91 protein-coding genes and 2 pseudogenes are annotated in these 115,343 nt (G+C 64.6%); 41 read left to right on the plus strand and 52 right to left on the minus strand.

From position 1 onward, the window contains the following. Positions 1-71 precede the first annotated feature (71 nt). The 7 genes from DIE23_RS12020 to groL form a co-directional block, all read right to left on the minus strand. Positions 72-959 carry a CHASE2 domain-containing protein gene (locus DIE23_RS12020; RefSeq protein ID WP_185646429.1) on the minus strand — a complete coding sequence of 296 codons (888 nt, stop codon included), beginning with the start codon at positions 957-959 and terminating at the stop codon, positions 72-74. Between the two features lie 30 nt (positions 960-989). Continuing rightward, entirely contained in the window at positions 990-2,288 is a 1,299-nt protein-coding gene (locus DIE23_RS12025; protein WP_124612315.1) for a FecR domain-containing protein, read from the minus strand. Positions 2,289-2,359: 71 nt separating this feature from the next. Next, on the minus strand, positions 2,360-3,070 hold the full coding sequence (locus DIE23_RS12030) for a response regulator transcription factor (RefSeq protein ID WP_124612316.1): 711 nt from the start codon (positions 3,068-3,070) through the stop codon (positions 2,360-2,362). Positions 3,071-4,408: 1,338 nt separating this feature from the next. Then, the gene (locus DIE23_RS12035; RefSeq protein WP_124612317.1) at positions 4,409-5,791 is read right to left on the minus strand and encodes an MFS transporter; all 1,383 of its coding nucleotides are present in this window, start codon (positions 5,789-5,791) and stop codon (positions 4,409-4,411) included. A gap of 641 nt (positions 5,792-6,432) precedes the next feature. After that, positions 6,433-7,644, minus strand: coding sequence for a M24 family metallopeptidase (locus tag DIE23_RS12040; RefSeq protein WP_124612318.1), 1,212 nt, complete (start codon positions 7,642-7,644; stop codon positions 6,433-6,435). Between the two features lie 221 nt (positions 7,645-7,865). Beyond that, positions 7,866-8,882, minus strand: a complete 1,017-nt coding sequence (locus DIE23_RS12045; RefSeq protein WP_124612319.1) for a GlxA family transcriptional regulator — start codon at positions 8,880-8,882, stop codon at positions 7,866-7,868. 294 nt (positions 8,883-9,176) lie between these two features. Then, on the minus strand, positions 9,177-10,811 hold the full coding sequence (gene groL, locus DIE23_RS12050) for a chaperonin GroEL (RefSeq protein WP_124612320.1): 1,635 nt from the start codon (positions 10,809-10,811) through the stop codon (positions 9,177-9,179). Between the two features lie 321 nt (positions 10,812-11,132). Here groL and DIE23_RS12055 point away from each other — a divergent pair, with 321 nt between their 5' ends. From DIE23_RS12055 to DIE23_RS12100, 8 genes are all read left to right on the plus strand, one after another. After that, the gene (locus DIE23_RS12055) at positions 11,133-11,786 is read left to right on the plus strand and encodes a dienelactone hydrolase family protein (protein ID WP_124612321.1); all 654 of its coding nucleotides are present in this window, start codon (positions 11,133-11,135) and stop codon (positions 11,784-11,786) included. Positions 11,787-11,882: 96 nt separating this feature from the next. Next, entirely contained in the window at positions 11,883-12,596 is a 714-nt protein-coding gene (locus DIE23_RS12060) for a phosphoribosyltransferase (protein ID WP_124612322.1), read from the plus strand. A 96-nt stretch (positions 12,597-12,692) separates the two neighbouring features. Continuing rightward, entirely contained in the window at positions 12,693-14,009 is a 1,317-nt protein-coding gene (locus DIE23_RS12065) for an erythromycin esterase family protein (RefSeq protein WP_124612323.1), read from the plus strand. Between the two features lie 220 nt (positions 14,010-14,229). Next, the gene (locus tag DIE23_RS12070; protein ID WP_124612425.1) at positions 14,230-14,706 is read left to right on the plus strand and encodes a universal stress protein; all 477 of its coding nucleotides are present in this window, start codon (positions 14,230-14,232) and stop codon (positions 14,704-14,706) included. A 114-nt stretch (positions 14,707-14,820) separates the two neighbouring features. After that, positions 14,821-15,321 carry a flavodoxin gene (locus tag DIE23_RS12075; protein WP_124612324.1) on the plus strand — a complete coding sequence of 167 codons (501 nt, stop codon included), beginning with the start codon at positions 14,821-14,823 and terminating at the stop codon, positions 15,319-15,321. A 466-nt stretch (positions 15,322-15,787) separates the two neighbouring features. Next, positions 15,788-16,321, plus strand: coding sequence for an aspartate carbamoyltransferase (locus DIE23_RS12085; RefSeq protein ID WP_124612325.1), 534 nt, complete (start codon positions 15,788-15,790; stop codon positions 16,319-16,321). A gap of 388 nt (positions 16,322-16,709) precedes the next feature. Then, positions 16,710-17,570, plus strand: a complete 861-nt coding sequence (locus tag DIE23_RS12095) for a sulfurtransferase (protein ID WP_124612326.1) — start codon at positions 16,710-16,712, stop codon at positions 17,568-17,570. A 99-nt stretch (positions 17,571-17,669) separates the two neighbouring features. Further along, a complete protein-coding gene (locus tag DIE23_RS12100; RefSeq protein ID WP_124612327.1) occupies positions 17,670-20,006 on the plus strand; it encodes an HAD-IC family P-type ATPase in 2,337 nt (778 codons plus the stop codon). 68 nt (positions 20,007-20,074) lie between these two features. Here DIE23_RS12100 and DIE23_RS12105 read toward each other — a convergent pair whose 3' ends face one another. Next, positions 20,075-20,839 carry an energy transducer TonB gene (locus DIE23_RS12105; RefSeq protein ID WP_124612328.1) on the minus strand — a complete coding sequence of 255 codons (765 nt, stop codon included), beginning with the start codon at positions 20,837-20,839 and terminating at the stop codon, positions 20,075-20,077. Between the two features lie 112 nt (positions 20,840-20,951). Between DIE23_RS12105 and DIE23_RS12110 the strand changes: the two genes are divergently transcribed. Next, positions 20,952-21,140 carry a hypothetical protein gene (locus DIE23_RS12110; protein ID WP_124612329.1) on the plus strand — a complete coding sequence of 63 codons (189 nt, stop codon included), beginning with the start codon at positions 20,952-20,954 and terminating at the stop codon, positions 21,138-21,140. Between the two features lie 46 nt (positions 21,141-21,186). Here DIE23_RS12110 and DIE23_RS12115 read toward each other — a convergent pair whose 3' ends face one another. Both DIE23_RS12115 and DIE23_RS12120 read right to left on the minus strand, forming a co-directional pair. After that, positions 21,187-22,677 (minus strand): sensor domain-containing diguanylate cyclase, encoded by a 1,491-nt coding sequence (locus DIE23_RS12115; protein WP_124612330.1) that lies wholly within the window; start codon positions 22,675-22,677, stop codon positions 21,187-21,189. Positions 22,678-23,618: 941 nt separating this feature from the next. Further along, positions 23,619-24,113 (minus strand): CreA family protein, encoded by a 495-nt coding sequence (locus DIE23_RS12120; RefSeq protein ID WP_124612331.1) that lies wholly within the window; start codon positions 24,111-24,113, stop codon positions 23,619-23,621. 125 nt (positions 24,114-24,238) lie between these two features. Here DIE23_RS12120 and DIE23_RS12125 point away from each other — a divergent pair. Then, positions 24,239-24,550, plus strand: a pseudogene (locus DIE23_RS12125) (cation diffusion facilitator family transporter); the annotation flags it as partial. A gap of 47 nt (positions 24,551-24,597) precedes the next feature. Here the strand turns inward: DIE23_RS12125 and DIE23_RS12130 are convergent. Both DIE23_RS12130 and DIE23_RS40130 read right to left on the minus strand, forming a co-directional pair. After that, a complete protein-coding gene (locus tag DIE23_RS12130) occupies positions 24,598-25,215 on the minus strand; it encodes a VTT domain-containing protein (protein ID WP_124612332.1) in 618 nt (205 codons plus the stop codon). Further along, the gene (locus DIE23_RS40130; protein ID WP_260436050.1) at positions 25,209-25,694 is read right to left on the minus strand and encodes a hypothetical protein; all 486 of its coding nucleotides are present in this window, start codon (positions 25,692-25,694) and stop codon (positions 25,209-25,211) included. Before DIE23_RS40130 ends, DIE23_RS12130 begins: the two co-directional genes overlap by 7 nt. On the opposite strand from DIE23_RS40130, the gene DIE23_RS12135 reads away from it, so the two are divergent. Beyond that, positions 25,582-27,738 carry a heavy metal translocating P-type ATPase gene (locus DIE23_RS12135; protein WP_260436049.1) on the plus strand — a complete coding sequence of 719 codons (2,157 nt, stop codon included), beginning with the start codon at positions 25,582-25,584 and terminating at the stop codon, positions 27,736-27,738. The two genes, DIE23_RS40130 and DIE23_RS12135, sit on opposite strands and share 113 nt — an antisense overlap. Before the next feature lie 12 nt (positions 27,739-27,750). On the opposite strand, the gene DIE23_RS12140 is transcribed toward DIE23_RS12135, so the two are convergent. The 4 genes from DIE23_RS12140 to DIE23_RS12155 form a co-directional block, all read right to left on the minus strand. Further along, positions 27,751-28,701: a universal stress protein gene (locus DIE23_RS12140; RefSeq protein WP_124612334.1), complete on the minus strand. Its 951-nt coding sequence runs from the start codon at positions 28,699-28,701 to the stop codon at positions 27,751-27,753. A gap of 160 nt (positions 28,702-28,861) precedes the next feature. Next, positions 28,862-29,512: a hemerythrin domain-containing protein gene (locus DIE23_RS12145; protein WP_124612426.1), complete on the minus strand. Its 651-nt coding sequence runs from the start codon at positions 29,510-29,512 to the stop codon at positions 28,862-28,864. A gap of 269 nt (positions 29,513-29,781) precedes the next feature. Continuing rightward, the gene (locus tag DIE23_RS12150; protein ID WP_124612335.1) at positions 29,782-30,348 is read right to left on the minus strand and encodes a cytochrome b; all 567 of its coding nucleotides are present in this window, start codon (positions 30,346-30,348) and stop codon (positions 29,782-29,784) included. Between the two features lie 39 nt (positions 30,349-30,387). Beyond that, positions 30,388-30,762 (minus strand): cytochrome b562, encoded by a 375-nt coding sequence (locus tag DIE23_RS12155; RefSeq protein ID WP_124612336.1) that lies wholly within the window; start codon positions 30,760-30,762, stop codon positions 30,388-30,390. A 164-nt stretch (positions 30,763-30,926) separates the two neighbouring features. Between DIE23_RS12155 and DIE23_RS12160 the strand changes: the two genes are divergently transcribed. The 8 genes from DIE23_RS12160 to DIE23_RS12195 all read left to right on the plus strand — a co-directional run bounded on the left by DIE23_RS12160 (position 30,927) and on the right by DIE23_RS12195 (position 37,564). Next, positions 30,927-31,589, plus strand: coding sequence for a response regulator transcription factor (locus DIE23_RS12160; protein ID WP_124612337.1), 663 nt, complete (start codon positions 30,927-30,929; stop codon positions 31,587-31,589). Next, positions 31,589-32,938, plus strand: coding sequence for an ATP-binding protein (locus DIE23_RS12165; RefSeq protein WP_185646438.1), 1,350 nt, complete (start codon positions 31,589-31,591; stop codon positions 32,936-32,938). Before DIE23_RS12160 ends, DIE23_RS12165 begins: the two co-directional genes overlap by 1 nt. Positions 32,939-33,093: 155 nt before the next feature. After that, positions 33,094-33,414, plus strand: coding sequence for a DUF4148 domain-containing protein (locus DIE23_RS12170; protein WP_124612339.1), 321 nt, complete (start codon positions 33,094-33,096; stop codon positions 33,412-33,414). Positions 33,415-33,967: 553 nt separating this feature from the next. Next, on the plus strand, positions 33,968-34,774 hold the full coding sequence (locus DIE23_RS12175; RefSeq protein WP_124612340.1) for a transporter substrate-binding domain-containing protein: 807 nt from the start codon (positions 33,968-33,970) through the stop codon (positions 34,772-34,774). Between the two features lie 89 nt (positions 34,775-34,863). After that, positions 34,864-35,550, plus strand: coding sequence for an amino acid ABC transporter permease (locus tag DIE23_RS12180; protein ID WP_124612341.1), 687 nt, complete (start codon positions 34,864-34,866; stop codon positions 35,548-35,550). Continuing rightward, the gene (locus DIE23_RS12185) at positions 35,547-36,197 is read left to right on the plus strand and encodes an amino acid ABC transporter permease (protein ID WP_124612342.1); all 651 of its coding nucleotides are present in this window, start codon (positions 35,547-35,549) and stop codon (positions 36,195-36,197) included. Before DIE23_RS12180 ends, DIE23_RS12185 begins: the two co-directional genes overlap by 4 nt. Then, a complete protein-coding gene (locus DIE23_RS12190; RefSeq protein WP_124612343.1) occupies positions 36,184-36,933 on the plus strand; it encodes an amino acid ABC transporter ATP-binding protein in 750 nt (249 codons plus the stop codon). The genes DIE23_RS12185 and DIE23_RS12190 overlap by 14 nt, the downstream gene beginning before the upstream one ends. A gap of 100 nt (positions 36,934-37,033) precedes the next feature. Beyond that, a complete protein-coding gene (locus DIE23_RS12195; protein WP_124612344.1) occupies positions 37,034-37,564 on the plus strand; it encodes a GNAT family N-acetyltransferase in 531 nt (176 codons plus the stop codon). Between the two features lie 27 nt (positions 37,565-37,591). On the opposite strand, the gene DIE23_RS12200 is transcribed toward DIE23_RS12195, so the two are convergent. After that, on the minus strand, positions 37,592-38,470 hold the full coding sequence (locus tag DIE23_RS12200; RefSeq protein ID WP_124612345.1) for a LysR substrate-binding domain-containing protein: 879 nt from the start codon (positions 38,468-38,470) through the stop codon (positions 37,592-37,594). 126 nt (positions 38,471-38,596) lie between these two features. Here DIE23_RS12200 and argH point away from each other — a divergent pair, with 126 nt between their 5' ends. The 7 genes from argH (at position 38,597) to DIE23_RS12235 (ending at position 45,816) form a co-directional block, all read left to right on the plus strand. After that, positions 38,597-40,030: an argininosuccinate lyase gene (gene argH, locus DIE23_RS12205; protein WP_124612346.1), complete on the plus strand. Its 1,434-nt coding sequence runs from the start codon at positions 38,597-38,599 to the stop codon at positions 40,028-40,030. After that, entirely contained in the window at positions 40,024-40,917 is an 894-nt protein-coding gene (locus DIE23_RS12210; RefSeq protein ID WP_124612347.1) for an amino acid ABC transporter permease, read from the plus strand. The genes argH and DIE23_RS12210 overlap by 7 nt, the downstream gene beginning before the upstream one ends. Then, positions 40,914-41,717, plus strand: coding sequence for an amino acid ABC transporter ATP-binding protein (locus tag DIE23_RS12215; RefSeq protein ID WP_124612348.1), 804 nt, complete (start codon positions 40,914-40,916; stop codon positions 41,715-41,717). The genes DIE23_RS12210 and DIE23_RS12215 overlap by 4 nt, the downstream gene beginning before the upstream one ends. A gap of 95 nt (positions 41,718-41,812) precedes the next feature. Beyond that, on the plus strand, positions 41,813-42,646 hold the full coding sequence (locus DIE23_RS12220; protein WP_124612349.1) for an ABC transporter substrate-binding protein: 834 nt from the start codon (positions 41,813-41,815) through the stop codon (positions 42,644-42,646). A gap of 7 nt (positions 42,647-42,653) precedes the next feature. After that, complete coding sequence (locus DIE23_RS12225; RefSeq protein WP_124612350.1) at positions 42,654-43,526, plus strand: polysaccharide deacetylase; 873 nt, start codon at positions 42,654-42,656, stop codon at positions 43,524-43,526. Further along, the gene (locus DIE23_RS12230) at positions 43,523-44,431 is read left to right on the plus strand and encodes a polysaccharide deacetylase (RefSeq protein WP_124612351.1); all 909 of its coding nucleotides are present in this window, start codon (positions 43,523-43,525) and stop codon (positions 44,429-44,431) included. The genes DIE23_RS12225 and DIE23_RS12230 overlap by 4 nt, the downstream gene beginning before the upstream one ends. Further along, entirely contained in the window at positions 44,428-45,816 is a 1,389-nt protein-coding gene (locus DIE23_RS12235) for an MmgE/PrpD family protein (RefSeq protein WP_124612352.1), read from the plus strand. The genes DIE23_RS12230 and DIE23_RS12235 overlap by 4 nt, the downstream gene beginning before the upstream one ends. A 16-nt stretch (positions 45,817-45,832) precedes the next feature. On the opposite strand, the gene DIE23_RS12240 is transcribed toward DIE23_RS12235, so the two are convergent. From DIE23_RS12240 to DIE23_RS12260, 5 genes are all read right to left on the minus strand, one after another. Continuing rightward, positions 45,833-46,570 (minus strand): OmpW family protein, encoded by a 738-nt coding sequence (locus DIE23_RS12240; protein ID WP_124612353.1) that lies wholly within the window; start codon positions 46,568-46,570, stop codon positions 45,833-45,835. A 139-nt stretch (positions 46,571-46,709) separates the two neighbouring features. Then, a complete protein-coding gene (locus DIE23_RS12245; protein ID WP_124612354.1) occupies positions 46,710-48,680 on the minus strand; it encodes an acyl-CoA synthetase in 1,971 nt (656 codons plus the stop codon). Then, entirely contained in the window at positions 48,677-49,633 is a 957-nt protein-coding gene (locus DIE23_RS12250) for a fumarylacetoacetate hydrolase family protein (protein ID WP_124612355.1), read from the minus strand. The genes DIE23_RS12245 and DIE23_RS12250 overlap by 4 nt, the downstream gene beginning before the upstream one ends. A 33-nt stretch (positions 49,634-49,666) precedes the next feature. Next, the gene (locus DIE23_RS12255; protein WP_124612356.1) at positions 49,667-50,737 is read right to left on the minus strand and encodes a VOC family protein; all 1,071 of its coding nucleotides are present in this window, start codon (positions 50,735-50,737) and stop codon (positions 49,667-49,669) included. Between the two features lie 12 nt (positions 50,738-50,749). Then, positions 50,750-52,441, minus strand: a complete 1,692-nt coding sequence (locus DIE23_RS12260) for a bifunctional 3-(3-hydroxy-phenyl)propionate/3-hydroxycinnamic acid hydroxylase (RefSeq protein ID WP_124612357.1) — start codon at positions 52,439-52,441, stop codon at positions 50,750-50,752. Between the two features lie 137 nt (positions 52,442-52,578). Between DIE23_RS12260 and DIE23_RS12265 the strand changes: the two genes are divergently transcribed. The 3 genes from DIE23_RS12265 (at position 52,579) to DIE23_RS12275 (ending at position 54,180) form a co-directional block, all read left to right on the plus strand. Further along, positions 52,579-53,343, plus strand: a complete 765-nt coding sequence (locus tag DIE23_RS12265) for a TetR/AcrR family transcriptional regulator (protein WP_124612358.1) — start codon at positions 52,579-52,581, stop codon at positions 53,341-53,343. Between the two features lie 268 nt (positions 53,344-53,611). Continuing rightward, a complete protein-coding gene (locus DIE23_RS12270) occupies positions 53,612-53,791 on the plus strand; it encodes a hypothetical protein (protein ID WP_124612359.1) in 180 nt (59 codons plus the stop codon). 74 nt (positions 53,792-53,865) lie between these two features. Next, a complete protein-coding gene (locus DIE23_RS12275) occupies positions 53,866-54,180 on the plus strand; it encodes a helicase (protein ID WP_124612360.1) in 315 nt (104 codons plus the stop codon). 100 nt (positions 54,181-54,280) lie between these two features. Here DIE23_RS12275 and DIE23_RS12280 read toward each other — a convergent pair whose 3' ends face one another. From DIE23_RS12280 to DIE23_RS12300, 5 genes are all read right to left on the minus strand, one after another. Then, entirely contained in the window at positions 54,281-54,997 is a 717-nt protein-coding gene (locus DIE23_RS12280; RefSeq protein ID WP_124612361.1) for a carboxypeptidase regulatory-like domain-containing protein, read from the minus strand. A 54-nt stretch (positions 54,998-55,051) separates the two neighbouring features. After that, positions 55,052-57,376, minus strand: coding sequence for a YjbH domain-containing protein (locus tag DIE23_RS12285; protein ID WP_124612362.1), 2,325 nt, complete (start codon positions 57,374-57,376; stop codon positions 55,052-55,054). An 894-nt stretch (positions 57,377-58,270) separates the two neighbouring features. Continuing rightward, positions 58,271-59,767 (minus strand): glycogen synthase GlgA, encoded by a 1,497-nt coding sequence (glgA, locus tag DIE23_RS12290; RefSeq protein ID WP_124612363.1) that lies wholly within the window; start codon positions 59,765-59,767, stop codon positions 58,271-58,273. Positions 59,768-59,776: 9 nt separating this feature from the next. Then, positions 59,777-61,756 carry a 1,4-alpha-glucan branching protein GlgB gene (gene glgB / locus DIE23_RS12295; RefSeq protein ID WP_124612364.1) on the minus strand — a complete coding sequence of 660 codons (1,980 nt, stop codon included), beginning with the start codon at positions 61,754-61,756 and terminating at the stop codon, positions 59,777-59,779. Beyond that, positions 61,728-63,371 carry an alpha-glucosidase gene (locus DIE23_RS12300; protein ID WP_124612365.1) on the minus strand — a complete coding sequence of 548 codons (1,644 nt, stop codon included), beginning with the start codon at positions 63,369-63,371 and terminating at the stop codon, positions 61,728-61,730. The genes glgB and DIE23_RS12300 overlap by 29 nt, the downstream gene beginning before the upstream one ends. Before the next feature lie 358 nt (positions 63,372-63,729). Between DIE23_RS12300 and DIE23_RS12305 the strand changes: the two genes are divergently transcribed. Next, the gene (locus DIE23_RS12305) at positions 63,730-68,049 is read left to right on the plus strand and encodes a PAS domain S-box protein (protein WP_185646431.1); all 4,320 of its coding nucleotides are present in this window, start codon (positions 63,730-63,732) and stop codon (positions 68,047-68,049) included. After that, complete coding sequence (gene opgC, locus DIE23_RS12310; RefSeq protein ID WP_124612367.1) at positions 68,049-69,263, plus strand: OpgC domain-containing protein; 1,215 nt, start codon at positions 68,049-68,051, stop codon at positions 69,261-69,263. Before DIE23_RS12305 ends, opgC begins: the two co-directional genes overlap by 1 nt. Here the strand turns inward: opgC and DIE23_RS12315 are convergent. From DIE23_RS12315 to glgC, 11 genes are all read right to left on the minus strand, one after another. Next, a complete protein-coding gene (locus DIE23_RS12315) occupies positions 69,216-69,695 on the minus strand; it encodes a globin (RefSeq protein ID WP_124612368.1) in 480 nt (159 codons plus the stop codon). The genes opgC and DIE23_RS12315 overlap by 48 nt on opposite strands. 121 nt (positions 69,696-69,816) lie before the next feature. Beyond that, on the minus strand, positions 69,817-71,178 hold the full coding sequence (locus DIE23_RS12320) for a DUF3131 domain-containing protein (protein WP_185646432.1): 1,362 nt from the start codon (positions 71,176-71,178) through the stop codon (positions 69,817-69,819). Next, a complete protein-coding gene (locus DIE23_RS12325) occupies positions 71,169-72,716 on the minus strand; it encodes a DUF3131 domain-containing protein (protein ID WP_124612370.1) in 1,548 nt (515 codons plus the stop codon). Before DIE23_RS12325 ends, DIE23_RS12320 begins: the two co-directional genes overlap by 10 nt. Before the next feature lie 19 nt (positions 72,717-72,735). Then, the gene (locus DIE23_RS12330; RefSeq protein ID WP_124612371.1) at positions 72,736-74,055 is read right to left on the minus strand and encodes a DUF3131 domain-containing protein; all 1,320 of its coding nucleotides are present in this window, start codon (positions 74,053-74,055) and stop codon (positions 72,736-72,738) included. Continuing rightward, complete coding sequence (locus DIE23_RS12335; RefSeq protein ID WP_124612372.1) at positions 74,052-75,938, minus strand: glycosyltransferase; 1,887 nt, start codon at positions 75,936-75,938, stop codon at positions 74,052-74,054. Before DIE23_RS12335 ends, DIE23_RS12330 begins: the two co-directional genes overlap by 4 nt. A gap of 5 nt (positions 75,939-75,943) precedes the next feature. Next, entirely contained in the window at positions 75,944-77,722 is a 1,779-nt protein-coding gene (locus DIE23_RS12340) for a glycoside hydrolase family 9 protein (RefSeq protein WP_185646433.1), read from the minus strand. Beyond that, entirely contained in the window at positions 77,719-79,950 is a 2,232-nt protein-coding gene (locus tag DIE23_RS12345) for a glycoside hydrolase family 2 protein (protein ID WP_124612374.1), read from the minus strand. Before DIE23_RS12345 ends, DIE23_RS12340 begins: the two co-directional genes overlap by 4 nt. A 3-nt stretch (positions 79,951-79,953) precedes the next feature. After that, positions 79,954-80,436: an ATP-binding protein gene (locus tag DIE23_RS12350; RefSeq protein WP_124612375.1), complete on the minus strand. Its 483-nt coding sequence runs from the start codon at positions 80,434-80,436 to the stop codon at positions 79,954-79,956. Between the two features lie 31 nt (positions 80,437-80,467). Then, positions 80,468-80,806 carry an STAS domain-containing protein gene (locus DIE23_RS12355; RefSeq protein WP_185646434.1) on the minus strand — a complete coding sequence of 113 codons (339 nt, stop codon included), beginning with the start codon at positions 80,804-80,806 and terminating at the stop codon, positions 80,468-80,470. 37 nt (positions 80,807-80,843) lie between these two features. Beyond that, positions 80,844-82,019: a PP2C family protein-serine/threonine phosphatase gene (locus tag DIE23_RS12360; protein ID WP_185646435.1), complete on the minus strand. Its 1,176-nt coding sequence runs from the start codon at positions 82,017-82,019 to the stop codon at positions 80,844-80,846. A gap of 224 nt (positions 82,020-82,243) precedes the next feature. Beyond that, entirely contained in the window at positions 82,244-83,524 is a 1,281-nt protein-coding gene (gene glgC / locus DIE23_RS12365) for a glucose-1-phosphate adenylyltransferase (protein ID WP_124612427.1), read from the minus strand. A 640-nt stretch (positions 83,525-84,164) separates the two neighbouring features. On the opposite strand from glgC, the gene DIE23_RS12370 reads away from it, so the two are divergent. Beyond that, positions 84,165-85,049, plus strand: a complete 885-nt coding sequence (locus tag DIE23_RS12370) for a hypothetical protein (protein WP_124612378.1) — start codon at positions 84,165-84,167, stop codon at positions 85,047-85,049. A gap of 31 nt (positions 85,050-85,080) precedes the next feature. Here DIE23_RS12370 and glgX read toward each other — a convergent pair whose 3' ends face one another. After that, on the minus strand, positions 85,081-87,225 hold the full coding sequence (gene glgX, locus DIE23_RS12375) for a glycogen debranching protein GlgX (RefSeq protein ID WP_124612379.1): 2,145 nt from the start codon (positions 87,223-87,225) through the stop codon (positions 85,081-85,083). 173 nt (positions 87,226-87,398) lie between these two features. Here glgX and DIE23_RS12380 point away from each other — a divergent pair, with 173 nt between their 5' ends. Continuing rightward, positions 87,399-89,843, plus strand: coding sequence for a glycogen/starch/alpha-glucan phosphorylase (locus DIE23_RS12380; RefSeq protein WP_124612380.1), 2,445 nt, complete (start codon positions 87,399-87,401; stop codon positions 89,841-89,843). Between the two features lie 58 nt (positions 89,844-89,901). Here DIE23_RS12380 and galU read toward each other — a convergent pair whose 3' ends face one another. Next, entirely contained in the window at positions 89,902-90,789 is an 888-nt protein-coding gene (gene galU / locus DIE23_RS12385) for a UTP--glucose-1-phosphate uridylyltransferase GalU (protein WP_124612381.1), read from the minus strand. A 616-nt stretch (positions 90,790-91,405) separates the two neighbouring features. Here galU and DIE23_RS12390 point away from each other — a divergent pair. Further along, on the plus strand, positions 91,406-92,560 hold the full coding sequence (locus DIE23_RS12390; RefSeq protein WP_124612382.1) for an acyltransferase: 1,155 nt from the start codon (positions 91,406-91,408) through the stop codon (positions 92,558-92,560). Positions 92,561-92,769: 209 nt separating this feature from the next. Continuing rightward, positions 92,770-93,448, plus strand: a pseudogene (locus DIE23_RS12395) (ISNCY family transposase); the annotation flags it as partial. Positions 93,449-93,867: 419 nt separating this feature from the next. Here the strand turns inward: DIE23_RS12395 and DIE23_RS39500 are convergent. Next, complete coding sequence (locus tag DIE23_RS39500) at positions 93,868-94,035, minus strand: hypothetical protein (RefSeq protein ID WP_185646436.1); 168 nt, start codon at positions 94,033-94,035, stop codon at positions 93,868-93,870. Between DIE23_RS39500 and DIE23_RS12400 the strand changes: the two genes are divergently transcribed. Beyond that, a complete protein-coding gene (locus DIE23_RS12400; RefSeq protein WP_124612383.1) occupies positions 94,034-94,837 on the plus strand; it encodes a Crp/Fnr family transcriptional regulator in 804 nt (267 codons plus the stop codon). The two genes, DIE23_RS39500 and DIE23_RS12400, sit on opposite strands and share 2 nt — an antisense overlap. Positions 94,838-94,991: 154 nt before the next feature. Here the strand turns inward: DIE23_RS12400 and DIE23_RS12405 are convergent, their stop codons facing one another. The 4 genes from DIE23_RS12405 to DIE23_RS12420 all read right to left on the minus strand — a co-directional run bounded on the left by DIE23_RS12405 (position 94,992) and on the right by DIE23_RS12420 (position 100,601). Continuing rightward, the gene (locus DIE23_RS12405; RefSeq protein WP_124612384.1) at positions 94,992-96,536 is read right to left on the minus strand and encodes a mannose-1-phosphate guanylyltransferase/mannose-6-phosphate isomerase; all 1,545 of its coding nucleotides are present in this window, start codon (positions 96,534-96,536) and stop codon (positions 94,992-94,994) included. Between the two features lie 232 nt (positions 96,537-96,768). After that, entirely contained in the window at positions 96,769-98,148 is a 1,380-nt protein-coding gene (murJ, locus tag DIE23_RS12410; protein WP_124612385.1) for a murein biosynthesis integral membrane protein MurJ, read from the minus strand. Between the two features lie 109 nt (positions 98,149-98,257). Then, positions 98,258-99,454, minus strand: coding sequence for a glycosyltransferase family 4 protein (locus DIE23_RS12415; protein WP_124612386.1), 1,197 nt, complete (start codon positions 99,452-99,454; stop codon positions 98,258-98,260). 64 nt (positions 99,455-99,518) lie between these two features. Next, positions 99,519-100,601, minus strand: coding sequence for a sugar transferase (locus DIE23_RS12420; protein ID WP_124612387.1), 1,083 nt, complete (start codon positions 100,599-100,601; stop codon positions 99,519-99,521). A gap of 902 nt (positions 100,602-101,503) precedes the next feature. Between DIE23_RS12420 and DIE23_RS12425 the strand changes: the two genes are divergently transcribed. Then, positions 101,504-102,748, plus strand: coding sequence for a glycosyltransferase (locus DIE23_RS12425; protein ID WP_124612428.1), 1,245 nt, complete (start codon positions 101,504-101,506; stop codon positions 102,746-102,748). Next, positions 102,732-104,165 (plus strand): hypothetical protein, encoded by a 1,434-nt coding sequence (locus tag DIE23_RS12430; RefSeq protein WP_124612388.1) that lies wholly within the window; start codon positions 102,732-102,734, stop codon positions 104,163-104,165. The genes DIE23_RS12425 and DIE23_RS12430 overlap by 17 nt, the downstream gene beginning before the upstream one ends. Here DIE23_RS12430 and DIE23_RS12435 read toward each other — a convergent pair. The 6 genes from DIE23_RS12435 to DIE23_RS12460 form a co-directional block, all read right to left on the minus strand. After that, entirely contained in the window at positions 104,077-105,405 is a 1,329-nt protein-coding gene (locus tag DIE23_RS12435) for an O-antigen ligase (protein ID WP_124612389.1), read from the minus strand. The genes DIE23_RS12430 and DIE23_RS12435 overlap by 89 nt on opposite strands. Before the next feature lie 64 nt (positions 105,406-105,469). Beyond that, positions 105,470-107,818: a polysaccharide biosynthesis tyrosine autokinase gene (locus DIE23_RS12440; protein WP_124612390.1), complete on the minus strand. Its 2,349-nt coding sequence runs from the start codon at positions 107,816-107,818 to the stop codon at positions 105,470-105,472. A gap of 173 nt (positions 107,819-107,991) precedes the next feature. Further along, positions 107,992-108,876 carry a polysaccharide deacetylase family protein gene (locus DIE23_RS12445; protein ID WP_124612391.1) on the minus strand — a complete coding sequence of 295 codons (885 nt, stop codon included), beginning with the start codon at positions 108,874-108,876 and terminating at the stop codon, positions 107,992-107,994. Positions 108,877-108,957: 81 nt separating this feature from the next. Beyond that, positions 108,958-110,226, minus strand: coding sequence for an NAD(P)-binding domain-containing protein (locus DIE23_RS12450; RefSeq protein ID WP_124612392.1), 1,269 nt, complete (start codon positions 110,224-110,226; stop codon positions 108,958-108,960). Next, positions 110,213-111,430, minus strand: a complete 1,218-nt coding sequence (locus DIE23_RS12455; RefSeq protein ID WP_124612393.1) for a carboxylate--amine ligase — start codon at positions 111,428-111,430, stop codon at positions 110,213-110,215. The genes DIE23_RS12450 and DIE23_RS12455 overlap by 14 nt, the downstream gene beginning before the upstream one ends. 405 nt (positions 111,431-111,835) lie before the next feature. Next, positions 111,836-113,116 carry a polysaccharide biosynthesis/export family protein gene (locus DIE23_RS12460; protein ID WP_124612429.1) on the minus strand — a complete coding sequence of 427 codons (1,281 nt, stop codon included), beginning with the start codon at positions 113,114-113,116 and terminating at the stop codon, positions 111,836-111,838. Between the two features lie 958 nt (positions 113,117-114,074). Between DIE23_RS12460 and DIE23_RS12465 the strand changes: the two genes are divergently transcribed. After that, positions 114,075-114,278: a hypothetical protein gene (locus DIE23_RS12465; protein ID WP_057926885.1), complete on the plus strand. Its 204-nt coding sequence runs from the start codon at positions 114,075-114,077 to the stop codon at positions 114,276-114,278. Positions 114,279-114,622: 344 nt separating this feature from the next. Here DIE23_RS12465 and DIE23_RS39505 read toward each other — a convergent pair whose 3' ends face one another. Next, a complete protein-coding gene (locus DIE23_RS39505; protein ID WP_185646439.1) occupies positions 114,623-114,769 on the minus strand; it encodes a hypothetical protein in 147 nt (48 codons plus the stop codon). Here DIE23_RS39505 and DIE23_RS12470 point away from each other — a divergent pair. Then, positions 114,698-114,862, plus strand: coding sequence for a zinc ribbon domain-containing protein (locus tag DIE23_RS12470; RefSeq protein ID WP_124497669.1), 165 nt, complete (start codon positions 114,698-114,700; stop codon positions 114,860-114,862). The genes DIE23_RS39505 and DIE23_RS12470 overlap by 72 nt on opposite strands. A gap of 231 nt (positions 114,863-115,093) precedes the next feature. Then, on the plus strand, positions 115,094-115,297 hold the full coding sequence (locus DIE23_RS12475; RefSeq protein ID WP_057926883.1) for a cold-shock protein: 204 nt from the start codon (positions 115,094-115,096) through the stop codon (positions 115,295-115,297). Positions 115,298-115,343: the final 46 nt, after the last annotated feature.

The raw sequence follows: 115,343 nt of genomic DNA on the forward strand, positions 1-115,343 counted from the left end.
AATAGATGTACTACGCTGTCTCGGGGTGGGTCAGATTTAGATGAAATCGGTGGGTTAAGACTCGGTGGAAATCAACAGCTGGCATGCACTGCGATGCCCGGCATCGCACCGTTTTGGCCCGAAATGGTGGTTGTGAGGTGCTCTCCCAGCCCGTCAGCTGTTGCGCCGACCAGCACGATGCGGTCGTGGAAAACTTCAGGCGGCACGCGGCCGCGCAAGACATCCGAGAACGATACGCGCGGATAAGGGTGCGCAAGCAGGGAAAACGGAATCAGCAGGCGACGGCTCCGCGTAAGCGACGCGCCGGTGGCAGAGGTGAACGTTTCGATCGAATTCGCGCCACCCGAGTTTGGCGCCACGCTACGCCCCTGCAGCATGCGGTATGCAGGCAACGTCAACTGAGGCCACATATGCTGAGAATTTCCCTCGAAAAGCGCGATGCTTCGCACGACACCGTCGTTATCGGCTTCGAGATTGATGTGTCCGATGCCGGCCGCAGCATCACGCAATTCTTCCACTGGCAAGATGGGCTCACCGAAATGATCGCCGCTGGAGGCGCTGACGATTGCCAGTGGAAGGTAAACTGGTGCGAGTGATATCGCCTGAGCGAGCACTGGGTCCGCCGGCGAAGGCTCGCTGAACAGAATGTCGTAGATGACGCATCGTGGGCCGGCGGCAGCGATCCGTCGCAACACCGCCGCATGATCTTCGCGCGGCCAAGGCCAGCGGCCGAGATCTTCAAGGCTCTCGTTATCGATCTCAACGAGGAGAATGTCCGGATCGGCAGTATGGGGGAGGCGCTGTAGCCACCAGTCGTAGGTCAGTTTATCCAACGCCCCGGTCCAGCGAAAACTGGCCAGAAGTGTCACGAACAAGACGCACGCGATCACGAGAATGAGCCATTCCCGCAAAAAGCGGCGGTCTTCTGCGCGGCGAAGGTGAAGTAAGCGGGCAACCACGGATCGGCTGAATCGAATCGATGACGAGAGTTATCGATCGACTGAGAACGATCGAATCGATGGAGGATGCTGGGGTGGCGCGGCGCCGTTCGACGGCTCTCCCATCACCGACCAGAAATATTTGGCGGCGGGAAGATTCGTCAGAACGAGGCGCGTGCCGGCGAGATCATGCTGGTCAACGATCGGTTCGGTGAGCTGGCTGTTGGTCGCCAAAATGAAGTGCCAGCCTGAACTCGAGTCGATATTCGTATCATTGGTCCAGCGAAATTCGAAACTCTCAGAGTCGCCTGCTAACGCATTGTTGTTGGCATTCGCATTGCTGATCCGGAAGCTATAAGTGCGCGAGAGCCCCTCGATTCCGTTTGTGTCGAACGCCGAGATGCGCACGAAGTAGGTGCCGTTTGCTCTGTTGGGGAACTCGATCTGCGTGCCGGTGGACTGCGCGTCGTCGAGGATGTTCAGGAAACCCGCATCACTCGCGATGGTTGCACGATATTTCTCGGCGAAGGGAAGAGGTTCGAGGTCGAATGCAATGCGAGGGCCGTCCTGCTGACGCGCGGGATGCTGTAGTACGGGTGCCGCCAAAAGCTCGACAGGGCTGCCGACGTTGCCCTTGCTCGCGGCGACGCCGAATCCGCGCGGCACGAGCGCTGGCGTAACGGTGCCCGGATCGGTCGCGCTCCCAACCTGCACCTTCCCCTCCAGGACCTCGACTTGCGTGCGGTCAGTATCGTGCGCGTATGTCACGCGGAATTCAGTGCCGCGTACACCAGCGATGACCGACGGTGTGACAATTTCGTAGCGCTCCCGCGGCTTGAGAGGCGAAACCTTGGTTTCGACTTCTCCATCATCGAGTTCGATCTGTCGATTGATCGAGCCGGCGGCATCCGCGGTGCGCAGCCGTCTGATCCATACTGTCGTGCCCGGAAGGAGCGTGAAGCTTGATCCGTCAGACAATTCAACCGTCACGAAGGAATGGCTACCGGTCCGAATGTGAGCACCTTCGACGAGCGTTGTGCCCGGTCGCAACGCGGCGAGCGAACCGACGTTGCCAAATGCCTCCGCGCTTCCCGTAACGGAAATGACACGCGCCGTCGGCGGCGGGCTCTTTAGAAGCGCGACGGGAATTCGCAAAGTCGTTCCTGGACGCAGCCGCCGCGGCTCGCGGACGTGATTGATCTGCTGAAGTAAACCCCAGTTGGTCGGGGCAGCGAGGTATTGTGCTGCGAGGTCGTACAGTGTGTCGGCGGTATGGACCGAATACTCGAAGAGAGGTCCCCCGACCGGCGCCGTGCCGACCTGCGCAACGGGCGCCGGCGAATATGTCATGAGCGCCGATGTGGCAATAGCGATGCCTAAGCAGCGTACGCGCGCCGAGTGCTTCGGAAATGCGGGTGGACTCACGATGTCGTTCCCATCGCGCTGGTGTCGAGCTTCTCGAGACGGTAGCCATATCCATAGATCGGAACAATGCAGTAGCCGTTTTGTGGCCGCAGATCAAGTTTGACGCGGACAGCGGAAATATGCGTATCGAGCGTGCGAGTCGGGATGTCAGTCATGTGTTTCCACACTGTTTCCAGAATGTGGGCACGCGACAACGGACGAGCGAAGTTGCGAAAGAGCAGCAGCGCAAGCTGAAACTCCTTTTGCGACACGGCAATCGGCGCTCCGTTTCGATAGAGCCGGACCTCCTGCAGATCGAATAGATATTCACCGAACTGCTGGTTGGTTGTAGCAATTTCTTGACGATAGGTCCGTCGCAACAGCGTGTTGACACGCGCGACGAGTACGGACGCGGCGACCGGTTTGACGACGTAGTCGTCTGCGCCGGCGTTCAGGGCGAAGACGATGTCGGCTTCGCGCGAACGGCTCGTCATGAACAACACCGGCAGATTTGCATCGCAATTCTTGCGAATCCACGAGAGCACCGCATCGCCGTGCATGTCGACGACGTTCCAGTCAAGCGTGACGAGGTCGAACGTTTCGCGCTGAAGGCGATGAATGAGTGCGCGGCCTTCAGCAAACATGTAGCAGTTGTGGCCGGCTGGTGTAAGCGCTTCCGAAACGAACTGAAGCTGACTGGGATCGTCATCGAGGACGGCGATACGCATGGCGACTGAATCCTAAGTACAGGCGAGCCGCACCCCGGCGCGGCGACCGACAAGCAATATCCGCCAAGCAAACATCGTCGGCACATCACGGTGCATTGCCAATGGCGGCGAGACAATTGTGCAGTTTCTGGAACTGAAAGAACGTCAGAGATTCACAAGACTCTCGGGTACGCTTGCGCTCCAGCGTTCTAGCAGGGCCGGATGAAGGGTCGGCCTGCAAGTCGTCCGAGTGGCGCTCCCGGTAGGAGCGTCAGGGCATGCATAGAGACCGATCGAGAGGTACATGCCTGCCACTTGCCATCACGCGACGCAGTCAGATGGTCCCGTTATGAGGTAGCCATACTTAACATGCCAGCCACTATATCTTGTAACTTTGTAAAAATAAACGAACCAGCAGTATTCCTGTGTACCGAGTGGTGAATCGGCCACACATGAGGGCGTCGGCGCTGTGTTGTGGTGCATGCAATGACGTTCTCTGACATCGATTGGGTGTCCTCTGCGCTAGGCTTCGATCATCCAAGCAGTCGAATCTGTCGCCACCATGGCCTGGATGAGAAGAGCAATAGCGGCGATTATTCGCGATATACGGTTCCGGGTCGTTCCTCAATCGGCAGGGGTACGGATGACGACCAACGGAACCGGTTCCATTTGCATCCGAAAGTGCTTGAGAGGTGCTGGTCGCTTTACGCCACCGACGGCTTCTATGAGCGACGCGGATGATTCGTTGGTCATTCGATGTCGACGACCGTGGCGTCGCGACATTCATGCGGCATCAGATCGCGAACAGCAGAAGAGAAGGGGGGACCTCACGATGAGCAGCGAGGCTGAATCCCGCCAATGGACGGGATTGGAAAGACGCCACGTGAACTTGGGGGGCTCGACGACGCAACGAACGGAAATTTCGAACGTGCGCTTCGCTAGCAGCATTGCGTAGCCGTTCCACGGAGTCACTCCCCCGAATGCAAGGGCCGTCCAGTCGACGGCAATTTCGCGCCAGCGTATGCGCGAATCACGTTGAGAACGGTCCTTGCCGTCGCGCTGACCGGAATGGCGGCATGGTGTCGGCTACGCCGATGCGCACTTTCCTCGATTCGCTCGATCTCGCCAAGGAGAAACTCATCCCCCATTGATGGATCGTTCTTTGTAGGCCCGACTACCTGTCAGATCGAGTCCCGGCTAATACACGTAAGATGCCGAACAAGCCGGAAATTTGGTTCGGCCACATACGACGATAAATGGCTATGGTGAAATGAAGCGCCGCGCAGCGGATATTGGGTCCCGCACATACGGCGCTTTGGTTCAAGCCGACCCGAAACGGCCGAACGATTCACCGAGCCGTCAATCGTCCGCGAGCGGCCGCTTCGACGTCTCGCTGCTCGCGAGCATTGCCACCAGCGCGACACCGGCTGCCCCGACCAGATACCATGCCGGCGCCAGCTTGTTCCCGGTCGCCCCGATCAGCCACGTTGCGACCAACGGCGCCGTCCCGCCGAACAGCGCATTTGCCGCATTGAAGCAGAAAGCGAAACCGCTGTAACGCACCCGCGTCGGGAAAATCTCCGACAGGAAGCAGGGCAACGTCCCGTCGTTCATCGTCAGCAGGGCACCAAACGCGATCTGGATCATCACGATCGTCGCGAAGCTTGCCCCGCCCAGCCCCTTGAACAGCGGCACAGTCAACGCGGCGAACATCACCGACGCACTGATCAGCATGGTCTTGCGTCCGACGCGATCCGACAGCGCGCCCATCAGGAAGATCAGCCCGATATACGCGGCCAGCGAAATTGTCGCCGCGATGAACGATTCCGTCTCACCGATACCCATCTCGGTCGACAGGTAAGTCGGCATGTAGCTCAGCACGAGGTAGAACGCGACCGCGTTCAGGCACGTCACGCCGAAAGCGATCAGCATCTTGCCGCGATGCCGCGTCAGCAGTTCGGTGGCCGGCGCGTGAGCGACATGATGCGCGCCTTCGAGCGCCTTGAACTTCGGCGTGTCCTCGAGGCGAATCCGGATATAGCGTCCAACCAGGCCGAACGGCGCGGCGAGCAGGAACGGCAACCGCCAGCCGAAGTCGTGCAACTGCTGCGACGTCAGCACCGCGTGCATCACCGCGACGAAGATCGATCCGAACAGCAGGCCGGCCGCGGTGCTCGCCGGCACGATGCTGGTGTAGAACCCGCGCTTGCCTTCCGGCGCGTATTCGGCGAGGAACGCAGAAGCGCCCGCGTATTCGCCCGACGCCGAGAAACCCTGCACGATCCGCACCAGCAGCAGCAAGACCGGTGCGACCATCCCGACCTGCGCATAAGTCGGAAGGAATGCGATCAGGAACGTCGAGCACGACATGATCAGGATCGAGAGCGACAGCGCGGTCCGACGCCCGACCCTGTCGCCGAAATGCCCCCACACCACGCCGCCCAGCGGCCGGATCACGAACGAGATCGCGAACACGCCATAGGCGGCCAGCAGCCCCGTCATCGCGTCACTCTTCGGGAAAAACACGACCGCGATGACGGTCGCGAGATATCCGTACGACGCGTAATCGAACCATTCGACGAAGTTGCCGATGAAGCTCGCGCATGCGGCCCGCCTCAGCAGCCGCGTGTCGACAGCCCCGCGCGCCGGCGCGTCGCCGCCCGAATGGATGGCGCTGCCCTGGCTCGGCAACCATGCGCCGGCATCCGCCGACCGACCCGACATTACCTTTCTGGTACTCATGCTCAGTCTCCAAACTGAATAGTAGTTGCGGTGTCATGGCCGCCATCCGTGATTCGATCGATCGTGCGGTGAATGCACTGCGCAGTGCCGAATCGCGGCCGTTCAAGCGCATGGTAGAAGCTGGAGCCCCAGGAAGATTTTCCTTTTCGACAATAGACTCTCTGGATCCGACACCGAGGGTTAACACCGCCGACCGCCGAGTGGCGCGGTGCTGCCCTGTTTCGGGCGCGCAGGTCGGCGCAGCGGCGGCGGTCGCATGTCGAAAATCGGAAGTTATGAAGAATGCCGGCATCGCGCAGGTGGCGACGCATCGCGGCGCACGAACGCGTCAGCGGATAGCCGACCACTGGCAAGACGAAGCCAGAATACCGGGGAAGTGAAGGAGGGCACCGGCGCGAGCGGGCGGAACGCCGGACGACGAACGCTCGCGAAGACGGAGGGTCGCATGCCTGTCGGCGCGCATCGATCGGGACGGAACCGGGATCGACTCGACATGCTTTGCACAACGGAATAGCCGACGGGGACGATCCTCGCGGATCGCCCTCCGTCGGCTGCATGGTGGGTTCTACGTTGCGCGCGCCGTCACCCGCCAAGGCCACGGATGCCGCTGAAACGGCGGACGGCGCACATCGACATGTCGCTCAGGCCTTGATGATGTTGCGTTCCGGGCCATACGGGAAGCCGGTGATATTGGTTGCGCCGCGTTCGCCGACGACGAGGATGTCGTGCTCGCGATAGCCGCCCGCGCCCGGGTGGCCCTGCGGCAGCATGATCATCGGTTCCATCGACACAACCATGTTCGGCTCCAGCACGGTATCGATGTCCTCGCGCAATTCAAGCCCCGCCTCGCGTCCGTAGTAGTGCGACAGCACGCCGAACGAATGGCCGTACCCGAACGTGCGGTATTGCAGCAGCCCGTATTCCGCGTAGATCTTGTTGAGTTCGAGCGCGATGTCGCCGCAGCGTGCACCGGGCTTGATCAGTGTCAGTCCCGCTTCGTGCACTTCGACGTTGATCTTCCACAACCGCAAATGCTCATCCGGGCAATGGTCGAAGAACATCGTACGCTCCAGCGCCGTGTAGTAGCCGGCGATCATCGAGAAGCAGTTCAGGCTCAGGATGTCACCTTTCCGCACCTTGCGCGTGGTGACCGGATTGTGCGCGCCGTCCGTGTTGATGCCTGACTGGAACCACGTCCACGTATCCATCAGTTCCGATTCGGGAAAGCGGCGCGCGATCTCGCGCACCATCGCCTGCGTGGACGCCAGCGCAACCTCGTGCTCCGGCACGCCTTCGTGCACGGCGGCAGCCAGCGCCGCGCCGCCGACATCGCAGACGTTCGCGCCGTGCTTGATCAGCGCGATCTCCTCGTCGGACTTGATCATCCGCATGCGCATCGTCTGCACACCGATGTCGACGAACTCGACCGATGGCAGCGCCGCCTTCAGCTTCGACAGCACCTCGAGCGGCACATGGTCGAACTCGATCCCGATACGCCCGCGATTGTCGATCTCGGCCTGTATCGCCCGGAAGAAATTGTCGCGCTGCCAGTCGGTATAGACGACGTTGTAGTCGCCGACCGTGCGCCGCCACGGCTGGCCACCATCGATGTTCGCCGAGATCGACACGACCTTGTTCGGCGTCACGACGAGGCCGTACTTGCGGCCGAACGAGCAATACAGAAAGTCCGAGTAGTAGTTGATGTTGTGATACGACGTGAACAGCGCCGCGTCGATGTTCTCGCGCGCCATCAGTTCGCGCAGTTTGCGCTGGCGGTTCGCATATTCGGCATCGGAGAAGGTGTGCTTCGCCTTTTCGCCATTCTCGATTCGAATCAGGTTTTCCATCTTCATGAGCTCGCTCCTCGGTAAAAAGCGTGGTGGGTGTGAGCAAATGGTAGAAGTTCGGCGAATTCGAAGATTTCCAGAATGGACATCACAATCTTCGAATTGGCCATGCCGGGTTAACAACCAAGCCGGCACGGCAGGCCGTGCGGTCCAGCCTGTCCGTCGGCAGGACGATCGTCGGCACGAGAATGAAAGCCGGTCGTACCCGGCAGGCGATCGGCGCCTGACTACAGCGCGTTCTGGTAGCGACGCCGGTCGGCGATCGGCGAAATCTGGAACTGTTCCTTGTAGCGCGTCGCGAAATGGGTCGTCGACGTGAATCCGGTGCGCGCGCACACCTCCTCGAGCGAGTTCGCGGTGCGGTAAAGCAGTTGCCGCGCGCGCAGCAGGCGAATCTCCAGATAAGCCTGCGCGGGCGATTTGCCGAGGCGATCCTGGAACCACCGTTGCAGCTGTCGCTGCGACACCTGCAGATGGGTGGCGATCTCCGGCACGGAAAGCGTCTCCTCGACGTTGCTTTCCATCAGTTGCAATGCCTCGTCCAGTTTCTCGTGTTCCGCGCCGATGTACTGGCGCAACGACGTTTGCTGCCGGTATTCGCGGCTGCGCGGTTCCGCGACCAGCAGTTCGAGCACGCGCGCAGCCAGCGCCGGGCTGCCAGGCGCGCCTGCCAGCAGATGCACCATCAGGTCGAGCGGTGCGACACCGCCGCTGCACGTATAGCGATCGCGGTCGATCTCGTAGAGTCGGGTCGACACGGTCAGCTTCGGAAACTGCTCCATCAGCACGTCCTGGTCCTCCCAGTGGATCGTGCAGCGATAGCCGTTCAGCAGCCCGGCGCGCGCGAGGAAGTAGCTGCCGGTATCGAGCCCGCCGAGCGCGGTCCCGGTGCGAGCCTGCCGACGCAGCCAGTCGACGATCGCGCCGGTGCGTCGGCGCGGAATCGGATTGGGGCCGACGACGAACACCACGTCGAATGCCTCGCTGTCCGACATCGATACATCCGGCACGACACGGATGCCGTCGCTCGACCGGACGACCTCGTCGCCGGGCCCGATCAGCTGATAGTCGTAGACGCGCCGCCCGACGACCATGTTCGCGATGCGCAATGGATCGATCGCGGTACTCAGCGCGATCAGCGAGAAGTTGTCGATCAGCAGGAAGCCGTATCGGACGACACGGAGGTCATGAATACCTTCGCGCGCTCGGGATGACAACGATGAAGCGGGCGCGGTTTTCGACATCGTGGAATCGGTGCCACGGGCTGGGCGAGTGGAAGGATGCAGCATCATAGCGCCGAGCATTCTGCCGCCGCAATTGTCCGCATGACTCGGCTCGCTGATCGCCAACCAGATCCGCTCGCCACGCCGCATTCGGAGTGCGGCTACTACAGCCCACTCGAGCAGCCGAGACGGTCAGCGTACTGAACACCTTCGCCGACTACCACGGTGTATCAGGCGCTCGCGCGTCACGTTGGACGGCATGTGGCCCCTCGATGCCGCACGGGTCATTCGAGACCCGTCATTCGCGCGGACGGATCAGCCCAGTTCATCGCTCCAGTGTCCAGGGCCGTGGCCGCCGTGCGACGGGCCAGTGCGTGGGCGACTGGCGATCATGCAATCCGTCGTAAGCAGCAGGGATGCGACTGAGATCGCGTTCTGCAGCGCCGAGCGTGCCACCTTGACCGGATCGACGATCCCGGCCGCGATCATGTCGCCATAGGTTGCCGTCGCCGCGTCATAGCCGAATGGTCCGGTCGCGGCATCGACCGCGTGTACGACGGCCTGTGCGTCCGCGCCGGCATTCTCGGCGATCTGGCGCAGCGGGGACGCGAGCGCGTCGTGCACGATCCGCGCACCGGTGCGCTGCACATCCGTCAGGTTTGCGTCGTTGCCTTCGAGCGCGCGCCGCGCACGCAGCAGTGCAACGCCGCCGCCGGGCACGATGCCTTCCTCCATCGCGGCGCGCGTCGCATGCAATGCATCCTCGAAACGGTTCTTGCGCTCGCGCAGCGCGGTTTCCGTCGCGGCGCCGACGCGAATCACCGCGACGCCGCCAGCGAGCTTCGTCAGCCGGCGCGTCAGCGCGTCGCGCTCGTAGCCGGGCGGCGTCGTGGCAACACGCGCACGCAACGCCTGGACGCGGTCGTCGATGCGCTTGCGCTCACCGTGCCCCGCGATGACGGTCGTGGTCTCGCGCGTAATCTCCACACGGCGCGCCGCGCCGAGATCGTCCAGCGTCGTGCGCTCGAGCGTGCGTCCTGCCTGGGCTGAAATGACCGTTGCGCCGATCAGTGCGGCGAGGTCCGCGAGCTGTTCGGTGCGGGCCTCGCCGAATCCCGGCGAGCGGATCGCGCACGATTTCAGCGTGCCGCGCAGATGGTTGACGACGAGGGTCGCAAGCGCTTCGCCCTCGACTTCGTTCGCGACGACCAGAAGCGGCTTGCCGGTACTGCTGAGTGCCTCGAGCACGGGCAAGAGCTGCGTGATCGCGGTGATATTCATGTCGCACAGCAGGATCCGCGGCTCCTCGAGGACCACGCGATGATTGTCCGATTCGACGAACAGCGGCGACAGGTAGCCGCGATCGATCAGCGAGCCGTCCACCGTCTCGAGCTCGTCGTCGAGCTTCGTGCCGTCCTCGATGCTGATCGCGCCGTCCCGGCCCACGCGCTCGACGGCCTGGGCGACCAGCGATCCGATCGTGCTGTCGCCGCTAGCGGAAATCGTCGCGATCTGGCGCATTTCATCCGCGCTCGCGCAGGGTTTCGACACGCGGTGCAGTTCGGCGACCACGTCGCGGCCGGCGGCCTCGATCGCACGCTTGAGCGCCATCGGGTCGTGTCCGGCGGTGACGCACTTGATCCCTTCGGCGACGATCGCCTGGGCGAGGGTGGTGGCGGTCGTCGTGCCGTCGCCGGCGACTTCGCTCGTGCGGGTCGCCACTTCACGCAGCAGCCGGGCACCCATTTCCTCGAACGGATCGGGCAGGTCGATGGAGCCGGCCACGACGACGCCCGAGTTCGCGACCAGCGGCGCAGTGCCGGCCTGCTCGACGATCACGTTGCGCCCGCCGGGCCCGAGCGTGATCTTGACGGCCTCGGCCATCGCGTTGACGCCCTTGAGCAGCCGTTGGCGCGCATCCTGATGAAAGACCAGCGATTTTGCGGGCACGATACGTCTCCTGTTCCAGGATGCCGGACACGATGCGTCGCGAAACCGGCTACCGATATTCCACCTGCCGGCAGGCCGCGCGGGTTGACCTGGGTCAACGAGCGCGAAGCGTTGCGCGCCGCCGCATGCGCGCAAGAGGGTGTCCCGTCTATCCATCCCGAGCGTTGATCTCCATCAAGTGTCGCGGTTCCTGCCAATCGAGAATGAGTACGTCAGTGACGGGAAGGCGGTACGACATGAACGCATCGTCCCGCCGACTTCCGGTCAGGCAACCTCGCGAACGGTACCCGTTGTGGACCGTGATGATGTCAGGAGCGCCGGATGCAGACACAGCACGTAGCGATTCCCGTCGACTCTGTCACGCTTGACGGGATTCTGGAGATTCCCGATGACGCCGGCGCGGTTGTCGTGTTCGTGCATGGCAGCGGCAGCAGCCGCTTCAGTCCGCGCAATCGGCAAGTGGCGGCAGGCCTGCAGCGCGCAGGTTTCGCCACGCTGCTGTTCGATCTGCTGACGCTCGACGAGCAGCGGCACGACGACATCGACGCGACCTACCGCTTCAATATCGCGCTGCTGGCACGCCGGCTGGACGCGACCCTTGCCTGGCTCGCGCAAAGGCCGGACGTCGGGGCGCTCCAGGTCGGCCTGTTCGGTGCAAGCACAGGTGCCGCCGCCGCACTCGTCTCGGCCGGGGGAACGAACATCGTGGGCGCCGTCGTATCGAGGGGCGGCCGGCCCGACCTGGCGCGGCCGATGCTTCCGTCGGTCCGCGCACCCACACTGCTGATCGTTGGCGAACGCGACACGGAAGTGATCCGGCTGAATCAAAAGGCCGCCGGGCAACTGACGTGCGAGCATCGCATCGCGATCGTGGCGGGTGCGACACACCTGTTCGAGGAGCCCGGCACGCTCGACGAAGTGACGCGCCTCGCCGTTGGCTGGTTCGAGCGCTGGCTGAGTACCCGGCCAGCTTGAACGCAGAACCGTGTCGTTGCTTGCCACTGCACAGGTCTGCACTTTGCGCTTCCCCGTATCGCGAGGATGGGGCATTTCGCTTACAGGACATCGACCATGAGTGGCATCTTTCGGAATCGCACCGATGCGGGCAGGCAGCTCGCCGCGGCGCTGGCGGGCTACGGTGGACGCAGCGACGTCGTGGTGCTGGCGCTGCCGCGCGGAGGTGTGCCGGTGGGCTATGAGGTCGCGCGCGCGTTGCAATGCCCGCTGGACGTGCTTGTCGTACGCAAGCTCGGGGCGCCGCTCAATCCGGAGCTGGCGATCGGGGCAATCGCGACGGGCGACGCACTCTATCTCAACGAGTCCGCCCTGCGTAACATTCCCGTAACCGAGCAACAGCTTCTCGACACCATCGCACGCGAACGCATCGCGCTTCAACACCGGGAGTCGGCCTACCGCGGACAGCAGCCGCCTGCTCCGGTCGAAGGAAAGATCGTCATCGTCGTGGATGACGGCATGGCGACGGGGTCAACGATGCAAGCGGCCCTCGACGCACTGCGCAATCGGCGTCCGAAGCGGATCGTCGTCGCGGTGCCCGTGTGCCCGGCCGGGGCGGAATCCCGTTTCGAGTCGATTGCGGATGACTTCATCTGCGTGTCGCAGCCGATCTGGTTCATGAGCATCAGCCAGTTCTACGCCGACTTCCCGCAGACGAGCGACGAAGAGGTGCGAAGCTGCCTCGCCGCGGCGCAGGACTGGCAACGTGGTGCCGCGAGCGGCGACGACGACGGCACGCGTGCCGCTGCGCCGGGCGATGGCACGCCTTGATCGGCTTCTCTGCCGGCTTGTCGTGCGAGCCGAAGCCCGGCGCCTGTCCGCCGATCGGGCGCGCGACAACCGCATTTCGCATGGAGGAAATGCATCATGCAGCCACCGACAACCCCATTCCTTGCTGTTCGGGCGCTCGGGCAGCGTATGAGCGGTGACGCCACCGACTACGACGCCCTTCTGGAAATGGCGCGCGGCCGTGACCTGATTCTGCTGGGCGAGGCAACGCATGGCACGGCCGAGTTCTACCGCATGCGCGGGGAAATCACCCTGCGCCTGATCTCCGAGCAAGGCTTCGACACGGTCGCCATCGAAGGAGACTGGCCCGACGCGTGGCGAATCGATCGCTACGTGCAAGGCGAGGGGACCGACGACGCCTTGTCCGCGCTGGATGATTTCGAGCGGTTCCCCGTCTGGATGTGGCGCAATCGGGAAGTATGCGACTTCATTGCCGCGCTGCGCGGAATCAACGTCACCCGGCCGCAGCAGAACCGGGTGGGCGTTTATGGCCTCGATCTCTACAGTCTCTATCGTTCCGCGGACGCGGTGATTCGCTACCTCGAAGGCGTGGACCCGGCAGAGGCCGCGCTGGCGCGTGCGCGCTACGCGGCGCTGGACCATGTGCGGGAGCCACAGGCCTATGGATATGCCGCGGCGTTCGGTGCGAGGCCTGCCGCCCAGGCTGGCGCGGTGCGGCAGCTTCTGCAGCTGCGTGCCGACCAATTCGACTATCTGGCGCGCGACGGCACCGACGCACTCGATGCGCAGTTCTTTGCCGAGCAGAATGCGCAGGTCGTTGTCAACGCCGAAGCGTACTATCGCGGGATGTTCGGAAGCCGGATGAACACGTGGAACCTGCGCGATGCTCACATGGCCGGCACGCTGTTCGCGCTGACCCGCTATCGCGTGCGCCGCGGCGGCAGCGGCAAGGTTGTCGTCTGGGCACACAACTCGCATCTCGGCGATGCGCGCGCAACGGAATCACGGCGTCGCGGGGAGTGGAACCTCGGCCAGATCGTGCGCGAAAATGCGCGACATCGGGCGCTGCTGGTTGGATTCACGACGTACACCGGGCATGTTTCAGCGGCTTCACGATGGGACGGCGACGTCGAGCAGAAATGGGTGCGTCCTGCGCAACACGACAGCTGGGAACATCTTTTCCATACCACGGGTTACGACCGCTTCTTTCTGCCCATGCAGGGCGACACCGCGCGCACGCTCGACGAACCCTTGCTGGAGCGCGCGATCGGCGTGCTGTACCTGCCGCAGTCGGAGCGGCAGAGCCACTATTTCGAAGCCGCGCTCGCGTCACAATTCGACGCGCTCTTTCACCTCGACGAAACCGGTGCGGTCGAACCGCTCGAACCGTCGGCAGGGTGGCAGAGCCGGGAGAGGCGCGCCGAGGCGCTTTAGCGGAGATGTGCACCCGTATCACGTTGAACGAGGGCGCCGCGTTTCCGTATCGGAACCCCACCGCTGATCGAATCGGATGGCGTGGCCCGGGATGGCTCGTCCTGCGTCGCACGCGCCCGGATTCTTGACCGAAATCAACGCTCAAGCCCCATCGAAGCCGATGATGGTAACGAAGCCGGGCATCGCCCAGGCGTACGGCCCATTGTCCCGCGAGGTTCACATGTACACGAAGATCATTGTTGCCCTGGACGGCAGCGAGCCGTCGAAGCGCGTGTTCGAGGAAGGATTGAAGCTGGCGAAGTTTTGCGGTGCTCGCTTGTTCGCGGTGTATGTCGTCGACAAATCGGTGCTGTTCACCTACGCGGGCCGCATCGATCCCAACGAGCTGATCGACGAGCTGCGGCGTGACGGCACGGCGGTGCTGCGTGACGCCGAGCACGCCATCGCACGCGCGGCGGTAAACGGTGAGACGGAACTGATCGAAAGCGCGGGCATCGGCGAGGATGTCGCGCAATGCCTGCAGCGCTATGTCGACGAGCATGCGATCGACCTGGCCGTGATCGGCACCCACGGGCGCCGTGGTATCCGACGCATGGTCATCGGCAGCGTCGCGGAGCGCTTCGTGCGTGCATCGCATTGCCCGGTTCTGATGGTGCGCGGCGACGACGCGTCAGGCGCGACCGCGAAAACCGCGTAGGAGACGTCGCGAGCCCCGCCCCAGGAAACCGAACGCTCCACGCGCCGGCGCTGCGTACGGACCGACTCGGGCGATGCAGGCACGGCCACGGCCCGCTTGCGGAAAGGAGGGAGTATGAATTCCGGAAAGGTACTTGTCGTGTTCTATTCACGCACAGGCACGACCCGCCGGGCCGCGTCCGCACTGGCGGCGATGCTCGACGCCGACGTCGAGGAAATCATCGTGACGCAGGGTCGCTCGGGCCCGTTCGGATATCTGCGCTCGCTGGTCGAGGCGATCAACCGGAAACCGGCGGACATCGTCGCGCCGAAGCGGGATCCGGCAGCATACGATCTCGTGGTGATCGGCTCCCCGGTCTGGGCGGGCTGCGTATCGTCGCCGGTGCGGGCCTATCTCGAAGCGAATCAGCGGCGCTTGCCGCAGGTTGCATTCTTCTGCAGTCTCGCCCAACGCGGCGCGGAATCGGCATTGGCTCAAATGCGGATGCTCGCGCGCAAGTCGCCGCTGGCCGAATGCCATGTCACGTCGCGCGAAACGTTGCACGGCGAGGCCAGTCCGATTCTGGCGGCATTTGCCGAGCGGGCCGCGCGCAAGCTGACGGAGTCGGTCGCGTGACCGCCACGCGTTGACCGCCACACGCAGATACACGCATCAGCGCCACCCGGACGGTTGAGCGACGGTTATCGCGTGCACGGCAGAATCGTCTTCTGGGAGCGCGTGGATGTGCCGAGCGTGCCGGTGGACGCGTTGTTCCGGTGTGCGGAGCAGTGGTGCGCGTTCGAGGTCGATCATGGGCGGGCAGTCCGACAGGTCGTTCAGCTCGGACAGCGCAACGCGGAGGCGGCTCAAGTGCTTGCTGGCCTGCGGAACGGCAAAACCGTTCTCTTATACCCGCCGACCGCGCTTGCGGAGAACACGCCGGTTCGGTTGCCCAGCAGGAACAGGCCTCCGTGCGACACGGCCTTTGCCTTGGCACCCGCGGTGCGCACCGGATACGCAGGTTCGCGAGATATGATTCCACTCATAGTGCGCGGGATAACACAGGGCTAGACTGCCGCTGCATTCGAAACCGGAGACATTCATGGCACGTACAGCTGCGCTTTTGCTCGCCGCTTCCCTTGCTGCCGGCAGCCTCGCTTCATTCGCCGCTGCCGACACGACCGCGCGCGAGAAGGCGGTCGAGCAACGGGGCGCCGACGTCATGCCGTTTTCGCTGGCGGCCACCACCCATATCTTCACCAAGACCGCGGATGGCGGCGTCCAACAGGTCGTGACGAAGCGAGACGATCCCCACCAGGCCGGGTTGATCCGCCAGCACCTGGCGATGGTCGCGCGGCAGTTCGCCGCTGGCGACTTCGCGGGACCGGAGCAGATCCACGGCAAGGCCATGCCGGGCCTTGCGGCGCTTCGCGCGGCGAAGCCGGGCGAGCTGACAATCACCTATCGCGACCTGAACAACGGCGGCGAAATCGCCTATCGGACCGATCAGCCGCGGCTGGTCACCGCGCTGCACCAGTGGTTTGACGCACAGCTGTCCGACCATGGCCACGACGCGATGGCGGGGCATGGCGCGAACGCGAGGCCTCACCATCCGGCCGGCACCACACCCGAATAGCGGGGGCCGCGGCCACGAAGCCCGCGGCGAGTCCATCACGCTGCAGACCGCCGGGCCCGGCGATTTTGTGGCGGAAGCGAGTCTCTTTAGCACGCGATACCACTGCGACGGCGTTTGCCCGGTCGCCAGTCAATTGCTGGGGGACGAGTTCATCGCGCGCGACGGGAGCCTCGTCGTCCTGACCGGAAATCCGCCGACGTGACAGGATCGATGGTCGTGGCGATCGTCAACCGTTGACCTGTGTCAACGGGGTTTCCCGGTATTCGAGATTGACTGACATCAACGTCGATGCGCTGAACGCGTCCATGTTCTTTCCGCAAGCGACTGTCGCGCGTCGCGAAGACAGCTACGCAGACGCGTGTTTCGTCATCAGCCAGTGAGGCTTGCCATGCATGAAAGAGTCCTCATTTCCGCCGCCGACCTGGCGGAACTCATGAAAACGACGCCGGTGGTGCTCATCGATACGAGAGACGCCGCCAATTACGCGGAAGCCCACTTGCCCGGTGCAGTCAACATCCACGAGATATTCACGTATCTGGCGATGTCGACGCCGCAAGGTGTGGCGGCGTTGCGCGAGACCTTCACCGACGCCTTCGGCAAGGCCGGCTTGTCCGGGAGCGAAACCGCGGTTGTTTATGAGCAGTCCATGACAACCGGCTTTGGACAGTCCTGCCGGGGTTATGTGTTGCTTCGCTATCTCGGCTATCCGAGAGACAAGATCAAGGTACTCCACGGCGGGTTCAGGGCCTGGCGCGCGGCGGCGCTGCCGAGCACGACTGACGTACCGGCACCGAAGCCCGTCCGGTTTCCCGTCGCTACCGAAGGTGGCAGCATTCTGGTGGACCTGAACGAGATGAAGGCAGCGGTCGCCGACCCGCACGTGGTGAAACTCGATGTGCGGGACGTCGACGAGTGGATTGGCGAAAGCTCATCGCCGTACGGCAAGGACTTTTGCCCGCGAAAAGGTCGCATTCCAGGCTCGGTGTGGCTCGAGTGGTACCGCATGCTGAAGCCGACACCCACCGGGCAGATGTTCAAGTCTCCAGCAGAGATTCTTGCGGAATGCGCGACAGTCGGGATTCGCCGGGATACGCCGGTCGTCGTTTTCTGCTTCAAGGGCGCGCGGGCGTCCACAACGTTCGTTGCGCTCGAGGAAGCCGGCATCAGGAACGTGCGGCTATACCTCGGTTCCTGGAACGAGTGGTCGCGTGACCTCTCGCTTCCCATCGAAGAGGGGGTGCCGTACTGATGCCGGTTCCACAGGGAAGCGAGAACCGCATGCCGCATGTCGCCGTGTCCCCCTCCGCGGTTTGCCCCCGGGTAGCGCGGTATTGAAGGTGCCTCGTCCATGGAAGAGACCGTGACGCCGGAATCGACTGTCGGACTGTCGACTGCCGAAGCACGCGAGCGCGCGAAAAAATTCGGCCCGAACACAATCCGCGAACAGGCGGCGCCATGGTGGCGTGCGCTGTTGCCCAAGTTCTGGGCACCGGTGCCTTGGCTACTGGAAGCGGCCATCGTGTTGCAGATTGGCATGGGCGCTTACATCGAGGCGGCTGTCGTCGGCGCACTGCTCGTATTCAACGCCGTACTCGGCATCGTTCAGGAACACAGAGCCGGCGTCGCGCTCGCGGCACTCAAACAAGGACTCGAACCGACCGCGCTCGTTTGCCGCGACGGCCAATGGACACGTGTGCCTGCGGCGGATCTCGTGCCTGGTGATGCAGTGCAGCTGGCACTTGGGGGCGCGGTGCCTGCAGACGTGCGCGTGACAAAGGGCTCCGTGATGGTGGATCAATCGATGCTGACCGGAGAGTCCGTACCTGTTGAGGCTCTGCTTGGCGGGATGGTCTACGCGGGCTCGCTCGTCAGGAGCGGCCGGGCGTCAGCCACGGTCACTGCGACGGGCGCACGTACTTACTTCGGCCGCACCGTCGAACTCGTTCGGATCGCGCACGCGCCGAGTTCCGAACAGCACGCGGTGCTCGCCGCGGTAAAGGGCCTCGGACTCGTCAACGGGATCATCGCGCTGGTCTCGGTGGGATATGCGTATCTTCTCGGGTTTCCGGTTGCCGAACTGATGCGTCTTGCGCTCACGGCCTTGCTGGCAACGGTGCCGGTGGCGCTGCCGGCTACCTTCACGCTCTCCGCGGCACTCAGTGCGCTCGCGCTGAGCCGTCGCGGTGCACTGCTCACGCGTCTATCCGCGGTGCACGAGGCGGCAGCCATGGACGTGCTCTGCTCCGACAAGACCGGCACGCTCACCCGGAATGCGCTGGAAGTCGAAGAAACCTCGCCAATGCCGGGCTTTGATCGCGAGCATCTGCTGTTTCTAGCCGCAATGGCAAGTTCTCGTACCGGCGACGATCCGCTCGATGCGGCCGTTCGGCGAGCTGCAGCGTCGTTGATTCCCGAACGATACGATCAAGAGCCGACTCGCTTCGTCCCGTTCGATCCCGAGACGAAAATATCGGAAGCCTATCTGTCGCACGACGGCCATGAGCCGATGCGTATCGTAAAGGGTGCGATGCAGGCGATCGAGCAGATTGCCGACGTGGCGCCAGGCGCACGCGCGAAGTCCGACGAGCTTGCCCATCGAGGTCACCGCATCATTGCGGTTGCGGTGGGAGCAGCGGGAAGTTCGATGCATCTGGCAGGGCTGATCGCACTGAGCGATCCCCCGCGTGCTGATTCGGCCAAACTTGTCGCCGCGCTCAAGGGGCTCGGCGTGCGCACGGTGATGGTGACGGGGGATTCGGCCGCCACGGCCTCCGCCGTTGCCGGGAAAGTGGGCCTTCGGCCGACACCGTATCCTGCCGCGGCCGCATACCCTCACGCCGATCTCCAGCAGTTCGACGTCTACGCCCGCGTACTGCCGGAGGACAAGTACCGCCTCGTGGACGCGCTGCAACATGGCGGACACGTTGTTGGCATGTGCGGAGATGGTGCCAATGATGCGCCCGCATTGAGCCAGGCGCAGGTCGGGATCGCGGTTTCGTCCGCCACCGATGCGGCGAAGGCAGCGGCCGCGGTCGTTCTCACGGAACCGGGGTTGGCTGGTATTCTCGCGACCGTCCAGGAAGGTCGCTGCGCGTTCCGGCGTCTTCTGACCTATGCATTGAACATGCTGGTGAAGAAGATCGAGGTCGTTTTGCTGTTGGCTTATGGCCTCGTGGTTGTCCATCACGCGTTACTCACCCCGATGATGATGGTGTTGCTGCTCGTCACGAACGACTTCCTGACGATGTCCTTGACGACTGACCGGGCAAGACCGGCACCGGCACCGTCTGTTTGGCACATGCGCCACATCGTCACCGCGGCTACGATCTTCGGGAGCTGCAAGCTGCTCTTTTCCGGCGGCATCGTGACCGCCGGTGCGTTGTACGGTCGATTGCCGACCAGAGAATTGCAAAGCCTGAGCTTCCTCGCGATCGCCTTCGGCAATCAGGCGGTTCTTTATGTATTACGCGTGCGTGGTCACCTCTGGCATTCGCGGCCGGGCCGGTGGCTGCTGCTGTCGTCCGCGATCGACATCACGATCGTCTCGGTGCTCGTACTGTCAGGTACGCTGATGGCCACGTTACCGTGGTCGCTGGTGGGAGCCGTTGCAATGACCGCGATCGGGTTTGCGCTGATTCTGGATCAACTGAAGATACCGGTCGAAGCGGCGCTACGGCTTGGCTAGACCGAGCGAACCAGGCTTGGCGAGAAGGGGCCGGCGCAGACATCCGACCGACCGCCTGCGCGTATCCGTCAGCCCTTCGGTTGAAATGTAAGAACGATGCTCGCCGGCGTCGTGCCGTCGATATCCCGTGGCATCGGGTCCGACTTCTCGACGGCGGCCAGCACGGCACGGTCCCACTGCGGGTTACCGCTGGAGCGTTGCACCCTGACACTGAGCAGCGCCCCGCTGGGCGCGCACGTGACAGCGATGACGGCAGATGGATTGCCCGGGATCTCGAACGGCGCGACGACGTTGGCGCGCACCCGACGGGCTACCGTCCTTGCATAGTCCCGCGACGCAGCAACGCCGATCTCCAGCAGAGGCCCGCGGGCGATGTCCTGCAGGGCGGCGAGCCGCGCGGTGTGTTCCCGCTCCATTTCACCGTCCGCTTGCGCAGCAACGGTCGTGGCGTTCGGCAACCGGGTCCGGCGTGCCGCGATCACGCTGGTCCGCAAGGCTGACGCCTTTGGACGCTGGGGTTTGATGTCGATCCTGCGATGATGGCGCACGACGGGCACCCGCGCGTTCACGGCTCCGAGTTCGGTAGACGGAATCGAAACGCGCGATGCCGACTCCGGGTTGGCCGTATGCTGGGCCGACGTGGTCAACGGCAACGGCATGCCGGGCGCGTTATTCACCGTGTGCGAGCCAGCGGGGGAGTGGTGGTGCAACAGGCCGGCGCCGGAAATCACCATCGCCGCCAGCAGGACGTGCAGAGCCAACGCCAGTCCAAACGCTCGCCCCGTGCCGCGCTCGCGCGGCGGCCAAACAGGCAAGTCGGATTTCGTGCTCATGGCTGCTTAGCGCCGGCCTGCGCCCCGTGAGCGGGCCTCGAGCCGGTGCTCCGTTCGCTACCGATTTCAGTTTAGTCGGGGCACGGAAGTCAATCAAAATGGGTGACTGCCGATGGACTTCCAGCAACCATTCGACAGCGTCTGGTACCGCATTGCAAAAACGTCAGAACGATGGCCACCGGCGTTGCCCCGTTTTTTCATCCGTACGAAAAACAAGGGGCCGATGTTCCGGGTCAGCCTCCTCGGCGTACTGGTTGCCGGCGCTCCGGTGCACGAAGACAGCGACAATCCGGCCGGCTAACGCAAGTATCGGCCTCCGGTGGGGCGTTCCCGAGACTGGCGCAAGATCACATGGCAAACGTCGATCGGGACGGGACGGCGGTAACCTTGTTCCGGCCGATTGCCTTCGCGTGGTACAACGCCTCATCGGCCGCCTTGATCACCGCCCCCACTTCGACATCCTGTTCCGGTGTCCAGCTGGCTAGACCGATGCTGGCCGTCACGTACCCGAATTCGCTGCCCACGTGTTCGATCATCAAGCCACTGATCGCGGCGCGAATTCTTTCGGCGATCAGTGCTGCGTTCGCAAGTGACGTGTCGGGCAGCAGTATGACGAACTCTTCCCCGCCGTAGCGGGCCGCGCGGTCGTTCGGGAGACGAATGTTCTCGCCGATGCACCGCGCGACCGCGGCCAGCGCGTCATCGCCTGCCTGGTGGCCATAGGTGTCGTTGTACGCCTTGAAGCGATCAATATCGACGAACAGCAGCGAAAACACGGAGCGCGCTCGACGCGCGCGGTGCCATTCCTGATCGAGGATCTCCCCGAACGTGCGGCGATTGTTGAGTCCGGTCAGGCCATCGGTGCGCGCCAGCAGAACCAGTTCGGATTCCGCCCGCATCCGGCGCCGCAACTGCGCACTGAGCAGAATCGACAGCGCAATGGATCCCGTACCGAATGCGGCCACCAGTGAGCCGATCGTGATCGCGCGGTGCCGCCACGCCGCATAGATGTCCTGCTCGGCTTCGGCGACCATGATGATCAACGGCAGATCGGGCAAGTTCTTGAAATAGTAGTGCCGCCGCACACCATCGATCGACGCCGTTTCCGAAAACGTGCCCTCCGGCGCGGCCCGGAAACGCCGGAAAGTCACGGCTTGGCTGATGTCGCGTCCGATAATGCGCACGTCGAACGGCTGACGCATGAACATGATTCCATCCTTGCCGATCAGGGACATCGAACCATGGGTGCCGAGCGCCAGGCCGGCGAACAGCCTGTTGAAATACTCGAGATTGATCGTGAGCACCACGATGCCGGCAAATGAGCCGTCGGTGTTCGACAGACGTCGCGACAACGCGAGACTTCGGATGCCTCCGCGCAGGCGCGATACATAAGGATCGCTAACATAGAGCCCGGTATCGGGGCGATCGCGCTGGATCGTGAAGTACTTCCGATCGGCGAAATTGCCCTTGCGCGGTACGTCATGTTCCGAGTCGAGGACGATGTCGCCGGCTGCGTCCAGCACAAGCATCGAGCCAATGTATTGGGCGGTCATCGCATAGTCAAACAGCACGGCTCGCCGCAAGGCTGGGGAGGCGGCCATCACGTCGGGGCGTTGCAGCCCTCGAATCACTGCCTGCAACGACAGGTCGTAGAGCTCAAAATTGCGCTCGATATCTCTTTCGGCCATCAGACCAAGATTGCGCGAGGTTTCGCTTGCGCGATCAAGCGCGTCCTGGCGGCTCTGGCGCAATTGCAAAACGCACAGACACATCAGTGCAACGGCGACGAGGACGCCGAGCACCACGACATAGTAAGGCGCCGCCGACCGAGGCTGCATGGATTTCCTCACTCAACGGGCGCCCAGGATGGGCCTCGATTCCGCATACTAGAAAGGGCGGGCAGCGAATGCAAGAGCGGGTTGCCCGAAGTCGGCACGGACATAATGCCGACTGTTCGCCACATCAAACAGTTTCGATGCTGACGACTCCGTTTTGCTGTGTCGCAACAAAAGAACCGTCGCTTCTTGTTCACGGAGCAATTTCACGGGTGAGGCCAATCCAAATTGGACGAGTATTGGCTGCCTGCCAATAAATTCGGCAACTTGAAAGTTGTTGTGAAATTAGCTAATTGGAGGATCGAGACAAGCGCAGCGAATCAAAGAACAAGCCGAAGACACGAAGACCCGTCGCAGACGAATGAGGGCCACTTCCCGAAGGCGTTGTACGACTCGATTTTGCCGGTGCTCTCCTTGACCGCATCGCGAAGCTCGTGGCTGTCGAGCTATTCGAGCGAAAACACCGTGAACAGAAAATTGGTGAACTCGCATGCCGCACGGTAGGGACGACACTGACGGCTCTCAGCGGCAACGCGGCGTATCAGCGAGGAAACTATGCAGACTTGGCATCTTTTCGCCCCCTGCGGGCGTCTGCCAAGGCTTGGTGACATCAATAGGCGGGGGCAAATACCAAACAGGACGCGCGTCACATTTTTGTCACATTGCGATTCTTTCGGCTCGGCACCCGACTGGACGGCGAGATCGCCGGTCGTCACGCTGCGCGTCAGATCGTTCGCTCAGGCGGTCGATACCGCGCCGCCCACTCATACCAGCCAGGCAAGCAGCACAAGGAAAATTCGCGATCGCATCGGGGACCCCTCGGCGGTAGATCTACCGCATCGACAATGCGCGCGCAGAGTGCCCCGCATCTTGCTTCCAAGCTGACGCGGAACGAAAGCGCGGGCTTGATGCTGGTCAAGCGCCGCCTGGGGCATCGCGCCGCATCATTCGGCGGAGGTGCCCGGTCCTCCCCAGTGCACGGGCAGGCGGACGACATCCACATGCCCCGGAAGATCGCCGGCCACGTCGCTTTCCATGTAGGAGAAGTACAGGACGACGAGACGCCGGATATCGACAATCCGGACCACGTGTATCGATCGAAATACCGGATCGACCGATTCGTCGAACACCAGAGCCTGCCGTGGCAAGCGTGCGGTAGTCGCAAGCGTTCCGGTCTGGTGGCAGGACACCGACGCTTCGGCGCCATGTCCGTCGCGGAAGGACGGTCGTTCGTCGCTCGAGTGCGGCTCCGAAACGAAGCACGTCACGCCCTTGAGCAGCGGGTCGTCGTACGCGGAAATTCCGATATGGGTTCCGTAGCGCTGAGAGTGCGGAGGAATGCGCGCCAGTTCCTCTGCATCGACGACGGATGCGCAGGAGATCGCCAGCGCGACGGAAGCCATCCATGTACTCGTTCGCAGCGTGATCATCGCCAGCATCCTCGACTAATCGGCAAACCTGCCTCGGCCCGACTCTCACAGAACGAGTCTGATTGAATTTCAGACTAGGTTTCCGAGGGTATCGAACGCTTGACTTGCGTCAAGCTGGAATGAGCCGGTGGCCGGATGCTTGCCATGACCTGATGGATCGTGCCGCCGACGTCAAGGACGTCGAGGCAATCCGCACGACGCTGGTCGCGACACCGGGCGTGCTTGACGTGCACGACCTGCGCACGCGAAAGACCGGCGATCTGATCCTCGTGGACGTGCATCTCGACATCGACGCCGATCTCACCGTTGCGCAAGGGCATGACATCGCCGTGAATGCGCGTGCTCGCGTGATGCGGCATCACCGTGTCCTGAACGTGATGACGCACGTCGATCCGCGCAAGTGCGCGAAGCCCGCGGACGTCGCGACCGGGATTCGACGCGGGTAGGCAGGAAGAGGGCGACCTACCCGTTCGGAACATCGCGCTTGCCGGCTTCATTCAGAACTGCGCGGACGATGGCCGCGCCGAAACATCAACCGACGTTCATTGACGAGCGCACGCCAGTCCAGCTTCATCAACGCGAAGACGATGCCGAGAAGCACCAGTTGCGTGACGATGAAGTATCCGCCGAGGTAAGAGCCTTCGAGTTGGGATTCCACGTCCAGCCGAGCCGATGCAAAGCGGCCGAGATGCGCCCAGACCGCATAGGTCGTGACGCGACCGATGAAGAACGCCGCGGCGATGATCCTGAGCGGCATCCCGGAAAGTCCGTACGCGATGAACAGATAGTTCGACGGCAGCGGGCTCAACGCATAGCAGAAGAACGCGCCGACGGTCAGCGTGCGGTGCTTTTGCAGCCATTGCGCGGCGATGGCGATATTCTCCCGGTCGGAAGCCGGCATCCAGCGCGAGCGGACGAGCGATCTCGCGAAGATCGCCAGAATGACGCGGCCGGTTGTCGCCGCGCCTGCCGCGACGACGGCGAAGATCAACGGGTTTCCGTCGGGCAGGTTGAACCCGACCCACGACATCGCCATCCAGGTGGGCGGTGCGAACGCCGGGATGAGATTCAGCAGAAGAATCAGCAGAAAGAGCACAGCCAGCGTCAGCACGATATCGGCTCCAGGCCATCCGGTGTCACGTTTCGATTTTGCTGACGAAAGCGGCCGGCGGCTTGACTCACATCAAGCAAGGCGCCGCGCCGGCATGTCGCGGCAGGCGCGTCGTCCTGACCCACGTCAACGCTCGAAACGCGGCGTTTTCTAGACTGGTGCCACGCCGTCAGCAACCGGAATCGGACGCAGCGAACACGTTCATGCACGGCGAGCGGAAAAATCGTCATGTCTCGAATGCGCTGGTCGATCGATCTCGTGTTGCTGGTTCTCTCGGCCGTCACGCTTGCCGCCGGCGGCCTGTGCGTGGCGTTCGGCCTGCCATCGCCCGCGCGGGTCGTCTGGTTGCTTGGCACGCTGCCGGTCTTGCTCGCATTGACGATAACCGTCGTAAAGGCGGTGGCGAGGCGGCAGGCCGGCATCGACGTGCTCGCATGGCTGGCAATCGGGCTGGCGATCGCGCTCGACGAGACGCTCACCGCGGCGGTGATTGCGTTGATGCTGGCAAGCGGGCGAACGCTGGAGCAGTACGCGCAAGACCGCGCGCAACGCGAGATGACCGCGCTGCTCGGCCGTGCGCCTCGGCAGGCGACCCGGTTCGAGCACGGCGAATGGCGTTCCGTTGCGCCGGAAACCATCGTCCCCGGTGACCGGCTGCTGGTGCGAAGCGGCGAATGCGTGCCGGTGGACGGCACGTTGACCGCCGACGCGGAACTCGACGAATCCATGCTGACGGGCGAGTCCTCGACCCAGCGGCGCCGCGCCGGCGAAAGCGCATGCAGCGGCGTGGTCAACGCCGGCGCGCCGTTCGAAATGGTCGCCCGCACCACGGCGGGCGACAGCACATTGGCCGGCATCGTCCGCATGGTCGAGCGTGCGCAACGCGAGCGCAGTCCGTCCGTGCGTCTCGCGGATCGCTACGCCGCGTTCTTCGTGCTCGCTTCGCTGCTCGTCGCGGGTCTCGCCTGGCTGCTGACCGGCGATGTCGCCCGTGCGCTGGCCGTGCTCGTCGTGGCCACGCCTTGTCCGTTGATCCTCGCCGTGCCGGTCGCCATCGTGTCCGGCCTGTCGCGTTGTTCGAAACGCGGCGTCCTGGTCAAGGGCGGGGGCGCGCTCGAACGTCTGGCACGCGCGACGATTCTGTTCTTCGACAAGACCGGCACGCTGACGGGAGGGCGGGCGCGTATCGTGTCGATCGAAAGCGGCGCGAACGTCGCAACGGACGAGGTGCTGCGGTTCGCCGCGTCGTTGGCTCAAGCGTCGGGACATGTGATCTCGGATGCGCTGACGGTCGCCGCGCGGGAACGCGGCATCGATCTGTCTCCGCCGTCGACCGTCATGGAAACGGCGGGCGAAGGCGTGACCGGCCGGGTCGACAACCGGTCGGTCTCGATCGGCAAGTTCGGATACGTTGCCGCTGCCTGCTCGACGATGGCGCGCTGGAGCGACGCGTTCCTGAGGCGGGTCGGCAGCGAGGGTGGGGCTGCCGTATTCGTCGGCGTGGACGGCGTCATGATCGGCGCGATTCAGATGGCCGACCAGGTGCGGCTGGAAACGCCGAGGGCGCTGCGGCTGCTGAAGCGCGAAGGCGTCGAGCGCCTCGTCATGCTGACCGGCGACCGGCGCGATATCGCCCAGGCCGTCGGCGAGCTGCTCGGCGTCACCGATGTGCGCGCCGAGCAGACCCCGACGGACAAGCTCACCGCGATCCAGGCAGCCCGCAAGGAGGGCGTGACGATCATGGTCGGCGACGGTGTGAACGATGCGCCGGCGCTGGCGGCGGCCGATGTCGGTATCGCGATGGGGGCGCGAGGGGCGGCCGCGTCGTCGGAAGCAGCCGACGTCGTGCTGCTGGTCGATCGGCTCGATCGACTCGTGGATGCGATGCGCATCGCACGACGGTCGCGCCGCATCGCGCTCGAGAGCGTGGTGGCCGGCATGTCGTTGTCGGTTGCCGCGATGACGATCGCGGCGGCGGGATTCCTGCAGCCGATTGCCGGCGCGCTGATTCAGGAGGCCATCGACGTCGTCGTCATCGTCAACGCATTGCGCGTGTTGCTGGTTCGCCCGAGGGCGACGGACGCCCGGCTGACCGATGTGGACGTCGAGCAACTCAAGCGCGAGCACACGGCGTTGTCACCGCTGCTGGACCAGATCAGGGATCTCGCGGATCGCATGCCGCAGCTGCCGGCCGCAACCCTCACCGGCGAGCTTGCGCGCTTGATCGACTCGCTTGACGAACGGCTGCTGCCGCACGAACGCGCCGACGATCGGGACGTGTACACGCGTCTTGCCCCGCTGCTCGGCGGCGAGGATCCGCTCGCCGCGATGAGCGGCGCGCACCGGGAGATCTTCAGGATGGTGCGGTCACTCAGGCAGATGGCCGCGGACTCGCCCCGCGACGGGCCGGACGCGATGCAGGTGCAGGCGATGCAGCGATTGCTGTACGGGCTCGAGGCCATCGTGCGCCTGCATTGCGCGCAGGAGGAGGAACTGTTCCACGCGGTGGGAACGGACGCGTGACGACGAAACGCGTCACGCGCGATGCGCGTTCACGAGAAGCAGCGGCGTTTTCGTGATCCGCGCGACGCGCGCGGCAACGCTGCCGACCACCCAGCCCGTGGCACCTCGCCGTCCATGGGTGCCCATGACGATCAGGTCCGCATTCCAGTCGATCGCGTCGCGCACGATGATGTGCGAAACGTCTGCGCCGTTCCGATCCGTTCGAATCAATTCCGATTGTGCGTGTCCGGCCACGCCATCGAGCAGGGTCATGGCTTTTTGCAGCGCACGATTGCCTTCGCCGAGCAATGCCGACTCCAGCGTCTCGACCGGGACGAAATCACCCAGCGATACGGGCCGATCAACGACGTGTATCGCACGAAACTGGGTGTCGGGCCGCGAGAATTTCAACCCCGTTCGCAACGCGTCGAGCGCAATCGTGCTGCCGTCGACGGCGAACAGCATCCGCCTCGGCAGATGCTCGGCGACCGACGCGAAACCTTCCGGCACGATGAGCAGCGGGCAGGCAACGAGTTTGCCGAGCGGGCCGGAAACCGTGCCTTCGATCCATCCGAGCAAGCCATGATGCTGACGTGCGCCGACGATCAGGAGTTCGGGTTGCCAGGCTTGCGCACTGTCGGCCAGCGCATGCACGATATCCGCGCCGTGCGTGGACAGGTCGATGACTTCCGTGTCGACGGCGATGTCGTCGCGCTGCATGGCGCTTTTCGCGCGCGACAGGGCGTCGGATGCGTCCCTCAGCAGTTCGTCACGCGCCGATTCGAAAAACGCCATGGATTTCGATCCGCGCGGAACGAGTGTGCGCGGATTTTCCGCAACGCTGACGATATGCACCGATGCATTCGACGGAACGAAGCATCTGGCATACGCGAGCGCATGGCTGGATGCGATGGAACCGTCGATGGCGATCAGGATCCGCCGGGGAGCGGGGACTGCCTGGCGGGTTGACGTGGTGGTGCTCATGAATGCCTCCCGGTGGCGACCGGCGATCGTGCGTACGGCAATTTTTCGCACGTCCGGCTTTTACCGGCTTGACCTTCGTCAAGCACATTCGTCTTCGCGGTGCGGCGGGGGAGGAGGATGAATCGGTCGGTGCCTGGAAACCGCACCTGCGTCAGTGCGTCTACTTCGCCGGATCGAAGCCTTCAGGCCTGGAGGGCAGTTCCTCGACCGATACCACCGGACGAGGCTGGCTGGCGTCCTGATCCGGGATGGCCTGGACGATCATCGCGAACAGTCTTTCCAGGTCTTCTTCCAGTTTTTCGCCTTCGAACGGATCGCGATTCGCTGCAAAGGCGGCGTCGATCTCGGCCCAGTCGTCCCGCGTCAACAGGCGTTTGGCGGCCGGCAGGATCAGTGTTTCTTCCAGGCACCGATGGTCCGCATGGAACTCCGCATAATCGTCCATCAGCGCGCCCAGCGTGTGAAGCGCGGAGGCGCCCTTCAGCTCGTACCGGGTCAGCGCATGCTCGAGATTTCTCAACTTCAAGTCGCCTTGAGCGTGCTGAGCCTCCAGTTCATCGAGAACGCCGTCGAACTCGCTGGTTCGCTCCCGCAACGGCGTGAACAGGTAGCGATCCTCTTTGGGATGATGGATCTGCTGCGGGTATTCCCGAATGTAGTAAAGCATGGCCCGAAACACGATGAGGCCCGGAACGGGGGCACCGGCAACGAGCAGATGAACGAAGCGTCGCATGCCGTCGATGACGGTCGACAACTGGACGTGTTCGTGGAGGATCACGGCGACTGCGCTACGCGGCCCGAGATACGGCATGTCACACTCCACGGCGGTAACGGAACAACCAGCGGTTTGCGGCCCACTCCGACAGCAAGCACGAAACCCTGTTTCGATACTTCCATATTGGTCGTTGCACCGCTCGCCATCAAAGCGCGCGAACACCGCGGCGTTGACGAAGATCAACGGACGGTGCTGCGTATTCGTCAGGCGGTCGCTTCATGCGACGAAAGGTTGGGCGGCTGTTTTGCTGTCCTCGCAATCACGAGGCGGCGACGCCCCGGCCACCATGCGCCATGTTTCCCGCTTCAGCCGATATCCTTCGCCTGAACCTCGTGCCGGCCTGAACGCGTCGGCCAGGGGAGGATGCGCGGAAGAATGTTTTTCGTGTGGATCAGACGATGCGCCAGCGCGCCCAGGACGTGCAGGCCGACCAGCGCGGCGAGCCCGTATGCGGTCAGCGCATGCAGTTCTCCCAGCCAGTGCGACAGTTCGCGATTCCTGGGTACCAGGGTGGGCAGCGAGAAGAGCCCGAAGCAGCTGGCCGGGTGCCCGGCAGCATTCGTCTTCATCCACCCGAGCACCGGAATGGCGAGCATCAGCACATAGAGCAGCCCGTGGACGCTGCGTTCCGCGAAATGGTTCAGCGTGCCCGCCGGGTTGATCGACGCCGGCAGCCGGCGCCGCATGCGCAACCGATTGACGATGCGAATCGCCACGAGGCCGAGGATGGCGACGCCGATCGACTTGTGCAGGCTGACGAGGTCTTCGTTGTCGTCCAGCAGCAGGCCGACGATCAGGTTGCCGATCAGCGCGGCGGCCAGCAGCCAGTGCAGCAGGCTGATCGACAGCGGATAGCGGGTAACGTTTTTCATGACGGAAATACCGGTTCGGTGTTCGGGAGCGTGCGCGGGTTACCCGAGCAGGTCGTGATAGTGCTTTCTCGATCCGTTGATCCGCCGCAGCGCCTGCTTGGCGGCCGACAGGTCATTGGCCTGGATCGCCCGGTCGACGTCGGCCAGTTCACCCTGCAATGTGCGCATGCCTTCGTCGTAGGTCGGCTGATCGTCGCGATACCGCTGGCGGCCCGCCTGTTGCGCATCGCTTTCGAGCCGGGTCACGTAGCCTTTCATTTCCGGAATCGTCCGGCTGTTCATGGCCCCCTGCATCGCGTGCTTCATGTCCTTCATCAGCGTCTTGATCTCGCCGGCGCAGGCCGGCGCGGCGGCCACGGAAAGCAGCAGGCCCAGTGTCGCGCAGAAACGGAGTCGGAACGATAGCGTGTTCATGGTCGTCGATTCGATTGCGAGTGTCGGTGACCGCGACCTTAGGGCGCCGACGTTAACGGATTCTTAAGGACCTGATTTTTCCGCGACCGGCTTGATGCCCGCCCGCGCCTGCGGTTATCGTGCCGCAATGGACGCGATGTCCGGATGAACAGGAGCTGGGCACCATGCGGGTGTTACTCGTGGAAGACGACAAGCTGATCGGCAGCGGGGTGGAAGACGGCCTGATCGAGGCCGGCATGACGGTCGACTGGGCGCACGACGGCAGGCATGCGCAGCTCGCGCTCGAAACCACGCCGTATGATCTCGTCGTGCTCGATCTCGGCCTGCCCCGCATGTCGGGAACCGAATTGCTCGACTGGGTTCGCAAGCGCGGCGACCATACGCCGGTGCTGGTGATGACCGCGCGCGACACTGTCGCCGACCGCGTGAGCGGCTTGAGCGCGGGCGCCGACGACTACATCGGCAAGCCGTTCGACCTGACCGAGCTGATCGCCCGCTGTCGTGCGCTCGTGCGGCGCTCGCAGGGCCGCAGTACCGACACGATCGACTATGGCGACCTGTCGGTCGATCCCGCGCTGATGACGGTGACGCGCGGCACCGAACGGATCGCACTGACGTCGCGCGAATGCGCGTTGCTGGTCGAGCTGCTGGCGAACCAGGGGCGCCCGCTGTCGCGCGCGCAGCTTCAGGACCGGCTCTACGGCTGGAACGAAGAAATCGAAAGCAATGCGATCGAAGTGCATGTGTCGAATCTGCGCAAGAAACTGGGGGCCGAATTGATCCGGACGATTCGCGGCGTCGGTTACGTGGTGGAGAAGGTGTCGTGATGCGCTCGATCCGGCAACGGCTCACCTTGCTCGTGCTGTCGGGAGTCGTGGCGGTCTGGGGGTACTCGCTGGTGTCGAGCTACCGCCAGGCGATTCACGAAGCGGAGGAATGGGACGACGCCCGCATCGAGCAGATCGCCCGGGCGTTCGCCGCGCTCGGTGCATCCGATCTCCCGGTCTTCGCGGACATCGTTCTCGGTTCGTCCGAAGACGACGATGGCGACAACGATGCAGCGCCGCGCATGCTGTATCAGGTCAGTGACGCGGGCGGACGCATCCTGGCCGCCAGCCCCGGCCTTGCGTCGCTCGACCTGCCGGTGTTTCCCGCGGCGGCATCGAGCCCGCTCCGGTTCGGCAATCCGAAGTGGCACGCGTACGTGCTGACCGATGCCGCGCACGGCCGCACCGTGCGTATCTTCGAGCAACGCACGCACCGCTCGGACCTGTCCGCGGAGGTCGCGCGCCGCGTCGCCCGACCGCTCGCATTCGCGTTGCCCGTGCTGGCCGTATTGATCTGGCTGGCGATCGGCCGCAGCCTGACGCCACTGCGGACGCTGTCCGAGGCGATCGCGGCACGTTCGCCCGACAGCCTGGATGCCATCGGCGCGAAGGGCATTCCCGACGAGGTGCGGCCGCTGGTCGCCGCACTGAACACGTTGTTGCAACGTCTGCGCGGCTCGCTCGATCGCGAGCGCGCATTCACCAGCGACGCGGCACACGAGCTCAAGACCCCGCTTGCCGCGCTCAAGGTTCAGGCGCAGGTCGCGCTCACGGCGCGCGATCCGGACCGTCAGCGGCGCGCGATGCAACGGGTCGTCGAGGGCGTCGACCGAAGCACGCATCTGGCGGATCAGCTGCTTGCACTGGCCCGACTCGACGAGACGGTGCCGATGCCCGGCGAGGCCGTCGATCTCGCGTGCGTGGTGCAGACCAGCATCAACGACCATCAGGCGCGCGCGGATCGCAAGCGGATCTCGCTGATTTCACACGTCGACGGCCCGGTCATCGCACATGCGCCGTCGACGCTGGTGCGCGTCCTGCTCGACAACCTCGTCGACAACGCGATCAAGTACGGCCGCGAGCAGGGGCGCGTCGAAATCGCGTCGTGGCAGGATGCCGGCGCGATCAGCCTCCAGGTCCGGGACGACGGTGTCGGCGTGTCGAACGAGGATCTGTCCCGACTGCAGGACCGATTCTTTCGCGGGACGGATCACGACGAAAGCGGCAGCGGCCTGGGGTTGTCCATCGTCGCGCGCATCGTGGCCAAGCTCGGCGGGCGTCTGACGTACGTCGACGGGTTGGACAGCAACGGGTTCGGTGTGCGCGTGACGTTGCCGTTGCCGGCTTGACCGGAGCCGGCGATTCCGGGTCCGCCCCTGTCTTTCGCGTGCGATGTGTTCGCGGATGCGCAGTTAACATTGCCTTCAGCTTGAGCGGAGCATCCTGTCTCCATGGCAGAAGAGGTGTTCTCGGATGCCGACCCTGTTCACAGGAGGTCAAGATCATGAAATTCGTTATCCGTACCATCATGCTGGCGGCAGTCGTCGTCCCCGCGTTCGCATCGGCAGCTCAATCGAACAGCGGCCCGACCCGGGCAGAGGTTCGCGCCCAGATCGTGCAGGCCGAGCAGGCCGGTTACAACCCGGCCCGCAAGGACATTCACTATCCGCAATCGATCCAGCAGGCCGAGGCACGCATCCGGTCTTCGGAATCGACGCAGCAAGCCGATGCATCGGGCTATGGGCCGGCACCGGCGGCAGGGGGCGACGCCGGGGCTGCGGTCCAGAGCCATGCGGCGGCGCAACGGTTGTACGTGCATCATTGACGTCACGCGCGCGAGCGCGGGTCGACCCGCGCTCGATATGACTTGCCGGCACTGTCGCCGACTCGCGTAGCGCGCGGTGTCAGTCGTCAGCCCTCTCGAGCACGTTCCGCGTGAGATAGACGATCGTGGCGAACGGCACGGTACGTCGCGAACGTATTCAGCCGTCGTTCCGATCACAAACAGCATGCAAATTTCGACTGGGTCTGTTCGAATCCGTGCATACGGGCCGCGGCCATGACGCCGCTAGGCAATCGCCTCGCGCCGCGTGAGCGACACCGAAGATCGGGATCCGGCGTGCATCGATGACGCCAGCCGCCGATTCGCGGAATGAACCAGTTGGGTAATTTGGTGCGCCGGCGCGCGCTGCGAATGGGCAACCGCCGCAGCCGGCCCCGGCTCATGCACCGAAATGAGGAATGCGGTCCGCCGGAATTTCCGCCCGGTGCCGGTCCGGCAAGCATTTCACGGCGATGGCCCGGTTTTTGCTGGAGTAGCCCTGGCCGCGCAACGGTTGCGCGTTGCCCGACGACCTACCAGACAAGGAAGATTCACCGTGAGCCCGACGACTCGACCGTTCCCCCGCCGCACCTGGCTGGCTGCGCTGATCGCAGCCCCCGTGATGGCACTGTTCGCTGCCGCGCCGGCGCATGCCGACGCGCTCGACACCATCGCGAAAAACGGCGCGCTGCGCGTCGCGGTGCCTGAAGACTATCCGCCTTTCGGCTCGGTCGGTACGGACATGCAGCCGCAGGGCTATGACATCGACATGGCCGAACTGCTCGCCAAGTCGCTCGGCGTGAAGCTGAAGCTGGTGCCCGTGAACAGTGCGAACCGGATTCCGTACCTGACGACCAACAAGGTCGACATGGTGATCTCGTCGCTCGGCAAGACGCCGGAGCGCGAGAAGGTCATCGACTTCTCGAGCGCGTACGCACCGTATTTCCAGGGTGTGTTCGGGCCGTCCGACATGAAGGTGAGCACGCCCGCCGACCTGACCGGCAAGACGGTCGGCGCCACCCGCGGCGCGCTCGAGGAGATCGCGCTGTCGCAGCTCGCGCCGAACGCGACGATCAAGCGCTTCGAGGACAACAACGCGACGATCCAGGCGTTCCTGTCGGGGCAAGTGCAGCTGATCGCCGCCGGCAACATCGTCGCGGCGGCGATTCTCGCGAAGAATCCGCCGCGCAGGCCCGAGGTCAAGTTCGTGATCAAGAATTCGCCGTGCTTCGTCGGCGTCAACAAGAACGAACCGCGCCTGCTCGCGAGGATCGACGACACGATCGCGCATGCGAAGCAGGACGGCACGCTGGGCGCGATGTCGAGGAAGTGGCTCGGCCAGCCGTTGCCGGCCGGACTGTAACGGATCGCAATGTCGCCTGATCCCTCGCCGCGGCCGGCACCAACGGCGCGGCGGGTGTCGTTGTCCGAACCCGAATCTACCCACTTCCCATGAGCTACCAGCTTCAATTCGGCGAGCTCGCCGATTACGCCGGCGTGTTCGCGAGCGGCGCGGCGATCACGCTCGCGCTGACCGCGGTCGCGACCGTGCTCGGCGTGGCGCTCGGCGTGCTCGGCGCGGCCGCGTACAGCGCCGACGCGCCCGCGGCCGTGCGGCTGCGCCCGCTGATCGGCGCGTACGTCGAGGCGGTTCGCAACACGCCATTCGTCGTCCAGCTGTTCTTCCTCTTTTTCGGCTTGCCGGCGCTCGGCGTGCACATCGACGAATACACGGCCGCGATCCTCGCGATGACGCTCAATCTCGGCGCGTACTCGGTCGAGATCGTGCGCGCGGGCGTCGCCGCCGTCCCGAACGGGCATCTGGAGGCGGCGTCCGCGCTGGCGATGTCGCGCGCGCAGATGCTGCGCCACGTCGTGCTGCCACAGGCGCTCGCCAAGGTGTTTCCCGCGCTGTCGAGCCAGATCGTGATCACGATGCTCGGTTCGGCGGTCGTGTCGCAGATCTCGGTGGCCGATCTGACCTATGCGGCGGGCTACATCCAGTCGCGCAACTTCCGCGCATTCGAGACGTATTTCGTCATCACGCTCGCGTATCTGGCGATGGCGCTGCTGCTGCGTGCGACGCTCGGCTCGATGGGGCGCCGCCTGTTCTCCCGTCGCGTGCGAGGTGCGCGATGACCGATTTCACGTTCGGGCAGATTCTCGCGAACCTGCTGCTGGCCGCGCGCTGGACGATCGTGCTGTCGATCGTGTCGTTCCTGTCCGGCGGCCTCGTCGGCCTCGGGCTGCTCGTGATGCGCGTGTCGGGCTCGAAGGTGCTGCGCGGCGGCGCGAAGCTGTACATCGAGATATTCCAGGGCACCCCGTTGCTGATGCAGCTGTTCATCGTGTTCTTCGGCCTGCCGCTCGTCGGTCTCGACGTGCCGCCGTGGGTCGCGGCCACGGCAGGGCTCACGTTCTTCACCAGCGCGTATCTCGCGGAGATCTGGCGCGGCTGCGTCGAGGCGGTGCCGAAGGGGCAGTGGGAGGCGTCGGCGAGCCTGGCCATGAGCTACGTCGAGCAGTTGCGGCACGTGATCCTGCCGCAGGCCGCGCGCATCGCGATCGCGCCGACCGTCGGCTTCGGCGTGCAGGCCGTGAAGGACACGGCGCTGGTGTCGATCATCGGCTTCACGGAGCTGACGAAGGTCGGCATCGCGATCTCGAACGCGACGTTCCGGCCGTTCGTCGTGTACGGCCTCGTCGCGCTGATCTATTTCGCGCTCTGTTATCCGCTTACCCGTTACGCGCGCACGTTGCAAAGGAGATGGCATGCCGCTCGTTGAAACCCGTGGTCTCGAAAAGAACTTCGGCACCCATCATGTGCTCAAGGGCATCGATTTCTCCGTCGAACGCGGGCAGGTCGTCTCGATCATCGGCCGCAGCGGCTCGGGCAAGAGCACGCTGCTGCGCACGCTCAACGGGCTCGAGAGCATCGACGCCGGCACGATCTCGATCGACGGCGAACGCGTCGATGCACGGCACGCGGACCTGCGTGCGCTGCGGCTCAAGGTCGGCATGGTGTTCCAGCAATACAACCTGTTTCCGCATCTGAGCGCCGGGCAGAACGTGATGCTCGCGCAGTCGGTCGTGAAGAAGGCACACCGCCAGCAGGCGCGCGCGATCGCGGAGCTGATGCTCGAGCGCGTCGGCCTCGGCGACAAGTTCGACGCGTTTCCGGAGCAGTTGTCGGGCGGTCAGCAGCAGCGCGTCGCGATCGCGCGGGCGCTCGCGATGAAGCCGAGCGTGCTGCTGTGCGACGAAATCACGTCGGCGCTCGATCCCGAGCTCGTCGGTGAGGTGCTGGGTGTCGTCGAGCAGCTCGCGCGCGAGGACATGACGCTGATCATGGTCACGCACGAGATGAACTTCGCGCGTGCGGTGAGCGACAGGATCGTGTTCATGCACCAGGGCAGGGTGTGGGAGAGCGGCACGGCCGACGAGATCTTCGAGCGGCCGCAGACGGTGGAGTTGACGCGGTTCCTGGGCAGCGTCCGGAACACGGAAGCCGTGGCGCGCTGATTCGCCGTGCGGGCGGGGTGCTGACATCGTCGCCCGGATCGTCGACAATCCGGCGAGTGCGCCGCGCCCGCGCGCGCCAAGCCGCCCGAGAGACGCTTCCATGTCCGGAATAGCCATCCGATCCGCCAGCCTCGACGATGCGCAGGCGATCGCCGATTTTCACGTCAAGGTCTGGCGGCATACCTATCGCGATCTCGCGCCGGCGCAAGCGCATGCCGTCCTCGACGAGCACTATCGCGGCAGGAAATGGCGGGACAAGCTGGCGTCGAACGACCGCGACCAGCTGGTGCTCGTGGCGGAAACCGACGGCACGATCGTCGGCATCGGCGCGGCCGGCGCGCCGTCGGAGCCGATCTTCGGCGGCCGTGGCGAGATCAAGTTCCTGTATGTCGACCCCGGGTTCAAGCGTCGCGGCATCGGCCGCGCGCTGCTTGCGCAACTCGCAACGCATTTGCAGAAGATGGGGTATCGCGGGGCGGCGTTGAGTGTCGTCACGGGAAACGACGCCGCGATCGCCTTTTATGCGTCGTTTGACGGCCGCCTGGCAGGCGAATTCGTCGATCCGGGGCCGATCTGGCGATCGCACAACATCGTGATGGTGTGGGACGACCTGGCGAGTCTCGTGACCTGAGTCCGCCCGCTGCCGCGCGCTCGCGCGTCACGCCAGGCACGCGCGCAGCCACGTCGTGAACGCGGTCACGAGCGGCGAATCGGCCAGTTCGTGACGCGTGACGAGATAGTAGGCATGACGCGACGGCACCGCTGCGCTGAACGGCCGCACGAGCGTGCCGTCGATCAGGTCGTCGCGCACGGAGAGGCTGTCGCCGAGCGCGACGCCTTGCCCGTGCACCGCGGCTTCGACGCCGATGTGCGCGTTGCCGATTTCCAGAATGCGGATGCCCGGCAGCTTGTCCGCGTTTGCTTCCGCCAGCCAGCGCATCCACGAGCCCGCGTGCTCGCAGAACAGCGTGCGTCCCGCGAGATCCTGCACCTTGCGGATCGCATCGGGCCCGTTCATCAACGCCGGGCTCACGACCGGGAACAGCGCCGGATGCGCGAGCAGCTCGACGCGCCGGTTCCGCCAGTTGCCTTCCCCATAGCGAATGCATACGTCGACGTCGGGCGAGTAGGTCTCGCGATCGTCGTTCGACGGAATCACTTTCAGGTGGATCCCCGGATAGCGCTCGAGAAAATCGCCGATGTGCCGGGCGAGCCAGCGCGACGTCAGCGACAGCGGCGTCGACACGACGAGATCGCCGGCGGCCGCCGGCGAATCGAGCCTGACGGTGGCGTTCGCGATCATGTCGAACGCGGCGCCGACCGGCGCCAGCAACGCCTCGCCTTCGGGCGTGAGCTTCACGCGGGCTTTTGATCTGACGAATAGCGCGACCCCGAGCGTGCTCTCGAGAATCCGGATCTGGTGGCTGACCGCGCTCGCGGTCACGTGCAGTTCGTCGGCGGCGGCCGACACGGTGCCGCACCGGGCGGCGGCCTCGAACGCGCGAAGCGGGTTCAGCGGGGGCAGGCGGTTGCGCATCGGCGGGCGCGTCGCAGGCGACGGTGCTGAGAAAAATTTCATTAAAGCGGATTCAATTTCTCGCTACAACAAAAAAAATTGAATGCCTACAGTGGGGGCAATCCAACCGAGTCGAGGTCGACCGCAATGAGCCTTACCGAACCGATCGAGCGCCTGTGGGGCGGTCGCTTCCAGTCGAAACCGTCGGACGCGCTGCAGAACCTGTCGCGCTCCGATCCGAGTTTCTTCCGCCTCGTGCCGTATGACCTGGCGGGCTCCCGCGCCCATGCGCGCGAGTTGAATCGTGCGGGCATCGTGAACGACGACGAACTCGCGCAGCTGCTGGCCGCCATGGAAGGGATCGCACGCGACCACGCGGCCGGTGCGATCGCGCCGTCGCTCGCCGACGAGGACGTGCACACGTTTCTCGAGCGCGTGCTCACGCAGCGGCTGCCGGCGCTGGGCGGCAAGCTGCGCGCCGGGCGCTCGCGCAACGACCAGGCGGCGAACGACCTGCGCCTGTACCTGCGCGACAAGGCGCGTCAGCTCGTGCGCGGCGTGCTCGACCTGCAGGATGCGTTGATCGGCCAGGCGAGCCGGCACGTCGACACGGTGACCGCCGGATTCACCCACCTGCAGCCCGCGCAGCCGATCGTGTTCGGTCATCAGCTGCTTGCACACGCGCAGTCGCTGTATCGCGACGCCGACCGCCTGGTCGACTGGGACCGCCGCACCGCGCGCTCGCCGCTCGGCGCGGCCGCGCTCGCGGGCTCGGCGATCTGCGTGCGGCCCGAGCTGTCCGCGCAGGAACTCGGTTACGACGCGCCGTGCGAGAACTCGATCGACGCGGTGGCCGCGCGCGATCACGTCGCCGAATTCGTGTTCGTCACGAGCATGCTGGCCGTGAACCTGTCCCGGCTGTCGGAAGAAGTGATCCTGTGGACGTCGCGGCAATTCCGCTGGGTGGAACTCGACGACGGCTACGCGACGGGCAGCTCGATCATGCCGCAGAAGAAGAACCCGGACATCGCCGAACTCACGCGCGGCAAGGCGGGGCGCCTGATCGGCAACCTGACGGGCCTGCTCGCGACGCTGAAGTCGCTGCCGCTCGCGTACAACCGCGATCTCGCGGAAGACAAGATCGCGGCGTTCGATTCGATCGACACGCTCGAACTCGTGCTGCCCGCGATGGCGGGGATGATCCGCACGATGCGCGTGAACGTCGACGAGATGCGTCGCCAGGCGCCGCTCGGCTTCACGCTCGCGACCGAGGTGGCGGACTGGCTCGCGCTGACAGGCGTGCCGTTCAGCGAGGCGCACGAGATCACCGGCACGCTCGTGCGCGCGTGCGAGCGCGACGGCATCGAGCTGGCCGACGCGAGCGCGGAACAGTTGCAGGCCGTCGACACGCGCCTCGCGCCCGCGGTGCGCGCGCATCTGACGCTCGACGCGGCCGTCGCCGCCCGCGGCGGTGCGGGCGGCACGTCACCCGCGCGCGTGCACGAGCAGATCGGCCGCCTGAGCGCCGCGATCGAACGCCAGGCCGCATGGGCGGCCGACTACCGGGGGCCGTCATGCTGAGCGCATCCGAATCGAGCCGTCTCGATGGCGCACCGGTGCCGCCCGCCCGCGCGGCGGACGAGACCGCCGGGCTCGTTCGCGTGCGCCGGCGCTACTGGGGCCGCTATGTCGCGTCGATCGCGATCATTGCCGCGCTTGCCTATGTGGCGGTCGCGTTCGCGCGCGGACAGATCGAATGGCGCGTCGTCGGCCAGTTCCTGACTGCGCACTCGATCCTGACCGGGCTCGGCAACACGATCGTGATGACCGTCCTCGCGATGACGCTCGGCGTCGTGCTCGGAGTCGTCACCGCGGTGATGCGGCTGTCGTCGAACCCGGTGCTCGGCGCGATCGCGCAGGGTTACATCTGGCTGTTCCGCGGCACGCCGGTGATCCTGCAACTGCTGCTGTGGTTCAACCTCGCGCTGGTGTTTCCGACGCTCGGCATCCCGGGCATCGCCGAATACCGGACCGTCGACGTGATGACGCCGTTCCTCGCGGCGGTGCTCGGGCTCGGCATCAACCAGGGCGCCTATACGTCGGAAGTCGTGCGGGCGGGGCTGCTGTCGGTCGACACGGGCCAGTACGAGGCCGCGAAATCGATCGGCATGGCGCGCCTGCAGGCGCTGCGCCGGATCATCCTGCCGCAGGCGATGCGCGTGATCGTACCGCCGATCGGCAACGAGCTGATCGGCATGGTCAAGCTGACGTCGCTGGCGAGCGTCGTGCAGTACGCGGAGATGCTGCACAACGCGCAGAACATCTATTACGCGAACGCCCGCGTGATCGAGCTGCTGATCGTCGCGGGCATCTGGTATCTCGCGGTCGTCACCGTGCTGTCGCTCGCGCAGGCGCGCGTCGAGCGGCGTTTCGCGCGCGGCGCGGGCCGGGCGGCGGGCCGCAAATGAACGACACGCCCCTCAACCATCGGGAGAACGTCATGACGAACGCGGTCGTTCGCGCGGTCGACGTACGCAAGTCGTACGGCGATTTCCAGGCGCTGCACGGCATCACGCTTGACGTCGCGCCGGGCGAAGTGCTGTGCATCATCGGGCCGTCAGGCTCAGGCAAGAGCACGTTCCTGCGCTGCATCAACCAGCTCGAGACGATCAGCGCCGGCGCGCTGTGGGTCAACGGCGAACTGGCCGGCTACCGTCGCGCCGGCGACCGGCTCCACGAGCTGTCGGAGCGCCAGGTCGCGCGCCAGCGGCTGGCGACGAGCATGGTGTTCCAGCGCTTCAACCTGTTTCCGCACAAGACCGCGCTCGAGAACGTGATCGAAGGCCCGGTGCAGGTGCTCAAGCGCCGCCGCGCGCAAGCGGAGGAGGAAGCGCGCGCGCTGCTCGCACGCGTCGGGCTCGCGCACAAGTGCGATGCGTTTCCGGTCGAGCTGTCCGGCGGCCAGCAGCAGCGTGTCGCGATCGCGCGGGCGCTCGCGATGCATCCGCAACTGATCCTGTTCGACGAACCGACGTCGGCGCTCGACCCCGAACTCGTCGGTGAAGTGCTGGCCGTGATGCGCGATCTCGCGAAGAGCGGCATGACGATGATCGTCGTCACGCACGAGCTCGGGTTCGCGCGCGAGGTGGCCGACCGCGTCGTCTTCATGGACGGCGGCCGGATCGTCGAGAGCGGACCGCCCGACCAGGTGCTGTCCGCGCCGACGCACGCGCGCACGCGCGAGTTCATCTCCGCCGTGATTGCATGACCGGGCCGGGCGCCCCGTTTTGCAGCGCCCGAAAGATCGAGCCGTCGACAAGCGCGGCGTAGTCCCCATTCCTCCACCATGACAAGGCGACACCCATGAAAGCATCCGTCCTGACCCGCACGCTGGCCGCCGTCGCATTCGGCGCGCTCGCGCTTCATGCATCGTTCGCCGCCGCGCAATCCGCGAGCGCGAAACGCACGCTGAACGTCGCGATCGTGCCGAACTATCCGCCGTTCGAATACAAGGATCCGGCGACCGACAAGCTGGCCGGCTTCGACGTCGATCTCGGCGAGGCGCTCGCCGCGAAGATGGGCGCGAAACTGAACTGGGTCGAAACGAGCTTCGACCAGATGATGAGCGCGGTCGCGACGCAGCGCGTCGACATGATCCTGTCCGGCATGACCGACCTGCCGACGCGCCGCGACGCGGTGACCTTCGTCGACTACATCGAGACGGGCCCGCAGTTCTATACGCTGAAGACACGCGCCGGCGAGTTCGCGCAGATGGGCGCGCTGTGCGGCAAGCGCGTCGGCTCGAGCCGGCGCACGTCGTTCCCCGACAACACCACCGCGTGGAGCGCCGAGAACTGCGTGAAGGCCGGCAAGCCGGCGATCATCGTCATCGGTACCGACGGCTCGTCGGACGCGCGGATGCAGTTGCGGCAGAACCGCATCGACGCGGCCGTGCAGGGCGGCGAGACGCTGCCGTACCAGAACACCCTCGAGCAGAATGCGTATGCGCCGGTCGGCAAGCCGTTCCTGTCGCAATACACGGGTATCGGCGTCGCGAAGAGCAACACCGCGCTGAGCGGCGCGCTGACGACGGCGCTCAACCAGCTGATCGCGGACGGCTCGTACCAGAAGCTGCTCGCGAAGTGGGGGCTCCAGGAGCACGCGGTGGCGAAGGCGATGATCAACGGCACCCACTGAGCGAGCGATGACGGACCTGGCTCCCCGCTGGCCGGACGCGAAGCGCGCGTGCGTCGCGCTCGCGTTCGATCTCGACGGCCCGACCGGCGACGCGATGCTGAACGGGTCGATCTGGCGCAATCCCGCGTATTTCACGCTCGGCAGCTACGGGCCGTGGCGCGCGCTCGGGCGGCTGCTCGACATGCTTGCGGCGTTCGGCCTGCCCGCGACGTTCTTCGTGCCCGCGTGGGTCGCGCGGACCTGGCCAGCGCAATGCGCGGCAATCGTCGAGCGCGGCCACGAGATCGGTTATCACGGTGTCCGGCACGAAGCGTTCTGGACACTCGAGCCCGGGCGGCAGCGCGAGATCATGGCGCAGTCGGCCGACGTCTTCGCCCGCACGCTCGGGGTACGGCCGGTCGGGTTCCGCACGCCGTCCGGCGACTGGAGCGAGGCGACCGTGGCGGTGCTCCGCGAAGCGGGCGTGCGCTATTCGAGCTCGATGCGGGGCGACGACCGTCCGTACCTGCTGCCCGGCGCGGACGGCGAAGCGCCGCTCGTCGAGATTCCCGGCCGCTGGGAGACCGACGATTACGCGTCGCTTGCGTATCACCGCAACCCCGACTATCCGGCCGGGCTCGACCGGATCGCCGGCTACGAGGCGACGCTCGACAACTGGACGCGCGAATTCGACGGCATATACCGCGAAGGGCTGTGCCTGACGACGCTGCTTCATCCGAAAGTCTGTGGCAAGCCGGGGCGTATCGCGCTGCTGGAGGCCTGGCTCGGCCACATGTGCGCGCAGGATGGCGTCTGGTTCGCGCGCTGCCGCGACGTGGCCGACTGGTGGCTCGCGCGGCACGCGCACGGCGCGCAACCCACGCACCGGAGCAACATGTGAAGACACCACATTCCTGGCCGGGCGGCGCGCGATGCGCGGTCGCGATCACGGTCGACTTCAACGACATTCATGGCATCCAGACACGCGAGCCGCGCATCGTCGGCCGTGAAAAATCGCTGTCGGTGTGGCGCTACGGCGCGGCGCGCGGCGTCGACCGGCTGCTCGCGGCGTTCGACGAATTCAGCGTGCCGACGAGCTGGTTCGTGCCGGGCCGCGTCGCGCAGACGCATGGCGACGCCGTGCGCGCGATCGCTGCCGCCGGTCACGAGCTCGGCGTGAGCGGTTTTCGCTGCGAGGATTTCGACGCACTGCCGCTTGCCGCGCAGATCGAAGCGTGCCGCGCCGGGCGGGCGGCGCTCGCGGACGTGACCGGACGCCGCGCGGAAGGCTTTCGCTCGTTCACGGGCAACTGGGCCGACGGCTTCGCGGACTTTCTCGTGGCGGAAGGCTTCACGTGGTCGTCGTCGTGGCGCGGCGACGACTTGCCGTACCTGCATCCGCGCGGCGACGGAGGCACGGCCAACCGGCGGCTCGTCGAACTGCCGCTGCACTATGAACTCGAGGACGAGCCGTACTTCGAGTTCAACCTGTCGCCGCCGGTGCCGGCCGGCCAGCCGCGCATCGCCGCGTACCGTGACGTGCTCGACAACTGGCGGCGCGATGTCGACGGGTTTCGGCGCTTCGGGCTGTGCTGCGTGCTGCGCCTGCATCCCGAGATCATCGGCACGGCGGGGCGGATCGACCTGCTGCGTGCGCTGCTCGCGCACCTGCGCGACGCGGGCGACGTCTGGTTTGCGACCGGGCGTGACGTCGCGCGCTGGTGGCGCGAGCAGGTGAGCGCCAACGAGCCGGGCCATCCGGTCGATGTATTTGCACGCTGCGTGGCAGAGGAGTCGGCGCGATGACGATGGAGACTGAAACGCGCGCCACCTGGCTCGCGACGTTCGTCGCGCAAACGCCCGCCGCCGCCGTGCCTGACGATGTCGTCGCAAAGGCCAGGCGTCATGTGCTCGATACGTTCGGTGCCGCACTGGCTGGAACCTCGGCCGTCGAGACCCGCAGCGCGCGTGCGCTGACCGGCGCCGTCCCGCATGGCGGCGCGTCGCTGTGGGGCACGCAGTGCCGGGCAGGGGCGCGCGACGCCGCGTTCGTCAACGGGATCGCCGCACACGCGCTCGAGCTCGACGATGCCGGCGGCTGCGATCATTCGGGTGCCGTCGTGCTGCCGGCCGTGCTCGCCGCGCTGTCATGCGCGGGCAGCCCCGTGACCGGCCGGGAATGCGTGACGGCGATCGTGCTCGGCTACGACGTCGGCCGGCGCGTGTTGGAAGCAGCCGGCGGCTACTCGGCCCACAACGGTGCCGGCTGGCACTCGACGCTCAGTTGCGGCGTGTTCGGCGCGGCGGCCGCGAGCGCACGCGTGCTCGGACTCGACGCCGCGCGCACGCGCGACGCGCTCGGCCATGCGGCAAGTTTCTCCGGCGGTCTGTGGGGCTTCATCCACGACGGTTCGCAGACGAAGCGGCTGCATGCCGGCCGGGCGGCGGAAGGCGGCGTGCTCGCGGCGCTGCTGGCACGCGAAGGGGTGAGCGGCCCGGCCAGGGTGTTCGATGACGTGTGGGGTGGCTTCTTCAACACGTTCGCCGCACAATCGCATGCGCCCGACGAATTGACCGACGGCCTCGGCGCGCACTGGAAACTGATGCGCTGCTCGATCAAGCCGCACGCGTCGTGCCGCAGCGCGCATGCGGCGGTCGACGCGACGCTGCAGCTTGCGGACGGTCGCACGTTCGAGGCCGGCGAGATCGAGCGGGTGGTCGTGCGGGCGAGCGCGTTCGTGGCCCGAATGTGCGGCGGCCGCGACCTGTCGACGCTGTCGTCGGCGCAGATGAGCCTGCCGTACGCGGTGGCGGCGGCACTCGCGTACGGCGACACGGGGATCGGCGTTTATCGCGACGACCGGCGTACGGATTCGCGCGTCACGGCGTTGCTCGCGCGTGTCGCGATCGAGGTCGATCCCGCGCTGGGCGATCTCGACGAGCCGACCGTGATCCTGCATCGCGCGGACGGGCGGCGGGAATCGCGTCACGTGCCGATCGCGCTCGGCGATCCTCGCCATCCGCTATCCGATACGGCGCTGCTGGCGAAGTATCGTGCGCTGGCGGGCATGGCGCTCGAGCACGCGCAGGTCGAGGCGTTGAGCGACACGTGCCTGTCGCTGGAGCGGTTGGCGGACGCGCGGGTGCTGAACGTGCTGCTCGCCGGGGATGCGGAACGGTGCCGATCGTGATTTCCGGGCGGATCCGCTAGAACGTATAAGCGACGTTCAGGAAAACGCTAAGGGGATTGAGCCGGAGCGTCGATTTGGAAACGATCTGCGTCCCGGTCGCGGTCTGTCCGTATAACGTGAGGTTGGTCTTCACCGGCATGTAGTTGACGGATGCGCCCACAGACCAGTGCTTTGTCATCGCGTAGTTCGCCCCGAACTCGAACACAGGATTCCACGATGCGCCGAGTGTCGCGCGCACCGAGCCGCCCGGCCCAAAGCTATCGGAGATGAACCGGCTGTTGGTGGCACGAACCTGAGTGAACCACGTATAGTTCGCGCCAAGTCCCACGTACGGACGGAACTTCGACCCGGCCGAGAACAAGTGGTATCGAAGTTCGACTGCGGGCGGCATCGGCCGTGTCGTGCCGAGCACGCCATACTTCTGTAACGTCCCGTCGCCAATCAGATTGACTTTCAGTGGCATTCCCAAAAGCATCGCGACACCCAGATTGTCGGTGATGTAGTACTCGGTGGTGATTCCCAGCGTATCCGTCGAACTGGCATGTGCCCCTGTGCCGGCCAGTTGCTGATTCACCGTTACGCCGCCGACACTTTGAACGGTGAGGGGCGTTGCGTCGCCCTGTGGGGCGATGTGCAGCCATCCTGCCGAGGTTGTGATGCTTCCGGCCGTCTGCGCATGTGCAATTCCGGCAAGCGAAGCCGAGCAGATACAAACCGCCACGCCTCCGACACTCATTGTCCGCCTGAAATCCATCTTGTGTCTCCTCTGTCTCGATCCGTTTCACGAATGGCAACTAATTTGGATATCAAATTTAATGCGACGATCTGCCCTGGACGTTGGCGATATCCAGGCTAGCCGCGCGCCTTCATCGCCGCAGAGCTGTCGCTGTCGGTCAGGATCGCCGTATTGATTGCCCGGCGATCGAGATCGAGAACGCAAACGGAAAACGCCCCAGCACCGAGCGCGCCGCAGTCTCGAGGGCGGGGTCGCTCAACTCGACCGAGACCGACATTCCGCCCGAATGGTCGATCGTGACGTCAATCGATGCATCGGGGGCGCCGCCCTGGGCCAATGCGACGCGGAGCGCGTCACCTGTCTCGCGGCGCTTGAGTTCTGGCTTGAAGATCTTGCCGACGCCCGTGAGCGGGATGGCTTCCACGATTCGGACGTGCTTGGGCAGCGCGGCGCGTTCGGCAATTTCCTGTTGCATGAACGCTGTCAGATCGTGCTCCGTCGCGCGCATACCCGGCTTGAGCTGGACATACGCGACCGGCAGCTCACCGGCATGCGTATCGGGACGCCCGATTGCCGCGGCGATCTGGACCGCCGGATGTCGATGAAGCGGCTCCTCGATCGCCGCAGGGTCGATATTGTGCCCGCCCCGAATGATCAATTCCTTCTTGCGGCCGGTCAGCCAGAAGTAACCGTCGACGTCGCAGCGGCCGAGGTCGCCGGTGTTGAGCCAGCGCTTGCCGTCGCCGAGATCGAGCCACAACGCCCTGTTCTGATCCGGACGCATGTAGCCGGTGAAAACGTTCGGCCCGGAGATGACGAGCAGCCCCTCTTCGTTCACCGTGCAATCACGCAGATACCGTCCCGCGTCGTCCACGACGACCGTTTTCATCGCCTGGAACGGGATGCGAAGCCCGATCGATCCCAGCCGGCGCTCGCCGGTCGTCGGATTGACGCTGCTCACGCACGTTCCTTCGGTCAGACCGTAGCCTTCGAGAATCCGGATGCCCGTTTTTTCCTGGAAAGCCCTGAAGACGCCGACCGGCATCGGCGCCGCACCGCACAGGCCGTATTCGAGCGAGTCGATGGCATGATCGTCGACAGGAATGTCGAGCAGTGACGCATAAAGTGTCGGGACGCCACTGAAGAAATTGACGTGATGATGCTCGACGATTTCCCAGAAACGTTTGACGACACCGTCGCCGCGGTAACCCTGCGGTGTGCCGAGCACGACGTGAGCGCCGCGGGAAAAAGGCAGCAGGCCGGTCACCATCGCGGCATTGACGTGAAAGAGCGGCAATCCGCAGAACGTCGTTTTGCCGGGGCCGATACTGTCGCCGAAGAATCGGCTGGCGCTCCATGCATTCGCCACTTCGTTGCCGTGGCTGCGCATCGCGATTTTCGGCAACCCTGTGGTTCCCCCGGTACAGAAGAACGAGGACATGTCGCCGGGTTGAAAGCGGCGTGCGTTGTCGAGCGCCGTACCGGATTCCTGCGCAATTGCCGTACCGAAGTCGTGGATCTGGATGTGTGCAGGAACCGCGCGGCGCAAACCACTGTCACCGTGCAGTTTCAGGCAGGCGTCGCGCTGCAGCATTCGGGCCGCTGATTGCGCCGTGCCCCGCACACGATCGGCCGGATCGACCAGCACGAGATGCCGAAGCGGCTCGACGTCGTGAAGGATCTCCGCGACTTTCTGCCAGAGATCGGTCCCGGGAAAGGGCGCGAGCGTCACGAGTACGCTGGCACCGGCCGCGTTGAGCAGATTGCCTATCGCTTCGCCTTCGAGCAGCGGATTGATGGCACATACGATGCCGGCCGCCTGCCCGCCCCAGATCACGAAATGTGTCTCGGGAAGATTGGGCAGGACATAGGCGATCACCGAACGCGCGCTCACGCCGAGGCGCGTGAACATGTTGGCCGTGCGCGTGATGTCACGGACCAGCTCGCGATAGGTCCACCGCTCGGCGTCCCGGTGCGCGTCGGCGGTCAGGAAAAAGGAGAGGGCGGGGGCGGACGGATCGATGGCCGCACCGGCGCAAATCATCTCGTACGTGCTGGCGGGGAGGTCCGGCGGAAGGCCCTGCGCTTCGATCGCCAGCACGTCGTCCTGGGTCGCGATGCCGTTCATGCTGCCTCGTCCACGATCTCGTTACGTTGCACGCCCAGATCGATCGCTCCGTCACGGCTCGCGATCCGAGCTTCGACGATGTCTCCGGCCTTCAGGTACTGCGCGCGTCCCGCTTGCACCTTCATGAACATCTTCCATTTCACGGATTCGGGAAATAGCGCCACGGCCCGTTGCTTGAGCGGCGACGGGATGCTGAGTGCGCAGCCGGCCGGCGTACCGGTCGCGAGCAGGTCGCCGGCGCGCAGGTCGTGCACGCCCGACAACTCGGTCAACGTTTCCGCCGGACCATAGACGAGGTTCGATGTCGAGTCCCGCTGACGTACCGCGCTGTTGACGGACAACGTCAGCTCCAGCGCCTTCAACTTCGGGAAATCGTGCGGCTCGAGCAGGCACAGGTACGGGCCGACCGGGCCGAAGGTGCGGTAACTCTTGCCCTTGTAGAACTGCATCTGCGGGATCTGCACGTCGCGCGCGGAATAGTCGTTGACGATCGCGATGCCGGCCACGTATTCGTGCAGGTTGGCGTCCGTCACCGGCTGGTGCCGCGTGATGTCGCGCTTGAGCACGAGCCCGAGCTCGATCTCGTAGTCGAGAAACCGCACGTGGCGCGGCTTCACGACGCGCGAATCGGCCGCGACGATGCAGCTCGGCGCCTTCGTGAAGATCATGTTGAACCGCTTCGCGTCCGGGTCCATGCCCGACTCGATCATGTGCTGCCGATAGTTCGCGCCCTGGCAGACGAACTGCTGGTTGGCCGTCACGGGCGGCAGCCACTGAACGTCGGATTCGGGAATGGACGGGCCGTCGATCATTGCGAGTCGCTCGACCGGGTTGGCCGCGAGAAAGCTTGCCGTGGTGGCGAATTCGCCGGGAATCGGCGTGACGGCGCCGTTGGCGACGACACCCCATTGGGCGCGGCCGCGGTGTCGGAAGTGCAGGACGTGCAGTGGCATGGATTTTCTCTCGTGAATCGGTGAACGGTGAAATCAGGCAAACAGCTTCGCGAGCGTGACCAGCTTGCTCAGCGTCAGATCGGGGCTGCGGCGCAGGTTGCGCAACAGGGCCGCAATGCTGGCCGGTGTGAAGCGCGGCTTCGTGAAGCTGCGCGGCATGACGGGGCCCCATTGCGCCATGGCTTCGCGGCTGACCGGATGGATGCCCGTCGGTTCGTCCGCGGTGAACAGGTCGCCGTCGCAGTAGTGTTCGTGCTTGGCGCCCCACGGGTCTTGCCAGTAATCGAAGATCTGGCTGCCGAGAATGTGCCGCCCGATGCCCCATGCATGGGTCCAGCCGCTGTCGCGCAGCATGCGCTGTCCCATGCCGAGCGCGTCGGTGTCGATCACCTCGAACGCACTGTGGCTGTAGGTCGACACGAAACCCTGCGCGAGCGCGAGCGTGTGATGGTCGGCCGGCGTGTCGCCGCGATCGAGCCGCATGAACGCCACGGCCGGCGAGCCGTCCGGCAGCACCTGGACATCGCTCGGGATGAAACCGAAATGCCGCGTGTACCACGCGCACGTTTCCTGGAAGTCGGCGATCTCGAGCACGACGTGACCGAGTCTCACGATCTCCGGCGGCGTGGCGGGCGGCCGCTGCGTCTGGTTGATGCGAACGCGCGCATCCACGGAATTGAACCCGAGCGGCGCGCGGTGCGGCAGCGCGGGCACCCGCGCCAGGCCGGCCACCGCATCGACGCGGAAACCGGCGGGATCGACGAGCCGGACGCGATCGCCGCCGCCCGGCCATTCCGATGGTTCGATGCCGGACGCGCCGGGCACGCCCGTCAGCGCGTCGAGATCCGCGCGGCTGTCGACCTGGAGCCCGAAACCGACGAACGCCGGCTTCCGCGCACGGCGCACCACGTAGCAAAAGCCGGACGCGCCCGTGGCGCGCAACAGCAGCAGGTCGGCATCGCGCGATGCGGTTCGCAGTCCGAAGTCATTGAGAAAATGTTCGGCCTCGTCGAGATCGGGGCGCTCGAAGATCAGATAGGCGAGGGCGGCGGCTTTCGTCGTGGGACGCGGATGACGGGCGGGCTGGGCGGTGGTGAGTTTCATGGCGATGGGAGCTCAAGAGGGGCGGACGACGGATGCAGCGGGAGAGGGCATGGCACGCGGCGCCACGCCGAGCAGCAACAGGCTGTCGCGCACGATGCGGCTGACGTCGGCTGCCGGCCCGTCGTGGACGACGGTCTTGTCGGGGCGCACGACGGCAACCCAGCCAACGGGCGCCATGCCGGGAAGGAAGGTGCCGTCCAGGTCTTCCCAGCCCTCGCGGCCGCCGGCATCCAGACGTTGGCCGCGGTGCGCGATCTGCACGATGGTGCCGCCGGCGCACGCGAGTGCGGCCGCGGCGTCCGCTGCGAGCCCGACGCGCGGGTCGCAGCCGAACCCGACCAGCGTGCAGCCGCTGCCGAGCACGTCGTCGCTCAGGCGTACCGTGCCGTCGGATCCCCTCAGCCATCCCTGCGAGAGCGCCGCGCCGCGTGTGAGCCTTGCGCCCGAGCGGCCGCGCACGAACAGGCCCATGCGAAACGCGTTCTGCGGCTTGATGCGCAGTTCCTCGAATTGCGTGCGCAGCACCGGCACGCAGCGCAACATGCGCATCAGCCCGTGCGTGGCGAGCGCCACGGCAGCGTTGCGCGGCATCACCAGGCGCCCCATGAGCTTGGCGAGCCGGATCATCGCCCGCGCATGCGGCCGGCGTTCCGCGTCGTACGTTTCGAGAATGCGCGGATCGGCGCGGCCGAGGACGACCCACGCCAGTTTCCAGCCGAGGTTGGCCGCGTCTCGCAGCCCGGCGACGAGCCCCTGGCCGACGAACGGCGGCGTGATGTGCGCGGCGTCTCCCGCGAGAAAGACCCGGCCCTTGCTGAACGTGTCGACCGTGCGCGCGTGGAAGCGGTAAACCGCCTTTCGCTCGATGGTGATGTCGTCGACGTTGCCCCACGGCGCGAGCAGTTCGCGAATGCGCGCGTCGGACTCCATCTCGTCGCGGCGCTCGCCCGGGTGCAGCATGAACTCCCAGCGTTCGCGCGCGCCGGGCGCGACCATGTGCGGGGTCGGGCGGCGATGATCGCAGATGAACTCGACATGGTCGATCGGCCGCGGCACGTGACGCGCATCGACGATGAGCCAGTCCTCGGCGTAGGTCTTGCCGTTGAACTGCTGGCCGATCAACTGACGCACGCGCGAACTCGCACCGTCCGCACCGACCAGGTAGCGGGCACGTACCGCGTGCGTGTGCCCGCTCTCGTCGGTCAGCGAGGCAACGACCCCGTCCTGCTCCTCGACGAAACCCTCGAACGTCATGCCGAGCGCGACGTGCACGTTGTCGCAGCCGCGCAGCCGCTCGCGCAGGCAGCGCTCCAGGTCGGGCTGGTAAAACGTCACGAGTTTCGGATGACCGTCGAGCGTGCCGAGCGTATCGATCCGCCCGAATTCGCCGAGTGCGGGCGAGCGCATCCGGACGTACGGAATCGCGACCGTTTCGAAATCGTGCTCGTCGACGCCGGCCATCTGCAGGATGCGCAGCGCGTCGTTGTCGAGTGCGATGGCTCGCGGTGCCATGAAGATGTCAGTCGCCTTGTCGATCACCATGACCTTCACGCCGTGGCGCGCCAGCAGGTTCGCGAGCGCGGCGCCGACCGGCCCGAACCCGACGATCAGGATGTCGGTCGCCGATGGCAGCCCGCGCCCGTCGGCCGACGGTGCCTCGCCTGCGGCGCGCGAATGCGCGCCCGTTGCTTCAAATGTCTCCACCGTGTCTCCATTCGTCTGTCGATCGCGGTTGCGGCGTGCGATCGGATACCTTGAATGACATTAAAGTCATAGTTGATAACTTTGTCAATGTAGACATTTGAATCTATACTTCGACGCACATCAGAACCGGATCCGTCATGTCGAACCCACCGAAACGCCGGGCACCGAAACGTGCTGCCGCCGAGCCTCCCGTCACCGCCGATGTCGATGCGCCGGTCGCCGAAGAGCGCGAGCCGCGCGGCGCGCGGCGCAAGCGCGAAACCCGTGGCCGTCTGCTCGAGGCGGCGCTGAAGCTGATGGCCGAAAAAGGCATGGAAGGCGTGGCGATCAACGAGATCACCGAGGCCGCCGATGTCGGCTTCGGTTCGTTCTATAACCACTTCGAATCGAAGGAAGCGATCTACGCGACGCTCGTGGAAACGGTATTCGAGGAGTTCGCCGATTCGCTGGATCGCTTGGCGAGCGGGCTGTCCGATCCCGCGGAGATCATTTCGGTGGCGGTGCGGCATACGCTGATGCGGGCGCGACGCGAACCGGTGTGGGGCCATTTCCTGATACGCGAAGGGTTTTCGGCGCGCGTGCTGACGCTCGGCCTCGGCCAGCGACTGCTGCGCGACATCGAGCGCGGCATCGCCGCGCAACGCTTCGTCGTTGCCGATCCGTTCATCGGCTTCCTGTCCGTCGGCGGCACCGTGCTCACCGCGATCGCCGCGGAACTCAATTTCGTCGCCCCCGGCGCGCCCGCTGCCGACGTGCTCGCAACGCTCGGCTTCAGCGGCGAGCACTTTCCGGAACGAACCGCGGCCACGCTGCTGCAAACGCTCGGGCTCAAGCGTGCGGAAGCCGAGAAGATCGCGAGTCGGCCGCTGCCTGCCGTCGAGCCTGCGGACGCGACGCGGTGATGCTCTCGGGCGGCCGGATGCTGGCCGTCCGAGAGCATTTATTTGACATAATGATTATTATCAATAAAATAGGGTCGGTGTCGTAATTAGCTTCGCGCCAGCCGCGCATGCCAGTTTCCGGCTACGTCGAGATAATTTGCCTTTGGGCGCAACCGCTTTCCGCGGCCGGAATTTGTGCAGCAGCCCGTTGCACAATTACCGTGGTCGCGAGGCAAGCATGACGAGACGCGCAGCTGCGTTTGTATGCGGGAAAGCCGCTCGAGCCTGGATGGTGCGCAACGTATCGACCATGCCGATCGAGTCGGCGGCCCATGCGAGCGCCGGCAACGCCGTGACGAATTTCGCCAGCCTTATCAACGACTGGATCGCTTTTGGGACGCGCGATCGGCGGCTCGCGCGGTTAGCGGAACAATTCGGGGTTCTCTACTTATCGCCTGATCTGCATTGAGGGAAGCCAGTACCTGTTCCAACTCACGTTCCGTAGCAGCGTTAGAATAGCGCCCCTTCTCATGGGAGACGAAAATGTCCTGGTTCGTTTACGAAGTGCCCGAATATCACGAAGACGCTGCGCGCATCGAGCCCTTCAGCGACCTGCGTAGCCGCGTGCTGAAAGTCGGTGGCCCGGCCATGGCCGAAGAACTGGAAAGCGTTCGCGAGAATGCCGCGGCGACAGCGGACACACCCGAGCGTCCCCTGCGTACTCCGGAGAATCCGCATGTCTTTCCGATTCCTTACGCCGAGTCGATGATTCTGGTCGGATTCATCTTCGATCTGGAACGCGAATTCCGGCAACTGGTCGTGTCACCCGTGGAAATGCCCTGGCTGAAAGACGCGTAAAAGGCGGTCGGAGCGGAAGGTAACGGTCGCGAACCGCGTGGTGGGCAACCCGCCGGATGTGAAACCGCGCGCACGATGCCGCGCGCGGCTTCGCTCGCCGTTACGCCGGGTTGCCGCTGCCGCCGGTGCCGCCGGTGGGCTTGCCAGCTGCCTTGCCGGCGTCGCCCACCTTGCCGAGCAGCGTCGCAGACGGCTGGCCGTTTCCTCCGAGCGCGCCCTTCGATTTCAGCGCTTCGAGGTCCGAATCCTGACCGGCCTGGCCGGGCTTGAACGGCGTTGTCAGGAACGCGGACGTCGACAGCGTGACGCCGGTTTCGTTCTTGATGGTCTGGACAACCCCATTCGCCGCAGCCGCAATGTCAGCGGGGTTCGTCAACGCGCTTTGATACGTCGGATTGGACGCCAGGCCCGCCAGCAGCCCGTTCAGGTCCGTGCCCAGCTGCCCCGCCAGATAGGTCAGCAGCAGTTCGGTCAACGGCGTCACGTTGAACGTGCCGCCGCCGCTCGCGAACGAGTGCAGCGTGGTCGTCCCGTTCGTGCCGGTGATCGTGCACGGCCCCGCGAGCACGAACGTGACCGAGAACGCGCCGTTCGCGTCGGCCGTGCCCGAACCGTTGCCGGTCGCGCACACGATCGTGATCGCCGCGTTCGCCATCGCTGCGCCGGTCGCGGCCGTGCCGCTGATCGTGGCCGACGACGCGTTCGAAGGCGTCGTGCTTGAACTGTCGCCACCTCCGCCACATGCCGCGAGCGTGCCCGCGAGCGCAAACGTGCCGACTTGCAATGCCCTCAGTGCCGCTTTCTTCATCGTCTTCATCGATTTTCTCCGTTAGGTCAACTCGATTTTCCTGAGGACTCTCCGGTCCCTCGATCATTGAATGCTTGCCTCGCGCGCGGCCGTCGGCTGCGCGCCTTCAGCCGGCAGCGCCGCCTCCGTCGCGGGCGGCGCCACGCCGGCGGAATGCGCGTAGCGCTTGTACGCATCGCGCATCCGGTAAAGCTGCGTCGCGAAGTACTCGGCGCTGAAGCGCCCCTGGTTGAGCAGGAACTGTTGCGCGTTGTAGGCAAAGTCGAGATTCTCGGCGCCGTCTTGCGCGAGATAGTTCGACGATCCGACACGCGTGCGGAAATTGAGCGAGAACTGCTCGGGTCCGTTGATCTGCACGATCCCCGGCTTCATGCCCTGGCGCGGCGTCAACGGGAAACTGACCGACGCGCCGACGAACGAGCCGTGGCCGCTGTGCCATCCCTGCACGCTGAACGACACGTCGTCGAACCAGCGCGTCAACGTGATCAGCGGGCCCTTGTCGCCACCGACATAGCGCGCGACGCCCGCCTCGATCCACATCTTCCACGCGGGCTCGACCCACCGGTACGTGAGCAGCGCGTTCTTCTCCGCCGGCAGCGCATCCTTGCCAGGCTCGTGATGCAGATAAGCGAGCTTCAGTCTCACCACGTCGGGACGGCCGGGTACGAACGCGGTCGTCTCGTTCTCGACGCCCAGGTACTGGAGGTCGAACTTGCCGAGCGCGGTCACGTTGAAAACGCGCGGCGCAATCCAGAAGCTCTGCACGAGCGCAACGGTCGACAGCCCGCCGCGCAAGCGGTATTGGTCGTAGACGCGGCCGTTGTCCATGTTCTTGCTGTTCGCGATCGGCACGATCACGCTCGAATACAGTTCCGCGCCGCGCCACAGCGGCACGAAGCCCTGGATTTTTGCGCCCACGGAGTAGTCGAAGTTGCCGTACTCGGTGCCGTAGAGGTAGCGCGTGACCGGCGCGATCTGGATCCGTACGAGCCCATGCGCACGGGCATTGCCCACCCACGCGATCGAATCCGCATCGTGCGTCGGCCGCGTGCGCATCGACAGCGACGCGCCGGCGGCGGTCGACGCGCCACCCGCGACGAAGCGCGCGTAGTCCGCGCGATCGACGCTCACCTCGCCCACCGGCTCGTTCGCCTTCTTGATCACGACGCGCACGGTCTCGACGCCCTTCGGCGCGTACTGCGCTGCCGCGCCGAGCGCGATGCCCAGCGCGTCCGCCTCGTTCTGGTTGTAGCGGTGGTTTTCGTATTCGACGACGAGATCCGCGCCCGCCATGCCGGCGCGCACGCGCTCGAGTCCGGCGTCCGTCAGCGCGCGCACGATCCTGTCGAGCGCCGCCGGGTCCGGCGCCGCGTCGACTGCCGGCGCGGCGGTCCGAACGAGATCGGGCGGCGTGTGAAGCGACGGCATGACTCGATCGTCGCGTGACGCGTCCGCCGCCGCAGGCGTGGCAGGCTCGATCCGCGTGAATGCGCTGAGCGGCGCGAGCGCGGCCGCTGGTCGCAGCGTGTCGTCGTCCGCTGCGCGCGCGTCGTCCGGCGCCGATGCGCCTGACGCGGCAACCGGCGCGTCGCCGCACAAGCCATCGCCGCAACGCGCGGCATCGAACCGCTTGCCGAGCGGAATCTGCACGCCGATCGAGAACGACGTGCGCGGCGCGATCCCGTCCGTATGCCTCAGCGAGCGCGTCACGGTGCCCACGAGGCTCGCGTCGGCCAGCCACTTGATCGGCGGCGACTGGAAGCGGATGCCCGCATAGGGCGTTTTCGAATCGTGCTCCGCCAGCAGAGACAGGCCCGTGTGCCACAGCCGAAGCTCGGCGCCGCCGAACACCCCGTCGAGCCGGTCGCCGTGCCCGTAGCCGACCGTCAGCGTCGCGGGCCCGAGCACTTGCGATACGACACCGTAGGTGGACCGGAAGTAATGCGTTTGCCCGCCAACGTCGTTGATGCCGATCGCGATGTCCGGCTGGTATGTGAAGAACTTCGGAATCGAGACCTTTGCGTTCGCCATCAGATGCCGAAGCACGATATGGTCGTAGCCCGGCACCGTCGTGCGTACGTCGCCTGGATAGTTCGCCAGACCGCCGGATATCTCCACGTGGGGAAACAGGCCGATCGCGCCCCAGACGATGTCCGAACTCGTCGTCTGCCTCCCGAACCGTGGATCGATGTAGTTGTTGTATTGCCCCTCGAATGTCCCTTCAGGCAGCGTGAAACCGTATGGAATCAAGAGCCCGCCGGACTGCCCCAGCGATGTCAGCACCGGCGTGCCCGCCGCACCAGCCGGCAGGGAAAATGCCAACGCTGCGCCCAGGGCAATCGCCGCCGGCTTGTTCGTGGTCGCGCTCGCACGTAGCTTGATCATCATCGGTCGTGTACTTGATTGTTCGTATCTTGTGTGGCATCCGACATCGCCGAACGTCGACACGCACCGCCGCGGCACTGGCATCGCTCGTGGCCGTGAACGCCCATGCGGCGACGATGCGATCGAAGATCCATCACGATCCTCCACCCAACCCCGTCCCGCGGAATGGCGCTTCGCCCGCTTCGCCGGCGACGCACCGGCATGCGTAACTCCGATCGCTGTCGCACGCCGACCACCTGGCACCGGGATCGACACATGGCAACGCTCCCCCAACATCGCGCGCCCGTCAGTGATTTGGCGCGCCCATCTCGTCCTGCCGCGTGGACCGTTCCAGAAGCGATTCGCTCGCGCAATCAAGCCCGGTGACCGTAATCGGCACCGGATTTCGTCAAGATTATTTCATTCGCATGACTTAATAATTAAACCTGCTTTCACCCCATGCTCACGCGTCCGGCGATCGGGCCGACGCCGTGCAGTACACGTCCGCGGGCAATCGTGACATTCAGACGTGCGCTTCCCATGGGTTCGCACGTCTCGCTCCTGCATTACCGATCGTTACCTATATGCGAGTAAGTCTAATGGAAACCGGAAGCGCGATCTGCGCCTGATTCTTGATCAAATCCGACAAATTGAGTCGGCGGAAATAAGCATGCCCGAGCGCGCGAACGGGATCGTCTGTCGCTTGAACACCCGATAAACCAGTATCGAATCAATCGCTTGATGCGTGCGCGCGCACGACTGATGGTCGGCGCGGCAATACGAGACGGAGAGCGACGGGACACGCGCTGCGCGCGATAGATGCCTGCGCAAGGTCATTCAGGACATGGCGGACGGCCTCGCGTAACCGCAACGAGCCGCGTGCATCGCGCGCGCCGCGCCGGCCTCTCGCGCGGTCCCTCAGGCTGCCTGCCTGGTGCGGACCTGCCGATCGGCGGGGACGAGCTGCCGGTATACGGACATCAGCTTCATCGCCGAATCGTTCCAGCCGAAGCGCGCGCGCATCGCGCCTTGCTGGACGCGCGCCCAATCCTCGTCACGTTCATACAACACAAACGCGCGGCGCAGTGCCGCGTCGAGCGCCACGCCGTCGAATGCATCGAACACGAACCCCGTCGCCGAGCCGTCCGCGAGGTTTTCGAGCGAACAATCGACGACGGTGTCGGACAGCCCGCCCACCCGTCGAACGAGCGGCAGCGTGCCATAGCGCAGGCCGAACAACTGCGTCAGCCCGCAGGGTTCGAAGCGCGACGGCACCATGATCACGTCGCTGCCGGCGATCACGCGGTGCGACATCGCTTCGTCGTAGCCGATCACGACCGCGACTGCATCCGGCTGCGCCGCCGCCGCGGCTTTGAACGCGCGTTCGAGGTCCGGGTCGCCGCTGCCGAGCAGCACGAACTGGCCGCCTCTGCGGACGATTTCCGGAAGCGCCTGCAGCGCGAGCTGCAACCCTTTTTGCTCGGTGAGCCGGCTGACCACGCCGAACAGCGGCGCCGCCGGACGCATGCTCAGTCCGGCGAGCTGCTGCAACGCTGCCTTGCACGCGGCCTTTCCGGTCAGCGCGTCCACGTCGTAACACGCGGCCAGATGCGGATCCGACGCGGGAGACCAGATCGTCTCGTCGACGCCGTTCAGAATCCCGTGCAGATCGGCGGCGCGATGATGCAGCAGGCCGTCCAACCCGCATCCCTGTTCGGCGCCCTGGATCTCGCGCGCGTAAGTCGGGCTGACGGTCGTGATCTTGTCGGCGTAGTACAGCCCGGCCTTGAGAAACGAAAACTGGCCGAAGAACTCGGCGCCATCGATGTTGAAAAATGCGCGCGGCAATTCCGTTTCGTCGAACAGCTGTGCGGGGAATATGCCTTGATATGCGAGATTGTGAATCGTGAACACGCTGCGCGCGGCGTGCGTGCCTGTCTGAGCTTCGCCCGAGCGCAGATACGCGGGCGCGAGCCCCGCGTGCCAGTCGTGGCCGTGCACGATGTCCGGACGCCAGCTCGGATCCAGCCCGCTCGCGATGCGTGCAGCGAGCCATCCCAGCAATGCGAAGCGGCGATGATTGTCGAGATACGGATGCTCGTGCGGATCGCTGTACGGGCCGCCGGGCCGGTCATACAGCGCCTGCGCATCGATGAAGTACACGACGACACCGGTGCCCGGCAACACGCCGCGATGCAGCGCGAGCGCGTCGGCACCGAAGCGCGGCCCCGGCTTCGCGACGATGCGGCTGTCGGCGACGCCGTCGCGGATCGCGGGGAAGCCCGGCACCAGCAGACGCGCGTCGCATCCCAACGCGTTCAGCGCGCTCGGCAGTGCCGCGGTGACGTCGGCGAGACCACCGGTCTTGAGCAACGGATAGACTTCGGCGCAAACGTGTAGCACGCGCATGAGCATTCCTCTTTGTCAGGAGTCGAGCACCAGCATGACCGTCGCGAGCGGCGGCACGGCGAGCGCCAACGACACGGACCGCCCGTGCGACGCGATCGGGTCCGTGTGCAGCGTGCCGTTCGCGACACCGCTGCCGCCGTACGCGGTGTCGTCGGTATTGATGATCTCGCGATACCGGCCCGCACACGGCACCCCGATCCGAAAGCCATCGCGCGGTATCGGCGTGAAGTTGGACACCACCAGCACGAAACGGCCGTCGTCGGCGGTGCGCATGAACGAAAACACCGAACGGTCGCGATCGTCGACCCCGATCCACGTGAAGCCGCGCGGCTCGAAACTGGCCTGATACAGTGCCGGATACCGCCGCAGCGCGTCGTTAAGGTCGCGCACGAGCCGTTGCACGCCTCGATGCAGCGGGTGCGTCAGCCGCTCCCAGTCGAGGCTCGCATCGGCGTTCCATTCGCGCACCTGCGCGAATTCGTTGCCCATGAACAGCAGCTTCGCGCCGGGATACCCCCACATGAAACCGTAATACGCACGCAGGTTCGCGAAGCGCCGCCATTCGTCTCCTGGCATCCGCGACAGCAACGAGCCCTTGCCGTGCACGACTTCGTCGTGCGACAGCGCAAGCACAAAGCGTTCGTCGAACGCGTACAGCATGCCGAACGTCATTTTGTCGTGGTGGTACCGGCGAAACAGCGGATCCTCGCTCAGATAGCGCAGTGTGTCGTGCATCCAGCCGAGGTTCCATTTGTAATGGAATCCGAGCCCGCCTTCGTCGATGTCGCGCGTCACGCCCGGGAAGCTCGTCGATTCCTCGGCGATCGTCACGGCTTCGCGACGCTCCGCACGGATCGTCCGGTTCGTGCGACGCAGGAACGCGATCGCCTCGAGGTTTTCCCGGCCGCCATGGCGATTCGGAATCCATTCGTGCGCGGGGCGGCTGTAGTCGCGGTACAGCATCGATGCGACCGCATCGAAGCGCAGCCCGTCGACACCGTACCGCTCGATCCAGTACAGCGCGTTGCCGGCCAGGTAGTTGGCCACCTCGAGCCGGCCGTAGTCATAGATCAGCGTGTTCCAGTCCCGATGGAAGCCCTCGCGCCGATCCGCATACTCATACAGGCAGGTGCCGTCGAACCGTGCGAGCCCATGCGGGTCGTCCGGGAAATGCCCGGGCACCCAATCCAGCAGCACGCCGATACCGTGCGCGTGCGCCGCTTCAATCAGATAGCGAAAATCGTCCGGCGTGCCGAAGCGGGCGGTCGGTGCGTAGAGCGCAGTCGGCTGGTAGCCCCACGAGCCGTCGAATGGATGCTCGCTCATGGGCAACAATTCGATATGCGTGAAGCCGAGTTCCTTCACGTACGGAATCAGCGTCACGGCGAGTTCCCGATACGTGAGCCAGCCGCCGCCATCCGACGGCTGGCGCCGCCACGAGCCCGGATGCACTTCGTAGATGCTCATCGGCACGCCCGGCGCATTCGCATGCGCGCGCACCGGATCCGGCCGGCAAACCGGCGGCAGGCCGTGCACGATCGACGCGGTGCCGGGACGCAGTTCCGCGCGAAACGCGTAAGGGTCGGCCTTGAGCAGCCGATCGCCATTGCGCGCCTGGATCTCGAACTTGTAGAGCGCCCCTTTCGCGACATGCGGCACGAAGATCTCCCACACGCCGCAGTTGTGGTATTGCTGCATCATCTGGCGATGGCCGTCCCGGCCGTTGAAGTCGCCGACCACGGAGACCCGGCGTGCGTTCGGCGCCCAGACCGCAAACCTGACGCCGTCGATCCCGTCCTGCGCTACCGGATGCGCGCCAAGCTTTTCATAAGGACGAAGATGCGTGCCCTCGGCCAGCAGCCACGCATCGAGTTCGCCAAGCATCGTCGGGCTCGATGACGCCGGTGGACACTCGGAACGGCCAGCGGACGTCTCGTCGCGCACGTTGTCGCCGCGCGCCAGACGATCAGCGTGCATCTTGCGCATGCGTGACATGACCGATCCAGGCGGTGTGGGGCGCGAGTGTCAGGCATCTGCCCGCGAGCGACGCGCCGGCAAGCCCATGTCCGTCGCAAGGCCGTGCGCTCAGGCCGTCCGGCAGTGGCCAGCGCTGCGCGGTACCACCGAGATTGAAGACGAGCAGCCGCCGGTCGGCACCGGCTGCGCGCTCGAACGCGAGGATCGGCTCGGGCGCATCGAGGAAGCGGATGCTGCCGTCGCGTAGCGGTTGCTGAAGGCGGCGCCATGCGAGGAAGTGCCGGAAAAAATTCAGCGGCGACGCCGGATCCGCGTGCTGCAAGTCGACCGCTTTCGACGCGTGCTCGTCCGGAATAGGCAGCCACGTATCGGACGACGAAAAGCCGCAATGCGGCTCGGACGCGCGCCACGGCAACGGCGTGCGGCAACCGTCGCGCCCTTTGTTTCCTGGCCAGAACTCGATGCCGACCGGATCGCGCAGCTGTTCGTACGGAATCCGGGCTTCGGTAAGGCCGAGCTCCTCTCCTTGATAGACGCACGGCGTGCCGCGCAGCGTCGCGATCAGCGTGAGGACGAGCTTCGCGAAGTCCGGCCCGGCGTCACGGCCGTCGCCCCAGCGGGACACGACGCGCGGCACGTCGTGATTGCTCGCCGACCAGCACACCCACCCTTTCCCGCCGTGCTCGGCCAGCCTGGCCTCCATGCGTTCGACGGTGCCGCGCACGTGCGCCGCCGAGAATTCGGGCGTCAGCAGATCGAAGCTGTAGGTCATGTGCAATTTGTCGCCATCCGCCGTGTACCGCGCCATCGTGGCGAGCGCGTCGTCGTCGCCGACTTCGCCGAGACCGACCGCACGGTAATCGTCGAGATGACGCCTGAGCCGTTTCAGGAACGTGAGGTTCTCCGGTCGGGTCTTGTCGTAGCGATGCCGCTGCATCGCATACGGATTGTCGACCGACGTGGGCGACGGCGGCGCTGCCACCACGGGTGGATTGTTGCGCAGGCGCTTGTCGTGGAAATGGAAATTGCACGCATCGAAACGCAAGCCGTCCACGCCGCGATCGAGCCAGAAACGCACTTCGTCGATCATTTGCCGCTGCACGTCCGGATGATGGAAGTTCAGATCCGGCTGGCTCGCGAGAAAGTTGTGCAGATAGAACTGGCGCCGCCGTGTATCCCACTGCCACGCCGGGCCACCGAACACCGACAGCCAGTTCGTCGGTGGCGTGCCGTCGGCGCGCGGGTGCGCCCACACATACCAGTCCGCGCGCGGGTTGTCGCGGTCGGCGCGGCTTTCGGCGAACCATGCATGCTGATCCGACGAGTGACTCAGCACCTGATCGACGATGACCTTCAGGCCGAGCGCGTGCGCCCTCGCGATCAACCGGTCGAAATCGTCGAGCGAGCCGAACTGCGGATCGACATCCCGATAGTCCGACACGTCGTAGCCGAAGTCCTTCATCGGCGACTTGAAGAACGGGGAAATCCAGATCGCGTCGACGCCGAGCGCATGGATGTAGTCGAGCTTGCCGGTCAATCCGGGCAGATCGCCGACGCCATCGCCGTTGCCGTCCGCGAAGCTGCGCGGATAAATCTGGTAGATCACGCCGCCCCGCCACCACGTATCGGACATCTGGTGCGCTCCAGTTGGGCCGGCGGCACGAGCGCGCCGGCCTGCGTTCACGATCGATCAGCCCCGTTTCCGTCGACTCCGAATGCGATGCGCGATGTGCCTATATCCGGGTTGCTTCATTGCGACGTTACTTTATAGGGTTAGCCGGACGAAATCAAAATTTCCTGATCGGGATCGGCCCCACCCTTATTCAAATGTTTTGCATTGTCCATTACGATAGGCGTTCAATTCCCTGCGCGTTGCGCAATGCCATTTAATGGATCGGCCAGCGGGCATTCCTGGCGGATCGCCTCCAAGCCGGACGACGCAGTGCAAGTGCTCTCCCTATCCGCGCCAGCGAACTAAAAGGGGTTGCAAATTGGACCTTACGCCTGACCTGCCCCGCGTGACCGGCTGGGCCGCGCTGATCCTCGCGATCGGCGTGATCGGCAGCGTCGCCGGGAGCTACGCGCTCCACCGCGCCAACGCGCGCGAAGCGCAAACCGCGTTGACGGAGGCCGCGAACGATGCGACCGACGAGATCGTCGAGCGAGTCCGCCATTACGAATACGGGCTTCGCGGTGCGCGTGGCGCGATCGTCACGGCCGGCGAAAACGGTATCAGCCGCGAGCGTTTCCACCTTTACAGCCTGACTCGCGATATCCATACCGAATTCCCCGGCGCGATCGGCTTCGGCTTCATCCGCCGCGTGCCGAAAGGTAGCGAGCAGGCATTTGTCGCACGCGCGAAAGCCGATGTCGGCCCCGAGTTCGAGATTCGTCAATTTGCGCATCACGACGGCGATCTCGACGTCGTGATGTACGTCGAGCCGGAAGAGGACAATCGCGTTGCGATCGGGCGCGACATCGCGTCCGACGAGGATCGCCGGCAGGCGGCGAAATCCGCGATGCAAACCGGCAACGCGACGCTGAGCGCGCCGGTCGAGTTCGCACAGCGGGCGGGTGACAAGCGTCAGGCCGTGCTGTTCATGCTGCCCGTCTACCGCACGGCGTCGCTGCCGCGGACCGCCGCGGAACGCGAAGCCGCCGCGTACGGCTGGACGTATGCGCGGCTGATGGTCGAGCGTGTGCTCGACGGGCTCGATATCGTGCAGAAGGGGTTGTACCTGCAACTCGACGATGTCACGGTGCACGGCCGCGTATTGCCCTTTTACACGCTGCACGCCGACTCGCGCGATCCGACGCGGTATTTCCCGCTGCAAATCGAGCGTGTCGTCTACGGGCGCACATGGCGCTTCACCTATGCCGCTTCGCCGGAGTTCATCGCGAATTTGCATCAAACGTCGCCGAAAGCGGTGATGCTGATGGGGGCGGTCATCAGCGCGCTGACGGCCGCCATCGCGTACGCTGCGGCGATCGGCGCGCGCCGCCGCCGGCAAGCGGACGCCGCTCGCGCGAAACTGGCCGCGATCGTCGAAGGGTCGGCGGACGCGATCGTCGGCCAGACGCTGGACGGCGTCGTGACGAGCTGGAATGACGGTGCGGCGCGGCTGTTCGGTTACACGGCCGCCGAAGCGCTCGGCCTGCCGCTCGCGGACCTGATCGTGCCGGACACACTGATCGACGAACAGCGCGACATACTCGTCCAGATCGGCAACGGCCAGCGCGTGCCAGCGCTCGCCACCACGCGGCGCGGCAAAAACGGCGCGCGGATCGACGTGTCGGTGACCGTGTCGCCGATCTTCGGTGCGGGCGCACGTGTGGCCGGTGCCTCGAACACGATGCGCGACATCTCGTCGCAAAAGGCGGCGGAAGCCCGGATCGTCGAGCTCAATACGAGCCTGGAGGATCAGGTCGCGCAACGCACCGCGCAATTGCGCGATCTCAACATGCTGTTAGAGAACGTGCTGCGCTCCGCGTCCGAAGTCTCGGTCATCGCGACCGACCGCAACGGCACGATCAAGCTGTTCAATCCCGGCGCCGAGCGCCTGCTTGGCTACGCCGCGAGCGAGGTCGTCGGCCGGGCGACGCCGCTGGCGCTGCACGACGCCGACGAGATCGCGGCGCGCGAAGCCGAGCTGAGCGCGGAGTGCGGCGAGAGCGTGCGCGGCTTTCGCGTATTCACGCTCAAGCCCGAGCGCGACGGTGCGGAGTCGCGCGAATGGACCTACGTGCGCAAGGACGGATCGTACGTGCCAGTGTCGCTCGCGGTCACCGCGATGCGCGACGACAGCGGCGCCGTGGCCGGCTATCTCGGCATCGCGATTGACATCGCGAAGCGCAAGGCCGCCGAACGCGAGGTCGCGGCGGCCCGCGATCAGGTGCTGCTCGCGGCCGAGGCGGCGGAACTCGGCATCTGGACGTGGGAGGTTGCGAGCGGCACGGTTCGATGGAACGCGAGGATGGCGGAAATCTACGGCTATCCGGCCGCGCTGGACGGCGACACGCTGTCGTATCAGGCGTGGCAGCGACTGCTGCACCCGGACGATCGCGACACGACGTTCGGCGCGCTCGACGCGATTTCGCGCAACCGCGACGCGAGCCTCGGCTCGTTCCGGATCATCCGGCCTGACGGCGAGATCCGTCACATCCAGGCGAACGCGCTCGCGGAGCGTGACGCGCATGGCTCGACCGTGCGCGTGGCCGGCACCAACCGCGACATCTCGGTGCAATACGCACTCGAGCACGATCTGCGCCGCGCGAAGGAACAGGCCGATACGGCGAGCGCGGCGAAATCGGCGTTTCTCGCGAACATGAGCCACGAGATCCGCACGCCGATGAACGGCATCATCGGGATGACGCGGTTGTGCCTCGATACGCCACTGAACGAGGAGCAACGCGAATATCTGACCATGGTGCTGTCGTCCGCGCAATCGCTGCTGACGATCATCAACGACATCCTCGATTTCTCGAAGATCGAAGCCGGCAAGATGCCGCTCGACCCGGTGGATTTCAGCCTGCGCACGATGATCACGGAAATGCTGCGTGCGACGACGTTCAAGACCGGCAAGACGACGGTCGAGATTCTGAGCGACATCGGGCACGACGTCCCGGATTCGCTCGTCGGCGATGCCGGGCGCTTGCGCCAGGTGCTCACGAATCTCGTCGGCAACGCGCTGAAGTTCACGGCGGCCGGTGAAGTCACGCTGTCGATTCACGTCGTCAAGCTCAATTCGTCCAGCGCGTCATTGCGCTTCGCGGTCGCCGACACCGGCGTCGGTATCGCGCCGGAGCATCTCGAACGGATCTTCGATGCGTTCTCCCAGGCCGACAGCTCGACCACGCGCCGCTACGGCGGAACCGGTCTCGGTCTCGCGATCTCGACGCGCCTGGTCGCGATGCTGGGCGGACGGCTGGAAGTCAGCAGCGCGCTCGGAGCCGGCAGCGTGTTCAGCTTCACGCTGTCGCTCGCGCTGGGCCGTTACCCGGACCTGCCGCATCCCGCGCTGCCGCGCGCGCTGAACGGCGCACGGATTCTCGTCGTCGACGACAATCACACCAATTTGCGGCTGATGCACGACATGCTGTGCAATTTCGGCGCGCAGCCGACCTGCGTGAGCGACACGCAAAGCGCGATGCAGACGTTGTACGCGCAGGCGAAACGGCGCGAGCCCTATGTCGTCGCACTCGTCGACGGGCAACTTCCCGATTGCGACGATTACTCGCTCGCGCTGGAAATCGCCGCGGATCCGGCGTTGCGCGGCACGATGGTGGTCGTAATCAGTTCGCTATCGAGCCGGCTGGATACCTCGACGCTCCGGCAGGCCGGCATCGCCGGCTTCATGACGAAGCCGGTCGATCAATCGGAGATCTTCAATCTGCTCGTGAAGCTGCTGGGCGAATTGTTCTTCGCACCGCACGCGCCGGAGATCGCGCCGGATCGACGCGACGACGATGCCGCGCAGTCGCCGTCGCCCCGATACACGGTACTACTGGTCGAAGACAATCCGATCAATCAGCGGCTCGCGCGGCGCTTGCTCGAAAAGCTCGGTCACGACGTGCGTCTCGCGTCGAACGGTGTCGAGGCGCTCGATTGGATCGACACGCAGCCGTTCGACGTCGTGCTGATGGACATCCAGATGCCGGTGATGGACGGCCTCGAAGCGACGCGCGAACTGCGCGAGCGCGAGCGCCGCACCGCGAAAGCGCATGTTCCGGTGATCGCGATGACCGCGCACGCGATGCAAGGCGATCGCGAGAAGTGCTATGCAGCGGGTATGGACGGCTATGTGTCGAAGCCGATTGAAACCGGCACGCTGGTACGGGAGATCGAGCGCGTCGCGGCGCGGCCAGCGGCGGCCGAGTGCACCGCCGGCCGCGTGGCGACCGAAGCGAGCGCGTCCGGACCCGCGACGCCGGGACGCGAGCCGGTGCCCACGCCGATCGCGGAACGCACACCGTTGTTCGACCGCGATCTGGCCCTGTCCCGTATCGGCGGCGATGAGCAGTTGTTCCGCGAACTGGCGCATTTGCTGGTCGACGAGGCGCGACAACAGCACGCGGAGATCGACGGCGCGCTCGCCGGCCCGGATCTGGAAAGGCTCGCTCGCGTCGCGCACAAGCTCAAGGGCGACGCCGGCACGTTCGCGAGCGCGCCGCTGTCCGACGCGACGGTGCAACTCGAGCGCGCGGCAAAGAATGGCGAGCAGGAAACGGCGCTGGCGGCGGCCCGCGAAACGATCGCGCTGTTCACGGATCTGGTAGATGCGGTACGCACCGACGTGCTGGGAGCCTCCTGATGAACTCGCTGAACTCATTGAACGCGTTGTACACGCGCACGACCGCCCTCGCCTACGCCCAGACTGAACGCGACGAAGCGATCGATTTTCTGCGCGGCATGGCCGTCGTGTTCATGACGGTCGTGCATATCGAGTATTTTTCCGCGTTCAGCCTGCTCACGACGGAGCGACTCGGTTTCGTGACGGCGGCCGAATGGTTTGTCATCCTGTCCGGGCTCGTGCTCGGCAAGGTCGGCCGCTCCCGGCTCGCGCATGTCGGCTGGACGACGACCGCATGGAAATCGGTGGCGAGAGGCGTGAAACTCTATCTCGTCAACGTCGCGCTGATCCTGATCCCGATCGTCCTTCAGCCCGTCGGCTTCGTGAAAACCACGTCGCTCACGCATTTCGTCGACGAGGCAACGGCGACCGTCTATCCGCTTTATCCCATCGAGGGCGCCCGCCTGGAGGACTGGTTCAACACCGTGCTGCTGTTGCGCGGCGGCCCGCATCAGGCACAGGTGCTCGGCCTCTATGTCGTGTTGCTGATTTTCTTCGTCCCGCTGCTGCTGTTCGCGTTCCGCCGCTTGCCGTCCGCGTTGCTGGCGTTGTCGGCAAGCTGTGCGCTGTACGTGTGGCATCTGTTCGTGCCGATCCACTTGTCGGACATGCAGTTCGAGAATGCGTTTCCAGTTGCCGCGTGGCAATTTCCGTTCGTCGCCGGGATGTTCGTCGGCTGGTTCTCCAACGAGGCGTCTCTGCTGTTCGCGTCCCGCTTCAGACGCTTCCTGCTATATGCCGTATGCACGACCGGCGCCATCGTCATGTTCGTCCTCGCGCAGGGGCACCTCGATCCGTTCACCCCGGCGTGGGCCAAGTTGCAGGCGCTGCCGCACGGCGCGATCGATTCGCTCTATCTCGGCTACGCACAGAAGAACGCGCTTGGACCGCTGCGCCTGATCGACGATCTGTGTCTGCTGGTCGTGCTCCACGCGGTGCTGCGCAGCCAGTGGCGGCGTATCCGGCCCGTCGCCGGATGGCTGCTGGTGCCGATCGGCCGAACTGCACTGTACTGCTTCGTCGGGCAAGTCGTGCTCGTGCTGATCGCGAGCCAGATACTGCCGTTCGGGCTGCGGCCACCGAGATGGATCGAGGGAACGGCGATTCATCTCGGCGCGATCGCGGCCTTATGGCTGATGGCCCGGTACGGCCCCGGGCGCAGGTGGCTCCGGTAACGGCTCGTCGGACGCGTTGTGCGCCGACATCTGGCGCATGAATTCGAGGCCGGGCGCGATCGTCATCGCCCACGCGATCTCGACCCGCGTATCGTAATGGCGCTCGTCCAGCTCGCGCACCGTCGCGAGGATCGCCGCTCGCCACGCATTGAACATCTGCTCGGGGATCGCCAGCTTCGACGGACCGTGTTCGCTTGCGATCCGTTCGAGATAGTCCGACGTCACCTTCGTGTGATACAGGTTCAGCAGATGGAAGAAGGATTTGCGCATCAACGCCTTCTGGCGCGTCATTTCCGTATTCGCGAATTTCTCGCGTATCTGCTCCGACGAGTTCAGGAAAATCTCGTAAAAGCGGTCGAAAAAGCGCTCGCCGTTGTCGTTGCCCGTCAGGCGGTGATAGCTCTCCAGAAATATTTCTTCGTAGTTCGTCACGGCGTTCTCCCGGATGCGTCGCGCCTGGTTCCGATGCTCGTATCCAGCTTGTAACACAGCTCACCGGACCGGATGGCGGCATTGCGCCATATTGCCCGACGCGCATCCGTCCGTCACGCATTCATTGCGGGCCGGGCTCGACGCTGGCGGCGGTCGACAGGCACGTTGCCGGGTGAGCGAATACATCCTTCATGCGGGCGGAGAAATAGCCGTCGGCCCGCGTGTTGGGCACGAGCCGGCCGCTCGACTTGTAAAGCAACGCTTCCAGTACGGTGGCGTTGGTCGACAGCGTGAGGGTGCGGTCGGATCCGCCGGTCGCCTCGTAGCGTCCTTCGAACCAGCCGCGATCCGCGTCGTATAGCGCATCGACGCTTCGCATCAGATAAGTCGTATACGCAGTGTCCCACAGCACCCACATGCCGAACGCCGCGCGCGTAGCGACGAGCGCGAGTTGCGGATAGGCGCGGCCGTCGTCGCCGACCGTGTTCCACGCATAGCCGTTCGCGAACACCGAATCGTGCACGAAGTACGGCGGCTGATCGACCTGATGATCGGTGCGGGCCGTCAGGATCCTGTCCTTGCGCCATCGCGCTTCCTGCGCTCGATAGACCGCGTCGGCTTGCGCGGCGCTGTCCGTCCGCCCGCTCGCGTCGGCGCGCTGCGTCCCGCGCCAGCCGAATTCGATGCCGGACAGCAGCCACGGCGCGCTGACGAGCGCGTTGGTCGCGCCGGTCTGGCGCGGATCCCGCGCGTCGAAATAGATGCGCACGCCGTTCGCGTAGGCTTGCGCGAGCGGCGCCGCGGCGGCATCGGACACCCGCACGCCCCACAGGCGGAAGCCGGTGCTCGCATACGCGTCGTAGCCGGGCCGGATCTCGGCGACGCGCACGGTCTGCCGAGCGTCGATGCGCGTCGCATACAGCGTGCCGTCGTCGCCGACCAGTTCACACAGATTCCAGCGCAGCACCGCGCGGTCCACGTATTCGCCGTACTCGGGATAGCGGGCGCCGATCGCATGCAGCCACACCAGCACGCGTCCGACGTCCAACGCCGACGTGCCGATCGTGCCGGGCCGATTCGCGTAGTCCGACATCGCGCCCGTTTGCGTGTTGTATACGCGGTTCGGCAGGCCGTCCGGCAATAGCGGCATCTGGCCGAGGAAGCGCAGCACGTCCGAGAGCCGGCGATCGAACTCGTTACGTTCGATCAGCTTCATTTCACGCGCGGCGACGAGCGCGGCGAGATAGTCGCCAATCTGCCACATCGTCGTCGCCGGATAGCCGTCCGCGGAATTGACGAGGCCCGTCGGTGCGGTGTTGTTCGTCACGTAGCGCCACGCGGCGCGCGCCCAGATTCGTTCGGTATCCGTCAGCGGGCCGATGCGCCCGGGATTGGTCAGCGCGCCGGCATTCAGTTTCTCGTAGCCGTCGATCACCGTTCTCGCCACGATGCCGCAACCGCTGCACGCGAGCGTCAGTGACATTGCGAGTACGCAGGTAACACGAACAGAGCGTTGTCTTGGCATGTTGAGCATTGACAGGATTGCGAGCATGCGGAAACGGCGAACGGAACCGTGGCCCCGCTGCATCCGGCCGGGCCTCGAACCACGGCCCGCGGGCGATTCCTGGGTGCGTTCTCCAGATCGTACGGATTGGTCAGCGTGCGTTCCCACAGGCTCGGCTGCCGCCCGCCCGGTTGCGGCGCCCGATCGTCGAATGCGAGCAAACGCCCTTTCGCCTTGAACATCAACGCTTCCAGCATGATGCCATTGTTATTGGCCGTGAACGTCTTGATCGGGCCCGCGCCGTTTTCGAGCACGCCTTCGTAGTAGCCCTTCGCCGGCTGATACTGGCCCCACACCGCGTCGGCGAGCCGGTCCGTATACGGGGATTGCCAGAGCACCCACATGCCGACGGCCGCCTTCGTCGAGATCGCCGCGAACTGCGGGACGTACTCGCCCTTCTCCGTGATCGTGTTCCACGCGTACCCGTCCGAGTAGATCGTGTCGTAGACGAAGTACGGCGCAACGTCGAGCTGATGTTCGCTTCGCGCCGTCAGGATGCCTGTCTCGACAAAGCGGTTTTCCTGCGCCTGATAGATCCGCCGCGCGAAATTCGCGATCCACGTGTCGCGGGACAGCTCCGCCTGCGTCGCGGCCGTGCGGTCGATCGTGTCGGCCCAGCCGAGCTCGAGGCCGTAGAGCACGTACGATTCGCTGACCACGTAGTTGTGCTGGGAGAGCGCGCGAGGATCGCGCGAGTCGTACGGGACATCGACGCAATAGATCGGCACGAGCGAATAAGGCTCGGGACGCGACGCGAGGCAGGTCGAGAAGCCCCATAGCCGGAAGCCGCTCGCCGCGTACTCCTCGTAGCCGAGCCGGCCTTCCTGCACGTACTGAACCTGCTTGTCTGCCCCGAGCTTCGCGCCGTACATCGTGCCACACGCATCCACGACATGCGCGAAATTCCAGCGCAACACCGCGTGATCGATCGCGTTCGCATGCTCCGGGTAACGCTGCTCGATGATCTTGAGCCAGATCAGCAGCCGCCCGAGATCCACCGCCGAGTAACCGATTTCGCCGGGCTGGTTCGCATAGTTGACCTTCTGCGCGGTCTGCGTGTTGTACACAGTGTTGGGCAGTTCGCCGCGAAACAGATCGAGCGAATTCAGCGTCCTGAGCAAGGCGCCGAGACGGTCGTCGAACTCGCGCTTGTCGATCAGGTCGAGGTTGCGCGCGGCGACGAGTGCGCCGAGGTACGACGCGGTGTCCCACATCGTCGTCGACGGATAATTGTCGCCCGCGTTCACGAACCCGGTCGCCGGCTGGTAATTGTTCTCGAAATACACCCACGCCTGACGCGCCATCTGCATTTCGCGCGCGTCGAGCGGGCCGTGCCGCGCCGGGTACGACGCGGCCGGAATGGCTCCGGCCCGCTCGCCGATCTCGCCGCCCGGGTGCGCGCATCCCGCGCACGCCAGCAGCAAGACGAACCAGACGTGGCGCAACAGTTTTCCCATGGTCCCTCCTCACGCCCGTTCAATTGCGCAGCAGTGGCCCGCGTTCGATATACGCGAGGCTTTCGAGTATTACCGCGTTCGTGTTCGCGTTCAGCGCGGCGTTCGGCTGCCCGCTCTTCTCGTACACGCCCGCGTACCAGCCCTTGTCCGGCTCATTCGCGGTGCGCACGTAAGCGACGAGCCTGGCCGTATAGTCGTCGCGAAACAGGGCGTGCCACGCGAACGCGGCCTTCGTCGACACCGAACGCAATGCCGACGCGTCGGCGCCCGTATCGGTGACGGTCGCCCACGACTTGCCGGCCGAATAGACCGTGTTGTAAGCGAAGTACGGCGGACGGTCGAGATGGTCCTCGGTGACGGCCGTGAGCTGTCCGGTCGCACCGTAGCGCGCGCGCTGCACCTTCAACAGCCGCCATGCAAATTCCAGGGTGTTGCCGTCGAGGCCGAACTCAAGACCCTGAAGCATGTAAGGCTCGCTCAGCACGTAGTTCTGCGCGCCATACCGTGCGGGATCACGCGTATCGGTCGGAATCGTCACGTCGTAGATATCGACGAAGCCGAGATGAGGCGACCACGTGGCCGCCTGCGCGCAATCGACGCCGGTAAGCAGCAGCGTGCGCGCCGCGTACTGCTCGTAGCCGAGCCGGCCTTCCTGCTGAAGCACCACCTTGTCGGCCGCGCGCGACGCGCCGATCAGTTCGCCGTCGCGCGCCAGCGCCGGCAGCGACCAGCGCCGGGTGACCTTGTCGAGCGCGTCGGTAAAGCGCGGATAGCGCCATGCGAGGATGTTGAACGGCACCGCGAGACGTCCGATGTCGATGGCCGACCAGCCGATTCCGCCTTCCGCCTTCTTGTTCGTGTAATCGACCATGTCGAGCGTGCGCGTGTCGTACGACTTGTTCGGCAACTGGCCGTTGAACAGCGGAATGCGCGCCAGCGCGTCGAGCGCGGCGGACGTCCGGCGATCGAATTCGTCGGTGTCGATGACGCCGAGCCGTTCCGCCGAGATCAGCGCAAGCAAGTACGACGCCGTGTCCCACATCGTCGACGACGGAAAGCCGTCGACAGAATTGACGAGCCCGGTGGACGCCTGCGTATTGGTCGCGAAATATCGCCATGCGATGCGCGCCGTCGTGCGCTCGTCGGCGGTCAGCGGGCGCGGCGCGGGCAACGCGGGCGAATCGGCACTACGCGTGATCGGTATCGACGGCGCCGCGGCGGCCGATGACACGGCGGGACTGTTGCGCTCGATCGCCACCACGGCCGCGAACGAGACGAGGATCGCGGCGATGAGCACGAGATGGCTGCGCGCCCGGACGAGGTTCTCCTTGAAGCTCATCGACTGCCTCCCGTTCCGGACGGCACGCGCCAGCCGGACGCCGCATCCTGTTCCGTTTCACTCGCTGCTCCCGCATCCTGCGATTGCGCTTCGTCGGGCGGACGCCAGAACGCCGCGAAGACCACCGGCAGCATCGCGAGAATATTGTTCGCGCCCCAGACCAGATTGACGACGATCGACGCGGGATCCACGTTCGCGCCCATCGCCCAGCGCACCGTTGCGCATGCGAGCGCGAACGCGGTCAGCGCCGCGATCGCGATCTGCGGCATCACCAGATGCAGGAAACTGCCTTCCTGCCGGTCCTTCGGCGTCACCGGAAACTTGATCGTCTCGCCGTTCAGCACCGCGCGCAGCGCGCGCAGGCTCACCGGAAAAAACGCGAGATAGGACGACTTCGCGGCCCATCCCGGTATCCCCCATGCGCCGAACATGAACGCGAGCTCGGTGCAGATGATGAACGGCAGAAAATGCCAGTAGAACGGGCCGCTGTAGGTCTGGACCGGTGAGATGTTCGTCAGCAGGTAGACGATCGGCGCGATCAGGAACATCAAGTTCCACACGCAGCCGAAATACGACCAGAACGTGCTGAGATACATCAGTTTCTGCGCGAACGTCAGGCCCGGGCGCAGCAGCGGGTTGTCGTGCAGCGCGATGTCGAGCGTGCCGCCTGCGTACTTGTAGCGCTGGATCGTCCACGTGAGCAGATCCTGCGGCGACAGCATCTTCGATTCGACTTGCGGATGCAGCACGGATTTCCAGCCGCGCGTGCGATCCGAGTGCAGCACGATCGACGTGTAGATGTCCTCGGACACATGGAACTTGTATGGCGTCATCTCCGAATGGGTCGCGGCCTGGCGGCGCAGTTCCCGTTCGAGATCCGCGCGCAGCGCCGGATCCGCCACTTCGCTCGCAAGCCGCGTCGCTTCCCGGTCGACCGCGAGTCCGTATGCGCGCAGCGCGGCTTCCATCACCGCTTCACGCCGATGGATCGACGCGGCGCCGCAGCAGAACGCGGCGTTCGTGCGATTGCGGCGGCGCTGGATCACGTCGTAGAACATCTGCGGATCGCTGACGAACGGGTCAGCGCCGATCTGGATCGGGCCGACCAACCGCTGCACGCCGCGGGCGAGCACGCGCGCGGTCGTGCCGAGACGGCGCCCGGCCCATGCGTCGAGTGTTTCGCCTTCGGGGAGATCGAAGAACCACTGCGGCGTCTGCACCCACGCGACCTTCGGATCGCGGAAATAGCCGAGCGTGTGCTCGAGGATCGTCGGAAACACGCGCGTATCCGCATCGCAGATCACGATGAAGTCCCCGTCGGTCAGATCCATCGCGTGGCGCAGGTTGCCGGCCTTGAAGCCGACGTTGTTGTCGCGCGAGAGGTAATGCGCGCCCTCCTCGGCTGCGACCGCGCGCATGGCCGGACGCCGCCCGTCGTCGAGCACGTGCACGCGGTAGTCGATCGGATGCGGGTACGCGACGGCCAGCGCCGCGCGGATCGACAGCCGCACCAGCTCGACGTCTTCGTTGTACGTCGCGATGAACAGGTCGACCTTTGGCGGGCGGTGCGTCGCGTCGGACGGCGTTTCGACGTACTCGGACGCCCATTGCGGCGGCGCTCGCCGCGGATAGTCGTCGACGCGCCACAAATTGAACACGAACAGCGCGAGCCCGATGTACGCAAGCGTCTCCGCCATCACGAGCGGCACCGCGAACCACATCGCGTCGTGGTTCAGCGATGCGCTCCAGCGCCACACGAGATAGTTCGCGCCGAACACGAGTGCGAGCACCGCGAAGAATTGCCACACGCTCTCGATCGCCGGGGAATGAGGCAGCGGCTCGGGCGGCTTGCGATGTTCGAAGGAGTCGAAATAGAAGGCCATGGTCGCTAGTCCGGGTTGGCGCCGACGCCGTTGCGCTCGAGCGCACCGATCAACGCCAGCAGTGACGCGTTGTAGTCGATCGCGAATTCGTTGACCGAATAGGCGCGGTCGTCGTCCACATAACTCAGGAGCCGCTTGCCGCGCGGCGCCACGTGATCCTGCGCGGCGTCGTTCGGGCCGCCGACGAACAGCCCCGGTATCGTCTCGCCCGCCGCGCGCCCGTACAGGTGCGCGGGGTGCCGCACCGAGCGCTCGCCGATGCCGGTCACGAACGACATGCCGAACGGATTGACGCCCAGCAGGAAATCGAGTTGCGCGAGCGCCGCGCGCAGGTAGCGTGGATCGCCGCCTTGGCGTGCCGCTTCGGCGAGCAGCACGCCCTGCTCCGCATCCATCTTGTTGGAACCCCAGACGAAACGCCGGTTGGCGAGGCCAAAGCCGCTGCCGCGCGCATCGCGATAGGCTTCGTCCGCCGCGCGCTGGAGCGCGTGCGCGATGCGCGAGTGCAGCGTCGCGGGAATCGCACGCGCGCCGCGCGCGTCGAGCAGATGCAAGAGCCCGAGCGCCGCCGGATTTTTCCATTCGAAGATCGCGATGCGGCCGGTCCACTCGGGATGCCGCTCGACGAAATTCAGATATTGCTGGTCCCCAGTCGCGAGCCACAGCTCGGCCGCGGCCCAGATCCGGTCGTCGACGTCGGTCAGCAGGCTCGGTTCGGGGTCGACGGTGGACCAAACATACGGGCCGGATCCGCTGTCGTCGCCGGGATGCGCGTCGACGAACAGCGGCGCGCGCACGGTCCGCAGCCACGCCCATGCGCGGGTCGCCGCCTCCCGATACCGCGCGGCCGCGTCGGCGTCGATGTGGGTCCACGCGCGCGATGCGAGCGCGAACGCGGCAGCGGCTTTCGCGGTGTCGGCACTCGACACGCCGTACACGTAGCGCGTCTGCGTGTCCTGATCCGGCGATATCGGGCCGGGCCAGTTCGCGCCGGACAGCTTGCGGTACAGCGCGCCGTCCGCGCGCTGCATCGCCAGCATCCAGTCGAGCCCGACCCGCACTTCGTCGAGGATGTCGGGCACGCCGTTGCCGCTTTCGGGGATATGCGTCTGCCCATCCGGGAAGCGTGCCGGCGCGTCGAGGTATAGCGACACGAGACGCCCCGCCGTGACGGCCGTCGTCGCCACATACTTGCCGAAATCGCCGGCGTCGTGCCAGCCGCCCGTCGCAGCGATCCGGACGTCCGCATGCATGTCGCCCGCATCCGGACCGGCCGCATCGGGATGCGCGAGTACACCGTCGGCGAGATGATCGGCGGGATGCTTCAGCCCGGTCTCGGGATCATCGAGCGCAACGCCGCAGCGTTGCAGGTAGTACGCGCGCAGCAACGATCGTTGCACGCGGCTCAGCGCGTCGGCGGCGACCACGAACGTGGCGCCCGGCACGCCTTGCGCCGACAGCCGGTAGCGTCCGGCGCCCAGCGGCGGCAATGCGAGCATCGTCACGACAAGACCACTGTCCGGATCGAGACGGCCCGGCAAATGCGGCCAGGTGCGCAGCACGCGCCCTTCGGCGTCGGTCAGGCGCACGCTCGTGCCCGGCGCGAGCCCGATGACGGCCGCCGACTGCGCGAGGCCCGGCAGATAGCCGGCCTGAACGACCGCGAAGCCTTCGGCCAATGGCGCCGCGAGCAACGTTTCGCTGCGCGCGCCGGACGTGCAACCTAACAGCACGGCCGCGGAGAGCGCCGGGAGCGCGAGCCAGGCGCGGCGAGCCGCACTCATGGCAGCGCTCGCACGTCGAAGTCGAACCGGTTGGTGCCGAGCACGCGCCCGCCCGCGTCGCGGATCGTCGCTTCGAGCGCGTAGGCGCCGGCCGCGAGCTGCGGCACCCGCACTTGCGTCACCGGACGGCCGCTGTCGGCCGCCATGTCGAACACCGTGCGCCCGGCGGCAACGGTTGCTCCCCCCGTATCCACTTTCCATTCGATGACGCTGCTCGCGTACGCGCTCCACGTATCGTTGATCGCCCAAAGCGTACCGTCGAACGCTTCGCCGGGCACATACGTCGCGCGCGTCCATTCGATCGACGGCAGCACCGGTTGATACGCGCACGCGAGCGCCGCATACCCGCGTTTCGGACGGCGCAGGTAATCGACGACGCCCCAGTCGATCGACGGCCATCCTTCGACGAACATGAACTGGAAGATCGCCGCGACCGGCTGGTAGCGCCGGCGGCGCAAGGTCTCCGCGATCCGCTGCACCAGCCGCGCCTGATAGCGCTGCGAGTTCGCAACGAACGCATCGAGGTCGCGGCCGCGATCGATGCCCGCAAGCTCGAAGGTTTCATGGCGCTGGAAGTCGTGATACTCCCATTGCGCCCATCCGGGGTCGCTCGCCGCCGTGCTGGCCGGCCAGCGGTTGCGCGCGCTGACGATATGGCGAAGCGTGGCCACGTCGGGCAGCGCCTGCGCACCGAACTCGGTAATGTTCGACTGGCTCATCGCGGGAATCGGGTCGGTCCACTTGCCCCAGTACCAGCCGAGCCAGAAATGCTGGCCGGTCAGCGAAGCGTCGTCCGCGTGACGGGTCGTGTCCTCGCGCAACGCAGCCCCCACCGAGGCGGATAGCAGGCGGTTCTGCGCGGGGTTCCAGTCGGGATAGCGATACTTCATCCACTCGGCGTCCCACGGCGGCTCGTTCTGGCCGGACCATGCGATGATCGACGGGTGATGCCCGAGCAACGCGACCATGTTGCGCGCCTGCCCGGCCGCCTTCTCCGCGAAACCAGCCGAATCGTCGTAACCCCACTGCAGCGGAAAATCCTGCCAGACGAGCAAGCCTTTCTCGTCGGCCACGTCGTAGAGCGGCGGGCCCGCGACATGCGCATGCACGCGGATCGCGTTGATGTGCGCGGCGAGCATCAGGTCGAGATCGCGCGCGTAGGACGCGGCATTCATCTGCGATAGCCACGGGCTTCCGATATAGTTGGTGCCGCGCAGGAACACGCGCCTTCCGTTGATCGTCCAGCACGACTGCGCGCTGTCGAAGCGGATCGAACGCACGCCGGTGCGGCGTTGCGCGACGTCCATCGTGCCGCGCGCGTCGGCTAGCGTGACGACCACCCGGTACAGCGCCGGAAAGCCGTCACCGGCAGGCCACCACAGCGCGACGTCATCCAGCTCGCGCCGGATCGTCAGGCGATTCGCGCCCGTCGCGAGCGCGACGCTCTGCTCGAACGTATAGTTTCGTCCGCTGAAATTCGCCGGGCTTACCTGCACGCGCAAGGTCGCGTCGGTGTCGCGCAACGCGCGCGCATCGATTTCGAGCGCGAGCGTCGCATGCGACGCATCGCGTTCGTCCGGCGTCGTGTCGATCTTCACCGCATCGATCGCCGCGCCCCGGCTCACGCGCAAATAGGCGGGCGCCCAGATGCCGCCCGAGTTCGCGTCCTGTCCATGCGCGGACCACGCACCGCCCGGCCGCGTGTCATGATTGTCCAATACGCCCTTGATGAGCCGCTTGCGCAGCGACCACTCGGCGCCCGGCCGCTCGTTCGGGCTTCGCACGAGCACGGCGACACGGTTTTTCCCGTCGCGCAGCGCGTCGGTGGCATCGAACGCGAACGGCGCGAAATAGCCCTCGTGGCTGCCGAGATAGCGATCGTTGAGCCATACGTCCGCTTCGTAATCAACGCCGTCGAACACCATCGTTGCCATCCGGTCGGCACCGCCGCGCGGCAGTGCGAATGTCGTGCGATACCACAACGAGCCCTGATGATCGAGGCCCGCCGCGTACCAGTTCGCCGGCACGCGCAGCCGTCGCCAGCGGCGATCGTCGAGGCTCGCGCGCCACGCGTCGGCCGGCGCGTCGCCGGCGTCGCGCACCCGCCACATCCCCGCGAGCGAGACGGCGCCTGCATCGTCGCGCGCGACCTGCAGCGGAATCGCGAGCGCCGCACACTGCCACGCGAGCAGAAAGACGACGGCGGCTCGTTTCGCGACGCGCGTCATCTTCTACCCCCGGTGCTTGACGAGCCGAAGACGATTGATGCCGAGCCGCCTGCGATGCTCGACGTAATCGACCGATGCGTACATGATGCCGAGGCCCATGCCGCCTTCTGGCAATGTGTCGATGTCCTCCGGGTCGAATGACGGCAGCCCCATGCGCGCATCGAACAGGCCCTGCGGCACAGGTTTGCCGCCGTCGAACAGGTCGAGCGTCAGCGCGCGCGTGCCGCGACGTAGCGTCAGCGCGATCACCGGGTCGTCGGGCGCCTGCGCCGCACGTGCCGTCGCGGCCGCTCCATGCCGGATGACGTTCGACGATGCTTCGATCACCGCCAGCTCGAACATGTCGAGCCACGCGCCCGATTCACCGCAGGGCTCGCAGGCCCCGCGCAGCCAGTCGCCGATGTCCGCGAGCGCGTCGAGCCGTGCCGGAAAGCGTGCGCGCGAATGCGGCACGGGCTGGTCCGGACGTTCACGCCGGTGTGTCATCGGCCATTCCCGCGACGGGGCGGCCGGCCGCTCAGGCTTGCAGGTGCGCACATGCCGCGGCGGTGTCGGGAACAACCGCGAACACGCGATCCATCCGCGTCAACTGCAGCATGCTCTTCACGCCGTCCGCGACGCCGCACAGCACGATGTCGCCCTTGCCTCCCAAGGCCTTGAAGCCCGACACCATCGCGCCGAGCCCGCTACTGTCGACAAACTTCACGCATTGCAGATCGAGGACGAGTTTCGCGACGCCCTGCCTCGCGAGCGACACGAGCTCATCGCGGATAAGCGGCGCCACCGACGCATCGAAACGTTGCGGTAGCACCTTGATCACCTTGATATCGCCTGAATTGCTCGTTTCGGTCAGCATGGTTTCCTCCAGTGTTCCGATCAAGGAAGTGAATCGATCAACGCGACAGACGTCCCAGCGCCAGCACCGACACGTCGTCATCGAACGTGCTCCGGTCCGCGCCGCGCCATGAATGCAGCTCCGACTTCAATGCATCCAGTGTCTGTCTCAACGGCATCCGGGCGCGCGCAGACAGGAACTCGCGCAGCCGCTCGTCGCCGAACAGTTCGCCGTCGGGCGCCGCACATTCGGTGACGCCATCCGAATAGAGAAAGAGACGCTCGGCGGGACGCAACGTGAACGACACGTCGTCGTACTCGCAGCCGGGGAGCAGGCCGACCGGGAATCCACCGCTTCCGAGCCGCGACGCGTCCCCGGCCGCCGTAACGAGCAGCGGGTACGAGTGGCCGGCCTGGGTGAGGCGACCCTCGCCCGTGCGCGTGTCGAGAATCCCGTACACCATCGTGAAATACGATGCATCGACCGCTTCTTCGAGGAACTGCCGGTTCATCTCCTCGACGACCGACGCGGGAGACTGCTCGCCAGCCGCGCCGAGCGTCTCGGCGCCGCGCGCGAGCAGGCGGTTCACGATCACCGACAGCATTGCGGCCTGCACGCCGTGCCCGGCCACGTCGATCGCGCAGAACATCACGTGTGTGTCGTCCATGGCCTTGACGTTCAGCATGTCGCCGGACAGGTACGCGGATGGCGCGAACAGCCATTCGCATTCGACGTCGTCGATCCGCAGCCGGGGTGCGGGCAGCATCGACGTCTGCACGGCCGCGGCGGCCTGCAGATCGCCGCGCATCTGGCGGTAAGCCGTGTCGAGATGGCGGTTGCGCTCGGCGAGCGCGGCTTCGAGATCGATCACGCGCTGCCCCGCACGCAAGCGCACGCGCAGTTCATTGATGTCGACCGGCTTGGTCAGGAAGTCGTCGGCGCCGGCATCCATCCCGTCGATCAGCGCTTCCGAGTCGTCGCGCGCGGTCAGCAGAATCATGTAGATGTACCTGCCGAGCGTTTCCTCGCGAATCGCTCGGCACAGGCCGGGACCGTCGAGTTCGGGCATTTCCCAGTCGCATACGACCATCGCGATTTCCTCGCGCACGCGTAGCAATTGCAGCGCTCGCCAGCCATCCTCGGCTTCAACGATCTCGAAGCCGAGTTTCCCGAGCGTCCTGCGCAACAATAGTCTGTAACTGGCGGAATCGTCGACGACGAGTATCGGTTGCATGGCCATGGTCGATATGAAGACAAAGCCCTCACTACGATCGCCGATGCGAAAAAATGCGCTCGCGCTTTCAGCGTTCGGTGTTTCGCAATTTAACCGAACCAGCGCAGGTATATCAAGTCCGGAAAGTAAAACTGGCAATAGTAATTTTGCCGATTTTTACCGTGCGTTTCCGCGAAAAATACCGGCGAATGTCAATCGGCGATACAAGAAAAATCGCAATTCAATCATGACTGAAGCCGTTCGAGCATCGCGCGCGTCACGAGCACCACGCCATTCGCGGTTCGTTCGAAGCGTTGCGCGTCGAGCGCCGGATCCTCCCCGATCACAAGCTTGTCGGGCAGCACGCAGCCCCGGTCGACGACGACCTTCCTCAGCCGGCAACCGCGCCCGACCTTCGTGTCGGGCAGCAGCACCGCTTCGTCGACGCGGCACGACGCGCTGACCCGCACGCCCGGAAACAGCAAGGAACGCCTGAGCGTCGACGCCGACACGACCGAGCCGTCCGACACGATCGTGTCGACAATATCGCCGAGCCGGCCCAGGACGATTTGCGGCGGCGGCCGACGCAGGCTGCGTGTCCAGATCGGCCAGCGCACGCTATCGATATCGAAGCCGGCCTCGCCCGAGGCCAGCTCGAGATTGGCGGCCCAGAATGCATCGACCGTGCCGACGTCACGCCAGTAGCTCTCGGCGGCCGGCGCCGCATCGATGCAGGACATCGAGAACGGATGCGCACGCGCCTGCCCGTCAGCGACGATGCGCGGTATCACGTCGTGGCCGAAATCGTGACTCGACGCGGGATTCGCGGCGTCCTCGGCCAGCAGCCGGCAAAGATAGTGCGCGTCGAACACGTAGATGCCCATGCTGACGAGCGACGACTCGGCGTCATCGGGCATGGGCGCCGGATTCGCGGGCTTCTCCGCGAACTCGATCACGTTGCGCCGCGCGTCGATCGCCATCACGCCGTAGCCGTTCGCGTCGCGCCGCGGCACCAGGACGCAGCCGATCGTGCAGGATGCGCGCCCGTCGACGTGATCACGCAGCATCACCGAATAGTCCATCTTGTACACGTGGTCGCCGGCGAGCACGAGCACGTAATCGGCTTGCGTCGCCTGGATCGCGCCCATGTTGCGATAGATGGCGTCGGCTGTCCCGCGATACGGCAGCTCGTCGCGCAGCCGCGCCGGCGACGGCATCACGTCCACTGTCTCGTTGCGATCGGCGCACAGGAAGCCCAGGCTGCCCTGCACGTGCCGAAGCAGCGAATGCGTGTTGTACTGGCTGACGACGCCGATCCGGCGAATACCGGAATTGACGCAGTTGGACAGCGTGAAATCGATGATGCGAAACCGGCCGCCGAAGAACATCGCCGGTTTCGCGCGTCGCTCGGTCAGTTGCTTGAGCCGGGTGCCACGCCCCCCCGCCAGCACGATCGCGAACGTGCGACCGGTTGGCGCGGCTATGCGCGCGCGTTCGGCCTGCCACCAGTCGGGCAACCCCGTCATGCGGTCGAATTCGGCAAGCATCGCTCGCTCCGCTGAAAATCCGGATTCCAGCCCCCGTTCGGGTGAGCATCCGTGTAATTCGTCACGCACGCTGCATCCCGGGATCGATGGAATGCGCGCGACGACCGGTTACGTGATTAGTCTTTTTCCGCCAAACCCGGCATTAGTCTTTATCCGCCAAATTCTACGTTAGTCTTTATCCGCCAAATCCAGCATTAGTCTTTATCCGTCAAACTCAACGTTAGTCTTTATCCGCCAAATTCAGCGTTAGTCTTTATCCGCCAAATCCACCCCATGAAACGCGGTGACATTCAGAGGCTTGCATGCGATGAATTTTAACGTCGGCTTTCGATGCACCAATCCGGTGCCGCATTCGAAATGCCGGAATTGCCGCGCCTGGTCAATTTAAGATGAAGTGATCACTTTTATCAAGGCTTCGACCTCGACATTGGCCGCCGAATTGCGTGTGCAATGACGCGCGGATAGACTGAACGCGACGCGCGCGAGCGACAGGACGGCGTCGCGTCAGCAACTGAAATGCACCCGGTGACCAGCCTTGTCGATAAAACCCACATTAGCCGCGCGCCTTTCATGTCGGCGGCGCGATCGCCATCTCCTCGCCTGCATCGCCGTCCCGTTGATGTGCGCGGGATCGTGGATCGATCGCGCGGCCGCGCAGACGGAGACGCGCAACGAAGTGCTCGACGGTCTCGCGAGTTCGTTCTCGACGCCATGGCATCAGCTCGTCGCGCCGAATGCGGCTGATGGCACGGGCAGTTGGCTATCCGGCCTGTCGATCAACGCAGGGATCACGCAAGCGCTGCAACCGAACCGGAAGAGCATGGTCGGCGCCGGCGCGCAAGGCGACCGGGCAAACGAATCGACGCTGCAACTCGGCATTCGCTACAACCCGATGTCGTACTGGTTCGCGACGTTCACCGCCTATCGCTACCTGCGGCCGGGCTTGCAGCAAAGCTGGGATCCGGACTTCACCTACTCGTTCGGATACGACGACTGGCACCCTTACACGCTCAGCCTCGTCTATGGCAACTACACCGGCAACCGCTTTTCGGCCGGCAACGGCGTCGCGCATAGCCGGATAGAGCAAGGCGGCATCACGCTCGCCTACAAGTTCCCGCTGCCCGACCTGCTGAAGCCGATCTTCCTGACCGGCTTCGGCGACGACCTGATGTGCTCGGCGTCGTTCACGCTCGTGCCGCGCTACACCGACGTGCAAAACGACGTGCGTGACAACAAGACGAACGTCGGTCTCGGCTGCCGCTATACGTTCCGGGAAAAGTGGTACGCAACCTTCACGGCTTACCATTACCTCCGCCCGTCGCAGCAGCAGCCGTGGGATCCCGATTTCGTATACGGCTTTGGCTATTACGACTGGCGCTCCGACACTATCTCGATCCAGTACAGCAACTATTCCGGCAATCGTTTCCCATGGCGTTCACGCACGGCCGGCACGGGCACGTTCCGCGCGGGCAGCGTGTCGATCGTCTGGTCGCACGGCTGGTGAATGGCGTGTGCGGCCGGCATGGCGCGACGGTTCAACGCCCGGACACCGGAATGGCCGCGCTGAGCAGCACAACCATGCTGCGTGCGCTCACATCGACGGCGTCGCCGTCATGCAGGCCCCGCTCCGGCACGTCCGGATGTGCGGAGTCGAGCATGATGTGCCAGCGCAACGCGGGTGCCGGCGGTACGAAACGCCTGTCGTCGGCGCCGCCGTTGATCAGCAGCAGCGCGACGTCCACGGTCGGACCGGCATGCGCGCCGTGCCGGCGATCGGGCCATGCGGGCGCCGCGCGCCGCACCGCGAGCACGCTTTGCCGCGGGTCTTCCCACGCGGCGTTCGACATCGGCCGGCCGTCGGCGTCGAACCAGTCGACGTCCCGCACGCCCGGCAGCCATTCGTTGCGCCCATGCGGGAAATGCGGCTGCTGAAACACCCGGTAGCCGCGCCTGAGCCGCGCGAGGCGCGCGCAGAAATCCAGCATCGCCGCGCCGCGCGGCGTGTCGCACTCGGCCCAGTCGAGCCACGCGAGCGCGTTGTCCTGGCAATACGCGTTGTTGTTGCCCGACTGGCTGTTGCCCCATTCGTCGCCGGACAGCAGCATCGGCGTGCCGTTCGACAGATACAGCGTCGCGAGCATCGCGCGCCGGACCCGTTCGCGCAGCGCCTCCACGGCAGGATCGCCGCTCGCCCCTTCGACGCCCCAGTTGGCGCTGCAATTGTTGTCTGCACCGTCGCGGTTGCCCTCGCCGTTCGCGTTGTTGTGCTTCTCCGTATAGCTCGTCAGATCGTGCAGCGTAAAGCCGTCGTGCGCGGCGACGAACTGGATCGACGCCCACGGGCGCCGTCCGTCACGGTCGAAGAAGTCGGCCGAGCCGCAGATGCGGCGCGCGAATTCGGGCCGTTCGCCCGCGTCGCCGCGCCAGAAGCGCCGCACGCTGTCGCGGAAGCGGTCGTTCCACTCGGCGAACAGTGGCGGATGATTGCCGAGCTGATAGCCGTTGGGGCCGAGATCCCATGGCTCCGTGATCAGCTTGAGCCGGTTTAGCACCGGGTCCTGCTGCAACGCGTCGAAAAATCCGGCGCCCCGCTCGAAGCGGCGGGCCTCGCGGCCGAGCGTCGTGCCCAGATCGAAGCGAAAGCCGTCGACATGAAAGGATTCGGCCCAGTAGCGCAGCGAATCCAGCACGAGTTGCATCACGCGCGGATGCGCGATGTTCAGTGTGTTGCCGCATCCCGTGTCGTCGATGTAGCGGCGCGCGTCGCCGTCGGTCATCATGTAGTAGCTCGCGTTGTCCAGCCCGCGAAACGACAACGACGGGCCGAGGCCATCGCCTTCGCCGGTGTGGTTGTACACGACGTCGAGCACGACTTCGATGCCTGCCCGATGCAGGCGCCGGACCGTGCGCCGGATCTCGTCCGGCCCTCCCGTGCCGAGATAGCGCGGCTCGGGCGCGAAGTAGGCGAGCGGACTGTAGCCCCAGTAATTGACGAGTCCGCGCTCGACGAGCGCGCGGTCCTGCACGAACGCCTGGACCGGCAGCAGTTCGATCGTCGTGACACCGAGCTTCAGCAGATGGTCGATCGACTGCGGCGCGGCAAGCGCGGCGAACGTGCCGCGTACCGCCGGATGCAGGTCGGACCTGAGCTGGCTGAAGCCGCGCAGGTGGGTTTCGTAGATCATCGTGCGGTGCCACGGCACGTCGGGGCGCTTGTCGTCGCCCCAGTTGAACGCGTCGTCGGTCACGACCGCCTTCGGCATCGCGGGCGCACTGTCGCGCCGGTCCAGCGCGTATTCGCCGCGCACCGCGCCGAGCCGGGGCGCATACAGCGCATCCGTCCAGTGCAGGCCGCCGTGCAGGCGCTTCGCGTACGGATCCAGCAGAAGCTTGTGCGGATTGAAGTAGTGCCCGTTGCGCGGCTCAAAAGGCCCGTGCGCGCGGAACCCGTACAGGAGGCCCGGATGCGCGTCAGGCAAGTAGCCGTGCCACACGTGATGCGTGCACTCGGGCAAGCGCATCCGCGCGATTTCCTTGCGCCCGGCCGGATCGAACAGGCACAGATCGATGTGTTGCGCGTGCGCCGAAAACACCGCGAAGTTCGTGCCGAGCCCATCCCAGGTCGCGCCGAGCGGATACGGTTTGCCGGCGGCCAGCGCGTGAAACGAGGCATTCTTCATGTCGCGTCGTCCTGTGGCGAAGCGGTGTGCCGCGATGGGTGCGATCGAATCCGATTCCCGGTGAACGCGGCTTGAATTCCTGTTTGACTAAGCCGCAATCAATTGCCTAATCTTGTACGGGCATTATGTCCGAATTCATTGGAAATTCCAGTTCGATTCCGGGAGACATGACCATGCGCGACAGCACGCGGCCCGCCGGCCGCTCCGACGCGGACGCACTGCGCGATGCGATCGTCGCCGAGCTTCGCTACAGTTTCGGCAAGGCGCCCGCGCAGGCGTCGCCGTCCGACCTGTTCCATGCACTCGCGGGCGCCGTGCAAAAGCGGCTGATCGATCGCTGGCTCGACACCGAGGCCCGCTATGTCGCGAACCGGAACAAGCGCGTGTATTACCTGTCGATGGAATTCCTGATGGGCCAGTCGCTGCGGAGCAACCTGATCGCGCTCGGCCTGGAAGACACCGCGCGCGCGGCGCTCGAAGCGCTCGACGTCGAGCTGCAGGTCGTCGTTCAGGCCGAGTACGACGCGGCACTCGGCAATGGCGGGCTCGGCAGGCTGGCCGCGTGCTTCGTCGAGTCGCTGGCGTCGCTTGGCCATGCCGGCTTCGGCCGCGGCATCAAGTACGAATACGGGCTGTTCCGCCAGCAGATCGACAATCTCGAACAGACCGAGCGCCCGGACCAGTGGCACGGCGAATCGTCGCCGTGGCTGGTCGAGCGCGCCGACGAAACCCGTTATATCCCGCTGTATGGCCGGATCGAGCACGAGCGCGACGCCGACGGCCAATACAATCCGATGTGGCTCGACTGGAAGATGATCGCCGGCGTGCCGCACGACATGCTCGTGCCCGGCTACGACGGCGACACCGTCAACGCGCTGCGCCTGTATGCGGCGCGCGCGTCGGACACGTTCGACATGCGCATCTTCAACAGCGGCGACTACGTGCGCGCGGTCGAGGACAAGATCGCGTCCGAAACAGTGTCGAAGGTGCTCTACCCGGCCGACGACAACTACGCGGGCAAGGAGCTGCGGCTCGTGCAGGAGTATTTCCTGGTCGCCTGCTCGCTGCGCGACATCATGGACACGTTCGCGAAAACGCGGCTGCCGATCGAGCGCCTGCCGGAACGCGTCGCGATCCAGATGAACGACACGCATCCGGCGCTGGCCGTCGCCGAGCTGATGCGGATGCTCGTCGACGAGCATCGCGTCGACTGGGAGACGAGCTGGGACATCACGCGCGCCGTGTGCGCGTATACGAATCACACGTTACTGCCGGAGGCGCTCGAAACCTGGCCGGTCGCGCTGGTCGAGCGGGTCTTGCCGCGCCATATGCAGATCATCTACGAGATCAACCGGCGCTTTCTCGACGAAGTCGATGCCCGATGGCCGGACGACGTCGGCCGGCTCCGGCACATGTCGCTGATCGACGAGCACGAGCCGCGCCGCGTGCGCATGGCACATCTCGCAATCGTCGGCAGCCATTCGGTCAACGGTGTCGCTGAACTGCATTCGAAGCTGGTCTGCTCGCAGCTTGTGCCGGATTTCCACGCGCTGTATCCGCAGCGCTTCAACAACAAGACGAACGGCGTGAGCGTACGCCGCTGGATCGTGCAGTCGAATCCGGAACTCGCGTCGCTGTTCTCGGAACTGCTCGGCAGCGACGGCTGGATCATGGAGCTCGACCGTCTGCGCGGCCTCGAACGCTATTTGGACGACGGCGCAGTGCATGCGCGGCTGAAGCAGATCAAGCGCCGCAACAAGCAATGGCTCGCCGCGCTGATTCAAGAACGACTGCGGATGAACGTGGACGCCGACGCGCTGTTCGATGTGCAGGTCAAGCGCATTCATGAATACAAGCGGCAATTGCTGAACATCGTGCACGTGATGCACTTGTACCTGCATCTGGTCGAGGATGGCGGCGACATCACGCCCCGGGTCGTCGTATTCGCGGGCAAGGCGGCGCCCGGTTACGCGATGGCGAAGCTGATCATCCATCTGATCGCCACGGTCGCCGATCACATCGATCGCGATCCGCGCGTGCGGGAGCGTCTGCGCGTCGCATTCGTTCCCGACTACAAGGTGTCGCTCGCGGAGCGCATCATTCCGGCCGCCGACCTATCCGAGCAGATTTCGACGGCGGGGATGGAGGCATCCGGGACGGGCAACATGAAGCTCGCGATGAACGGCGCGCTGACGATCGGCACGCTGGACGGCGCGAACATCGAGATCCGCGACGCAGTCGGCGAGGAGAACTTCTATGCTTTCGGGCTTACGGCCGCCGAAGTCGAAGCGGCGCGTACGAGCGGCTCCTATATTGCGCGCGCGCGCTACGAAGCCGACCCGTCAATCAAACGCGTGCTCGATGCGATGCTGGCCGGCCGTTTCGGCAATGGCGACGACCGGTTCCGGCCGATCTTCGACAGCCTCGTCGCGGGCGGCGACTACTACTTCCATCTGGCCGACTTCGATGCTTACGCGAAGACCCACGCGCGCGCCGCGGCCGATTTCGGCGAGACGTCCACGTGGATGCGGCGCGTCGTCGCGAATATTGCACGGCTCGGGCAGTTTTCCAGCGACCACACGATCCGAGAATATGCGCGCGACATCTGGGGGCTCTAGCCAGCGCAACGTGCAACGATGCGGCGGGTGTGAGTGCGACTCACGCCCGCCGCGACGGTCAATCGGGCGTCGCGCGCGAGGAGATGCGCTCGCGCAGATAGCCGGCGAACTCGGCGGCAACTTCCGGATGGCGCAGCGCATATTCGACGGTCGCCTTCAGATAGCCGAGCTTGCTGCCGCAATCGTAGCGCTTGCCGAGATACTTGTACGCGAGCACCTGTTCGTCGACGAGCAATTCCTGGATCGCGTCGCTCAACTGCAATTCGCCGCCCGCGCCAGGCTGCAGTGCGCGCAGGTGCTTGAAGATGCGCGGCTTCAGGATATAGCGGCCGACCACGCCGAGGTTCGACGGCGCATCTTCCGGCGCGGGCTTCTCGATGATGCCCGCGAGCTTGATGATCACATCCTCCCACGCCTTGCCGAGCACGATCCCGTACGAGCGAGTGTCCTGCGGCGCAATTTCCTCCACGCCGATGATCGAGCTTTGATAGTGGTCGAACATGCCGACCATCTGGCTCATCACGGGCGGCGAGCCGTCCAGCAGGTCGTCCGCGAGGATCACGGCGAACGGGTTGTCGCCGATCAGCTTTTCCGCGCACAGCACCGCGTGGCCGAGCCCGAGTGCTTCGGGCTGCCGCACGTAGAAGCAATCGACGTGACTCGGCTTGATGCCGCGCACGAGCTCGAGCAGCTTCGCCTTGCCGCGCGCTTCAAGCTCGGCCTCAATCTCATAGGATTTGTCGAAGTGATCCTCGATCGCTCGCTTGCTGCGACCCGTCACGAAGATCATTTCCGTGATGCCGGCGGCGATCGCCTCCTCGACCGCATACTGGATCAGCGGCTTGTCGACGACGGGAAGCATTTCCTTGGGGCTGGCTTTTGTCGCGGGCAAAAAGCGCGTGCCCAATCCGGCGACGGGAAAAACGGCTTTCGTGACCTTCAGCATGCTGCCCTCCAGCGTTATTCCGGTTCATGGACATTTCGTCGATATCGCAAGCAGTGGCGCGCGCAATTTCGGAGAAACTGCCGGAGATCCACGACGCATCATTCGGTCGACACCGGCGTGAATACCGAACTCAGTTTAAGACAAATTCACGAAAAACCAATTGAATGAAACAGCGATGGCTTCAAGGATGCGCATGGGCTACGGCTGCGCAGTGGCCAGCGCATCGTGGAGCGGAGATCCGGGTAGCGCGGGTTCTACACAGTTGCGCCCGGCGGACTTCGCGCGATACCGCACGTCGCCCGTCCGCTTAGCAGACGAGTGGAAGGGGCCGCGGGGAACTGGCAACGATGCTTGACTGAGCACCGGAATTTATCCATATTGAATATATTCGCCCCCTCGCCGTCGTCGGAGCAATCGCGCCCAAAATATCCGATCGGCCGCGCCACTCCGTGCAGTGCTTTCACTGAAATCAACCTGGATCGTTGCACATGCGACCGCGCCGGCTCATGCGTCCGGTTTGCACCGGACAATCAATCTTGCCTTTGTAATGAATTCATCATCGTTTTCATAGTCTCCTGCCATCAGGCAGTAGCCGCTAGCCTAAACGGAGGATCGAATGCTTCAGCAGATTCAGCAGATACCGACGCAAAGCAGTGTGTCTTCTGGTTCGGCACGGATGCACTGGCTCGATGCGTGCCGGGTGTTCGCCGCCCTTGGCGTGGTGATGATACACATCAGTGCGAGTCCTGACGGGCAATTGTTTCCGGATGCACCGACCTCTGCACGGGTTGGACCGGCAATCGTACGGATTACTGGCGAACTGTCCGGATCGGAATTGTTTTTTCTGTTTTCGATGTTCCTGATCGCATTCAAGATCGATCGTCGGCATGTTGCATACCTTGACTTGATCCGCGAGCAGGCGAAGCGGCTTCTGATCCCGTTTGTCGCATGGACCGTGTTTTATGCATTCTTCCGCTTGTTCAAAGCCGAGTCATTCGGCTACCAGGCCGCGATCATGGAGCAGATCGTGCAGTGGCAGTCGTGGATTGGCTACCTGCTACTCGGCTCCGCTCAATACCATTTGCACTACCTTCCGACGATGTTCTTCCTGGTTTTGCTATATCCCGCACTTCAAGCAGCGATCCGCTATCCGGTTGTCGGATTGTCGATCATTGGTACCCTGCAGGTGATGGACTACGTGCAGGGCTGGTTGTGGGGACATGTCACCGATCCTCTCTATCGTGATTACCTGGTTCGGATGGTCAAGATCATCTGCTACAGCGGCTATGGATTCGCGGGATTCGCCGTATTCGGCATCTGGAAACGCAAGCTTTCGTTTGATGAGAGCAAACTGGTGCTTTGGCTATCGTTGTTACTGCTCGCTGTCGCTTATATGGCGAAGCTGGTTTACGCCGCCGACGCGGTCGCGGCGGCACAGTGGCCGGTGCGAACCGGCGCCGGATTCTATGCTCATTTTCTGTCGCCGGTGCTGATGCTCACGGCATTCCTGGGATCCCAGCATCGACATTGGTCTCCTCTCTTCATGAGGATCGCCAAATATACTTTTGGCATCTATCTGATCCATCCGATATTTATCGACTGCTTCGATTTGCTCCAGCACTCCATGGGTTGGTCGACAACGCCGAGCGTCACGGTGATATTGAAGCTGATCACAGTTGCGCCGCTCGCGTTTGCAACGACGTACCTGCTGGCTAAGATCAGGCCAACTGCCTGGCTGGTTGGATTAGGGCCGGTTCCCTTCTTTCGCTAGCCGTGAACCGTCAAGAGGTTGTTTCTCGCCGTAGATCACTCATCGCTGTCAGCGCGTCAAACCGGACGACGCCCCTCAGCGAAAGGGACGCGGAATCCACGGTCCATCCGCGGGAATGGCCAATCACGGCGTCCTGCTTCGCCATTGGTAGTCAGGATGGAGGGGAGCAAGCGTACGGGCAATGACTGGGTCAGTCAGGAAGTCATTGAGCGTCGGAACGGCTGGCGTTGACGACACGACAGATCCGCCGGTTGGTCGCCCGGCTGCGTGAGCACGGGCCGGCGGGATTGGTGTCGGGACACCGAGCGAAGCCCGGCAACCGCCACCTGGATCCGGGAGCCGCCGATCGTGCGCTGTCGATCACCCGTGACCGCTACGCCGATTTCGGCCCGACGCTGGCCTGCGAGAAGCTCTGGGAATGCCACTGCATTCGGCTGGCCGAGGAGATGGTCAGGAAGCTGATGACAGACGCTGGCTTGTGGGTTCCGCGCCGACAGCGTCCGCCGAAAGTTTATCCGCCACGAGCGCGTCGCGCGTGCCTCGGTGAACTGATCCAGATCGACGGCAGCGATCATCGTCAGTTCGAGGAACGGGCGCCGGCCTGCACGTTGCTCGTGTACGTGGACGACGCGACGAGTCGGCTGATGATGCTGCCCTTCACTCAGACCGAATCGACGTTCAGCTACGTCGAGGCGACGCGGGCGTACATCGAACGCCATGGCAAGCCGGGGGCGTTCCACAGCGACAAGGCCAGCGTGTTTCGCAACGTGCCCTCTGACAAGAACGGCAATCGCGTGACGCCGTTCGGCCGGGCGATGTACGACCTGAACATCGACACGTTTCGTGCGAACAGCAGTTCGGCCAACGGGCGACGCACGCTGGAACGACGTGCGCGAGCAGCGATAGGCCGCGTTGTCCGGCGAGCGCGACCCCGAGACGGCGTCGCCCCGGCGCTCGCCCACCGCACATCGAATCTTGCGGTCCGCCATAGGGACAGCGCCGTGAACACTTCTGAAACAATTCGATCACGGCCGGACGTCGATTTGCTGCAGATCCAGCCGCCTGACGGGCCTTGCGCAGCGGACGTGCCCGGGTCTTCGCCAACATGAAAACCCAATCCAATCAATCACCTCGGTTGAACCATTGGGAAGACCGCCGCGCCGCTCGCCGGAAAGCGGCGTTCGAAATTGAAACACAACTCGATCGTCGATGGACGCATTTCCGCAAGCGCTCGCGCTGACGACTCGTTGCGCCATGTCAGCGCTTGCTTTCCGCTCGGCTGGCATGTTTCTAGCTTTAAATATCAACTACTTGCTCGATAAATCCAGCACCTGCATCTGGGCCGCGTAGCCTTGAATCGACACGCCGGTCTGCCCCTGCTCGCTGGTCATCCGGCAGATCAGGGCTAGCCGTGCAAACCGGATGTGGATGCAACAAGCTGCGTCACGTGCGGCTTCGGATGGAGAACTTGACATGTTGACGCTGCAATCGGATCTTCACGGCAACCACCTCCTCAGCGCACTGCCATACGATGAATGGCAAGCGCTTGCACCGCACCTCGAACTCGTTCGTTTGCGCGCGGAACAATTGCTATATGACTCGGGGCAGCGAATCCATCACGTCTACTTCCCGACCACAGCGGTCATCTCCATACTCTACATGATGGAAAACGGCGGCTCCGTCGAGGTTGCCGCAGTCGGCCGCGAGGGCATGACCGGCGTGCCCGTCCTGACCGGCGGAGAAGCGATGCCGAACCGCGTCCAGGTGCAGTACGCCGGCTTCGCGTATCGGATGAGCGCGCAGGCGCTCAGGCTCCATTTCGCGCGATCCGAATGCATGCAGCGCCTGATGCTGCTCTATATGCACGCACTGCTCACCGAGATCGCGCAGATGGCCGCGTGCAACCGGCACCATTCATTGAACAAGCAACTTTGCCGGTGGCTGCTGATCGAGGTCGACCGAGTCGATTCGTACGAACTCGCGGTCACCCAGCAACTGATCTCGGAAATGCTGGGCGTGCGGCGCGAGGGTGTCACCGAAGCGGCCGGAAAGCTGCATCGCGAAGGCCTCATCCTCCATAGCCGCGGCCATATCCGGGTGCTGGATCGCAACGGCCTCGAAGCGAGCGCCTGCGAATGCTATGGCCTCGTCAAGCGGGAGTTCGACCGCTTGTTGCCGCACCGGCACCGCCCGGCCCTGCCCGCGGCAGGTACGTTCGGGCGGCCGGAGGACGAAGCGATTTGCAGACTCAACCCGTTGCACAGCCCCTCTCTCTAACCCGCACGCGAAATGCGGCAGCGGCGCGCCGGGCCGCGAACGCGCGTCGTCGCGGCGTTGCCGTGCCGCGACGAACCGACGGCCCGGCAGGCGTGGCACCAGGCCAAGGCGGGCGACGCCGATGCAGCGGATGTCGCAAGCGCTTCATTCGGTATCACGCATGCGAGTCGCAGCGCCCATAGCTGTCGTCGAAACGAACGATGTCGTCTTCGCCCAGATACGTGCCCGATTGAACCTCGATGATCTCGAGCGGGACTTTACCCGGATTCTCGAGCCGGTGACGCACGCCGACCGGGATGAAGGCCGACTCGTTTTCGGTGAGCAGCAACTGGTCGTCACCGCGCGTGACGAGCGCGGTGCCACGCACGACGACCCAATGCTCCGCACGGTGGTGATGCATCTGCAACGACAGCCGCCCACCGGGCATTACGACAATATGCTTCACCTGAAAACGTTCGCCGCGATCGATCGAATCATAGAAGCCCCACGGGCGATGCACCTTGCGATGCGAATCGGCCTCGGGCGCCCGCTCCGCCTTGATGCGCGCCACGAGCCGCTTCACGTCCTGCACGTGCGACCGGTCGGCAACGAGCACCGCATCGGCCGTTTCCACCACGACGACATTGGCGGTACCCACGCATGCCACGAGGCGTCCGTTCGAATGAGCGTACGTGGAAGCCGCGCCTTCGAACACGACGCGTCCGCGCGCCACATTGCCGCAATCGTCCTTGTCGAGCGCGTCCCAGACGCCATCCCACGAACCGAGGTCCGACCAGCCGCCTTCGAGTGGTACGACAACCCCGTCGCACGGCGATTCGGGCATGCCGATGCGCTCCATGACCGCATAGTCGATCGAGTTCGCGTCGACGCGGGCGAACGCGCCCGGCTCGGGATTGAAGACGCGGCCGCTCGCCTCGCCTGCGACGAATGCAGCAAGGCACATCTCGTGCATGTCCGGCTGCAGGCGTTGCAACGTCGCGAGCCAGACCGACGCGCGCAACACGAAGATGCCGCTGTTCCACCAGTAGCCGCCCGCCGCGAGGTACTCAGCGGCGCGGTCCGCCGATGGCTTCTCGACGAACCGCTCGATCCGGTGCGCGCCGTCGCCAATCGCGGCACCGACGCGGATGTACCCGAAAGCAGTCTCGGCGCGGGTCGGCGGCACACCGAGCGTCGCGATCGCTCCCTCCTCCGCATGGCGCGCGGCCAGGGCAACTGCCCGCTTGAGCGCCGGCGTGTCCTTGATCAACTGGTCGGACGGCATGACGACCAGGATCGCGTCGTCGCCGGCGGCGCATGCGAGCGAGGCCGCCAGCGTCAATGCGGGCGCGGTATCCCGCCGCACGGGCTCGACGATGAACCGCGCGTCGATCCCGCCCGCGCGCAGTTGCTCGGCGATCAGGAATTGAAGGTCGGCGCTGCACACGACGACAGGCGACTCCGACACCTGCCAGCCGGCCGGGAGGTCGGTCATTCGCCTTGCGGTGGCTTGCAGCAACGAATCCGATCCGACGACGTCGATCAGTTGCTTGGGATAATGCTCACGCGAAATCGGCCACAGGCGTGTGCCCGAACCGCCGGCCAGGATGACCGGCAGAATCCGGGTAAGCGTCGGCGCCGTCGACTGGTCGACGACCGGACGGGACGCCGGCTGCCGGCCTTCGTCGAAGTCGCACTCCTCTTCTTGCAGTGATGACATGGTATTGCTCCGCTGTCGAGGAACGCGCGGCCGTCTCCCGCGGCTGAAGCGCATTCGGACGCGCGATGCCTTCCGGACGATCGCGCCCGCCCTTTCACCCGTTCACTCTAAGTCGCGTCGATTTCGCTGACCGTGCGTAACGACACACTGGACGTTCGATTCGCGACATGCCCGGTTCATCGTGTCGCCGCCACCTGCTCCGCGCCGCGGCCGAGCAGCGAATGGACTACGATCATGACTCTCGTTTCCCGCTCCCGGTCACCGCTCGAACGTGCCGATCCCAGCCCAGGATCAACAGATGGAACGCGAACGCACTCGCGGCGGATGCCGCCGATGCGAGCACGATACCGACGATGCCGAACCATCGGATCAACACGACATTGGCGAGCGCCTTGACGATGAAGCAGACGATGGCCATGCCGGCCAACGCCTTCAGGCGCCCTTCGCTCGCGAACAGCTGCAGCAGCACCAGTTGTGCGAAATAAAACGGCAACTTCACGAGACTCCAGCGCACCAGATGGGAGACGGTGGCGGTGTCCGCATCCGTGAACGCGCCGTGCTGAAAAATCAGCTTGATGACGGACGGCGCGAGCGGCCAGACGATCGCCGTCACCAGCACGCCAAGTCCCAGCATCAGGAACGACCACTTGAGCGCCATCTCGCGCGCCCTCGCCGGCTCGCCGCTGCTCTGGATATCCGAGAACACCGGCAATGTCGCGCGGCCGATGGCCATCGCGCCGACGCCCTCGAGCAGCGCAATCAGCCGGCCCGAATAGGAGAGCGTCGCGATCGCGCCATCGCCCAGGCCCGCGACGAAATACTGATCAAGGGGCACCGCAAGGCTCAAGACGAGCTGGCCCAGCATGAACATGCCGACCGTCCGATGGTTGCGCGACCATTGAGGCGAACGCAGCGAAAAAAAGAATCGGGTTTGCACACCGTCGGTGGCGCGCGCCAGCGTGCCGAGCCACGCCGCTTGCAGCAGGAAGCCGATCGTCGTGCCCCACATCAGCGGCGCGGGCGAATTCCCTTGATGCGAGACGACCAGGAAGAGCAGCACCACGACGGCAGGCAGGGCCTCCAGCAAGGTATTGATGTGGCGCTCGCGCGCCTGCAGGCGCGCCGCGAACACGCAGATCGTCATCATCAGGATGCCGATCGGGCTCATCGTCATCATCATCACGCGAGACATCTCGCGCGTCTCGCCGGACAGGTTGCGCTCGAACAGTCCGAGCACCCATGGCCACGCAACAAGCAACACCGCTGCGCAGGCGCCACCGAACACCAGCGCCATCATCTGCAATTCGCCCAGAAAGCGGGCCTGCTCGTCCACGGGCTGCGTGCGTAATCCGACCAGCGTGGGCACCAGCATGATCTGCAGCCCGACGACGAATGCCGCCGGCAGAAATGTAATCAGGCTGAACGTGAACTGGTAGGCATCGACGACCGGGCTGATGCCGTAGTGGTAGGCGATCGCCATTTCCCGCAGCGCGGCCGCGACTTTGCCGAGCAAGACAAACGTCGAAACCCAGATCGCGCCGCGCGCGATCCGCAGATGGTCGGGGTGAAGCCGAAACAGGCGGCTTCGCCACGCTGCAATCTGTGCAATCAATTCGCGCTCCCTCGAATGCCCCGTGTGGCGAACATCACGCGCGGCCCGTACCCGGCGAAAGGCGCGCCGCGAACGCGCGGTTCGTGCCCCGCCGCCGTCCAGCGCGCCCTCATCGCCCTACCGCGACGGATCGCCCGCGCGCCTCGCATATGGCGTCGTCGACCACCCGCAGAAACTCGGCTCTGAAGCGCTCCGCGGTAAAGCGAACCGCATTGCCGCGACACACCTCCGGACGCATCGGCTCATGCGCTTCGAAGCGCGTGATCGCATCGACGATCGCCGGCACGCTCTGCTGCATGAAAAACACGCCCGTGCCGTAGTTCGGATCGTGCGACTCGATGACCGTTTCGAGCGCCCCGCCCCGGCCGTACGCGATGACCGGCGCGCCGCAGGCCTGCGCCTCCACGATCGTGATGCCGAAATCCTCTTCCGCGGCGAACACGAACGCGCGCGCCCGCCGCATCAGGTCGATCAACACGTGTGTCGGCTGATACCCGAGCAAGGTGACGTTCGGCCCCGCCAGCGCCTTCGCCCGCTTGAAGTCGGGCCCGTCGCCGACGACGATCAGACGTCGATTGGGGAGGCTCGCGAACGCCTCGACGATCAGCGGGATACGCTTGTACGGCACCATCCGCGAGGCGATCAGATAGAAATCCTCACGATGTGTGCCGATGTCGAAGTGCTCGACGTCTACCGGCGGATAGACGACGGTCGAGCCGACTCCATAGATCTTGCGAATCCGGCGGCCGATAAAGTCCGAGTTCGCGACGAACGCATCGACGCCATGCGCCGTGCGATGATCCCAGATCCGCATGTAATGCAGCACGCCGCGTGCGAGCCAGCTCTTCGGTCCCTTCGTCACGCCGGCCTGGATCAGGTACTGGTGCTGAAGATCCCACGCGTAGCGGATAGGCGAATGCACATAGCTGACATGGACCTGGTCGGGCCCGGTAATGACCCCCTTCGCAACCGCGTGGCTCGACGAAATCACGAGGTCGTACGCGGAGAGATCGAACTGTTCGACGGCCAGGGGCATGAGCGGCAAGTACGTGCGAAAAGCCGTTCTCGCACGAGGCAGATGCTGGATGAACGAGGTCTTCGCATGCTTGCCGCCCAGCGCGGCGCGATGCTCTTCGGGGAAGAAGTCGACGATGCTGAACAAGTCCGCGTCAGGCCAGATCCGGATGATCTGCTCCAGCACGCGTTCCGAGCCGGCATACGTCGTCAGCCAGTCGTGCACGATCGCCACCCGGCCGAAGCGCCTCGAATCGCTGACGGCCGTATCGCTTTGCATCACATGGGCCATGTCGACATCTCTTCAGTATGTGCGTGAGGTAATCGATCCCGGCGACAGGATCGCTTCCGGGCGATCAGTACGCGCCGTGGCCCTTGACGACCACCTTGATCGTCCTGAACAGGATCACCACGTCCCGCAGGAGCGACCAGTTCCTCACATAGGCCACATCCAGCGATACGCGCGTCGCATAGTCGGTATTGCTGCGGCCGCTGACCTGCCAAAGCCCCGTCATGCCGGGCCTGACCTGCAGGTAGTACTTGACGTCGGCGCCGTAGCGCGCGAGCTCTTCATCGACGATCGGCCGTGGCCCCACCAGACTCATCTCTCCGCGCATCACGTTCCAGAGTTGCGGCAGTTCGTCCAGGCTCGTGCGGCGCAGAAAGCGGCCGACACGAGTCACGCGGACATCGTTCTTGAGCTTGAATCCACTCTCCCACTCGGCGCGAGCCTGAGGATCCGTGTCGAGAAGCTGCTTGAGCATCTGGTCCGCGTTCACGACCATCGAGCGGAACTTCATGCATCGAAATTTGCGGCCATGCTGCCCGACGCGAACGTGTCCGTAGAACGCCGGCCCGCCGTCGCACCATATGACGACCGCAAGCGTGATCAGCAGCGGCGACAGCACGACGATCAGCAAGGTGCCGCCGACCACGTCGAAACAGCGCTTCACGATCTGCCACCCCGGCACGGACGGGCGCGCTTCGCCGGCCGATGCCGGGGCGGCGCCGCCGATTCCGTAACCATGTGCCGTCTGCCAATGCCCGAGCCATGCCGGCCGCGCGACAGAGAATGCAACGAGGGTGACCGTATGTGAAACGAGAAGCCAAATCCCGCTCACCAGGGTCCAGTAGATGAACCACGGCAACAACGGAGGCTCGCTGCGATGAATCATGAACAGCAATGCAAGGCCGCACATCTGCACGACGAACCACGCGAGCGTCGTGCGGCTGATCGCGCTCGCGAGCGACTTCGTGCATCGCGCCGAGTAGGTTCCGCAAGCGGGGAATACCGACAGTGCAAGCGCGGCGACGAATGCGACCAACAATGGATCCAGTCGGTGTGGACTGCCCATGTCGGCCATATCGACATGCGACGTTCCGACCGCGCCCAACACGATCAACGTGACGTCGATCGCTTTGTGGAAATATCCAGGCATTTCAGCCTCCCCAGCATTGCAGCCACCGCGACGGTCGTGACGCGAAACCGCTAACGTCGCCGGTCCTTCCGCTTATGACGACAGCACCGACCGAGGACCGGAAATGGCCGCTGGCCCCGTCCCTTCGATACTCGGCGTCTGTCGCACGCCACCCCGATTCAACCGACACTGCTGGACGCGCGATCGCGGATCGCGTGCCTCTTTGCACGACCGACATGGCGCACCGAACCCGACGATCACGTCGCGTCCTCGCGGATTGCCGAATCGATATTGAACGGGCGGTCATGCTGGGGGATGCATGCACTGCGTGGCACCCGACTGTCTGAAGCCCATGACCAATCGTACTGAAGGGAGCAGGCGGGCTCTGTTATGAATCCCACAAAGAAATACCGCAATTCCGCAAAGCGTCTCCGGACGGCTTGTTTTAATTGATTGAAATGTTCAGACCGAATCGGGCGGGCGAAATTCGTTTGCGTAGATTTCTCATACGATCATAGATTAACGCGATTATCGCGTCATTCGTTCGACAGTATCCGCGGCCGCGCCGGGATGAGCGATCGCGCCGTTATCCCACGCAACGTTTCCCTCTTGAAACGACAGATCCCCGCCACGCCCTGATTCCACGGGCCGACGATTCACTCCTGTAACGTTTTTCATCGAATTCGGCATTTACAAATGCCGCCTCTCCGCGCTCACCCTTGACACACCTCGTTTCTTTCACTGCTGGCATACCGCATGCTGAGATTTTCATCGAGAAAATCCAGGGCGTATTCGTGAATCAATAGCGGCACCACTCGCAATCGATCCGTTCCGGATCGAAGCCATTCCATGCATCCATCGCCATTCGCCCGAAACCATCGCGTCCTGATCCGATGGCGGAACGGTACGCTCCGAGGCCTCTTATGCAAAGCAATCGCGTGCTGATCGTGAACGACTACGATGCGTTCGGCGGGGCCGAGCAGGTCTATCGATTGTCGGTGGAGACGTTGCGGGAGATGCCCGCTGTCGTGGTCGAGAAATTCGACAAGGGCGATGTCGCGGAGGTCGGCCTGGCCGCCAATCCGGTATGGAACGTTCGTGCCGCGCTGGCGCTGGACAAGACGATTCAGCGGTTCATGCCGGATCGCATCTGGCTCCACAACTATCACGGCTACATGTCTTCGTCGATTCTCGGCGTAATCAGGCGAAACAGGCAGCGGTTCGGCTACAGGACCTATCTGACCTGCCACGACTATCACCTCGTGTTTCATAACCCACTGATGCTCTATTACCCACGGGGGCGCGTGGTGCCGGTCGCGCTCGATGATATCGGCACGCTGCGTCCGCTGATGACACGCTCCAGCCCGCGCGGCTTCGTCTACGACACGCTCAGGAAAATGCACTGGCTGGCCATGGACCGGCTTACCGATCCGCGCAGCGCCTTCGATCTGTTCCTGTGCCCGAGCATGTTCATGCGGGAAGCGTTGCGCCGGCGCGGCATCACGAACAGCGTGTTCTTCCCCAACCCCGTTGCCATTCCGGAATGTCATCCACGGCGCGCTGGCCGACGGGATTCAGGCCTGCAGCTCGCGTTCATCGGGCGAATTTCGGCGGAAAAGGGCATTGGCCAGTTCCTCGAGCTACTGGCGGCCACGCAATTTCACGGCGTGCGGCGGATCACGCTTTTCGGCGACGGCCCCGACAGACGCCGGCTGGAAAGCCGGTACGCTTCGCTGATCGACGCAGGACGTGTCTCGTTCGCGGGCAGTCTGCCGCATGCCGAGCTGTTTCCGCGTGCGCGCGCGCTCGACGCGCTGGTGCTCCCGTCGATCTGCGGCGAGAACGCACCGCTGGTGATCGTCGAAGCGGCCGCGCTCGGCATGCCGATCCTGGTTCATGATCTCGGCAGCATGGCGACCTTCGGTGACGAAATCGGCAACAAGATCAAATATTCGGCGAACCCGGCCAGCCTCATGGCAGCACTGGATGCGCTCGCCGATCATCTCGCGAACGCGCAGCTGTCGTACGACGTCGGCTTGTACATGAAATCGCGTTACGCGAGCGAGGTGATGCGTCACTTGTCGCTCGGCGAGTCGAACACCGAGCTGCCGCCCGAAGCGCGCGATCCGGTCGCGAACGGAGCGCCCGCCCATGTGCCGTCCCATTGAAATGACGCGCGCGGCGCGCGGCGCGTGCGTTGCGTTTGCGCTGGCGGTACTGGGAAACACCGTGCCGGCAGGGAGCGGCGCCGAAACGAATCCTGCGCCGCGCACGTCGCCGGCGCGACACCGAATCACGGAGCTGATCGGCGCCAATGGATGGCCGAGCTCGGACGAAGATATTCCGTACTGGCAACGCATGGGCCTTGGCTGGGGACGCGATTCCGTCGGCCCGGGTCAGCCCGGCCCGCACGACGGCCGGATCGATATCGACCGGACGGGCCCAAGCTACGGCCTGGAATTGCCGCCGATCATATTGCGCAACAACCGCAACGGCATCAAGTCCCTGCTCTTCGTCGGCTATACCCCGGCATGGAATGCGTCCGTGCCCGGAGACGGGTTTTCCGCGCCGAAAGATGTCGCTGTGTGGGAACGGTATGTCGAGGCCGTCGTGAAGAAGTATTCGGCACCGCCGTACAACGTCAAGTACTTCCAGATCTGGAACGAGGCGGCCGGCCCGCTTTCGGGCGGATCGCCTCAAGCCTCGTTCTGGCATGGACCGGGCAACAACCGCAATCCGGCGCTGGCCCGCCCGTACGCCGACGCGATGCGCGACTATGTCGAGCGGATTCACATACCGGCAGCCCGAATCATCCGCAAGTATCACGCGTACGTCGTCTACGGCGGCTGGCCCGACCAGGGCGGCCTCGACAACTACATGCGCTGGCTCGAATACACCAGCCCCACCGCGCACGCCCGAATGCTCGATTGGGTCGACTATCTCGACGTACATTATCTCGGCATCGACAGCCTCGACCGGCTTTACCAGCGCTACGTCGCCACCGGCAAGGTGCGCGGCTTGTGGCAGACCGAGATGGGCGATACCTACATCAACAATCCGAATTACCTGCCCACGTACTTCTTCGATCTTGCCGCCTGGGCGCTCGATCGGAATTGGGACGACCCCGACAAGTACGTGTCGATGATCTATCACTGGGATGGCAGCGAGTCGTACCGGCTGACGCATCGCGGGTCGACGCGCGTCTACAACCTGTCCGGGCGCTCGCTGATCACGCTCAGGTCCGTCTTGTCGGGCCCGCTCGCTCCGTTTCATCACCGGATCGAATTCAGCCCCGAACTGTCGGGCAACGCGCTGATCTCCGGCGAAAGCATCGTGTTCCAGGTCGGCGGTACGCCAGGGCGCAGATGGCTTGCGGTCGACGACCTGCCGGCACCGGCATCGGGCCGGTTTCGCATCGAATACGTCGATGCCATCCTGGGCACGCCGATTCCGGAACCGCGTCTCGTCTCGTCCTGGGCCGGCGGTCACCTTTCGATCAGCTTCTACGTACCGGAGCCGCGACCGGGCGCCGACGACAAACCGCGCCCGTATCTTGGCTATCTCGTCGTGACGCCGCTGCCGTAAGCGCCACGCCGCCCTTCGCGGGACGTGCCACTCTTGCCACCCCGCCCACGCGCCGCACGCGCCAGGACAGCAGCAACGACACGACCAGCGCAAGAATCAGGACATTCGACGGCGTGGTCAGGCGGTGCTCTGTCGCGCCCATCGCGAGCAGGCACACCGATGACAACTCGACGAACGTGAACGCGCCGACACTGCTGCGGCGGGCAGGCAGCGTCGATCCGGCGCCTTCCGCTGCCCATTTGACGAGGTACCAGTAGAACGCCAGCATCAGCGCGAGACCGACCACGCCCAGCTCCGCGGCGACATGCAGGTAGGAATTGTGCGCATGCGCATCGGTATGGAACACGATGACGTCCCGCGGCTGGCCGATCACGCCGAAATAATTCACGACGTCATGCACATCGTCGTCGAACGACCCGAAACCCATCCCGATGATCGGGCTTGCTTCGAAATACGCCAATGCCCGCGGCCAGAGCCATCCGAAGCGCGCGTCCACATTGGCCGTTTTTGCATCCCCATCGCGCACCGTGTACTCGTGGGCCATGTAGTTGACTGCCGGACGCGTGTTGTTCCAGGCCATGCCGAAGGAGAACGCCACCACCCCGGCCATCAGCACCGCCACCAACCAGCGCTTGCGGCCCAGCAACAGGTACGCGATTGCGGTCGCCACCCCCAGCATCGATCCACGGCTGTAGGTGGAAAACACGAACATCGCGTTGAGGACCAGCAACCCGAGCACGAGCCTGTCGCGGCGCTTCACGTAACAGGACAAGCCGAGACAGAACAGCATCGCGAGGAAACCGCCGGCGGCGTTACGGGCAATGAAGTAGCTGCCGAACGAGTCGTTGGCGTCCGAAAATATCGCCAACAGGCCGTTTTGCGCGACATAGACGGCATAGGCCGGCAGGTTCGCGAGAACGGCAAACACGAAGAAGCGTCTCAGCGCCTTGTCGAGATCCAGCTCATGCGAATACAGGCAACCGGCAAGAATCGGCGCATAAGACACGAAGAAGTTGCCGTCGTGGCGGTAGAAGTCGTACGACAGCAACGCTTGCCGGTCGTAAAGCAGCGTCGACCCCAACGCCAACAGCCCGATGACGGACAGGCAGGTCACGAACGGCGGATAGCGCCGGTCGAACACGCGCCACGCGCAGAGGCAAATCGGCGCGAAGCCGATCGCACTGACCGGGATGAAGTTCGTTATGCTGAAAAGCAGCGCGATGAGCGTGATGTAGACCACGGAAAGCAGCTCGAATGGTGTTGGATACCGTTCTCGCCAGCGCCCTGGGGCGCCGGCGCCGTCGTTACGTGATTTGCCGCCTGGCCGGCTCGTCGTCGATATAGGCGGCCGTGTATTGGTAAAGGCGCTTGTCGCTGCGCCGGATGGCGACGGCATTGAACACCGGGCCGATCACGCGCGCGCCTGCCCGCTCGAGCCGGCTGAGCGTTTCCTCGATCTCGCGCTCGGTCTGCACGTTTGCACGCAGGACGAGAATCGTCGCGTCGGCGCTGCGCGCTGCCATCGACGCATCGCTGACGGCCAGCACCGGCGGCGAATCGACGATGACGAAGTCGAACCTGGCCCGGAACTCGTCCAGCAATTCGTTCATCCGGGGTGTCGACAGCAATACCGACGGATTGGCGGTATACGGCCCCGTCGAGATGAACGACAACCTGTCGTCGATGATCGGCCGAATCGCCTGGCGTGCATCGATGTGCCCGGCCAGCAGATCGGCAAGACCGCATGCGCGCGGCTGCCCGAAGCGAGCGGCGAGATTGCCGCGCCGCAAGTCGGCGTCGATCAACAGCACCCGACTGCCCGTTTCCGCCAGGAGCACGGCAAGGTTGGACGCGACGAAGCTCTTGCCGGTCGACGGCGTCGGGCTCGTTATCACCAGCACCTTGCTGGGCAAGTCCGCCATCTCGCTCACGACTGCGGTGCGCACGCAGCGCAGCGCCTCGACCGAGACATCCTGAGGGCACCGCATCGCCAGCAGCGTGGCGCGCAAGTCGCACCTCGGCGGCGCAGCTTCATCCGGGACGCCTGCACGCCCGTCCGGAATCCGGGGAGCCTGCGCATCGCCGCACGTATCCGGTTCGCGTTGCGTTGCATCGACCTGCTGCAGGCAACGCGAGAGCCTGACCTGTTCTTCGCTGAACGGGATCACGCCCAGACCGGATAGCCGGAAGCGCCGCTCGACGGCAACCGGATCTTCGATCTTCGACGAGAACCGGCGTGGAACGGTGACGAACAACACGCCGCACATGAGCCCCAGCACGCCGCCGATGGGGATGATGAAGGCGCTCTGCGGCTTGATCGGCGCTGCGGGTCGCACGGCGGCATCGAGGATATGCGCGTTGCCGATCGTGCCGGCACGCGTGACCGACAACTCGTTTGCCTTGCCGACCATTGCCACGTAGATCTGCTCGGCCACTTTCGCGTCGCGTGTCAGATCGGCCGACTGGCGCGCGGCGGCGGGCATGCTGGCAAAGCGGGCCTCGAAATTCCGCTTCGCCATGTTGAGCTGGCCGAGCTGCTGATCGATCGTCCGGACTTGCGTGCTCTCCGACGTGAAGCGCTCGAGCATTTGCGTGCGCTGAATCGTGAGCGTCGCGATCTGCCGGTCGTAGTCCATGATCCCTTGCAGGTAGACCTGGCTCTCGCTGGCCGGCTGCAGCGAAGCGGTCGTCGCCTGATGCTTGGTGAGCTTGTCTTCCGCCACCTTCATCTCGGTACGCAGGCGCGGCAGCTCGCCGTTGACGAATGCCAGCATCCGGTTGGCCTCGTCCTGTCGGTATGCAATATGCGAGGCCATGTAGTTCTGCGCGATATCGTTGGCGACCGCCGTGGCACGCGCGGGGTCGGCACTCTCGTAGGAAACCTTGATGAGGCCGGTATCCGCGCCCTGCTCGCTCACCCGCAGATCGCGCAAGAAGCGCTGCATGGCGTCGATTTCGTTATAGCGGGTGACCGCAAAGCGCATCCCCGACCACGCCACCAGTCGCGTAATCAGGATCCGCACGCCATTGGCGGATGCCTCCTTGCCCACCGCCCCTTCCACCAGCACACGTCCATTCGGATCGGAGAGCCAATAGCCGCCATCTTGCAGCGCGATCAATTCCAGTTCCTTGCTTTCGAGACTGGCCGGCACATCCAGGACGGCAATATCGGCTTGCTCCCCGCCCCAGCCGTAGCCGCCCAGTCCCAGCCAGGGCACGGCGAGATGGCCGGGCGTCGCCAATCGCTCGGCAATCTGGCCGAGCACCGGCACGACACGCGGCGTAACGGACACGAACAACCGGTATTGCTCGATGATCGGCGTCAGCACCGAGCGGCTGCGGATAATTTGTATTTCGGTCTGGCTCAGCTGCGCCATCGGCGTGGCTGGCTGCTGCGTCTGCGCGTTCGGGTTCGGCTGCGCAGTGATGCCGAGCCCGCCGGAATTCGATCGATCGACCTGCAGAATCGCATCGGCCGAGTAGACGCGCGTGGCCAACACGCAGTAAAGGCTCGCCGCTATCGTGACCGCCGCGGTGATGAGGATCACGGTCCAGATGTTGTCGATGACGACACGCATCATCTCCTTCGGAGACGAACCGCCGTTTTCATCGCTGGCGTCGATCGTCCCCATTTCAAGCTGTCGGGCAATCATGTCAAATACTCCTTATGCACGACTCTTTCGACGTCCGAAATGTCCCCAAGCCACAGTTTTTCGGCTTGCGATCTCCGTAGTCTGTCATCGGCTGGCGCCGTGTATGTTCACCAGCGCACATTGCACGTTCCATATCGCGGACGCGCTGGCGTATCGACCTGATCGCGGCCGGATCAGAACTGGGGAAAATTCCCGCGCAAGCCGCCCCCCTTGCGCAGATAACCCAAAAACAGCGGGATGCCCGTCAAACTGCAGATGAACCACCTGAGCGATGCGTGATCGTCGATGATGATGGTCTTCAGACGAAACGCGTCGCTACGGTGATCGTTCCAGCCGACATCGCAGGTTCGCGCGCTCTTGTAGCCCGCCGCTTTCAGGAGATTGATTTCCCGCTTGCCGTAATTGCCGTTCGGATATGCGAAGTGTTCGCAACGGTTTCCGGTCAACGCCTCGACTTCGTGCCGGGATTCGACGATTTCCTCCTTGCATTCGTGATCGCCGCAGCGCGTCAGTATCGGGTGAAAGCGCGTATGCGCCTGAAAATCCACAAATGGGCGCATCGCTTCGAGCTGTTGCAGGTTCAGCCCCGTCGGCTCGTCGTCGCCATCCTGGTCATAGCCGTGGACACGGAGCTCGGCGAGGCGTTGATCATTCGCGAGTCGCTTCAGGCGCTCGACGCCAAGCCGCTCCACGGCTGGATGCAGCCACCAGTGTCTGCGCGGCCGGCAGACGATACGGCTGCACAGGAATATCGTCGGCCGCACCTTGTGCTTGATGAAGATCGGCAGCAGGCGGGCATTGCCCACAAGTCCATCGTCAAGCGTGATGGCCGCGCGCGGACGCCCGTTCCCCGGCAAACCGCGTGCGTCGAGCGGCACGAGATCGCATATGGTTTTCAGGTAGGTGAGGTGTCGATCCAGCGTCGCCGGATCGGGGTCGTGGTAGAGCAGGATCGCCACGCGATCGCGCCATAGCAACGCGCGAACCATATGGTCGATGCCGAACGTCATCACACATCGCGAAAGGATCTCTTTCAATATCGCTTTACCCGAGATCATCGTCGACTCTCCGTATCGTTGAGCATTCGAACAACCGATTCGAACGGTTCCGTTCAGCAACGTTGCGCCGGTGCCTGTTTCCTATAACAAGCCGTCCCGCTCGCTCGTCGGCTCGAGGAGCCGGCCTGCCGCGCGGCGCCATCCGATCTTCGCCGTCTCGCTTCGGTGCGCCTTGCGGATGTGCCATGCCACGTGCGGAGCGGCGTGTTTTGCCCCGTAGACGAAACGCATCACCGGACCAAAGGATTGCGCGGAAGCTGGCCCGATCACGTAAAGTCCGCGCACCGTCGTCTCGAAGTGGCTCGTCAGTTCCGGCCCGCCGCTGAAGAGTGAAATCGAATCCATGATTTCTTTCGAAATGAAAGTGTGCCGCGTCATGTCGGTCTTGAATCCGGTGGCGACAATGACATGCGAAGCCGTGACGGTCGACTCTCCGTTCCCGTTCGCGACCCGCAGCGCCACCCTGTCGTCATCGATTGCCGCGCTTCGCACTTCCGTGTCGAAGGCGATCGGGATTTTGTCGACGACGCGATCATGCAGCCACCACGCGCCGGACGGGCCATTCAATCGTTCGATGAGCACCTTGCGCAATCGCTGGCTCAGCGCGTGAAAGACTTGCGGATATTCGCAGAGCACATGCGTTCGCCAGCCACGGCCCAGGCCCGCGTCCGGACTCAGCATTTTCGACACGAACGAGCGCCCGGTTTCCGGCGTCGAATGCCATAACACCGACTGATCTCGCACCAGCACGCGAACGCTTGCGCCAACTTCGTTCAGGAGCGCAGCCAGCCCGAGCGCCGATTGCCCGCCACCGACGATGACGATGTCCCGTCCGGCGGCCCAGGTCAGGTTGCCGTACTTTTCGGAATGAGACACGTGGGTGTTTGGCAATCCCTGCAGCACCGGCGGCGTGTGGGCAAATCCCTTGAGGCCCAGCGCCATCACCACCCTGCGCGCGTCCAGCGTGCTGCCATCGCTCAGGCTCAGGTTGAAGCCATCGTCGCCGCGGCGCATGTCGACGACTTCGACCGGCCGAGTCTCGGCGACCAGGTTCGACTGGAACCAAAGCCCGTAGTCCACGAAGGTTTCCAATGGCACCTTCATGCCCACCGGCTGATACTGGATGCCCTTCACTCGGCAATAGTCCTTCAGCGTATAGCCGCGGCGCGGCGCGGCGAGATTCGAAGCAAATGCCTCCGAGCGCATGAGCATGCCGGGCGGCATGTAGTTTCGCCAGGCGCACATCGGCTGACCGAGGATTTGATGCGGCACGCCGGCGGCCTTCAGATGCGTCGCGAGCGACAAGCCGTACGGACCTGCGCCAATAATTACCGTGTCAGTCGATGGCATTCTTTGCCTCCCTGAGTATTTGTCGCGCAGTCCGGGTACGCTTTTTTTCCCTCCATCCTCTGACTACGCGGCGCAGAGGACCGATCGCGCAGTAAAACTGCAACGCCGGCAACGGATCGTTCCAACGGAAGTAGCCGTCGATCATCCTCGTATCGGCGCCCATCAGGCGAGGCGGAGGCCGCTCGAGGAATGTCGCGCGCCACGCGACCGCTGCATGATTCGTTTCATCGGGCAATGGCGGAAAGCCCAGTTCGTATCGATACGCCGCCGCGGGAATATTGACCCCGCATAGCGTCGCAATTTCCTCCTGCCAATCCGTCCTTCCGACGGTCGGCTCGATCATCACGAATTCCTTGTAGTTGTCGTCCCATTTGTATTCCATGCTGCCCATGCCCACCATGCCCGCGTGGTCCGCGAAGTCCAACGTCATCGGCTCGAGGACGTCGCGCGCTTCATCCGCGGCGACGCAAATCGCCGTATTGCCGATGTCGGGGGGATTGCTCAGGATCTTGCGGCCGGTGAACACGCTGACGACTTCGCCGCCCGCTCCGCGATAGAAGAGCGTGAAATGGATATTGCTGCCCGGCCCCTCGATCCATTCCTGCGCGACGATGCCGCCCGGTGAACTGAGCATGACGATCGCGTGTTCGCGCGCCTCGCTCAAAGTCCGCACGCGCACCGCCCGCTCTTTCTTCCCCGTCAGCACGTAGCGCTTGTCGTCGGGCTTCAGCACGCACGGATAGCGCAGATCGGCGAGCAGGCCGAGGTCGGCCTGAGTCTGCAGAATGACGGAGCGCGGAACCGGGAAACCGTGCTGCAACGCAAATTCATGAAACGATGCCTTGCTGCTCAGGAGCTTGACGTTTCGATCCTCGGGTAGAGAGAAACAGAACCATTTCGCCAGCTCGTCGCGGTTCTCGGAAACCGAATGAACGGCATCCTCATCCGTCAGCAGGAGCACCGGGGGGCGCTCGAACGTCGCGCCGAGACGGGCCATGTCGTCGACGAACTTCCGCCCCACGAAGCTTCGGACCAAATGCCTGCGGACATGGCGCGACCAGAAGGCCGGCCCGATTCGTTTGCAATCCACTGCGACGATCGGAACCCGCTCGCGGGCTAGCGAGCGGACAACGCCCAGCCCGTTGAGCGAGCAGCCGACCACGACAACCGCGACCTTCTGGTCAGAATCGTATGCGTTCGACATGGAAACATCTCCATCGATTGTGTCTTTCGTACGCCGAATCCCGTCGTCACCCTTTCGTGTTCCGTCAAAGCCGGGCATGCGCATCGGTCGACGGGAAAACGCCTTCGTGCGCACGGGCAAATGGCCCGGACTCGATGAATCGAATCAAGTGACACATCTCAACGACGAAGGTTATGCGCAAGTTGCCTCCGTTTCGGTGTGCTAGAGCACACTGCATGCGAGCGCGATGCGGTACCAAGTCTTGAGACAGGCGTCGATATAGATGTATGCACAACCAATAGCGTGGAGCGTACGCTTCATCGTTCCAACAACACGATCGAAGGCATGGACGCGATCATTCAGCGCGCCGCCACGGCGGCGCGCTGAATGATCGGAAAACGAATGGTTACAGGGTCTCGTCCGCCGTCAGTACGCAGCGCTTCGACCGGTGGCGAGGGTCTGCGCGCTCGGCAGGAACATGTTGATGACGCGGCTCCAGCGAACGAGCGGCGCCGCATCGACGAACACGACATCGTTCGGCTTCAGTTCGAAGTCGTTGGCCAGCGCCATCGCAACCGGCGATCGAGCGTCGAGATGGAAAATTTCCGGTTTGCCCGGACGCTTGCTGCGCACGACATACACCTGCCCCGCATCGCCTGAGTATTGGCTGACCCCGCCGGCGGACCCGAGGGCCTCGTTCAGCGACAGCCGTCCGTTGTTGAGCGGCAGCGCGGTCGCGCGCCCCACCTCGCCCAGCACGAACACCTTTCGGTCATTCACGGAGTACACGCGCACGAGGTCGCCATCGCGCAGCAGGATCTTGTCCGGATTGATGCCCTTTTCGATCATCGCGGCGATGTCGACGACGGCGGTATCGTCGCCGCGCGTCACCGCGACCGTCGCACGATCGCCGTTGGCGGTAAAGCCGCCAGCCCGGTTGATCGCCTCGGGCAACGTCATCGGCACGTCGTTGAGGATCTGGATGCCCGGGTTGCGCACTTCTCCGTCGAGATAGACGCGCTTGCTGCGATATGCCTGTATGCGCAGCGTCACCTGCGGGTTGCGGATGTAGCGAGCGATCTTCGACGCCAGCAGGTCGCGCGCTCCCATCTCGGTCAGGCCGCTCAGCTTGATCGGGCCTGCATAGGCAAATTGCACGTTGCCGCCGGAATCGATCGTATAGCCGCCGACGACCGAGTTCGATCCGGCTGCGTCCGTGCCGGCGCCGATCATCGGGGGGGACATGTTGAGCTCAGGATGATCCCAGACGACGATGCTCAACACATCGCCGGGACCGAGCGTATAGGGCCCGGGCGTGGCAAACAGTTCGCGCACGTTCGCCGGAATGCCCGGTTCGACGGCGGCGCGTTCGGTACGGATGAGCTCGTCATTGATCTCGATCAGCGAGCCCGCCGGGGCCGCATCGCTTGCGGATGCAGCCGAGCCTGTTCCGCCAGGGCCTTTGGCATCGTGGACCGCTCGCGACGCTTCGCCAAACCGGGCCGAGGTCGCGGCGCCCCCTGCCGAACTGTCGCTGAAGCTCATCCCCGGCGCCAGCGCGCATCCGTTCAGCACGACCGCCGCTATGGTCAGGACCGCCAGCGACGCCGTGCTCGCTGCCACGGCGGCCACTGGTCGACAAGGAGCCGTCCTGTCGCCGGATTCGAGCCCCGGCGCCTTCGCCCGTTCACGTCGATTGTGTAACATCGCGTCATACCTTTTCGTATTGATGCAGGAATGCACGGGCACCACTTCCGAGGTTGCGTGTATGCGCGTGCCGGCCATTCATACGATCGCAACGGCCGCAGCGTTCCGTGAGATGCAGTGCGGGCGCGTGATCGCTCCCCCCTCGGTGGGCGGACCTCTGCCATGCAGGCGAAGCGCTCGTATGCGTCGGCGGTGGCGTTGGCATTACCCCCGAGCGCCAGCGAGAAGCGTGCCACCCGTCGGAAATCCAGCCCCTTGGGGGGTACCGGGCCGAGCGCACGAGAATCGCGAGGCAAAAGCGCGTTTTTCGTTTCAAACCTGCTACGTGCCGTGTCAAGCACGCACTGATTTCCGGACCGGACGGGGCCGTTTGCGCGCGCGGCTCGGGGCGGCGAACGGGCCGTGCAACGGACGGCAGGGCCGACAACCGACTCTCATCCAGAACCGTTGCACACTCATGCGTCGGATGCCGCCCGACAGGCGGGCCGCGATACCCGCGGCCGCGCAACGCACCGGGACCGGTTCCGGTGTATCCGCGTTGCAACAGGAGCGCGTGTTTCTCAACGTGCTTCCCCGCCCGAGTCGGCACGGCGCGCCGTCCGGCGCCCCACTTTGCCGCACATCCAGCAGCTACATGGCGTCGGTGTGTCGATCAGCCGCCCAAGCTGTTTGTCGGTTTTGGCACCGGTCGCCCCACCACGCGCGCCGCTTTTTCCTTAGCCGAGCCCGATCGGCTCGACGTTTTGCGCTGCTTGCCATATCGCACCTCAATTCATATGCTGAATGTGCGAAAGCCCGCTCGAAGCGGGCTGATTGACGAAAATGAAAATATTGCTCCCTTGGAAGCCAAGGGTTGTATGCAGTGCAGCCCTATGAGGTCGCCGAGCTTTTCATTCCTGGGGCCGGTCGGCCGCCGTGTCGTCGCCGCGCAAAGTTGAGGTGAGGCGTGACAAATCGCATGTTCATGAAGCGAGCGAACGCGCTTAAGCTATTGCTCGATGCACGCCAATCTGCCATCGGCCAGGCTGCAGGAATGTCAGTCGACGATACTGACGCAAAGCTTGAAGCGCTGAATCGCCTGATATTCGACGTCCGTGCGTGTCGGGTAAATGAATTTCAGATCGACCCGGCCGACGAGATGGAGATCGTCGTAACGGACTAAGCCTACGGTCCCACGGCAGCCTAATCATGAATTCTCATCGCCTGGACGCGCCGTCCGAATGGGCAGATTGCAGCGTATCCCGGTGGACTGTCGATCCAAGCGCACAACGTGCTCATACGCCTGGAAGCATCGTGACAGGCTGTATGAACGTGGGGATTCGCCGTATTGGCGCGGCTGCGACCGGACGACGCTGTTGAATCGCACCCGGGGCGTACATTTTCGACCGTGGACCGACTGACGCTTCGAGTGCCAACATCGGCCCGTCAAGGATGAACGGGTGACGGAGGTTCGTGCGATCGAGCGCCGTTGCAGCTCAGGTCCCTCGCCATCGCATTAATGCGGGTTCACTGCAATATCAAGTTCAAGCCGCCACGCACCATACTCATATCCTCGCGCAGCATCGATACCGGAGGAATGCCATGCCGACCTACCAATACCGTTGCGAGAAGTGCGGCAAGACGTTCGAGAGCGTCGAGCATCTCACTGAACATGCATCGGCTCATCCGCCTTGCCCTCATTGCGGAAGCGAACAGGTTCAACACGTACCGACGCCATTTGTCGCGAAGACGTCAAGAAAGAGTTGATCCGGGCTGTCGACTCCATTTTTCCGTTCGCCGGGCGCTCACGCCGAAATCGCTTACGAGGCAGTGCGGCTGGGTCAACGAAGATCTTGAGGGGTTTGCATCGGCCATGCCGGCGTGGCTTACAAAAAGATCTGGATTGTCAGTGACAGCCCCCTCGTGATACAAGGTAGCCGCTGTCTGGCGCACGCCAGGCGCATCATTTACAACCGATTTCCTTGGAGCGTTCAGAGTATGGCAACGGGTACCGTCAAATGGTTTAACGATACGAAGGGGTTTGGATTCATCACGCCGGATGACGGCGGCGAAGACCTGTTTGCGCACTTCTCCGAGGTTCAGGGAAGTGGCTTCAAATCGCTTCAAGAGGGCCAGAAGGTCAGCTTCGAGGTCAAGCAGGGCCCCAAGGGGAAGCAGGCCGCCAGCATCAAGCCGCTGTAAGTTTTCCCCTCAGCGAACACGCCCGGCCAGGCAACGATCAGGCCGA

It is taken from the genome of Burkholderia sp. Bp9143, assembly GCF_003853645.1.
In the GTDB taxonomy this organism is placed as follows: Bacteria; Pseudomonadota; Gammaproteobacteria; order Burkholderiales; family Burkholderiaceae; genus Burkholderia.

Bases quoted from the DNA above. Each gene is read 5' to 3' on its own strand.
- DIE23_RS12025 (WP_124612315.1), bottom strand. From the start codon at position 2,288: ATGACATATTCGCCGGCGCCCGTTGCGCAGGTCGGCACGGCGCCGGTC.
- DIE23_RS12030 (WP_124612316.1), bottom strand. From the start codon at position 3,070: ATGCGTATCGCCGTCCTCGATGACGATCCCAGTCAGCTTCAGTTCGTT.
- DIE23_RS12035 (WP_124612317.1), bottom strand. From the start codon at position 5,791: ATGAGTACCAGAAAGGTAATGTCGGGTCGGTCGGCGGATGCCGGCGCA.
- DIE23_RS12040 (WP_124612318.1), bottom strand. From the start codon at position 7,644: ATGAAGATGGAAAACCTGATTCGAATCGAGAATGGCGAAAAGGCGAAG.
- DIE23_RS12045 (WP_124612319.1), bottom strand. From the start codon at position 8,882: ATGTCGAAAACCGCGCCCGCTTCATCGTTGTCATCCCGAGCGCGCGAA.
- DIE23_RS12055 (WP_124612321.1), top strand. From the start codon at position 11,133: ATGCAGACACAGCACGTAGCGATTCCCGTCGACTCTGTCACGCTTGAC.
- DIE23_RS12060 (WP_124612322.1), top strand. From the start codon at position 11,883: ATGAGTGGCATCTTTCGGAATCGCACCGATGCGGGCAGGCAGCTCGCC.
- DIE23_RS12065 (WP_124612323.1), top strand. From the start codon at position 12,693: ATGCAGCCACCGACAACCCCATTCCTTGCTGTTCGGGCGCTCGGGCAG.
- DIE23_RS12070 (WP_124612425.1), top strand. From the start codon at position 14,230: ATGTACACGAAGATCATTGTTGCCCTGGACGGCAGCGAGCCGTCGAAG.
- DIE23_RS12075 (WP_124612324.1), top strand. From the start codon at position 14,821: ATGAATTCCGGAAAGGTACTTGTCGTGTTCTATTCACGCACAGGCACG.
- DIE23_RS12085 (WP_124612325.1), top strand. From the start codon at position 15,788: ATGGCACGTACAGCTGCGCTTTTGCTCGCCGCTTCCCTTGCTGCCGGC.
- DIE23_RS12095 (WP_124612326.1), top strand. From the start codon at position 16,710: ATGCATGAAAGAGTCCTCATTTCCGCCGCCGACCTGGCGGAACTCATG.
- DIE23_RS12100 (WP_124612327.1), top strand. From the start codon at position 17,670: ATGGAAGAGACCGTGACGCCGGAATCGACTGTCGGACTGTCGACTGCC.
- DIE23_RS12105 (WP_124612328.1), bottom strand. From the start codon at position 20,839: ATGAGCACGAAATCCGACTTGCCTGTTTGGCCGCCGCGCGAGCGCGGC.
- DIE23_RS12110 (WP_124612329.1), top strand. From the start codon at position 20,952: ATGGACTTCCAGCAACCATTCGACAGCGTCTGGTACCGCATTGCAAAA.
- DIE23_RS12115 (WP_124612330.1), bottom strand. From the start codon at position 22,677: ATGCAGCCTCGGTCGGCGGCGCCTTACTATGTCGTGGTGCTCGGCGTC.
- DIE23_RS12120 (WP_124612331.1), bottom strand. From the start codon at position 24,113: ATGCTGGCGATGATCACGCTGCGAACGAGTACATGGATGGCTTCCGTC.
- DIE23_RS12140 (WP_124612334.1), bottom strand. From the start codon at position 28,701: ATGAGCACCACCACGTCAACCCGCCAGGCAGTCCCCGCTCCCCGGCGG.
- DIE23_RS12145 (WP_124612426.1), bottom strand. From the start codon at position 29,512: ATGCCGTATCTCGGGCCGCGTAGCGCAGTCGCCGTGATCCTCCACGAA.
- DIE23_RS12150 (WP_124612335.1), bottom strand. From the start codon at position 30,348: ATGAAAAACGTTACCCGCTATCCGCTGTCGATCAGCCTGCTGCACTGG.
- DIE23_RS12155 (WP_124612336.1), bottom strand. From the start codon at position 30,762: ATGAACACGCTATCGTTCCGACTCCGTTTCTGCGCGACACTGGGCCTG.
- DIE23_RS12160 (WP_124612337.1), top strand. From the start codon at position 30,927: ATGCGGGTGTTACTCGTGGAAGACGACAAGCTGATCGGCAGCGGGGTG.
- DIE23_RS12165 (WP_185646438.1), top strand. From the start codon at position 31,589: ATGCGCTCGATCCGGCAACGGCTCACCTTGCTCGTGCTGTCGGGAGTC.
- DIE23_RS12170 (WP_124612339.1), top strand. From the start codon at position 33,094: ATGAAATTCGTTATCCGTACCATCATGCTGGCGGCAGTCGTCGTCCCC.
- DIE23_RS12180 (WP_124612341.1), top strand. From the start codon at position 34,864: ATGAGCTACCAGCTTCAATTCGGCGAGCTCGCCGATTACGCCGGCGTG.
- DIE23_RS12185 (WP_124612342.1), top strand. From the start codon at position 35,547: ATGACCGATTTCACGTTCGGGCAGATTCTCGCGAACCTGCTGCTGGCC.
- DIE23_RS12190 (WP_124612343.1), top strand. From the start codon at position 36,184: ATGCCGCTCGTTGAAACCCGTGGTCTCGAAAAGAACTTCGGCACCCAT.
- DIE23_RS12195 (WP_124612344.1), top strand. From the start codon at position 37,034: ATGTCCGGAATAGCCATCCGATCCGCCAGCCTCGACGATGCGCAGGCG.
- DIE23_RS12200 (WP_124612345.1), bottom strand. From the start codon at position 38,470: ATGCGCAACCGCCTGCCCCCGCTGAACCCGCTTCGCGCGTTCGAGGCC.
- argH (WP_124612346.1), top strand. From the start codon at position 38,597: ATGAGCCTTACCGAACCGATCGAGCGCCTGTGGGGCGGTCGCTTCCAG.
- DIE23_RS12210 (WP_124612347.1), top strand. From the start codon at position 40,024: ATGCTGAGCGCATCCGAATCGAGCCGTCTCGATGGCGCACCGGTGCCG.
- DIE23_RS12215 (WP_124612348.1), top strand. From the start codon at position 40,914: ATGAACGACACGCCCCTCAACCATCGGGAGAACGTCATGACGAACGCG.
- DIE23_RS12220 (WP_124612349.1), top strand. From the start codon at position 41,813: ATGAAAGCATCCGTCCTGACCCGCACGCTGGCCGCCGTCGCATTCGGC.
- DIE23_RS12225 (WP_124612350.1), top strand. From the start codon at position 42,654: ATGACGGACCTGGCTCCCCGCTGGCCGGACGCGAAGCGCGCGTGCGTC.
- DIE23_RS12235 (WP_124612352.1), top strand. From the start codon at position 44,428: ATGACGATGGAGACTGAAACGCGCGCCACCTGGCTCGCGACGTTCGTC.
- DIE23_RS12240 (WP_124612353.1), bottom strand. From the start codon at position 46,570: ATGGATTTCAGGCGGACAATGAGTGTCGGAGGCGTGGCGGTTTGTATC.
- DIE23_RS12245 (WP_124612354.1), bottom strand. From the start codon at position 48,680: ATGAACGGCATCGCGACCCAGGACGACGTGCTGGCGATCGAAGCGCAG.
- DIE23_RS12250 (WP_124612355.1), bottom strand. From the start codon at position 49,633: ATGCCACTGCACGTCCTGCACTTCCGACACCGCGGCCGCGCCCAATGG.
- DIE23_RS12255 (WP_124612356.1), bottom strand. From the start codon at position 50,737: ATGAAACTCACCACCGCCCAGCCCGCCCGTCATCCGCGTCCCACGACG.
- DIE23_RS12265 (WP_124612358.1), top strand. From the start codon at position 52,579: ATGTCGAACCCACCGAAACGCCGGGCACCGAAACGTGCTGCCGCCGAG.
- DIE23_RS12270 (WP_124612359.1), top strand. From the start codon at position 53,612: ATGGTGCGCAACGTATCGACCATGCCGATCGAGTCGGCGGCCCATGCG.
- DIE23_RS12275 (WP_124612360.1), top strand. From the start codon at position 53,866: ATGTCCTGGTTCGTTTACGAAGTGCCCGAATATCACGAAGACGCTGCG.
- DIE23_RS12280 (WP_124612361.1), bottom strand. From the start codon at position 54,997: ATGAAGACGATGAAGAAAGCGGCACTGAGGGCATTGCAAGTCGGCACG.
- DIE23_RS12285 (WP_124612362.1), bottom strand. From the start codon at position 57,376: ATGATGATCAAGCTACGTGCGAGCGCGACCACGAACAAGCCGGCGGCG.
- glgA (WP_124612363.1), bottom strand. From the start codon at position 59,767: ATGCTCATGCGCGTGCTACACGTTTGCGCCGAAGTCTATCCGTTGCTC.
- glgB (WP_124612364.1), bottom strand. From the start codon at position 61,756: ATGTCACGCATGCGCAAGATGCACGCTGATCGTCTGGCGCGCGGCGAC.
- DIE23_RS12300 (WP_124612365.1), bottom strand. From the start codon at position 63,371: ATGTCCGATACGTGGTGGCGGGGCGGCGTGATCTACCAGATTTATCCG.
- opgC (WP_124612367.1), top strand. From the start codon at position 68,049: ATGAACTCGCTGAACTCATTGAACGCGTTGTACACGCGCACGACCGCC.
- DIE23_RS12320 (WP_185646432.1), bottom strand. From the start codon at position 71,178: ATGTCACTGACGCTCGCGTGCAGCGGTTGCGGCATCGTGGCGAGAACG.
- DIE23_RS12325 (WP_124612370.1), bottom strand. From the start codon at position 72,716: ATGGGAAAACTGTTGCGCCACGTCTGGTTCGTCTTGCTGCTGGCGTGC.
- DIE23_RS12330 (WP_124612371.1), bottom strand. From the start codon at position 74,055: ATGAGCTTCAAGGAGAACCTCGTCCGGGCGCGCAGCCATCTCGTGCTC.
- DIE23_RS12335 (WP_124612372.1), bottom strand. From the start codon at position 75,938: ATGGCCTTCTATTTCGACTCCTTCGAACATCGCAAGCCGCCCGAGCCG.
- DIE23_RS12340 (WP_185646433.1), bottom strand. From the start codon at position 77,722: ATGAGTGCGGCTCGCCGCGCCTGGCTCGCGCTCCCGGCGCTCTCCGCG.
- DIE23_RS12345 (WP_124612374.1), bottom strand. From the start codon at position 79,950: ATGACGCGCGTCGCGAAACGAGCCGCCGTCGTCTTTCTGCTCGCGTGG.
- DIE23_RS12350 (WP_124612375.1), bottom strand. From the start codon at position 80,436: ATGACACACCGGCGTGAACGTCCGGACCAGCCCGTGCCGCATTCGCGC.
- DIE23_RS12355 (WP_185646434.1), bottom strand. From the start codon at position 80,806: ATGCTGACCGAAACGAGCAATTCAGGCGATATCAAGGTGATCAAGGTG.
- DIE23_RS12360 (WP_185646435.1), bottom strand. From the start codon at position 82,019: ATGCAACCGATACTCGTCGTCGACGATTCCGCCAGTTACAGACTATTG.
- glgC (WP_124612427.1), bottom strand. From the start codon at position 83,524: ATGACGGGGTTGCCCGACTGGTGGCAGGCCGAACGCGCGCGCATAGCC.
- DIE23_RS12370 (WP_124612378.1), top strand. From the start codon at position 84,165: ATGTGCGCGGGATCGTGGATCGATCGCGCGGCCGCGCAGACGGAGACG.
- glgX (WP_124612379.1), bottom strand. From the start codon at position 87,225: ATGAAGAATGCCTCGTTTCACGCGCTGGCCGCCGGCAAACCGTATCCG.
- DIE23_RS12380 (WP_124612380.1), top strand. From the start codon at position 87,399: ATGCGCGACAGCACGCGGCCCGCCGGCCGCTCCGACGCGGACGCACTG.
- galU (WP_124612381.1), bottom strand. From the start codon at position 90,789: ATGCTGAAGGTCACGAAAGCCGTTTTTCCCGTCGCCGGATTGGGCACG.
- DIE23_RS12390 (WP_124612382.1), top strand. From the start codon at position 91,406: ATGCTTCAGCAGATTCAGCAGATACCGACGCAAAGCAGTGTGTCTTCT.
- DIE23_RS12400 (WP_124612383.1), top strand. From the start codon at position 94,034: ATGTTGACGCTGCAATCGGATCTTCACGGCAACCACCTCCTCAGCGCA.
- DIE23_RS39500 (WP_185646436.1), bottom strand. From the start codon at position 94,035: ATGTCAAGTTCTCCATCCGAAGCCGCACGTGACGCAGCTTGTTGCATC.
- DIE23_RS12405 (WP_124612384.1), bottom strand. From the start codon at position 96,536: ATGTCATCACTGCAAGAAGAGGAGTGCGACTTCGACGAAGGCCGGCAG.
- DIE23_RS12415 (WP_124612386.1), bottom strand. From the start codon at position 99,454: ATGGCCCATGTGATGCAAAGCGATACGGCCGTCAGCGATTCGAGGCGC.
- DIE23_RS12420 (WP_124612387.1), bottom strand. From the start codon at position 100,601: ATGCCTGGATATTTCCACAAAGCGATCGACGTCACGTTGATCGTGTTG.
- DIE23_RS12425 (WP_124612428.1), top strand. From the start codon at position 101,504: ATGCAAAGCAATCGCGTGCTGATCGTGAACGACTACGATGCGTTCGGC.
- DIE23_RS12430 (WP_124612388.1), top strand. From the start codon at position 102,732: ATGTGCCGTCCCATTGAAATGACGCGCGCGGCGCGCGGCGCGTGCGTT.
- DIE23_RS12440 (WP_124612390.1), bottom strand. From the start codon at position 107,818: ATGATTGCCCGACAGCTTGAAATGGGGACGATCGACGCCAGCGATGAA.
- DIE23_RS12445 (WP_124612391.1), bottom strand. From the start codon at position 108,876: ATGATCTCGGGTAAAGCGATATTGAAAGAGATCCTTTCGCGATGTGTG.
- DIE23_RS12450 (WP_124612392.1), bottom strand. From the start codon at position 110,226: ATGCCATCGACTGACACGGTAATTATTGGCGCAGGTCCGTACGGCTTG.
- DIE23_RS12455 (WP_124612393.1), bottom strand. From the start codon at position 111,430: ATGTCGAACGCATACGATTCTGACCAGAAGGTCGCGGTTGTCGTGGTC.
- DIE23_RS12460 (WP_124612429.1), bottom strand. From the start codon at position 113,116: ATGTTACACAATCGACGTGAACGGGCGAAGGCGCCGGGGCTCGAATCC.
- DIE23_RS12465 (WP_057926885.1), top strand. From the start codon at position 114,075: ATGTTCATGAAGCGAGCGAACGCGCTTAAGCTATTGCTCGATGCACGC.
- DIE23_RS12470 (WP_124497669.1), top strand. From the start codon at position 114,698: ATGCCGACCTACCAATACCGTTGCGAGAAGTGCGGCAAGACGTTCGAG.
- DIE23_RS39505 (WP_185646439.1), bottom strand. From the start codon at position 114,769: ATGTTCAGTGAGATGCTCGACGCTCTCGAACGTCTTGCCGCACTTCTC.
- DIE23_RS12475 (WP_057926883.1), top strand. From the start codon at position 115,094: ATGGCAACGGGTACCGTCAAATGGTTTAACGATACGAAGGGGTTTGGA.